Origin of the sequence: Pseudomonas cichorii (genome assembly GCF_003700275.1) — a bacterium.
Classification (GTDB): Bacteria; Pseudomonadota; Gammaproteobacteria; order Pseudomonadales; family Pseudomonadaceae; genus Aquipseudomonas; species Aquipseudomonas cichorii_B.
Window position 1 is genome coordinate 1 of the sequence record NZ_RBRE01000085.1, and the last position, 115,343, is coordinate 115,343.

The following is a 115,343-nucleotide window of genomic DNA, read 5'->3' on the forward strand; positions in this document are numbered from 1 at the left end:
ACTACCACCACCACCACCACCAGAGCCGCCTCCAGTCAGCAATTTCCCGCCGCCCAGGCTTGTGCCGACCGGTGTTCTCGCCAGCAGCGCCATGCCGCCGCTCATCTGGATTTCCGTAATCAGAGCGGCCCGTTCTTGCAGGTCAAGCTGCTTGCCGAATCGTACATCCAGCCAACTGGTGTCCTTGACCCACTGATCAATTCCGGCCAGTTCGCTCGGTGTCAGCCATCCTTCCTGGAAATTCTTCGCATAAGCCATTTGCTTGTCGGAAGTAAACAAGGCTCCCCAGCCATCGACACCTTGCGAAGGAACGGCAATCGAACCCGGATTACCGGTGAGCAGACCCGCCATATCGTACGAAACGTTGCGTCTCAGGAAATCCAGCAGATCCTTGGCAACAGGCTCATCGAGAGAGATGGCGCTTTTCTGAATATCATCGACACAGGCTCTGCTTTTACAGGCATTGATAGCCATCGAGCGCTTGGTCGACAGGCTTTCATAATCGGCGATGATGGTACGGATATTCTGCTCAGAACAGCCTTGTGTCGCCCGACATCCCTGAAGCTCCTTGAGCAAGCGCTCGGCAGACGGGTGATCGAGGTTGTTGTACTGGGTTGCGTTTGCCGTCACGGCAGACGCCGCCGATGCATCGCCCCCTGTAATCGCGGCCGTCAACACGCCAACCAGCTGCGAAGCGGCGAGCAGGCGGCTTACGCCTTCCTGGTAGGCCGCACTGTTCCTGTCGACGCCCACTGGCAACAGCTTGTCCGCCAGAAAGTCCACCACCGCTTCGTTGGCACCGGCTGCCAGGGCTCCCGTACGGAAATCGCCGCCCATGGCTTCAGCCATCAGACCGCCCAAGGCCGCATGCATGGCGATCTTCGACAGTTTGCCGTTATCGAACAGTGTGACATCACCGATCTTGTTGGCACCGATCGCCCCACCGATGCTGATGCCCGTGCCCAGCGCCGACTCGACCAGATTGTCTTTCAGACTGCCGCCCATGATCGCTGTCTTGGCGACAGAGTCGGCAGCGACCTTGATCGCAACATCTCCAACACTGGGAAGATCAAACTTCAGTTCTGTCGGGTTGAAACCAAACTGAGCGGCAATACCCGCGCTGACGCCTGCCAGCACATAGGCCTTGAGACTTTCCGAGGAAATGACTTCCTTGAACGCCGCACCCAGGTTGCCCTTGTTGTTGATGGTGCTGACCGCCGCCGTACTGGCGACCGAAGTCACCACGGCAGTGACAGCCATGTTGCCCAGGCCGGCTGCGGTCGTACCCACGGCAGCGGCCATGGTGCCGGTTGCCGAAGCCCCCATGGCGGTACTGGCGGAAGCCACGGCGGTACTGGCCGCACCCGCGGTGAGTACCGTCACGATGATGATCACCGCCAGCATGGCTCCTGCGCCCATGCCGGAATGGCTGTAATCGAATGACTCGTGGGTTTCCTTCACCAGACGCCAGTCAACATCACCACGCTGCTCTGCATCCTTGAGCCAGGCCAGCTGCGGATCGGCCTTGACCATTGCATCGATGGTCTGGCTGATGCTGCTCTGATCGATGTGCTTCAGGTCGATCTGCAAGCCATCGACGGCCTGAATGACCGTGTTGCCTTTGGCAATGAGCTGGCTCTGGCGCAGGGTTTCGTCAGTGGTGCCCTGCCCTTTGGCAGAGTTCCAGCTCATGCTGTTATCGCTTTTCTCGTGGCTTTCCTGTTCGAGGTCTTTCACGCCCTCAAAGGTGATGGCACCGCCACTGGTGAGGGTCAGGTCCTTGCCGCTCTCAAGCCTGGCAACCTGATAACGCTGATCGCCTGCGCTAAGCAGGGTGAGATTGCCCCCCGTCGTGATCTCACTTCCCACGTGGGTGACTTTGGTGATTTCGTCCCGCTGGGTGGAGCCGGTACCGAAATTGCCTTTGAGTTTCTCGTCATAGAGGAAGTAGCTGCTGTTCTGCCGGGCCAGGACATCGATCTTGCCTGCGGCGGCCAGATACGCCTCATCACCGGCGGTGATCCGGCTGGAAATCAGCGCCATGTCCTTACCGGCATTCATCACCACATCACCGCCGGCAGTCACGGAACTGCCCTGCTGTGTAACGCGGTCTTTCTGAACCGTCAGTTCCTTGGTCTTGCTGAAGTAGTGCTCTTCATTGGCAGCAGAGCCAACGGTGATATTGCCCTCTGCAACAATCCCGATATCACGCGCCGCCGTGATCCCGGCGGCCACACTCGCCACGTCACGCCCCGCACGTATGCTGACGTCACGTCCCGAGTCGATCTGCGCCTGATGCTGGACAACCGTTTCGTCGAGGTAACCCGGACCGTTTTCCTTGTCGCGCTCTTCAGCGGAAACATTGCTGACATCGCGTCCGGCAGTGATCTTCAAATCATTGCCGCTGTTGATCACGCCACCGATGTTGGCAACATCACGACCGGCACTGATGCTGATGGCATTCTCGGCCTCGATACGTGCAGCCTCATCGGCAAAGCTTTTGCTTTGGGTGTATCTGCCGGAGCGCATGTCATAGGTATGGACGCTGCGCTCATTGATCACGTCGCCTTCGACAGCGACCAGATTGATGTCCTTGGCCGCCAGCACTCCGCCGCCGTTGTTGAGGATATTGTTCCCCGCCAACAGATCCAGCCGGTTACCTGCCTGCACCAGGCCACTGTTGGCAATGTCGTTGCCGGCCGTAGCCGACAGGTTATTACTGGCCAGCAAGGTCCCGGCGTTCTTGAGGTCTTTACCGGCAATCAGGCTGATGTCATTGCCGGCAATCAGCGCCCCGTTGGGCGCCAGTCGGTTATTGGCCTGAGCCAGATACAGCACCGGCACCAGGACTTTCTCACCCGCGACTTCATGCTCTTCGAGCCAGACGATATCGTGGGTCAGGGCCGCAACCTGCTGCGCCGTCAACGTCACGCCCAGCGACAGGTTGAGCGTGTCCTTGCTGGCGATAGCGTTGTCCATCAGGTACTTGAACAACGCCTCGTCCGAGGTCTGGCCATTGATGAAGCGCTGGCCGGTACGTGCCACAACGGCCTGCTGGATCAGGCGTTGCTCGTACAGCCCATCCCCCAGACGCCTGGCACTTTCATCCGGGTCGTAGCCGAGATTAGAGAGCAGGTAATCCGAACTCATGAACTGCCGCAGGTCGGTCAGCACAGGATTGGTTTCGATCAGGTATTTGTGTGGACTGCGCGATCCAGAGGCCTGGGGTACCCCGCTCACACGTGACAGGGTCTGACCCAGCGCAGACTGCAATGTCTGCCCGGCACCCGTGGTGATCGCAGCGCCGGAGAATGCCTGATTACCCGCGCCGTCAGGAACAACGGCCGCGGAAACATCCAGCGTCCGCGCAGCGATGTCGTTATCGAAACCGTTGCGATTGACAGCATCGAAGTCTCGACTCGTCACGACAGGTGCGGCCTGGCCATTGAAAGGCAACGGAGCAGACACCGTTCCAGTCTGTTGACGCTGGCCAGGACTGATAGCGGCCTGGCCAATGACCCAGTCCGCCGACTGACTGCCAAGCGGATTCACCTGACTACCATTGGCACTTTCACTGCTCAGGCGGAACAGCCCGTTCTGCCCGTCAGGCAGGCTGAACCCTGGCAGACTCAATGGATTGACCTGCTGCTGAAGCAAATCCGGAGGAAGCTGCGAATTGATGAAAATGGTTCGGGCGTGCTTGTCTACCGCAACTTCACCCAACGGCTTGCCCGTGGGCGAAACCGGTGTCAGTTGCCTGACTACCGCGTTGTTGATGTCCTGGGTACCGGTGATGGTTACATTGCCGCCTGCCTGGACGACGGCGGAGCGCAAGGTTCCGCCGGTGATTTCATCGCTGTTCAGGATGTTGGCATTCAGGAAATCAGGCAGTGGTACGAAATTCTTGCCGTCATAACTTTTGCCGGAACGGACCGACAGGAACATCCAGCTCACGCCGTCAAAAACCGGCTCCTGAGTCTTGCTGTCGTAGATAACGCTGTCCCGAACCGCTGGGTCCGGATCGTAGGTCATATCACCCAGCCGGATCTCACCGTTTTGCGCCCGGTACCAGACATTGCTGGAGTAGTCATAAGGCAGGAGGTATGAGTTGTTCTTGGCGTTGTAAGGATCGATGTAGCGGTCGTTGAGGGATCCGGCCTCACCGGCAGACATGGATGTCAGGTAAGTCCTGACACGCACGACATCGCCACTGGCAGAGCCGACGTTGGTGAAGTTGGTAGACGTGATGCTGATATTGCCCGCAGCCGTCAGCGTGCTTTCCTGGTTGTTGAAGGTGGTGCCTTCATAGGTAAAATCGCCACCCGCACTGAGGCTGGCAGCAGGCGTAGAGGTTGCGGCGACACCCTTGTACTCATCCCTGACAATGTATTCCAGCCCCCAGAAACCACGACAAGGTGGCAAGCAGCGGGTTGCAATGTAGCTGGAGGTCAGAGTTCCGCCCGCCGAAAAGCTTTCCGACTTGTTGGCAAAGTTATCGGCCTTGATGTTGACGCTGCCCAGCGCAACGATCGAGCCTGAGCTGTTCTCCACGCGAGATGAACGTTTGCCCGCACCGCCGGAAATATCCAGCCCGCCCATGCTGTAAATGTCGGCGTAACTGTTGGTCAGGTTCGCTACCTGCAGGTCCATCTTCGCGCCGCTGAACAACAGGGCATTGCTGGTCAGGTTACTCAGATTGCCAGCAATGATGCTCAGGCCCTGCCCGCTTCCCAGCGTCCCCTGGTTGGTGATGCCAGCGGCATTGATCGATAACGCGCCGGCGGAACTCAGGCGTCCATTGTTGATGAGCTGGCCTTGCACGCCGAGCGTCGTGGTCGCACCACCGGCAATGCTTGTGCTGCTGTCGAGATTGATCGATGACGCCGTGACATTCATGTCACCCAGGCTGGTCAGCCGTCCGCTACCGCCATAGGCACCGTTCAGCAGCAGGCTCAGGCTGCCATCGCTGGCAATCAAACCGTTGTTGGTCCAGGTCCCGCCACTGCCTTCCAGACGCGACGACGCCAGCAACTGGCCGGTTGCCGTCTGGGTAAAGTTGTTGACGTTGACCTTCAGGCGCCCGGCCTGAATGACGCTGGTATTGGTCCAGGTATCCGCATTGAGTGTCAGGCCGCCACGGGTGACGATGGTGCCGCCCGCCCCTGTCACGTTCGGCAGGGAGATGTCGAAGGTGCCTTCGCCCAGATGCAACAACTGGCCGCCAGTGTTCTGGAAACTGCCCGTGTTCAGGCCAAGGTCGCTGTTGGCGGTCTCCAGGCTGCCACTGCGGTTATCGAACAGGCCGCCGATCTGGAAAGCCGTCGCCCCCGTCGTTCCCAGCGCCCGAAGCTTGCCACTCTGGTTATTGATACTGGCAGCGGTGACAGCCAGGATCGTGTCGCTTTCAACAATGCCGTCACGGTTGGTCAGGATGCCGTTAAGGTCCAACTCGATCCGGTTGCCGGCAATCTGTCCGGCGCTGCTGTCGAGATGATTGCCATTGACGCGCAGCAGCCCGCCGGCATAGAGACCGCCGCTTCGGTTATTCAAGTCCGCGGTATTGACGATCAGGTCACTGCCTTGCGCAGCGATGCGGCCACCGTTGTTGTTCAATCCCGCCAGCGCATGAAGGTCGAGCCCCAGCCCCTGAATCACGCCGCCTTTGTTGTTCGTGTCATACCCGTTGTTCAAGACGCCGCTTATACGCGCCTCAAGCTGGCCCTTGAGACTGGCGAGCAGACCACCGCGGTTGTCAAAACTGGCAGCCTTTACGCTGACATCACCGGCTTGCGCAATGATCTTGCCACCCTGGCTGGAAAGCTCGTCACCGATGTCCAGGCTCAAACCATTCTGGCTTTGCAGTGCGCCCCGATCGTTGGAAAGGCTCGCCGCCTGCACCGTGATACCGGCGTTCTGGCTGTAGATCAGGCCATTATCGTTATTGTTCAGCGAGTCACTGACAAGAATGTCGAGCGCATCCGTGGCCGCGACCGTACCGCCATCGCTGTTGTCCAGGGTTTCGCCACTGAGGGTCATCAGACTCTGACTGGCCAGGGTGCCGCGCTGGTTATTGATATGCACGACGTCCTGAATCGTCAGTGCACCGGCGCTGGCAATCCTGCCCGAACGATTATCCAGCGAGTCGACATTGACCTTTACTGCGCCATTGCTGACCAGGCTACCGCCGGTGTTCAGCAAGCTTGCAGCACTCAGGGTCAATGCCTGCCGGGCATTGATTGCACCGCCAGCATTGCTCAGGCTGGCCGCGTTGATATCCAGGCCGGCGCCACTGTCGATCAGACCGCCCTGACCGTTATCGATTGCACCGTTTACTGTCAGGATCTGCCCGGCACCGCTGCTGAGAATGCCCTTGTCGCTGTTATCGATCGAGTCGGCCGTTACATCGAGGCGTCCCTGGCTGACCAGCGCACCACCCGAGCGATTGATCAGGGCGCCATCAAGCTCAAGGCTGACATCACCCTGGCTGCTGGAAAGCGTACCGCTCTTGCTGTTATCCAGACTCGAACCACCGACACTCAAACCCTTCCAGCCCGAGACAAGGCCATTCTGATTGGTCAGTGCAGCGCCCTGAACCGTCAAGGTCTGACTGCTGATGAGCTTGCCAGCGCTGTTGTCGAGATTACGACCAATAACGCTGAAACTCTGACTGCTTGAGAGTTCTCCGCCGTTGTTGTTCAGGTCGCGCAACTCGTTGAGGGTCAGTAGCCCCTTGGCGTTGATCAGACCGCCCTGATTGTCCAGATCGTTGCCGGACAGATTCAGGGTCACGGCCTTTTCACCCAACAGACGTCCGCCTTGCTGGACCAGTGAAGACAGGCTCAGGCCAAGATCACCCCTGGCAGAAACTTCGCCTCCCAGGCTGGAGTCCAGCGAACGGGCATTCAGGATCAAATCACCCTGGCTGTTGATCAGGCCATTGCTGCGGTTATCCAGTGTCCCGTCCACTCGCAGCTCAAGATCGCCGCGACTGATCAGGGTACCGCCATCGTTATTCAGGCTATCGGCATGAACATCGAGAGCTGCGGCATCGATCAGACCCTTGACGTTATTCAGGGCCTGGGCAATGCGCAGGGTCAGGCCTTGATCACTGAGCAACTTGCCGTTGCTGCTATCGAGGTTTTGCGCAGTGACGGTGAAGGCCTGGGCGCTGGATATTTCACCGCCCTGGTTATTCACACCCGAAAGGTTCTTCAGCAATAACGTGCCGGGCGCAGAAATCAGGCCACCCTGATTATTCAACTGGCCGTCATTCATATCCAGGCTGAGGCTGGAGCGGCTGAATAACTTGCCGCCCTGCTGATCCAGCCCCGTGACCGAAGCGAGCAAGGCTTCCTGACTGCCAATCAGGCCGCCGTTCTGATTGGTGACCTGAGTGGCCTTGAGCTCCAGGGTGCTACCGCTGTTGAGAAGGCCTTTGCTGTTATCAAACGCACCGGTAGTGACCTTGACCAGCCCCTTGCCGCTGAGAGTGCCAGCCTGACGGTTATCCAGGCTGCCACTGTTGATGATCAGCGAACCATCGGTAAGCAACTCGCCACCTTGGTTATCGAGTTGCCCCTGAGTCGTGACAGTCAGGTCGGAGGCGCTGGAAAGGCTGCCCTTGAGGCTGGTCAGCCTGGCCGCCGTGACATCCAGCAGGCCTTCACTGCTGATCCGCCCCCCAGCGTTATCGAGATTTCCGCCAAGATTGATACGTTGCAGTTCCTGGCTTTTGAGCAGGCCACCACTGTTGTCCAGAGTCCGCCCCTCCAGCTCCAGACGTGTCCGGGCAACGATCTGGCCCTGGGTGCGGTTGAACAGCTGGTCAACGGCAAGCTTCAGTGCCTGGCCTGCGAATACCTGACCGCCGTCGCTGTTGTCGAAGGTCTGACTCAGCAGAGTGACGTCTTCATTACCCGTCAACTCGCCGCCACGGTTGTCGAACTCATCGGCATCAACGTCCAGAGCCCCGGTCGCACCAATCAGACCGCTCTTGCGGTTGTCGACGCTGCCAGCGACCAGGGTCATGGCCGCCGAGCTGATCAGCGTGCCTTGCCGGTTATCGAGTGTATTGAAGGTGGCATTGAGGTCGGTCTTGCCAACGAGTTTGCCCGCCCGGTTATCCAGGCTGTCGGCTGTCAACAGCAACCCGGCGTCGGTAATCAACGAGCCACGCTGGTTGTCGAAGGCATGTTCAATGTGAACATCCAGCGAGCCATTGCTGCTGATCTGGCCGTCGCTGTTATCCAGGTTTTTCGCCGCCAGAGTGAACGCTTCAGCGCTGGATATCTCGCCCTTCTGGTTGTTCACGCCATTGAGGTTTTTCAGCAGCAGCGCGCCCGGCGTGTTGATCCAGCCGCCCTGGTTGTCGAGCTGACCGTGATTCATGTCCAGGCTCAGGCTGGTGTTGCTGAACAGTTCACCGCCCTGCTGATCCAGACTGGAAACCGAAGCGTTCAGGGCCTTGTCGCTGGCGATACGACCGTTGATGTTCTTGACCTGAGTGGCCACCAGCTCAAGGGTACTGCTACTGATGAGCCGGCCGCCCTCACTGTTATCGAAGACTCCGGTGTTGACCTGACTGGCATTCAGACTTGAAACAAGGCCTTTGTGACCATTATCGAAACTGGCACTTTCCAGGATCAGGCTGTCATCGGTGCCGATGCTCCCGCCCAGATTGAGCAGGCTGCCAAGACTGTTGATCGACAAGGCACCTGCACTGCTCAGGCTGCCTGCACTGTTATCGAGATTACGGGCACCGATATGCAATAAACCTTCGGTGCTGATCAGGCCTTGATGGTTGAGCAGGTCTTCGTCGAGGTTAATGCTCAGATCGCCAAGGCTGGCCAGCGTACCGCCCGAATTGTCCATGCCAGTGCCTGACAACGTAGCGGCACCCTTGGCACTGACAAGCCCCCTGGACTGATTGATCAACTGCCCGACTTTCAGCTCCAGGCCAGTCCCGGCCAGGATCTTGCCGCCACTGTTATCCAGGCGCTGGCTCGTAACATCCATTGCCAGAGCGCTGGAAAGCTCACCGCCAAGATTATCGATCTGTTCGACTTCGAGCTTCAGCGCTTTTGTGCTGCCAACCAGACCATCCTTGAGATTATCGAGGCGAGTGCCCACCAGACTCAGGTCGCCCTGCGCCACCAAGGCACCGCCTTGCTGTTGCAAGACACCCACGGTGGCAGTCAGATCGTCTTGGCTGGAAATACGGCCTGCGTCGTTTTGCACCTCGGCAAAATTCAAGTGGAGCGGGCCGACAGCACTCAACAGACCGCTCTGATTCTGCAGAACCGAGCCTTCGACAGAGACATCTGCCTTGCCCGTGATAATGCCCTTGTCGCGATTATCCAGCTGGTCAACCGCCAGTTTCAGAGTGCCGTCAGCCTGGACGACACCATCCCGGTTATCCAGGCTCGAAGCCCGCAGATCCAGAACCGTGCCAGCCTCGATAAGCCCCCCACGGTTATCCAGACTGTCCGCCTGCACATCCAGCCCTTGAGCCGATACCAGCCCCTTGGCGTTATTCAGTGCCTGAGCAACATGCAATGACAGCAAGCCCTGGCTGATGATCTTCCCGGAACGGTTGTCCAGGCTCTGGGCAATCAGCTCGAAACTACGGGTATTGGAAATTTCCCCATTCTGGTTGATGACGCCATTGAGGTTTTTCAGCAACAACTGCCCCGATGCATTGATCAAGGCATTGCGGTTATTCAACTCACCCTGGCCAAGATCCAGAGACAGATCGGTATTGCTGTAGAACTGACCGCGATCATGCTGATCCAGTCCAGTGACACTGGCGGTCAGCGCCATGGCACTGGCAATCCTGCCGCCTTCACTGTTATCGACCTGACCTGCCACAAGGTTCAGGGTTTGCGCGCTGGTCAGCACGCCTTCTTGCTGGTTGTCGAGACTGCCGACAGTGATTTGCGCTGCACCTTTGGCTTCAATGCGACCCTGCAGGTGATTGCTCAGTTTGCCGCCGGACTGGATGCCAAGCGCTCCCTGGCTGTTGATGGAGCCTTGCCGGCTGTTGTCCAGCGTTGCCGCTTGAAGCGTCATGCCTTGTGCGGCGGCAAGACGCCCGCTCTGATTACTCAGTAGTCCGCTGGCAGTGATGTCGAGTAACTGACCGGCTGCAACAAGGCCCGCGACGTTATCCAGGGACACGACATGCAGAGAGACATTGCCCAGGCTATTGAGCTCACCGCTTCGGTTGCTCAGATGACCCAGAGTCGCATCGAGATTGCCGCTGCTGGTGATCAACCCCTGGTTATTCAACACCTGATCGGCCACGACATTGAGTGTGCCGCGGCTCAGCAGGCGGCCATTGCTCTGGTTGTCCAGAGTCGCCGTACCGATATCCAGATGGCCTTGCGCACTCAGCATACCGCCCTGATTGTTGAGCGCCTGAGTGGCCTTGACCGACAGGTTCCGGCTGGCGATCACGCTCTGGTTGCCGTTGTTCAGCGTATGGGCCGTGAGCGTGATATCGCCCGTGTCATTGCGGCTGTCATCGGCATTGACTCCGGCTTCGATGATCGCCTTGTTGGTGAGCTGCCCACCGCTGGACAGATTGACGATATCCCGTGCAGCAATGTTCTGCTGAATCGTGAGATCACCCGGCGTGATTATCGACAGCGAAGCCCCGGCATACAGAGGCCCGCTCATCTCGACACTGGCCGCCTTGACGTCGACGGTAGCACTGGCCGTGACCTGAACCATGCTCAGGTGGCCATTGACATCGATCTGGATATCACCGGCACTGGCCGCCACATTGCTCGCCAGCTTGACCCCGACCCCGGCTTCGGTGCCCACCAGCTTCACCGCACCGGCATACATCCCGCCCAAGGCCGAGCTGTCGATGGCCAGGGTCGGCTTGGCACTGCCGTCGTCGGCCAGCGCCGTGGCGTTCAGGGTCTGCGCATCGACGTCGTTGCGACCGGCAATGATATTGAGCTTTTTGGTATGCAGTTCGGCGTTGATCTTCGCGCTGCGGGTGATGATGTCGAACTGGTCGAGGTTATCGGCGTTAAGCCCGGCCCCCTCAATGGCCACGCTACCGCCCTGGACATTGAAACGCTGCAGGTTGCCGTTGCCGTCCAACACCGGCTTGCCGGTGGTCAGGGTCGCCTGCGGCGTGTTGATGAAACCGCAACCATCGCAGGTAATGCCGTACGGGTTGGCGACGATCACTTTGGCCGCCTGGCCGGCCACTTCGGTGTAGCCCTTGAGTTCGGTGCGGTTGTTGCTGACCACCTCGTTGAGAATGGTGGTTGCCGCCGGGCCTTGCAGGTTGCTGTTGCTGATGATGATGCCGCCCAGTTGGGTACTCTGGGTCTGGGTCGGCGCCGTGGCATTGTTGAGGATTACCCCCTGAGTGCCGACGTTGTACTGCTGGAACTGGTTATGCGACAGGCCGCTGCCGTTGGGCGCGGCAATGTTGATGATCGGCACCCCGTTGCCCGCCGCGCCGACGCTGGTCGAACCACTGCTGACCACGATCCCGTCCGCCTGCGCCCAGAGCGGCTGCCAGAACATGGCATTGGCCAGGATCAACGCAATCCCGCGCTTGGACATTCCCCAGAAACGCTCACGCTGCTGCAGGCCGGCCGACGGTTGACGGGCCAGAAAGGCGAAGTGCTTGACGTCCATGTGCGAGTGTTCCTGCGGGGTATCGGAAGAGAGTTGAATCAGAAAAGAAAACGGCTTGAGGCTTTACGCTTACTCAGCGGGGCGGGCCTTTCCAGCGAATGGACAATGCAAAGAGGCATGGCCCGATAAAGGCAGGCAGGGCTGTTCTGGAAGAAGAGAAATACACGTTACGCCCCGCAATATCACATTGACATCACCAGTAAGGGCCGCGATGTTAGAACGCCATTTCTTTGCCGTCAATTTTTTGTAGCGACTTGGTATCAAATTTGTTACCTGGCGGTATTTCCCCTGTTTTTATTGGGCCTTTGCGGACTATTGAAAGACAGACGGCCAACAAATACTGCGAACCCCCTTCCCCTCCCCCGGCTCTACCGCATGGCACGAAAAGCCGGAAGTCAGTACTCGTCGAAGACAGTGAATGCGGCTCATACGTGTGTATCGCCCCACTACACCCCAATGAACGAGGAACTACACATGGCTACCCCACAGGAAAATCTTATCGACTGGCTTCGCGATGCCCATGCAATGGAGCAACAGGCCGAAAGAATGCTCACCGCGCAGGCTGAGCGCCTGGAGCACTATCCGGAGCTCAAGCGCCGGATCGAGCAGCACATCGAGGAAACGCTCGGTCAGCAGGAGCTGGTTGGTGAATGCCTGGCCCGTTATGGAGAAAGCCCGTCAACCCTGAAGGACCTGACCGGAAAAGTCATGGCGTTTGGTCAAGCGGTGATGGGGCCGATGATGAGCGATGAAGTGGTGAAAGGCGCGATGTCCGGCTACGTGTTCGAGAACGTGGAAATCGCGACTTACACGGTATTGATTGCCGCTGCGCAAGCGGCCGGCGATGCGCAAACCCAACAGGCATGCGAGCGGATCCTGCCGCAGGAGCAAGCGATGGCAGACTGGTTGCTGAAGCATATGCCGCAGATTACCAAGGCCTTTCTGAGCCGCTCCGAAAACCCCGATCTAGAAGCCAAGAAGTGACCGTAAACGGCCTCAGCCGCTTCGGCGGCTGAACCATCTGCTGCCTGCGGATTAGTGTTTATAGGCAAGGTATCGCTCATGACGACAGCTCATCCGTAACCTTGAACTATTTACTCGCAGCCACCCGTCGTGGCGCGCAAATAAACAAAGAATCTTTAGGTTCCGGGTCTTATCGAAACTTATGTCTGCGCCATTGCCCGCAGTGGCAAACGCGCAAAAACCTGAGTTTGAGGAAACCCGCATGTTTTTACATAACAAAAGACTTCAATACACCGTCCGTGTAGCCCAGCCCAATCCGGGACTCGCCAATCTTCTGCTGGAACAGTTCGGCGGCGCTCAGGGCGAACTGGCCGCAGCGGCCCGTTACTTCACCCAGGCACTGGCCGAGGAAGATCCGGGGCGCAAGGATTTGCTGATGGACATTGCCACTGAAGAGCTGAGCCATCTCGAAGTGGTCGGCTCGATCATCGTCATGCTCAATAGAGGTGCCAAGGGCCAAATGGCCGAAGGTGTGCAGGAGGAAGGCGAGCTGTATCGCAGCATCAATGGTGCCGGTAACGATTCCCATATCACCAGCCTGCTGTATGGCGCCGGTGCTCCGCTGATCAACTCTGCCGGGGTTCCCTGGACCGCCGCCTATGTCGACTCGATCACCGAACCCACCGCCGATATGCGCTCCAACATCGCTGCCGAAGCCCGGGCCAAGATTGTCTACGAGCGCTTGATGAATGTGGTCGACGATCCCGGAATCAAGGACGCGCTGGGGTTTCTGATGACTCGCGAGATCGCGCATCAGAAGTCGTTTGAAAAAGCCCTGCACTCGATCCAGCCAAACTTCCCGCAGGGCAAGTTGCCCGGCATGCCGGAATTCGCCAACAAGTACTTCAGCATGTCCAGCGGCGAACCGAATCTTCGCGGCCCCTGGAACAGCGATGAGGAGTTCGAGTACGTCGAAAATCCACAGCCGGCGGTGGATGGCGGCGATGGCACTGCTTCCGTGATGCTCGACGAAGAGGACGTGCTGACCCTGACCATGATGAAAGAGCGTACCCAGTCTGACCCGCAAGCCGATCCGATCACCGCTGCGGAACTGGGCTCTGGACTTGTGCAAGGCAAGGACGCTTGAGCCATTGGTTGTAGCGCCACCTGAAACAGATTGGCATGGCACGATATTGGATTGTGTGCCGTGCCAGCACTGGCAGCATTCCCCCCGTTCCCGCACAATCTCGGCGTCTCGCCAGGCCTCCTCTCCGACAGGTCTGGCTACCCCCTGAGTTTGAGGAAACCCGGCATGAATGCACTGGAGTGGAACGAAGCCGCTTTGGCGAAATACCTCTCGACCCATCCGACCTTGCAGGATGAAATCAAGAACCTCAGCCCTGAAGAACAGAAGCAGCAAACGCAATGGGCGTTCGAGGATGAAGCAGAGCACCTGGGCATCGAGCCCTGGGAGCTGGCCTTGGAACTGGTTGCAGAATCCCCCGAACAGCTCAAGAGCATGCGTCTTGAAGCTCATGCACAGGTGGCCGAAGCCCTGGGCATGGACTGGGACGAGTATTGCGAGCTGAACGAAATCGAACAGTAATCCCGGGTTTGAACAAGGAATAGCCGTGTCATGAACCATTCTTCCGAAGCAGGCGCAGCCGTTTATTCTCCCCTGACCCTGAAGTTGTATGACTGGTGGGTATTGGGCGTTTCCAACCGTTTTGCCTGGCAGTGCTCGACCACGGAAGTGTTGCAGCCGTTCTTCAATCGCCATGTTGGCAATCGTCATCTGGATGTCGGCGTCGGCACGGGCTATTACCTGGCCAATGCCGATCTGCCGCTCAGCACAGAAGTCACCTTGCTGGACCTCAACAGCAGCAGTCTGGAAGCTGCCCGCCAGCGGTACGGCCGACCAGGTATACGGGTAATCCAGCACGACGTGTTCAAGCCGTTCAACGCAGATCACGCCACGGGCTATGACTCGATCTCGTTGTTCTATCTGTTGCACTGCCTGCCCGGCACGATGAGCGACAAGGCGCAGGTCTTCGCCAACCTCAAGACCCGCCTGAACGAGAACGGCGTGCTGTTTGGCGCAACCATTCTGGGCGACGAAGCCGGGCACAACGGCTTCGGTAACAAGCTGATGACCGTCTACAACAAGAAAGGCATCTTTGGTAATCGCAGCGATAGCGTCGCCGGCCTGCGCGAGGCGCTGGCCCTGCACTTCAAGGACATCACGGTCGAGGTAAAAGGAAAAGTGGCCCTGTTCACGGCCCGCTCGCCTCTTGCCTGAAGCCCGTGCACGACGTGGCCGGGCAACCCGTTAATGACCGGTCAGTCAGCGCTTTACCTGATGGTTACAGCTGAGTAACGTCTGCCCATCTCAACAATAAGGAATCGCGTCATGAGTGATCTGATCTCGTACCAACTGGAAGATGGTGTTGCCACGCTGACCCTCAACAACGGCAAGGTCAATGCCATCTCGCCCGATGTGATCGCCGCGTTCAATGCTGCGCTGGATCAGGCCGAGACAGATCGTGCGGTAGTGATCGTCACCGGGCAGCCGGGCATCCTCTCGGGCGGCTATGACCTCAAGGTCATGACGTCCAGCGCCGAGGCGGCCATCGGGCTGGTGGCTCAAGGCTCGACGCTGGCGCGGCGCATGCTGGCTCATCCCTTCCCGATCATTGTCGCCTGCCCGGGTCATGCCGTGGCCAAGGGCGCATTCCTGTTGTTGTCGGCCGATTACCGGATCGGGGTCGATGGCCCGTTCAATATCGGCCTCAATGAAGTCCAGATCGGCATGACCATGCACCATGTCGGTATCGAACTGGCCCGCGACCGCCTGCGCAAGTCGGCCTTTCATCGCTCGGTGATCAATGCCGAGATGTTCGACCCCAAGGGCGCGATGGACGCAGGTTTTCTCGACAAGGTGGTCAGCGTCGAGGAGTTGCAGGAAACCGCCCGCAACGCCGCCGTGCAGTTGAAGAAGATCAACATGAATGCCCACAGGAAGACCAAGCTCAAGGTGCGCAAAGCACTGCTCGATACACTTGATGCAGCAATAGAACTCGACAAACAGCATTCGCTCTAAGCTTTACGTGCGATACAGAGAAAGCCCGCCAACGCGGGCTTTCTCTTATGAGCCATGGCGCAAAGTCTTTTTGCATCACTGCCACTATTTGAAAAAGAAGCGATACCGATATGGGCCGAGTTGTTGCAGCAGCGGTTTACAGCAAAGGCAAGAAAGTCAGCAATATCACCCTGGAAGAAGGCGCGGCCTGGGCGGCCAAGCCGGGACACTTTGTCTGGATCGGGCTGGAACAACCCACACCACAGGAGCTGGAAAGCCTCAAGACCCAGTTCAACCTGCACGAACTGGCCATCGAAGATGCGCTGGAAGTCCATAGCCGTCCCAAACTGGAAACCTTCGGCGACGCGCTGTTTATCGTCACGTACGCGCCGGTACGGGAAAACGGCAGGCTGCAGTTCATCGAAACCCATATATTTGCCGGCAAGGGCTACATCATTACCTCGCGCAACGGCCACTCCAAATCCTACGGCGTGGTGCGCCAGCGCTGTGAGGCCAGGCCGTTGCTGCTGGAGCATGGCGAGGACTTCGTGCTCTATGCCCTGCTGGACTTCGTGACCGAGAACTATCAGCCGGTGACCGAAGCCATCCATGCCGAGCTGGAAGAGCTGGAGCAAAGCGTACTGGGCGGTGCGCTGAATGAATCCTATATCCATCGCATTCACTGCCTGCGCCGCGACCTGCTGCGCCTGCGCCGCTATGTGTCGCCCATGGTCGAGGTCGGCGAGGAGCTGCAGAAGCTGAGCTTCCCGTTTATCGACAAGAACATGCGTCCGTACTTTCGCGACGTGGAAATTCACGTCAAGCGGCAAATGGAAGACCTGGGCAACCTGCGCGATATCGCCAGCCAGACCATCGAGATCGGTTTGTTGCTGGAGGCCTCACGACAAAGCATCGTGCAGCGCAAGTTCGCGGCCTGGGCGGCCATTCTGGCCTTCCCCACCGCTATCGCCGGGATCTACGGGATGAACTTCGAGAACATGCCGGAACTGACCTGGCATTACGGCTACTTCGTGGTACTGGGGGTAATCGTGGGGGGCTGCACCGGACTGTTCACCAGCTTCAAGCGCTCCGGCTGGCTGTAACCGAAATGTTGTTCCCGACGCTGATGGCCATGCAGCAGCGTCGGGAAACATTCAGGCTCAGAGCGTGCCCGAATCCTGCTTGTGCGCGACAAATCGCGTCATCCACTCGGCAACCGTGGCGCCGTGATGATCGTGGTTCAGGCTGGCCAGACCCTTGCGATAAATCTGATCGCCCAGTGTCTGCTGGCGCAGATCCAGCAAGGTGCGGGAAAAATCGTGGATGAACTCGGGATGACCCTGGAAGCACAGGACCTGATGATTGATGTGATAAGCCGCGTACTGGCAGAACTCGCTGGAAGCGATCACCGTGGCATTTTCCGGCAGTGCCGTGACCTGATCCTGGTGGCTGATCAGTAACGTCAGCTTGTCCATGGCCGGAGTCATCCACGGCGCCGAAGAAGCCAGTTGATAATGATGAATGCCCACGCCCCAGCCCTGCGTGGCGCGCTCGGTCCGGCCGCCCAGCAACAGCGCCAGCAACTGGTGCCCGAAGCAGATCCCCAGCAGCTTGTCGCCGCGCTCGTACAACTTGAGCAGATAGACCTTGAGCGTCTGAATCCATGGATCGCTGCCAAACGAGTCGGCCTTGCTACCGGTCACCAGATAGGCATCGAATCGCGCGTCTTCGGGAGGATAGATGCCCTGCATCACGTTGTAGACCGTGAGTTCCACGGCCAGCGGCTGGCGCGCAAACAATAACTCGAACATCCGCCCATAACCCTGATATTGCTCAACCAACTCCGGGCGCAGGATGTCGGTTTCCAGAATGCAGATGCGTAACGGCATAAAAAAGGACCTGAAACAGTAAAAAGGCAATAGCGCACGGGCAAAGCCTGCCTTGAATTGCACGATCAAAGCAAGCAGCCAGTATCGCCACGGCCGTCACCCTGTATCGCTTGCAGGGCATGCCTTGGCCAGACGAACGGTAGAAGGCTAACGATATTCCTTCAAGGCCTCTAGCCAAGGCCTGACCATGTTATCAGCTGCTCAAAAATAACCTTTAATCAAAAATACCGGCCTAGCAAGATCAAATAGTTCTAAGCCATGTGCCATGCGGGCTCTAAGGTTAAATCTGTAACAGTAAGGCGCGATAAAAATACAACCAGCGTCAGGTCAGCGGCCACATGGTCGTGACCACCTGTTCATAAGCACCACCTTTGCCAGCTGCCCGATTTCGTACTTGATGAATTCGGTGAGCTTTTGTCGCTCAGGAATAACAACAAAAGGCAGTCAGCCATGTTCAAGCATTCAAAACTACGTCAGGCGGGACTTATCGTATTCGCCACCACCCTTCTATTGATCGTGCCGAATCTGAACCGGTTGTTCGGCTGACCCTCCATGCCCTACCGGAGCGCACATAACTGTGCCAATCTTCCTGTTCGGATGATGGGAGGTGGACTTATGCGTCAATGGATAGCGCTGGTTGTTCTGGGCTGTGCTTTCACTGTGCAGGCTGGCGAGGTCGAGCAGGCCGTAGCGGTGACCGCCCTGAAGGAAGGCAAGCTGGCGGTGGATGTGCGCAGCCAGACCGAGTACGACGCCGGCACCGTTCTCAATGCCGTGCGTGTCGAAGATGCACGCCTGGTCAATCAACTCAAACAAGTGCTCGCCGACCGCAACTCTACCTTTGTGATTTTCAGCAGCTCCAACGAAAAGGCGAGCCGGGCCCAGGACAAGCTGAGGCAAGCCGGTTACTTCAGTGTGATCAACGGCGGCAATTACGAAGAGCTGCACAATGCGCTGTATGACATCAGCGATGATCCGGCGGAGTAGGTATTCACCTGTTCTCTGCAGGATTTAATGCTCGTAGGAGCGAATTCATTCNNNNATGAATTCGCTCCTACGGGGGCATTACCTTACTGGTGCTGCACCTGGATCTGCGTGGCGCTGACCATCGGCGACACCGACACCTTGGCGTGCATGTGCTCGTAACCGCCACCACGGCGCATGCCGCGTACCGGGCAGGCATCCAGGTAATCCAGGCCGACCGCCAGTTTCAAATGCCGCGCCGGGATCGAGAGCTGATTGGTCACGTCGAAGCTGTACCAGGCCCCGTCGATCCAGGCCTCGGCCCAGGCATGGCCGGACAGATGATCGCTGTCGTCGCTGTACAGATACCCGGAAACATAGCGCGCCGGAACGCCCAGGCTACGGGCACATGCGAGGAAGGCATGAGTGTGGTCCTGGCAGACACCTGAACGACCGGCAAACGCCTGCGCCGCACTGGTATCGACTTCAGTCGCGCCGGGCGTGTAGACGATGTGCTGGTTCAGCGCCTGCATCAGGTCGATCAAGCCGGTGCGGTCAGTGCGTTTGTGGCACTCCCTGGCAGCAAATGCACGCATCGCATCGTCGGCTTCCGTCAGGCGGGTAAAACGCAGAAATGGCAATGCCGACTGGCTTTCGTGCTCGGCTTCACGGGTTTCGTCGATTTCGACCTGGCCGCGGGCTCCGATGATGATTGCTTCATGGGGCTCGTCCAGGGTCAGCACATGCAGGATGTTGCCGAACGGATCGATTTGCGCACGCACCGGACGCGGCAGGCTCAGCTGCCAGCTCAGGACCTGCTGGCGTTCGCTGTCATGGGGCGTCAGACGCAGATACTGGATGCTGGCGCGGACCTGATCGTCGTAGTGATAACTGGTCTCGTGGCTAATTGAGAGTCTCATGCAGCCTCCAGGTATGAAATGTGGATAGCGTCACCCAGTTGGGCTACCAGGGGGATAAATTCGTTCAACCACTCATGCAGGCCTTCATCGAGGATCTCGTCGATGCTGGTGTAGCGCAGGCGTGCATCCATTTCCGCAGCCAGGCGCTGTGCCGGCCGGCCATTGGCGCCCGGCAGGCTGGAAAGAATCAGGTCCAGTTCTTCCAGGCAGGCGCGCAGGGAACGCGGTATGTCGGCGCGCAATAGCAACAGCTCGGCAACCTGGCGCGCGCCCGGCGCATCCCGGTACAGCTCGGTGTAAGCCTCGAAGGACGACAAGGCTCGCAGCAAGGCGCTCCACTGGTAGTAACCGGCGGCGGAGTTGTCCGCTGCCGCGTTGGCCTGCGGACCACGCAACTCAAGCATTTCGTAACGGGCATCGAGCATGCGCATGGTGTTGTCGGCACGTTCGATAAAGGTCCCGAGCCGGATGAAGCGAAACGCATCGTTACGCATGATGGTGCCGTAGGTCGCACCGCGAAACAGATGGGAGCGCTCCTTGACCCATTCACAGAAATGGCTCATGCCATAGCGTGCCAGCCCTTGCTCGGCGATCCCGCGAATCTCCAGCCAGGTGGCATTGATGTTTTCCCACATGTCGGCGGTGATTCGGCCACGTACCGCATGGGCACTGGCGCGTGCAGCGCCCAGACAGCTATAGATGCTGGCCGGATTACTGGCATCCAGGGCAAAGAAATGCAGCATGCGTTCGGCATGCAAGGCGCCATGGCGCTCCACGTAAGTGTCCAGGGTGCCGGTGATCAGCAGCGGCATGGCAATTTCGTCCAGCCCGCCGCGCCCGTCCTGGGGCATCAATGACAGCGAATAACTCACGTCCATCATTCGGGCGAGATTCTCCGCTCGCTCCAGGTAACGCGACATCCAGAAAAGATCCGAGGCAGTTCTACTTAACATTGGCAGGCATCCTTAATCCTCGACCACCCAGGTGTCCTTGGTTCCACCACCCTGCGACGAGTTCACCACCAGCGAGCCTTCACGCAACGCTACTCGGGTAAGCCCGCCAGGCACGACGCGGGTTTCGCGGCCGGCAAGGACAAAGGGGCGCAGATCGATATGTCGCGGGGCGATGCCGTTCTCGACGAAAGTCGGACAGGTCGACAGGGACAAGGTCGGTTGGGCGATATAAGCGTGTGGCTTGGCTTTGAGACGGGCGCGGAACGCTTCGATTTCGGCAGCGCTGGCTGCCGGCCCGACCAGCATCCCGTAACCGCCGGAGCCCTGGGTTTCCTTGACCACCAGATCACCCAGGTTGGCCAGCACATGCGACAGCTCTTCAGGCTTGCGGCACTGCCAGGTCGGCACGTTCTTGAGGATCGGCTCTTCATCCAGATAGAAACGGATCATGTCCGTAACGTAGGGATAGATCGACTTGTCGTCGGCGACCCCGGTGCCGATGGCGTTGGCCAGCACCACATTGCCGGACCGATAGGCCGACAACAGGCCCGGCACACCGAGCATCGAATCGGGGTTGAAGGCCAGTGGATCGAGGAACGCATCGTCCAGGCGGCGGTAGATCACATCGACGGCTTTCGGGCCGTCGGTGGTGCGCATGAAGACCCGCTCATCGCGCACGAACAGATCGGCACCTTCCACCAGCTCGACGCCCATTTCCCGGGCAAGGAATGCGTGCTCGAAAAATGCGCTGTTGAAGCGCCCCGGTGTCAGCACCACCACGCTCGGATTGTCCAGATGACTGGAGCTCTTGAGGGTATCGAGCAACAGGTTCGGGTAATGATCGATCGGTGCGATGCGTTGCGCGGCGAACAGCTCCGGGAACAGACGCATCATCATCTTGCGATCTTCGAGCATGTAACTCACGCCGCTCGGAGTGCGCAGGTTGTCTTCAAGCACGTAATAAGTGCCATCGCCGTCGCGAACCAGATCGACACCGGAGATATGCGAATACAGATCACGATGCAGATTCAGGCCCTGCATTGCCAACTGGTATTGCTCGTTGGCCAGCACCTGCTCGGCCGGAATAATTCCCGCCTTGATGATCCGTTGATCGTGGTACAGGTCGGCGAGAAACATGTTCAACGCCTTGACGCGCTGAATGCAGCCGCGCTCGACGACCCGCCATTCACTGGCCGGAATGCTGCGCGGAATCGTATCGAAGGGGATCAGTCTTTCGGTCCCCTGCTCGTCACCATAGAGCGTGAACGTGATCCCGGCGCGATGAAACAATAAATCGGCTTCACGCCTGCGCTGAGCCAGCAGCTCAGGTGGCGTATCACCCAACCAGCGGGCGAACTCCCGATAATGCGGGCGAACCTGGCCGCCAGCGTCGTACATCTCGTCATAAAAGGTGCGGATCATGCCGTACTCCTTGTCACCATGGACCTACAGGCCTTCGCAAGGCCCGTGCCATCGGCATAAACGCTTTGATATCAATGAATTAAGCAAAACAGAGATATTCAACGCACCATTCCTGTGCAATAAATACCCTAGCCAATTCTCCTACGCTTCATTCAGAAGCGTCAGGCAAACACGAAATCTATCACCAGCATAGTCAGTGTTGATTTCCTGGCTAGATATTAGTTCGCCATAATCACCAGCAACCGAGCAAACAAAGGCTTAAACGCCAATTGTGAGGATTTTTTTCTGGAAGCAGGCCAGCACATTTTTTACAAACGAAATTCCCGTTCAGCCACTCCATTGAGTGGCTTTTTTTTGCTCACGGCATTTGTAAGCTGGGTTTGCATGAGCAGCAAAACACCAGGGGAAGGCAGGAATGCAGCCTGTAAAACACGACCGGCCAATCCGGAAATAATCCGCGATTGGCCGGTCGTGATTGACGAGATGGTTCATGCGTGCAGCCTTCTGACCTCCGCAGTGACTCCCCATCCTTCGACTTCACCATCCATCGGTGAAATCACACTCTGAAAGTCTTGCTCGAAGTCGCCGATGCCGTCATACGTGGCATACATCACCTTGCTCAGTTGCAAATGCCAAGCACCGTCGTCACGCACATTGATCTGGGTATTGATGGATTCGCCACGAAATTGTCCTGCAGCCTGCCGCGCCCGTTCCTCATCCGGGAAGACGGCGTAGAACTCGATGGGATAGCTACGTGCAAAATCAAAACCGCCTTCTTTCATGCGGCGCAGTACATGACTGCTGATGTCCTCTTGATAGGCTGTGCTCATGAAACGTCCTCCTATGCAACGATAGATAGAGTTTCAACTCTTCCAGAACGACCACCTGGCTGGAGGTCGCCACACGACAGTTAATCCGACGCGGGGAATCAAGCATGAAGCTGACCAGACCGGGTCTGCTGCAACCCGGGTTTCGACATAAGGAGGCCGACAGGTCGGCCTCGCTTGCAGAGTAGACCCATCTCGGGCCTGCTGCCAAGTGTCTGACACAACACGCCTTTGCAGACGTTGCTGATCAGATGACCTCTGTAATGGAAATGATCTGAACGCTGTTGTGGTCCTTGAGGGTTTTTACCGTAGGTTCTGCGGTACGTCCCTCCAGATCGTTGAGATTCAGCTCATCCGTGACCGGAAACAGAATTGGACGCAGAAGACGTGCCGCAACCTCCTCGCTTGGGCGCTCCTGTGAATCAACATCATGACGTTGCTGCACACCATCCTTATCGAGATACGAAATGGCCCACTGTTTCATCGATGCCTCCAGAACTAAGCCAGAACACTGGCATACATGATCTGGACCCCTGGCCTGCGGCATTCGTTCAAGAAAAGACACGGGCAAAAAAAAGGCCCTCGCAACCAGTGCAGAGGGCCTTCATCTACAGCAGGAAGGGATCAGTTGCGGTTCTTGCTCGCCTCTACCCCGGCGGTATTGTCCAGCAGGCTCTTGGTAGCAGTCTGCAGGAAACTTTCGAGCTTCTGCTTGAGCTCGGCGGTGTCCGGCGCATCGTGAACCACTTCGGCATGCGGGTTGGCACCCAGGGTGTAGGTCATGACCTTGGCAGGCATTTCCGTAGGTTCGATCAGGATACGGTTGCCATGGATAATGGCCACCACCTGCTCGCTGCCCGACGGCTTGATCACACCAAAGCCCTTGTCGCCTTCAGGCAGGTTCAGCAGGTCACGCCCCCAGCACTGGTTGCGCGTCTCGCCACCCAGACGACCCATGATGGTCGGCACCACATCGACCTGAGTACCGACGATGCTGCTGCGCTGGCCGAACTTCTCCTGCACGCCCGGTCCGATCAGCAGCAATGGCACGTTGAAACGACCCAGGTCCATTTCGGTCAGTTGCATCTTGTTGCCAAAGCCATGGTCACCCAGCACAACGAACAGAGTGTTCTTGAAGTAAGGCTCTTTCTTGGCCTTCTCGAAGAACTGGCCCAGCGCCCAGTCGGAATAGCGCATGGCGGTCAAATGCTCGTCCAGCGAACCATGGCCTGTGACACGCTCGACCGGCAGGTTTTCCGGCAAGGCATAAGGCGTGTGGTTGGACAGAGTTTGCAGCAAGGCATAGAACGGCTTGCCGTTCTGGCGGGCCTTAAGCTCTTCTGCGCCGCGGTCGAACATGTCCTGGTCGGAAACACCCCAGGTCGGGTCGGAGAACACCGGATTGACGAAATCCTCACGACCGACAAAGTTGGTCATGCCCTGGTTGCTGAAGAAACCCGACTGGTTGTCCCAGGCAAAGTTGCCGTTGTAGACATACACGTCATCGTAGTTGCGCCCGGCGCTCAGCAGTTGCGGCAGCCCCGACAGCTTGTGGCTGCCTTCAGGCGTCTGCATCAGGTACTCGAAGCCCGGCAGGTTCGGGAAGCACGCCATGGTGGCGAACATGCCCTGGTGGGTGTGGGTGCCGTTGGAGAAGAAGTGATCGAACAGCAGGCCTTCCTTGGACAGTTTGTCGAAGTACGGCGTGATGTTGGCTTTGTCGCCCAGCGCGCCGACCGAGTGGCCCGCGAAGCTTTCCATCAGAATCACCACCACGTTGCGGATCGGCAGCGTGTTTTCTGCCGGCGGCGTGAAGTCGCGACGCACGGCGGCAGTGTTCGGATCGATCAGCCGGTCATGGGGAGTCAGCAGCATGTTGCGCACGACCTGCTGGGCCTCGGGCTGCGGCAAGGTGGCTTTCCAGATATTGTCGCGTTCTTCGGACATGCGGCTTTTCGCTGCCGTGATCAGCGTCAGCGTACCGTTCAGGCCCAACTGGTTGGCGAAGTTGGAGTCGGTGGTGTAAGCATCGCCCCAGCGCAGCGGCGGGCCCTGACGCAGGGTGCCACGCGCGGAAATCACCGCGATCACCAGCACGATGAAGAACACGCCGACCCGCATGTACCAGGGTGCAACCGAGCGATTGCTGGCACTGCCCACACTGAGCCCGCGACCCGGACGGGTCACCCGGTCAATGCCTTTGAACACCAGGCTCAACAGCCAGGTGACCAGCGCCCACGCCAACAGGTAGCGCACGACCGGGAAGCCGTACCAGAGCATGCTCAGCACGGTCTTCGGATCTTCCTTGACGTACTGGAACACCAGACCGTTCAGGCGCTGGTGAAACTCACGGTAGAAATCCATCTCCATCAGGCCCAGGAACAGCGTGATGCTGCCGACCAGGGTCAGCCAGAACCGGAAGAAACCCCGTGCAGCCATGGCCCGGACACTGAACAGCGACAGCATCAACGGGATCAGCAGATAGATCGTCAATCGCAGGTCGAAACGCATGCCGTTGAACAGCGCTTCGATAAAGGTCGATGCCGGCGTATCGCCAATCATTTCACGGTTGTAGACCAGCAGCCCGATACGCAGCAGGGTGTACATGACCATAAGGGCCAGGCCACTGAGCAGGATGTAGGCCAGATGCGATTTTACGTTGGGGTTGTTCAGGCGGGACAAAGCTTGCCGGTGTGTCTGGGCGTCCGTGTTAGCCATGTTTGTCAGGATCCGGTGAATTCAGGAGTTGAGTGCGCACATGCTGCACCTGCCGACCTGGAACAGAAGGCAGCGCATAAGGGGGCAATATTCTGGGCAAGCAAGTGTGAAAAATTTGTCAGGCGCTGCAGGCAGCCACGGGGACAGGCCAGCAGCGTCCTGCTCAAGACTCAGTCATTGCTGGGCTTGTTCACTGCCTGCAGCACATATTGCGGCAGGGCAAAGGCACCCATATGGATTTCCGGGTTGTAGTAGCGGGTAACAATGCCGCTGCCGACAAAGCGCTGGCGCAGGGTTTCCAGTGGCAGCTTGCGGTAGGACGTATTGGTCGAACCCCAGGCGAAGGTCATGGCGCCGCCGATATAGGTCGGGATGGCTGCCTGATAGAAATGCCAGTCGGAAAACAGGCCGTTCATGCGGCCGGCAGTGGTCTGCACTCCGCTCAACTGCATGAAAGGCGTACCGTTCTGGGTGACCAGGATGCCGTTTTCGTTCAGGCAGCGATGGCAGGCCTGATAGAAGTTTTCCGAGAACAGTACTTCACCCGGACCGATCGGGTCGGTGGAGTCGGAGATGATCACGTCGAACTTTTCTTCGGTGGTCGCGACGAAGCGCATGCCGTCGTCGATCACCAGGTTCAGGCGCGAGTCCTCGAAGGCACCGCTGGAGTGGTTGGGCAGGAATTCCTTGCACATTTCGACCACGGTGGCATCGATCTCGACCATGGTGATGTGTTCGACAGTCAGGTGCTTGGCGACTTCGCGCAGCATGCCGCCGTCGCCACCACCGATGATCAGCACGCGCCTGGCCGCGCCATGCGCCAGGATCGGCACGTGGGTCAGCATCTCGTGGTAGATGAACTCATCGGCTTCGGTAGTCTGGATGACGCCATCCAGAGCCATTACCCGGCCCATGCGCGGGTTCTGGAAAATCACCAGGTGCTGGTGCTCGGTACGCACTTCATGCAGCATTTTTTCCATACGAAAGCGTTGGCCGTAGCCTTCGTACAATGTTTCCTGATAATCGCTCATGGGTAAGCTCCCGCTAAAGACTGATGACAGGACGGCCGACCGCCCACAAGAAAGGCGCGCATTCTACGTTGCGAACGATGACAGGTCGAACCTCTATCGCGGATAAAGCGGCCTGTGCTGAGAGAGTGCAACCTGTGTGGGAACGGATTCATCCACGAAAAATGCCTGATGATGCATGACCTGAATCACCGCCTTGCGGGTAAATCCGCTTCTGAACAGAGTGCAACCTTTGTCTCAGATGCGCACATTGCCGCGCGGACCGGCAATTGCCCAGATGATCAGACCCAGGACCGGCAACAGCAGAATCAGCAGGACCCAGAGGATTTTCATCCCGGTGCTCGCGCTGCTTTTCAGTACGTTGATGATGGCCCAGATGTCGAGAGCCAGAATGAGCAAGCCGATCAGGCTATTGAAAGTAGAGCCCATGATGTTGTCCCTGATTGAGTGAGTCGTTCATGGAGAATAGTCAGCTCCATTGAACCAACGGCATATTTTCATGCTCGGAAATTGAATCCACTATCCTTTGATTCATTGTTTCCAGACAGGCCACCCTTAATGCAAACACCCCTGCAACCCCGAACGCTCTGGGCATCCTGGTCGGCTCAGTTCCAGACCAGCCCGTTGGTCAGCCTGGGATTTCTTCTGGCGCTGCTCATCATTATCGGTCTGGGCGTAGCCAGCCTTTATAACGCCTTCTATGGCAGCAACCAGAACAATCTGGGCGCGGCCCTGATCGGCGGGACCGCAGGTTTTGCAGCCACCGCACTGGGCGCGGTGATGGCCGTCGCGTTCCGCAATATCAGCCAGCGTACCCAGGACATCATGCTCGGTTTTGCTGCCGGGATGATGCTGGCTGCCAGTTCCTTCTCCCTGATCCTGCCGGGCCTGGCCGCCGCCCGGGAAATCACCGGCAACGGCCCGCTCGCCGCCGCCACGGTGGTGACCGGGCTGGGCCTGGGTGTACTGCTGATGCTCGGGCTGGACCACTTCACGCCCCATGAACATGAAAGCGTCGGGCGACAAGGCCCCAATGCCGACCGCATCAACCGGGTCTGGCTGTTCGTGCTGGCAATTACCCTGCACAACCTGCCGGAAGGCATGGCGATTGGCGTCAGCTTTGCCGGAGGCGACATGAATGTCGGCCTGCCGCTGACCACCGCGATTGCCATTCAGGATATTCCCGAAGGGCTGGCAATTGCCCTGGCGTTGCGGGCAACCGGTCTATCGGCGTTCAAGGCCATGCTGGTGGCGATTGGCTCAGGCCTGATGGAGCCTCTGGGCTCGATGATCGGCCTGGGGATTTCCAGCGGCTTTGCGATTGCCTACCCGCTGAGCCTGGGTCTGGCAGCCGGTGCGATGATTTTCGTGGTGTCTCACGAAGTCATCCCCGAAACCCATCGCAACGGGCACCAGACATCTGCGACCCTGGGCCTGATGCTGGGATTCGGGGTGATGATGTTTCTCGATACCGCGCTGGGTTAAGCCCTGGCTTTCAACGCTGACAACGAAGAAGCGGCATGGATGCCCGCTGTTGCCGCCAGTTCCAGCACCCGCGCTTCATCACAGCCATAGACCAGCACAGCCTGCAGCTCGTCATCCAGCGGCTGACTGAAGTCCACCAGCACATAGCCGCCCATTTCCTTGTTCATGCTGCTCAGCTGAATCTGGATACGGTTGAGGGCTGTCAGCGCCTCCACCTTGGCCAGTTGCCTGGGCTTGATATTGAAAGCGACGTCCTTGCCGAACGACTGGACGATCTGCTCAAACAGGTCAATGTAGCTATCGGCCTGGAACAGCACGGTTTCCGGCAGGCTGCCGACTACCACCCACTCGCCCAGAGGAATGGGGAAGGTTTCGTCATAATTGATATCGGGATTGGCCGCCAGAAAGGCTTGCGGGTCGGCATAAGCCTGGGCGGCTTCGTCGGCGATGCGCGCAATTTCATCCTCACCCATGCAACCCGAACTGATTTTGCCGATTAATTCAATGAGGGAGTCTTTCATGGGTGAGATCCTGATAGCGGTAAAAAACAAGGCGCGCAGGATAACGGGAATCTCTGCGCACCTCTATCGATTCAGGATCGGACGCTCTCAAACGCCGTGTTTGCTCAATTGCGCGGCGGTTTCCGTCGCCCCCATCGCCTGCGCAGCGGCCAGCGCATTGACACCCTTGGCATCGCGGGCCTGCGGGTTGGCCCCCTTGCCGATCAGGTAATCGACGATTTCCGTGCGATTGAACATCGCCGCCATCATCAAGGCAGTACGGCCGTCAGCCGAGGAGCCCTCTACATCCGCACCCGACTCGACCAGCAGCTTGACCACCGCCAGGTCGCCCTTGAACGCCGCGCCGGCAATCGGGCTCTGTCCGTTATCGTTACGGATTTCCGGATCGGCCTTGTGTTCGAGCAGAACCCGGACCGCTTCCTGATGACCGTAATAACTGGCCAGCATCAGCAACGTATCGCCCTTGTGATTGCGCAGGTTGGCAGGCAGGCCCTTTTCCAGAAGCCGACTCAGCATCAGCGCATCGCCCTGACGGGCCACCTCGAATACCTGCTCGGCGAACTCGGCAGCTTCGTCGTCGCTCATGGTTTTCGGGGCATGGGTGTTTGGATCGGTCATGAATTACTCCCTGGCGCAAGGTTATCGGGGGGGTGAAGGGAACCCGAATCCACTTGCAACGCTCAATACATTGGGCGCCAGTCTTGCCAGCTATGGGTGACAGGTCAAGCTATGCGTCCAATAGGAATATATTCCCCACCCGCAAATCCTCATCGGTAACCAGCAAAATGCAGGATGCCCGATGGCCATTCATGCATTTTGCACGAAACATGAAAATTATCATATTTACAAGTTATTGATTTTAAAGGATTTTATTTAAGCCCAATGCTGGCATGGACACTGCAACAGTACTCACAAGCTTGTTATCCCGTGAGCAATGGAGCCGCTAGACATGTCCTTTATCCAAGAAAAATTCGCTTCCGTATTCTCCAGCCATACCGTTACCGCCCAGCCTCGTCCGGACGGTGGTGTGCTCTTGACCCTGCGCGATAACGAAGGCAAACAGATTCGACGTTCCATCTCCTATGCCCAACTGAATACACCAGTTCAGCTTGAATGGGTCATCAGTGCCATTCGCCGTGATCTTGCAGCCCAGGCCAGTGAGCTACCTGCAATCTCGATGCTGCAAAGCCAGCACCGCTTTGATTTGCCGACCTATCACACCCGCTGATCGAACGAGTCATTTGTGCCGCCGATGATCTTCGGCGGCGACTCAGGCTACGCCCGCTCTCCCTTGTTATCCGCGACGATATTTTATTCTCGCGGTTTTTTTTGCCTGTTCATTTGATCAAGCCGCGACACAAGGCCTCTCCCACCGCCTGTGCCCGGTTGGCCACGCCCAATTTGCTGTAGATCATCTTGAAGTGATACTTGATCGTCGATTCGGAGACATCCCGGATCAGTGCGATTTCCCAGGCAGTCTTGCCATCACGCGCCCACTGCAGGATTTCCAGCTCCTTGCCGGTCAAGCCATGGGAGCGAAACCGGGTTCCCCTGCCGACCATGTGCAGGACCGGCACCAGACTGCTGAGCAAATAACGGTCATCGGTGGTCGCACCACGCTGCATCGCACTCAACGTACAGACCGAAGTCACGCCACTGACGCCACGGCAATTGCTGGAATAGCCGTAGGACAGCGCTGGCATCAATTGACATGCCTCAACCGCAGCGTTGTAGCAGTCCGGTGCCTGATATTGTTTGAAAGCCTCTCGCCAATCCAGGAAGCCCTGCATATTGCGGTAACAGCGGATAACCGGATCTTCCGTCAACAGCCGCCGGTTTCGATAAAGATCACCCCAGATATCCTCGACATTGGAAGTGATGAAGGTCAGCAGCAGCGAGCCCTTGAACTGGTAGAACATCGCCCGCTCACAACGGCACTCGTGCCGGAGCCATTGAAGCGCGTTCTCGATAGCCACCTGACCATCGTCCTCGGAAATACTGCTCACCATCTGCTGTATCAATAAACCCATGGTTGTATTTACTGTCCTGGCACTGCACATCGCTGCCGCTCCTGTGTCGCCCCTCTGCTCTTGTGCACAGCTGGTTTAATGAGTGATCAGGGGCAATGGCAGCCAGAACTTACACGAATAATTACGTTTAAAAACACGTATCGAAACAAACAGGATTGATGCACAAACAGACAGGCACGGGCCTACTTGAAAGCCGGATAACACTGACAGAAACACAAAGGCAGGGGCGAACTCATTGGCAAAGAGCCCGGTGAAATGTACCGGGATCTTCGCGGATGAATCCGCTCCTGCGCTGGGTGTATAGGGGATGGATCAGAACTTTTCCGGGGCGATCACGGCAAAACTGGTAACACACTCATGGCCGCCCAGTGCGCCGCCGGCGCGTACCAGGCCACAGGTCGCCATGCCTGCCGCCTGAGCAGCATCGAGTTCTTCGACGATATCCGACAGGAACAGAATCTCTTCTGCCGGACGACCGATGGCGGCAGTAATGGTGCGATAGGACTGCGCTTCACGCTTGGGGCCGGAAGTGGTATCGAAATAGCCACGGAACAAGCCGGACAGATCGCCCGCTTCCGAACACCCGAAAATCAGTTGCTGCGCCTGGATCGAGCCGGAAGAGTAAACGTAGAGTTCATAGCCTTCCTGATGCCAGCGCTTGAGGGCTTCGACCGCATCGGGGTAGACATGGCCCTTGAGTTGCCCGGCGTTATAGCCCTGTTCCCAGACCATGCCTTGCAAGGCCTTGAGCGGAGTGGCCTTGCGGTCCTGGGCAATCCAGTCGAGCAGAATCCCGATCACCCGCTCGACATCGGCGTCAGGCTCGTTGCTTTCCAGGCGCACAGCTTGCAACTGCGCGGCTACCGCTGGCTTTTCGGCCTGCTGGCGAACGAAATCGGGCAAGTGCCGGGCCGCGAACGGGAACAACACATCGAACACAAAGCTCACTGCACTGGTAGTGCCTTCGATATCCGTGAGGATGGCTTTGATGGACATCAGGGATTGGCTCCTGGGTAAAAATGGCAGACTGGCTCCTACGCTGCAGGAGCGAATTCATTCGCGAAAGAATCAATCATCCAGCCGCGGAAAACGACCGGCAATATCCTCGCCGGTGAAATTCGCCACCCAGCCTTCCGGGTTGTTGAACAGGCGAATGGCGACGAAATGTGGATTCTCGCCCATATCGAACCAGTGCCGCGTTCCGGCCGGTACCGAGATCAGGTCGTTCTTTTCGCACAGCACGGCATACACGTAATCATCGATGTGCAGGGTGAACAAGCCACGCCCGGCGACAAAGAAGCGCACTTCGTCTTCGCCATGGCGATGCTCTTCAAGAAACTTGGCGCGCAGCTCGGCTTTCTGCGGATGATCGCTGTTGAGGCTGATCACATCGACCGTGACATAACCGTGCTCGGTCATCAGCTTGTCGATCTGCGTGCGGTAGGCACTGATCACTTCTTCCTGACTGGCGCCGGGCGTAATGGGCGTGGCTGCCTGCCAGCGATCAAAGGCAACGCCGTGTTCGGCCAGGGTCGAAGCGATATCCTCCAGATGGGTCAGCACCTTGTTGGGCACTTCTGGGCTGGAAACGTGATAAACGGACAGGCTGCTCATGGCAAATTCCTCGGCTGGAAACATACCTCCGGCTTTTACAGGCCGTTCAGGCGGGGTTCCCTGATTAACGGTTAAAGGTCAGCGATTCAAGACCGTGCGCATTTTCAACTCACACTCGAACAGAAACTCGAACGCTTCGATCTGACGCAGTGCATCACTCATCTTCGCGCCCCAGGTGTACAAGCCATGTCCGCGGATCAGGTAGCCGGCACACTCGGGATGCGCATCGAGCCAAGGCTGCACCTTTGCGGCCAGACGGGCAATATCCTGATCGTTATCGAAAATCGGCACCACCACCCGGGACTCATGGGTGACCACACCGCTGAAGGCCTTCTGCAGTTCGTAATCCTCGAACACCAGATGATCGGCATCGGTCAGGCGCGACAGCACGGTCGCATTCACCGAATGCGTATGCAGCACGGCGCCCACTTCGGGCCTGCAGCTGTAAAGCTGGGTATGCAACAGGGTTTCGGCGGACGGTTTCTTGCCGGGCTCAAGGCTGTTGCCGCCAAGGTCGGTAGCCAGCACATCGTCGCTGCCCAACTGGCCCTTGTGCTTGCCGGACACGGTCAACAGCGCTTCGCTGGCCGACAGGCGTACGGAATAGTTGCTGCTGGTCGCTGGCGACCAGCCGCGTCCATACAGGAACCGCCCGGCTTCGATGATTTGCAGGCTGAGTTGTTCGCGGGTCATACACCCTCCTCTTTCTTTGCTGTAGCAATCATGACGGCTGCGACGAATGCCGCAAGGCTGGCAATGGCGAAGGTCCAGAACGGCCCGAGCACATTCCAGCTATAGCCCGAGTACAACGCCCCCAGAGCGCCGCCGACACCGGACAGGGCGGAATACAACGCCTGCCCCTGCCCTTGCTGGCGCGAACCGAAGCTACGTTGCACGAAATGGATGGCAGCCGCGTGAAAACTGCCGAAAGTCGCCGCATGCATGAGCTGGATCGCCAGCAACGCCAGCAGATGTTCGGCAAAGCTGCCCAGCAGTAACCAGCGCAGCGAGGCCAGCAGAAAACTGGCCATCAGAACCTGACGCACGGAAAAACGCTGCAGGATCCGGCTCATGCCCATGAACATCAGAACCTCGGCCACGACCCCGAGAGCCCATAACACGCCAATCACGCCGCGACTGTAGCCCAGTTGCTCCAGATGCAGGGTCAGGAAGGTGTAATACGGTCCGTGGCTGAGTTGCATCAAGGCCACACAGGCATAGAACACCAGCACACTGGGGCGGGTCAGTTGCTTGAGAAAACCGCCCGCATCGGGTTGCTGGGCCGAGAACACTGGTTGCGCATTGGGCACCCACCAACTGCTGATCAGGATACCGGCCAGGATGATCAGCAGTACCTGCGGAAACCAGTCCAGGCTGAACCACTCGAACACCGCCCCCAACACCACCACGGCCAGGATAAAACCAATGGAGCCCCACAACCGGATCTGGCTGTAGCGCGCTGGCTGGTCGCGCAGATGCGCGAGGGTAATGACTTCAAATTGCGGCAGGATGGCGTGCCAGAAAAACGAATACAGCGCCATGACCAGCGCCAGCCAGACGTAGCTCTTGTCCAGCAGGATCAGGGAAAAGGTCAACAAGGCGCAGACGGCACCAAAACGCACGATCAACAGGCGCTGCCCGGTGTAATCGCCCAGCCAGCCCCACAGATTGGGCGCGATGCAGCGCATCAGCATCGGGATGGCGACCAGTTCGCCGATCCGCGCACTGGAGAAGCCCAGATGATGGAAATACAGGGCCAGAAAGGGCGCAATCGAGCCCAGCATGGCGAAGTAGAAGATGTAGAAGCTGGACAGCCGCCAATAAGGCAGCTGTCCGGCAGGCAGTGGCGCCACGTCAGTCATCCATAAACGGAGCGCCAGCGCGCATTACAACTGGCCCAATACAGGCGTGTTGACGCTCACGTCGGCGTTTTGTCCACGGTGGCGCAGCAGGTGGTCCAACACGACGATAGCCATCATTGCCTCGGCAATCGGCGTGGCGCGAATGCCAACACACGGGTCATGGCGGCCCTTGGTGATGACGTCCACCGGGTTGCCATCGACATCGATGGAGCGGCCCGGCGTGGTGATGCTGGAAGTCGGCTTGAGCGCCAGATGCGCCACGATCGGCTGGCCGGAGGAAATGCCACCCAGAATGCCGCCCGCCTGATTGGACAGGAAACCTTCCGGCGTCATCTCATCGCGATGCTCGGTGCCGCGCTGGGCGACACAATCGAAACCTGCACCGATTTCCACGCCCTTGACCGCATTGATGCTCATCAGCGCATGGGCCAGCTCGGCGTCCAGACGGTCGAAGATCGGCTCGCCCAGACCCGGCATCACGCCTTCGGCGACCACGGTGATTTTCGCGCCGACCGAATCCTGGTCGCGACGCAACTGGTCCATATAGGCTTCCAGCTCCGGCACCTTGTCCGGATCGGGGCAGAAGAATGCGTTTTCCTCGACCGAATCCCAGGTTTTGAACGGAATCTGGATCGGGCCCAGCTGGCTCATGTAGCCACGAATGACAATGCCCTGGGTCGCCAGGTACTTCTTGGCGATGGCACCTGCCGCAACCCGCATGGCCGTTTCACGCGCCGAACTGCGACCGCCGCCGCGATAGTCGCGGATGCCGTACTTGTGATGGTAGGTGTAGTCGGCGTGAGCCGGACGGAACAGATCCTTGATCGCCGAGTAATCCTTGGATTTCTGGTCGGTATTGCGAATCAGCAGGCCGATGGACGCGCCGGTAGTCTTGCCCTCGAACACCCCGGAAAGGATTTCGACTTCATCGGCTTCCTGGCGCTGGGTGGTATGGCGGCTGGTGCCGGGCTTGCGCCGGTCCAGATCGCGCTGCAGGTCTTGCAGGGACAGCTCGAACCCCGGCGGGCAGCCGTCGACGATAGCGACCAATGCCGGGCCGTGGCTTTCGCCGGCAGTGGTGACAGTGAATAGCTTGCCGAAAGTGTTGCCGGACATGCGGGCGCTCCGAGAAATCAGCGAAAAAACCAGATCAAACAAATCAAGCGCGCCAGTATACGCAGGCTCGCCGCGCAGTTCATCCTCGAACCTTATGCAACGGCGCGCGTCAAAGCGAAACCTCAACCAATGATGGCCTTGCGATGCTACCTGGCATTCCCCCGATTCGAGCCCTGAACGCCCTGCGAATGCTGGCCATGACCCTGTGCATGCTGGCCGGTGTGGCCAACGCGGCGGCACCCGCCATCGGCCAGCGTCCGATCAGCGTGGACACGGAGAACGGCAAGCTGTTCGGCACCCTGCTGCTCCCGCAGTCCAGCAAATCGGTGCCTGTGGTGCTGATCATTGCCGGCTCCGGCCCGACCGACCGAGACGGCAACAACCCGGAAGGCGGACGCAACGACAGCATGAAACGCCTGGCTATCATCCTGGCCAAGAACAACATTGCCAGCCTGCGCTACGACAAGCGCGGGGTAGCGGCCAGCAAGGCGGCAACCCCGGACGAGCGCAACCTGAGTGTCGAGGGCTATGTTGCCGATGTGCAAGCCTGGGCGCGGAAGCTCAAGGCCAACCCGCGTCTCGGCCCCTTGATCCTCCTGGGCCATAGCGAAGGGGCGCTGGTGGCGGCACTGGCCGCTGAAAAGGCTGGCGCACAGGCCGTGATATCGGTTGCGGGCACGGGTCGCCCGGTGGATCAGGTCCTGCGCGAACAGTTTCGTGAGCGCCTGCCGCCTGAACTGCTGCAGCGCAGTAACCAGTTGCTGGACGAACTCAAGGCTGGCAAGACCGACGACAATGTACCCGAGGCGCTGGAGGTCGTGTTCCGGCCCAGCGTGCAGCCTTATCTGATTTCCCTGTTTCGCCAGGACCCGGCTGCCGCATTCGGCAAGCTGCAAATGCCTGCGCTGATCATTCAGGGGCGCAACGATATACAGGTCAGCGTCAATGATGCACTGCTCCTGAAAAAGGCCAGGCCCGATGCAGAACTGGCTCTGATCGATGGCATGAACCATGTACTGCGCATCGTTCCGGACGACCTGGAGCAACAGATGCTGTCCTACAGAAACCCGACCTTGCCACTGGCGAGCGAGCTTTCGGCGCACATCCTGCGCTTTATCGGTGCACTGCCGGGTGCCTGAGCGCAAGATTTGACGCCAGTAAAACCGCCAGCCCTTCAGACTTGGCAAAGTTGGCCGATAGGGGTGTGCTGGCATTGTGTTTGCTGCACAAGGCCATGGACAGGATCACCGTGAATGACTGACGCAAATACCATGACCGAAAAAGCCGAAGCCCCCAAGGTCGAAGCCGAAGCGCCGCCGCCCCAGCCCTGGGAAGATGTGGTGCCCGAGAGCTTCCAGATGCTTCGCCTTTCGCCGCTGCCAACCGACCGCGCAACCGGTGGGCGGCCGCTGCGCTTCGTGCAGTTTGGCCGTGCCGAGCGCCATAGCAAGGAACTGAGCCTGCTGCGGATCAATATCCAGTTGCCCGGGCAGCGGGTACGCAAGGAACAGAACAATCTGGATGTCTGGGTCGATCACCAGAAACACATGGTGCGCTTCGGCCCCGAATCGGGATTGCAGATCGAACCCTGGAACCGTGGCCTGGGACGTTTCCTGATCGCCCATGCGGTGCACTGGGCACAGAAGAAATGGTCATCCTACAAGATCGAAGGCGTTGCGCTGGCGAGCAAGGACGGCCTGAACGAAGACACGCGCCTGCGCCGCGATCACTTCCTGCGTACCCTGGGTTTTGAAGTGGTGTATGCCGATGCCCAGCACATGAAAGGCAGCATCAAGGATGTTCACGTCGGCAATCTGCACAGCACCTGGAACAACGACAAGGTGCAGATCATCGAAATCCTCGAAGCGTCGCACATGCTGGAAAAGGCCGAGCAGAACCTGATCGAGCAGGAAGTGGTGATTCGCGCCCACGAAGACCGGGTCAACAAGTACAAGCGCGAAGACAGCGGTTTGCGCTTCACCATCGCCTGTCTGGTGACGTTTGCGGTGTTTCAGGCTGGCCTGCTGATCTGGATTGCCACCCACCGTTGATGCAAGGCGGGGTTTTGTACCCCGCCTGTTCTCTGATTTCAGATTCGCGAATCGAACAGTGCCTGATGCTCGCGGCACTGTTCGGCGGTCAGCATGAACACACCATGGCCACCGCGCTGGAAGTCCAGCCAGGCGAAATCCACTTCCGGATACAGCGCCTGGACATGCACCTGGCTGTTGCCCACTTCGACAATCAACAAACCTTTCTCGGTCAGGTGATCGGCCGCCTGGCTGAGCATGCGCCGCACCAGATTCAGACCGTCGCTGCCACAGGCCAGCGCCAGTTCCGGTTCGTGCTGGTATTCATCGGGCATGTCGGCAAAGTCTTCGGCATCGACATACGGCGGGTTGGAAACGATCAGGTCGAAGCGCTGCCCCGGCAGACCATCGAAGCCATCGCCCTGCACGGTGTAGACGCGCTCTTCCACGCCGTGACGCTCGATATTCTGATTGGCGACTTCAAGCGCCTCGAACGACAGGTCGGCCAGGACCACTTCGGCCTCGGGGAACTCGTCGGCACAGGCGATACCAATGCAACCGGAGCCGGTGCACAGGTCCAGAATCCGCGCCGGTTCAGACGCCAGCCAGGGCGCAAAGCGCTCTTCGATCAGTTCGGCAATCGGCGAGCGGGGAATCAATACGCGATCGTCGACAATGAACGACATGCCGCAGAACCAGGCCTCTCCCAACAGGTAAGGCGTGGGCACGCGCTCGTCGATGCGACGCTTGATCAGGCGCTGCAGGTCAGCGATTTCGTCGACTTCAAGGCGGCAGTCCAGATAGCTGTCGGCAATTTCCCAAGGCAGGTGCAAGGCGCCCAGCACCAGTTGCCGCGCTTCATCCCAGGCATTGTCGGTACCGTGCCCGAAAAACACATCTTCCTCGTGAAAGCGGCTGACAGCCCAGCGGATATGGTCACGCACGGAGCGCAAACGGGAAGTGATCATGGACAAGCTCCTTGGGGAAACGTTCTGGCAGGCCGGAAGTGTCCACCATTAGTCGCCCTTCATCAAGGCGAACCGCCACTAAACGCCACGCCAGACGGCCCTGCAGCCCAACAAAACCGGGGCTTGTGATTGTGGAGATTCACAGAATCGCTCAGCCAGAGGAGAATGTCGCAAAAGCCCCACCCGAAGGAGCCCGCTGGATGTCATCTTTAAAGACCATGTTTCAACTCAGCGGCCGTGTTCATGCACCGGCCAACCTGAGCAATGCCACGCTGATTATCATCGACGCCCAGAAAGAGTACCTCAGCGGTCCTCTGGCCCTGAGCGGCATCCATGAAGCCCTGGATAACATCGGCCAACTGGTGGCCAAGGCCCGTGCGGTAAAATGCCCCATCGTGCATGTGCGCCACCTCGGCACTGTGGGCGGTCTGTTCGACCCGCAGGGTGAACGCGGGCAACTGGTCCCGGAGCTGGTGCCACAGGGCGACGAGCATCTGGTGGAGAAGCGCCTGCCCAATGCCTTCAACGGCACCGGCCTGCATGAGCTGCTGCAAAGCCTGGGGCATCTGGACCTGATCGTCTGCGGCTTCATGAGCCATTCGAGTATCAGCACCACCGTACGCGCGACCAAGGATTACGGTTATCGCTGCACCCTGGTCGACGATGCCTGCGCCACCCGCGACCTGCCCGGTCCCAATGGCGATGTCAGCGCGCATGATGTGCATCGCACGGAAATGGCGATCATGGCGGACAACTTCGCCACTCTGGCACTGACCAAAGACCTGATCTGACGACATGCGGCCTGCGTGGTTGTGTGAACCCTCTCACATAACCGCCCATCCCTTTGACCCCTCCCCTTCAGCGAAACCGGGAACAACCTCCTTGGTTTCGGGTCAGAGCGCCGATAACCATTGAGGAAATCGGCATGAAAATATCCGACGGTTTCGATGCCCGCCGCTTGCGCCCCAAACAGCCGGGCCATTGGCGCGTGCGCTTCGGCACCGCGATTGCCACCTTGCTGGTCACCCTGGGCGTCTTGCTGACCATGGCCGGTGCTTCCGGCCTGATCGGCCACCCCCAGGCACTGGGCGATCTGGATGCGACTCCGGCAGGCGCTGGCGTGATTGCTGTCAGCGGACTTCTGGTGCTGTATCTGGGCATCTGGCTATGGCGCCGCTGCCGTCGGCATCGGCGTCGCGCAAGGGGCTTGAGCATGTCCGCGCACTTGATGAAAAAACACGACTGACCCTGCCGCCCTACACGGGTAAACTGGCCTCCTTAGCGGAGGCCCCATGCAAGACGACGATTTTTCCCTGTTCAGAAACGAGACGCGCGGCGTCAAGCCGATCAAGCACGAGCACGCCGATATCGGTAAACCCAGGACCGACCGCAAGCTGCTGGCCAAACTCCGCCAGTCAGCCACGGTACGCACCGATTCGGTCACCGTTGACGGGCTCTCCGACCAGTTCGTGATTGATGTCGGTCCGGAAGATGTATTGAACTGGGCCCGCGACGGTGTGCAGGAAGGCCAGATGCGCAAGCTCAAGCTCGGCCAGATCAGCTTCGAGGGCGGCCTGGACCTGCATGGCATGAGCGTGGAACTGGCCAGGGAAACCCTGTGGGAATTTCTCGCCGAGGCCACCAGGCTGGAAATCCGCTGCGTGCGCGTTACCCATGGCAAGGCTGTGCGCCTGGACGGCAAACGGCCGATGATCAAAAGCCACGTCAACACCTGGCTGCGCCAGCACCCGCAAGTGCTGGGCTTCTGCTCGTGCCTGGCCAAACATGGCGGTGCAGGCGCGGTCTACGTGATGCTCAAGCGCACCATGATGGAAGGTCGCGACGAATAATCAGGTCGGGCAGCCTTGAGGCTGCCCGAGCGGGACTGTCAGCGCGGGCCACCACCGGGACCGAAACCCGGACCGCCAGGGCCACCGGGGCCACCACCACCCTGATGATGGCCTCCACCGTGGCCGCCAGGACCGGGCCAGAACGGCCAGCAGCCGGAAACCGAAGTCAGTACCGCGATCACCAGCGCTATTTTTGCTACTCGACTCAACATCCCGATTCACTCTCTCATGCAGCAATGATTGATTACCGATGCCTATGACCGCAGACAACACGGGAAGTAGGTAGCGATCGGGTAGCCAGAGCGTAATAAAAGCGTTACAAAAGCACTTCGTGCGCCGATTTATGCAGTGGCCATACACCTGCATGCATGCGTAAGTTATTATGTGCGACCTTTGGCGAAGGCATGGCCTTCGCGTTATCGAAACCCACACGGAAACACACTCCTGTGACACTGGAACAGAATTACACCGCCATATTGAGTCAGTTGGGCGAAGATGTGTCGCGCGAAGGTCTGCTCGACACCCCCAAGCGTGCCGCCAAGGCCATGCAGTACCTGTGTCGCGGTTATGAGCAGACTCTCGAAGAAGTGACCAACGGTGCGCTGTTCAGCTCCGATGCCAGCGAGATGGTGATGGTGCGCAACATCGAACTGTATTCGCTGTGCGAGCATCACCTGCTGCCGTTCATTGGCAAGGCGCATGTGGCCTACATCCCCAACGGCAAGGTATTGGGCCTGTCGAAAGTGGCGCGCATCGTCGATATGTTCGCCCGTCGCCTGCAGATCCAGGAAAACCTGAGCCGCCAGATCGCCGAGGCCATCCAGACGGTGACCGGTGCCATGGGTGTTGCAGTGGTCATCGAAGCCCAGCACATGTGCATGATGATGCGCGGCGTGGAAAAGCAGAACTCCTCGATGATCACTTCGGTGATGCTGGGTGAGTTCCGTGAAAACGCAGCAACCCGCAGCGAGTTCCTCAGCCTTATCAAGTAAGGCCCGACAGCCCGCGCCATGGCTCGGCTCATGGCCACGCGGGCTGTACTTTCCATGACTGCCCCGCAACGAGGTTTGACCGTGTTCATGAAAGCCCTGAGGGTTGGCCTTGGCCAGCTCGTTATCATCGCCGACTTCATCACTCGTCCGAGCAGGAAGAAGCGTGAACCGCAAGCCCAGGCAGCCGTCGATCAAGCGGCACGGGACCTGACCCTGTATCAGTTCCACGCCTGCCCGTTCTGCGTGAAGACCCGCCGCACCCTGCGTCGTCTCAATGTCCCGGTCGCTCTGCGCGACGCGAAGAACAACGAAAACGACCGCCAGACGCTGCTCAACGAAGGCGGCCGGATCAAGGTGCCCTGCCTGCGTATCCAGGAAGGCGACAAGACCACCTGGATGTATGAATCCAAGGTGATCATCGACTATCTGGACAAGCGTTTCGGCGCTATCTGAGCATAAGGGCTGTCGGCATCAGCGCGGGCAGCCCTCTTCGCGACACGCCACATAGCTTTTCAATTGCTTGACCCGTACCCGCGTATGTTCGGCCAGACACTGCGACTGCAGCAAAGGCCAGATCGAACCTGAGTCCTCAGCCTTGCCCACCCGATACAGGCAGTCAGCGTCGCGAAAGGCAATCCATTGGCGCTGGGCATCCTTGAGCGCCTGTTTGCGTGCCGGATCCTTCAACCAGCTCATCTGTGCCTTGTATTGCCGGTTCAACTCGCTATCGAGCGCGGCCAGGTCCTTGCCGGCGCATTGATTCATGCTGGCCTGACTGGCATTGCAATCCTCAGCCTGCGCCGAACAACCAATGCCCAGAGCCATGACGGCGGCCAGGGCGGCTATCGAATATCTCACGGGACTTTCCTCTCTTTTCTGCCCGGATGGTCAATCCAGCATGCCGATATAACCGGGCTGCTCCCTGACCCGCTCCAGCCATTGTTGAATGCCGGGGTACGGCGTCAGGTCGAAACCGCCCTGATGCGCCACATGGGTATAAGCGTAGAGGGCAATATCAGCGATGGAAAAAGTGTCGCCCACCAGGAACGGCGTGCGCTTGAGCTGTTGCTCCATCACTGCCAGGGCACGGTAACCGGACTTCTGCAACGCCCGGTACTCGTACAGGCGCTCTTCAGGCATGCCCAGATAGAACTGGATAAAACGCGCCACCGCGATTGCCGGCTCATGGCTGTACTGCTCGAAGAACTGCCATTGCAATACTTGCGTGCGCAGGCGAGGCTCGGCGGGCAGGTAAACGCTGCCATCGGCGAGGAAATTGAGAATCGCGTTGGACTCCCACAGGCACGTGCCGTCACTGAGTTCCAGCACCGGAATCTTGCCGTTGGGGTTCTTTTCCAGAAACGCCGGGGTCTGGGTTTCGCCGTTGAGGATATCCACGGGCACCCATTGGTACTCGCAGCCCAACAGATTGAGCATCAGTTTGATCTTGTAGCAGTTGCCCGAATTGTAATCGCCATAAACCTTGTACATCGCCCTGCTCCCCCGCTGAAAACCCTGTGTGCCGAAACCGGTCAGGCGGCCTTGAGATTCTGTGCCTTGCGGATCACCGCTGCCAGTCGCTTGATCCCTTCATCAAGCCGCGCCGGATCAATGTGACTGAAATTCAGCCGTAAATATCCGTGATTGGCGTCGGGGTCGGCAAAAAACGGCTCACCGGGCATGAAGGTCACGTCCTGAGCCAGTGCCGCATCCAGCAACGTGCGGGTGTCCTGCCGCTGTTTGAGCGTCAGCCAGAAGAACAGGCCGCCTTGTGGGCTGTTCCACTCGGCCAGATCGGCAAAGTGCTCCTGCAAGGCCGCCTCGAATGCATCGCGCCGCTCCCGGTAGAACCCGCGCAACTCGGCAAGATGCTCACGATAGTGCTGGGTACCGATCCACTGCAAGGCCTGCCACTGCCCGATGCGATTGGTGTGCAGGTCGGCCGACTGCTTGAGGCGCAACAGGTGCGGGAACAGATCCGGACTGGCAATCAGATAGCCGACACGCAGCCCCGGCAGCAGGGTTTTGGACACCGTTCCGGTATAGATCCAGCTGGCTTTCTTGAGTCGGGAAACGATCGGCCTGGCATTGCCGCCATCGAAAGTCAGTTCGCGGTAGGGCTCGTCTTCGATCAGGGTCACGCCAAACTCGTCGAGCAAGGCTGCCACCGCATCGCGGCTGGCTTCGCTGTAACGCACCGCCGAGGGATTCTGGAAGGTCGGAATCAGGTAGGCGAAAGCCGGCTTGTGGCGCTCCAGACGCTGACGCAGGGCAATCAGGTCCGGACCTTCGGCCTGCAGGGGCACGGTCAGGCAATCGGCGCCGAACAGCTGGAAGATCTGCAGGGCGGCCAGGTAAGTCGGAGCTTCCAGAAGGATTTCAGTACCCTTGTCGATGTACAGCTTGGCGGCCAGATCCAGGGTCTGTTGCGACCCGCTGACCACCAATACCTGGCTGGCCTGACACTCGACACCCAACGCCCGCGCCTCGGCCGCCAGCGCTTCACGCAACTCTGGCTCACCTTCGCTCATGCCGTACTGGCCGAGCGTCAGCGGCATGTCGGCCCACTCCACTTTTGGCAGCATGGCCTCGGCCGGCAAGCCTCCGGCAAAGGACATGACTTCCGGCCGCTGTGCCGCAGCGAGGATTTCGCGGATCAATGAACTCTTAAGGCGGGTAACACGTTCGGAGAAAGCCATGGAAACTCCCTGTAGCGGAGTGGAAGGGAAATACGTCAAACTTGTTGACTCAAATTACGCCGCAAAGCCCGGATACGTCAACATGCTTGACCTTAAAAATCCTGCCAATCAGCAAATCGCCATGGAAGCGTTCTTTTTCGGCTACCAGGCATTTACCGCCAAGGTCGATGAAATGCTGGCCAAACGCGGGTTAAGCCGTGTCCATCAACGCATCGTGTTTTTCATTGCGCGTTATCCCGACCTGAGCGTGAAAGAGCTGCTTACGGTGCTGGGGGTCAGCAAACAGGCGCTCAATGTGCCGCTGCGCCAACTGATTGCCATGGAACTGGTGCACAGCAGTGCGCCCGATACCGACAAGCGCAAACGGCTGCTGGGCTTGAGCGAGGAAGGCAGCAGATTCGAGCAGGCACTGCGTCGGGAACAGGTGAAGCTCTTGCAACGTGTATTCTCCGATGCCGGCCAGGAAGCGGTGGACGGCTGGCTGACGGTCAATCAGGCACTGGGGCTGACATTGCAGTCCGGTGCAAGGCCTGACAGCGACACCGAAACAACCAATAAAAAAGACTGAGATTGCCAAGGAAAGCCCTGCATGAACGAGCCCCTCAAAGCGCCCTTACGCCCTTTGGCTGATTCCTCCGTTTCGGCCGTGGTCGCAGGCTTCATTGCCATGATGACCGGCTGCACCAGTTCGCTGGTGCTGATGCTCCAGGCCGGACAGGCAGCCGGCCTGACCAATGCCCAGGTATCGTCCTGGCTGCTTTCCATGTTCATCGGCATGGCGGTGTGCAGCATCGGCCTGTCGTTGCGTTATCGCGCGCCGATCAGCGTGGCCTGGTCGACGCCCGGCGCCGCCTTGCTGATTACGACCCTGGGCGACGTGAGCTATCCAGAGGCGATTGGCGCCTTTATCACCTGTTCGATCCTGGTCATCATCTGCGGCATGACCGGCAGTTTCGAGCGGTTGGTCAAACGTCTGCCAGCCTCTCTGGCGGCGGCCTTGCTGGCTGGCATCCTGTTCAAGATCGGCAGCGATATCTTTATCGCCGTCCAGCACCGCACCAGCCTGGTACTGGGCATGTTCTTTACCTATCTGCTGGTCAAGCGGGTTTCGCCACGCTACTCGGTATTGGCGGCGTTGCTGGTGGGGATTGGCGCCTCCAGCCTGCTGGGGCTGCTGAACTTCCAGGACCTGACGCTGGAAGTGGCCATGCCGGTCTGGACCACGCCGACATTTTCGCTGGCCTCGACCATCAGTATCAGCATCCCGTTGTTCGTGGTGGCCATGACTTCGCAGAACATGCCGGGCATCGCCGTGCTGCGCGCCGACGGCTACCACACGCCTTCCTCTCCCTTGATTTCAGCCACGGGCATCACCTCGCTACTGACCGCGCCTTTTGGCTGCCACGGGCTCAATCTGGCGGCGATCAGTGCTGCAATCTGCACCAGCCCGAATGCTCACGAAGACAAGAGCAAGCGCTACACCGCAGCGGTCTGGTGCGGGATTTTCTATGCCGCCGCCGGCGTGTTCGGCGCGACCCTGGCCGCGCTGTTCGCTGCATTCCCCAAGGAACTGGTGCTGTCGATTGCTGCGCTGGCGCTGTTCGGCTCACTCATCAACGGCTTGACCGTCGCCATGAGCGAACCCAGGGAACGTGAAGCGGCGCTTATCACCTTTATGGTCACGGCCTCAGGCCTGACCCTGTTTTCGATTGGCTCGGCACTCTGGGGAATCGTTGCAGGTGTGCTGACCCTGGTGATACTCAACCTGCGCAAGAGCAACTAAGGATCAAGAACGCGCAGCCGCAGCCACCAGCAAGGTTCCGGCATCGGCGTCGAGAATCGCCTGCGTGCCCAGGGGCACGGCCTGATTGACGTCGCCATGTCCGACCGGCAGCCCGCCGAGAACTGGAATCCCCAAATGGCCCAGCCGCTCCAGCAAGACATCGGCCGGGCTGATCGATCCACCGCTGTTGGCCGGCACGCTGAATTCGCCCACGGCCACACCGGCCAGGCGCTGCAGGATGCCGCAATTGCCCAGATGAGTCAGCATGCGGTCGACCCGATACGCTGCTTCGCCGACATCCTCAAGTAACAGAATGGCGCCGCTCAGGTCCGGCATGAAAGGCGTACCGACACAGGTGCCGAGCATGCTCAGATTGCCGCCGAGCAACAGTCCCTGCGCCGTGCCCTGGGTACGTACGCTGGCAGTCGGGGCTTTCGGATCGGCCTTGAGCAGCACCGGCTCGCTGCTCATCAGTACATGGCGCATGCCGCTGACGAACAGGCCGCCACGCTCCAGTTGGGTCGCCACCGGGCCATGAATGCTCGCCAGTCGGGCATGAGCCCATAACGCACCATGCAGCGCCGTGATATCGGAAAACCCGGTCACCAGTTTCGGGTCACGACGAACCGCCTCGATATCCAGTTGCGCAATGATGCGCTGCGTACCGTAACCGCCGCGGTTGCAGATGACCGCACGGATTTCCGGGTCGGCAAGGGCGCTGTTCAGATCGGCAAGACGATCTTCGTCAGTGCCGGCATAAAAGGAATGCCTGCCCAGCGCATGCGGGTAGACGCGCGGACGCAGACCCCAGCCCTTGAGCACCTCGACTGCGGCTTCGATCTTCGGCGCAGCCACCGGGCCGGCCGGGGAAACCAGCGCAACGGCATCGCCTGCACGCAGCACGCCGGGATAAAGGGTGGGTAAATTCGTGGGGAACATTCCGGCCATCCAGACTCTCAATGAATGGGCAATGTAGAGCACCCATGCAGGTGACTCAAGTCGCATACAGCTTTCGTAATAGCTGACCACTGGCATCATCCTGCTGGATAGAGCCGCATTCGCTGCATGACCGTTGCTTGCCTGAACAGACATCAACGGCTTCAATCAGCCTTTCTTCTTCATACTGAGGACCCGCCATGACCACCCTTGCCAATCGCCAGTTCCTGCTTGCCAAACGACCTGTTGGCCAACCCGGCAGAGAGAACTTCACGTTTCAGGAAGTCCCGGTTGCAGAAGTGGCAGACGGGCAGATTCTGGTGCGCAACCAGTTCCTGTCCCTCGACCCGGCCATGCGTGGCTGGATGAACGAAGGAAAATCCTATATTCCGCCGGTTGAGCTGGGCCATGTGATGCGTGCCCTGGGCGTGGGCGAAGTGCTCGAATCGAAAAACCCGCAGTTCGCAGCAGGCGACTACGTGCAAGGCTCGGTGGGCGTGCAGGATTACTTCGTCGGCGAGCCAAGAGGTTTTTACAAGGTCGACCCGAAACTCGCCCCGCTGCCCCGCTACCTTTCTGCGCTGGGCATGACCGGCATGACCGCCTACTTCGCCTTGCTGGATGTCGGCGCGCCGAAAAGCGGCGATACCGTGGTGATTTCCGGGGCTGCCGGTGCAGTGGGCAGCGTGGCCGGACAAATCGCCAAGCTCAAGGGCTGCCGGGTCATCGGTATTGCGGGCGGCAAGGAAAAGTGCAGTTCGCTGATCGATGAACTGGGTTTCGACGGCGTGATCGACTACAAGAGCGAAGACGTGCTGGCAGGCCTGAAACGCGAATGCCCGAAAGGCGTGGACGTGTTTTTCGATAACGTTGGCGGCGACATTCTGGATGCAGTGCTCAGCCGCCTGGCACCCAAGGCCCGTGTCGTAATCTGTGGCGCCATCAGCCAGTACAACAACACGTCACCGGTCAAAGGCCCGAGCAACTACCTGTCGCTGCTGGTCAATCGCGCTCGCATGGAAGGCTTCGTGGTCCTCGACTACGCCTCGCAGTTCGCCGAAGCCAGTCAGGAAATGGCCGGCTGGATGGCCGAAGGCAAGCTCAAGAGCCGCGAGCATATCGTCGAAGACCTGGAAACCTTCCCGGAAACCCTGCTCAAGCTGTTCAGCGGCGAGAATTTCGGCAAGCTGGTCTTGAAGGTTTAATTCCTTCGAGAATAAGTTCGCTCCCGCACCGCGGGAGCGAATTCATTCGCGAACAACAGGTTTACTGCAGCTCGGCAACCACCGCTGCCAGGGCCTGGGCCGGATCGGCGGCCTGGCTGATCGGGCGGCCAATCACCAGATAGTCGGAACCTGCATCCAGCGCCTGACGCGGTGTCAGGATACGACGCTGGTCGTCCTGGGCGCTGCCTGCCGGGCGAATGCCGGGAGTGACCAGTTGCAGCGACGGGTGAGCAGTCTTCAAGGCCCGGGCTTCCAGCGCCGAACACACCAGACCGTCCATGCCGGCCTTTTCCGCCAACGCAGCCAGGCGCAGCACCTGCACCTGCGGGTCGATGTCCAGGCCGATACCGGCCAGATCTTCGCGCTCCATGCTGGTCAGTACGGTCACCCCGATCAGCAACGGCTGGGGACCGCTGCGCTTTTCCAGCTCTTCACGGCACGCCGACATCATGCGCAGGCCACCGGAGCAATGCACGTTGACCATCCATACGCCCATTTCTGCCGCAGCCTTGACGGCCATGGCGGTGGTGTTGGGAATGTCGTGGAATTTGAGGTCCAGAAACACCTCGAAGCCCTTGTCGCGCAGGGTTTCGACGATATCCGAGGCACAACTGGTGAACAGCTCCTTGCCGACCTTGACCCGGCACAGTTTCGGATCGAGCTGGTCAGCCAGCCGTAAGGCGGCGTCACGGGTCGGAAAATCCAGGGCGACGATGACAGGAGTCTGGCAGGCGGACATGAGCGGGTTCTCAGGTAAGTCGAAATCGGCGCGCATTGTAGCCGAACCTGCAGATCGGCGGGACCCGGTGATCGCTATTTGCACGCGCCACTTTGTCGCTTTGCTGCTTTACCGATCACCACAAGAGGCTGAATCGGCAAAAACATTGCGCACTGACAGCGTTCCCCACGGTAACGCCACGCACCAAACCGGTACAAGAAGCAAAGCCAGCCGCCCGAGTCGTTCTGCAAACGACCTTTTTTGAAGCAATACGACGGTGATTCATGCACTGGCACGGAGCCTGCAACCTGTAAAAAGATATTTCAAGGACCCTCAGGGAGAAACACATGAGTCAGCAACTCAAGCCAACGCTGGGCACGCTTCATTTGTGGGGGATCGCTGTCGGACTGGTGATTTCCGGAGAATACTTCGGCTGGAGTTACGGCTGGGGCGTGGCGGGAACCCTCGGCTTTCTGGTCACGGCCTTGATGGTCGCCACGATGTACACCTGCTTCATCTTCAGTTTCACCGAACTGACCACCGCCATTCCCCACGCAGGCGGGCCATTCGCCTATAGCCGCCGCGCATTCGGAGAAAAAGGGGGCTTGATCGCCGGCATGGCCACGCTGATCGAGTTTGTCTTTGCGCCACCGGCGATTGCCCTGGCCATCGGCGCCTACCTGAACGTGCAGTATCCGACCCTGGACCCCAAGCTTGCGGCAGTCGGCGCCTACGTCGTGTTCATGACCCTCAATATTCTCGGCGTGAAACTGGCTGCGACCTTTGAGCTGGTAGTGTGCATCCTCGCCGTGGCCGAACTGCTGGTATTCATGGGCGTAGTGGCTCCCGCATTCAGCTTCAGCAACTTTGCCCTGCATGGCTGGGCGGGCTCCAGCACCTTTGGTCCGGGGGCGATTGCCGGCATGTTTGCCGCGATCCCGTTCGCGATCTGGTTCTTCCTGGCCATCGAAGGCGCAGCCATGGCGGCCGAAGAAGCCAAGGACCCCAAACGCACCATCCCCAAGGCCTACGTCAGCGGCATTCTGACCCTGGTGGTCCTGGCCATCGGCGTGATGCTGTTTGCAGGCGGCGTGGGCGACTGGCGCACACTGTCCAACATCAACGATCCGCTGCCGCAGGCCATGAAAACAGTGGTTGGTGAAAACTCCGGCTGGCTGCACATGCTGGTCTGGATCGGCCTGTTCGGTCTGGTCGCCAGTTTCCACGGGATCATCCTGGGCTACTCGCGGCAGTTCTTCGCCCTGGCACGTGCCGGTTACCTGCCCTCTTCACTGGCCAAGCTGTCACGCTTCCAGACGCCGCACCGGGCAACCATTGCCGGTGGCCTGATCGGCATTGCAGCGATCTACAGCGACGGCCTGATCAACCTGAACGGCATGAGCCTGACGGCGGCCATGATCACCATGGCGGTCTTCGGCGCCATCGTGATGTACATCATGAGCATGCTCAGCCTGTTCAAACTGCGCAAGACCGAACCGTTGCTGGAACGCAGCTTCCGTGCGCCCGGCTACCCGATCGTTCCAGGCATCGCCCTGGCGCTGGCCGTGGTGTGCCTGGTGGCAATGACCTGGTTCAACCTGCTGATCGGTTTTATCTTCCTCTGCTTCATGGCAGTAGGCTTCATCTACTTCAGCCTGACCGCCCAGTCCCGTGCCAACGCCCCTGCCGACGCAATGCTGACCGGCTCGTAAACATCAAAGGCCGCGTGCAACCATCATGGTTTCACGCGGCCCTTGCAGAGCGCATACACTTGAACCATTGGGCAGCCCCTTGCTCAAACCGGTTATGACTACAAGGAGAGTGCTATGCCCTGGTATGCCTGGTTGATTCTGATCGTTGCAATTGGCTCCATCGTCGGAGGCCTGATGCTACTGCGCGACACCGCGCAAAAACTGCCCCTGACCGAGGAGCAGCTAAAGCGGGTTCACGAACGTAATGCCGAGATGGATGCCAAGGAAGCCAAGGATCAGTGATGATCCCGTCCCTCTCTCACTTCGCGACCTTCTTGCTCGCTGCCTTGTCAGCCGAGTAAGGAGGCACGACCAATACCTTGATGTGCAGTGGCTCGAAGATTTTCGCGAACTGCCCGTCATCCCGCAATTGCTGCAGCAACCGGTCAAACTGTTTCGCGCTGATGCTACCGCCCGGATTCAGCAGTGCGTACTGACGGTAAAGCTGGTCAACCCGTTCGGAAACCAGAAACTGTTCGGCTTCGCTCTGGTTGTGGGCCATGAAGTCCACCAGATAAGAGCGGGTCACCGGCGCGATATCCACACGCCCGCGCAAGACCATCAATAGATTGCTGTCATGGGAATAGGTCGAGGTGACGTTGAAGTTCTCGCTCAGGTACTTCTGGTCGGCATTGAAGTTGGCGAAACCATAGTGATAACCGCTGAACAGGGCCAGACGCTTATCGGACAGATCATTGAAATAACTCTGCTGACGCCCCTCGATGCGCCGGGCGACAAAGACCTCGGCATCTTCCAGACCCATGTCCACCAGATCATAGGACACATTTTTCCAGCCCCAGTCGGGGTTTTCAAAAATGGCGATGTCGAAGCGACCCTGGGCAAAGTCACGAAAGCGGCGCTGCACGGAAGTCGGCACTACCACAAATTCGTAGTCGCGCTGACTGGCATTCAGGGCCTCGATAAGCTTGGGCAGGAGCCCGGTATCGTTGCCCTTTTCGGGGCGAATCATATAGGGCGGAAAATGCACAGCCGCAACCCGCACGACTTGAGCGGCTTCGACCTGCCAGCTCAATAACAGCGCGCCGATCAGCATCGCTCCCTTACGCAACAACACATCGGTTATCACTGCGTGCATCTTCATGAAAAGGCATCGGTCAAAAACGCCACACGCTATGCGTTTTCAGCGGTTTAAACAACAGCAATCGGCAGAATTGTATCCGCTCTGAAAAACGGACTGCAGATTGCCCCAAAAACCAAGGCACCCATGGAATATTCAGCGGTCGATTGGTGTACAGGTAAAAACCAGGCAAACCCAGGCTTTGTACGAAAAGTCGGTTATCGAAGGTCACGCAAGGCAAAAACAGGCGAGGAACGGTCGGAGTCGCGCTCGACTTTACGTGTTGTAAATGAGCATTCCGAGCCTGTTTTTAACGCAGCATCACCGAGCACAGCCACTTTCGTAGAAAGTCTAATAGAGCGTAGCCGAGTGAATATGGCTACTCTGCACTCACTAAAACTGTTGGATGGGAGCTTCATAATGCCGCATTGGCTGGTGATCGACCTGGAGGCTACTACCGAGGAAGGCGGATGGCCGGTCGCAGAAATGGAAATCATCGAAATCGGCGCAACGCTGGTGAATCAGGACGGACGTGAGCTGGATCATTTCGAGCGCTTCGTACGCCCGGCACGCCGCCCCTTGCTGACGCACTTCTGCCGGGAACTGACCCATATCAGCCAGAGCAATATCGACAGCGCCGCTCCCCTGACCAGTGTCTGGCCACAATTTGAACGCTGGCTGAGCCATCATCAGGCACGTCTGGTCGGCTGGGCCAGTTGGGGTGATTACGATCGCAAGCAACTGGAAGAACAATGGCGCCAACACAGCCTGGAAAGCGCCCTGAGCAACATGCCTTATGTAAACCTCAAGCAGCGCTTCGCCGATGCCCGGCAATTACAGCGTCCACCGGGGCTCAACAGCGCATTGCAACTGGCCGGCATGCAGTTCAGTGGACAGCAGCACCGGGCGCTGGTCGATGCGCGTAACACCGCCCGATTGTTGCCGCTGATTCTTCCCAATTGAATATCAGGATTGCCAAGTGACGATGCTTGATACCTTGGGCATACTATTCGCCTCTTTTCAGCCCTTTCATCAAGGAATCTCGCATGTTCAAGGTCAATGAGTACTTCGACGGCACTGTCAAATCCATCGCTTTCAGCCAGACCGAAGGCCAGGCCACGATTGGCGTGATGGCAGCGGGCGAATATGAGTTCGGCACTGCGCAGCGTGAAATCATGCACGTGATTTCCGGCGAACTGGTCGTCAAGCTACCGGACAGCACGGATTGGGAAACCTTCAGCAGCGGCAGCCAGTTCAATGTACCGGCCAACAGCAAGTTTCAGTTGAAGGTGAGTGTCGATACCGCTTACCTGTGCGAATACCGTTAAGCCAGCCGGGGCTGCGTGCCAGACACGCAGCCTGCCAATGCCTCAGCCCACCTCTTCCATCTGCACATTGAACTGCAACGCCGCCAGACGCGCATACAGCGGGTTGCTGGCGATCAGTTGCTGATGGGTTCCCACTGCTACCAGACGGCCCTGATCGATCACGGCAATGCGGTCGGCATTCTGCACGGTAGCCAGTCGATGGGCGATCACCAGCGTCGTGCGGCCTTTCATCAGGCTGGGTAGCGCCTGCTGGATAAGGTGTTCGCTTTGCGCATCCAGCGCACTGGTGGCTTCGTCCAGCAACAGGATCGGGGCATCGACCAGCAATGCCCGGGCAATCGCCAGACGCTGCCTCTGACCGCCGGACAACCCCAGGCCACCCTCCCCCAGATGCGTCTGGTAACCATCGGCCATCTGCATGATGAATTCGTGGGCATGGGCAATCCGCGCAGCGGCTTCCACCTGCTCGGTGCTGGCCTGCGAGTTGCCATAGCGAATGTTGTCTTCGACACTGCCAAAGAACAGCGCAGGCGTCTGTGAGACAAGGGCAAAGTTGCGCCGCAGATCCTGCGGATCAAGCTGCAGAATCGGCGTACCCTCGATCAGGATGCGCCCCTGCTGAGGGTCGTAGAAGCGCAGCAGCAGATCGAACAGCGTTGACTTGCCCGCGCCGGACGGACCGACCAGCGCGATGGTTTCCCCGGCGGTGATATCCAGAGTCAAATCATCGACGGCATTGTGTTCAAGCCGTGACGGGTAGGCAAAACTCACATTCTCCAATGCCAGTCGGCCACTGACTCTGGGCGGCAGACTCAGGAGGCCATTGGCAGGTGGCGTGATTTCGCTGCGAATCTGCAGCAGTTCGCCAATACGCTCGGCAGCCCCCACACCACGCTGCAACTCGCCAATCACCTCGCTCAGCGAGCCAAAGGCCGTGCCCACCAGCAGCGCATAGAACAGGAAGGCCGCCAGCTCGCCGCTGCTGATGGTGCCGTTGATCACGTCCATCCCGCCAACCCACAGAATCACGCTCACCGCACCCAGCACCAGCGCAATCACCACCGTCACCAGCCAGGCCCGTTGCAGGATATAGGCCCGGGCCGTGCCGAAAGCCTTCTCGACCGTTCGTGAAAAATGCGCCTTGTCATGTTCCTGATGGTTATACGCCTGAACCGTCTTGATCTGCCGCAGTGCCTCGGCAACGTAGCTGCCCACATCCGCCACCCTGTCCTGCGTCTCGCGGGACAGGCGCCGCACTCGACGACCGAATACCAGAATCGGCACGATCACCAGCGGCAGAGTAAGCACCACGATACTGGTCAGCTTCGGATTGGTGATGAACAACAGAATGATGCCGCCTATCACCATCAGCGAACTGCGCAGAAATACCGACAGAGAAGAACCCACTACCGACTGCAGCAAGGTGGTATCTGCCGTCAGCCGCGACTGGATTTCCGAGCTGCGGTTATTCTCGTAGAAGGCAGGATGCAGGTTGATAAGGTGCTCGAATACACGATTGCGCAGATCCGCCACCACACGTTCGCCAATCCACGACACCAGATAGAAACGAGTAAAGGTACCAATCGCCAATCCCACCGTTACCAGCAGGAAAAAACCGATCGAACGTTCGAGCAGTTCGACAGAACCGGTCGCGACGCCCTGATCCACGATCATCTTGATGCCCTGGCCCATGAACAGCATGAGGCTGGCGGTAATAACCAAAGCCACCAATGCGCCCAGGACCTGCCAGCGATAGGGGGAAATGAAGCTGCGCGCCAGGCGAATGGCGGGCCGCTGAAAGATGGAAAACACTGACGACATGATAAGTAAACCTGTATCGGGATCAGGAAAGCCTGGCTTTATGCCGCCTTGCGTCGTTTTTGGAAGGGATTGATCTAAGCAAAAACTGGCAGTTTTATATCATTTCTGGTGCACTGGGATTCCGTTTGAACCTGAGCTGTCATTGCACGGTCATTAAATGCGGATAGTTTAGATGTCACACCTGATCAAGGAGAAAGGCTATGAGCGCGCAAGAAAGCAGCAATCAAGTCCAGGTCGTTCGAGCCACCCCCGACCTTCCAGTAGGCGGCGCTGTGCTTGACCCGGACGGACATGAAGTCCTGATTACCGAAGAAATGGTCCAGGCTGCGTGCCAGGAACTTGAAAAATCCTGGGTCACACCAGGCCAGCAAGCCTAAGTACTGCCCCTTTTTCAGAACCCGACCTTGTGTCGGGTTTTTTCTGTCTTGCAATCCGTATCGGCTCAGACCAGTACAGCATCCAGCGCCAGGACCATCTGCCTCAACACCTCGGACTCACCCTCCAGACAGACCTTCAGCCCCTGGATTTCCCGACGTGGCGGGTAATGTTTGCGCAAGGCGTCAAAGGCCAGCCGCTGACTGGCGGTATCGCCCACCAGACTGCGACGAAAATCGGCATCGTCGCGACGCGGATCATAAACACCCCGACACAGCATGTTCAGCGCCCAGGCCGGATCGGTCTGCCCGTCCAGATGGACCTGCGCCAGCCATGGCCGTGGCAGCAGATCCTCCAGGCGAATGCTGGCCGGCTGAGCGAGAAAGGCACAGAGCGCCTGATAGATCTGTGCCGTGCCACGCTGCCTGCCATCGAGGCTGTAGCCGGCAATATGCGGCGTACCGATCACGCACAGGTCCGCCAGCGCGACATTGACCTGCGGCTCGCCTTCCCAGACATCCAGCACCGCCTGCAGGTCTTCACGCTCCAGCAGCACATCATGCAGTGCCACATTGTCGACCACCGCACCGCGGCTGGCATTGATCAGCCAGGTGCCTTGCCTGAGCTGGCGCAAGCGCGACTCGTCAAACAAGTGCCAGGTGGGTTGCTCGCCTTTTCGGGTCAATGGCGTATGCAGGCTGATGACATCGCAGCGTTCCACAATCTCGTCCAGAGTGACGAACTCACTGCCCTCGCCAGCGCGTGGCGGGTCACACACCAGCACGTTCCAGCCCAGCGCCTTCAGCACCTTGATCAGGCGCCCACCGACCTCGCCTGCGCCAACGACACCGTAAGTACGCTGCCGGAGGTCCGCACCTTCGATTTCGGCCAGGGTCAGCAGGCTGCCCAGCACATAGTCCACAACTCCGCGGGCATTGCAGCCCGGCGCGCTGGACCACTGAATGGCCGCCTGCCCGAAGTACTCCAGATCCAGATGGTCGGTACCAATGGTGCAGGTGCCGACGAAACGCACCGAACTGCCTTCGAGCATGGCGCGGTCGACATTGGTCACCGAGCGCACCAGCAGGATATCGGCATCGGCAACCGCCGCCCGGTCGATGGTACGCCCCGGCAGGCGGCGTATCTCGCCAAAACCGGCAAAAAAAGCATCGAGCAGCGGGATGTTTTCGTCAGCGACAATGCGCATGAAAGACTCTCTGGTAACTGAGGGGAAGCGATCCGGGATCAGGACTGGCAGACGGCCTCAATCCTGTTTCTTGCGGATCCAGTAGAGAAACGTTCCGCCATCGGCCTGTTGCGCGACCAGTTCATGGCCGAGAAACACACAGAATTTGGGAATGTCGCGACGGGTCGAAGGATCCGTGGCGATCACCTTGAGCAGACCGCCAGCCTGCAGGTCGCGAACCTTCTGGTGCAACATCATCACAGGTTCAGGACAATTGAGGCCGCTGGCATCCAGGGTTGCATCAACGGGCTGGCTTTCGATGGATTCAGACATGGAACACTCCAGAAACTGGCGGCAATTGTCGCTCAATTGATTCAATCAGGCCAATCAGCCCTTGCGCGGCCGGGTTACCTTGGCAACGTCCAGCCGGCGCAGGTGACAGGTCACTTCCTCACGGTCGTGATAAAGCTGCTTGCAGCCAATCGAAACCCTGACGCCGCGCGCCTGGAAACCTTCCTCGATACGCTCAAGCAGACGCCGCACCTCAGCGTAGCGCTGTTTCATCGGCAACTTGAGATTGACCACCGCCTCGCGACACAGGCCCTCGCCCAGCCAGGTTTCCAGCAAGGCGGCATTGCGCGCAGGTTTTTCGACAATGTCGCAGACCATCCAGTCCACGGTCTGACGAGGCTTGTAGGTAAAACCGTCGGCCATCAGATGCTGCACCAGCCCGGTGTCCATCAGGCTCTCGGCCATGGGTCCGTTATCGATGGCCGTCACCAGCATGCCGCGACGCACCAGTTGATAGGTCCAGCCACCCGGCGCAGCGCCGAGGTCGACACCGGTCATGTCACTGGACAGACGCTCATCCCACTCCTGGCGCGGGATGAAATGGTGCCAGGCTTCTTCAAGCTTCAGGGTCGAGCGGCTTGGCGCTTCGCGCGGAAACTTCAGGCGCGGAATACCCATGGGCCACATCGCCGAGTTATCCGCATCAGCCATGCCGAGAAACACTTCCCGACCGCTCTTGAAGGTCAGCAGCAGACGCGGCTTGCGCGCATCGTCCACCAGCTTGCCCGCCTGGATCAGCGCCTTGCGCAGCGGCACTTCGAATTTTTTACAGAAGTTCGACAGCTCCTTGCCATCGTTGGTGTCCACCACTTCCAGCCACACACTGCCGAACACCGGAAAAGTCGACATGTGCGCCAGGATCACGCTGATACGGTCGGTTTCAGGCAGGTCGAGAAAGACGCCACGCGCCCACTGGCGAGGGAAGATCAAGCGCTCGAAACGCTGCCCGTTCATCAGCCGCTCGGCACCGTCCGCTTCTGTGCAGATAAATTCGGCGCAGGCGGTATCGGGCTTGGCCTTCGCATAGCCGGCCACGTTCAGGCGGGCGGCATGATCGGCGATCTCCGAGCAGACTTCGCCTTCAAAACCGGGTCGGCAGTGCATAAACAGCGTATTCATTCGGTTACTCCCGGCCCCACAGACTTGAAAGCCGCGCATGATAGCTGAATCAGGAACCACTGGCGCGGCTCGACAGTCCACAACATGTCGAGCCTCACACTGCGCTCCCGACCTGTTGCTTATGGAGTCTGCACCCTGAGGCTTGCAATAAACTCTTCAAGGAGTCGTTCATGCCCTCCCTAGATAGCCTGAAAAGCCTGAAAACACTGGAAATCGATAACAAGACCTATCACTACTTCAGCCTGCCGGAAGCCGCCAGGTCACTCGGCGAGCTGGACCGGCTGCCCATGTCGCTCAAGGTCCTGCTGGAAAACCTGCTGCGCTGGGAAGACGACAAGACCGTCAGCGCCACCGACCTCAAGGCGCTCGTCGCCTGGCTGGGCGAACGCCGCTCGGACCGCGAAATTCAATATCGTCCTGCCCGGGTATTGATGCAGGACTTTACCGGCGTGCCTGCCGTGGTCGATCTGGCGGCCATGCGCGCCGCCGTGGCCAAGGCCGGTGGCGATCCGCAGCGTATCAATCCGTTGTCGCCCGTCGATCTGGTCATCGATCACTCGGTCATGGTCGACCGGTTCGGCGATACCGAAGCCTTCAGCGACAACGTCGAGATTGAAATGCAGCGCAACGGCGAGCGTTATGCCTTCCTGCGCTGGGGCCAGAGCGCCTTCGACAATTTCAGCGTCGTACCGCCGGGAACCGGGATCTGCCACCAGGTGAATCTGGAATACCTGGGCCGCACGGTCTGGACCAAGGAAGAGGATGGCCGCACTTACGCCTTCCCCGACACTCTGGTCGGTACCGACTCGCACACCACCATGATCAACGGCCTGGGTGTGCTGGGCTGGGGCGTTGGCGGAATCGAAGCCGAAGCGGCCATGCTCGGCCAGCCGGTTTCGATGCTGATTCCGGAAGTGATCGGCTTCAAACTGACCGGCAAGCTCAACGAAGGCATTACGGCCACCGACCTGGTGCTGACCGTCACCCAGATGCTGCGCAAGAAAGGCGTGGTCGGCAAGTTCGTCGAGTTCTATGGCGACGGGCTGGCCGAACTGCCACTGGCTGACCGCGCGACCATTGCCAACATGGCTCCCGAATATGGCGCAACCTGCGGCTTCTTCCCGGTGGACGAGGTGACACTGGATTACCTGCGGCTGTCCGGACGCCCGGATGAAACCGTGAAGCTGGTCGAAGCCTACTGTAAGGCACAAGGCCTGTGGCGACTGCCGGGCAAGGAGCCGGTTTTCACCGACAGCCTGGAACTGGACATGGGCACCGTGCAGGCCAGCCTGGCAGGGCCTAAACGTCCACAGGACCGGGTCGATCTGCCGGCGGTCGCCGAGGCATTCAATGATTTCCTCGGGCTGCAGGTCAAACCGGCGCGTACTGAAGAAGGCCGCCTGGAAAGCGAAGGCGGTGGCGGCGTGGCGGTGGGCAATGCCGTGCAAGTCAGTGGAGAAGCCGAGTACGAGCACAACGGCCAGACTTACCGGTTGAAAAACGGCGCGGTGGTCATCGCTGCCATCACTTCCTGCACCAATACCTCCAACCCCAGCGTGATGATGGCCGCCGGGCTGGTGGCGAAAAAAGCCGTGGAGAAAGGCCTCACGCGCAAGCCATGGGTGAAAAGCTCGCTGGCGCCCGGTTCCAAGGTGGTCACCGATTACTATCAGGCAGCCGGCCTGACTCAATACCTCGATGCGTTGGGTTTCGATCTGGTGGGTTATGGCTGCACCACTTGCATCGGCAACTCCGGGCCATTGCTCGCGCCCATAGAAAACGCCATCCAGAACTCGGACCTGACCGTGGCCTCGGTGTTGTCCGGCAATCGCAACTTCGAGGGCCGCGTGCATCCACTGGTCAAGACCAACTGGCTGGCCTCGCCACCGCTGGTGGTGGCTTATGCGCTGGCCGGTACGGTGCGCATCGACATCAGCAGCGACCCCCTGGGTGAAGGCTCAGATGGCAAGCCGGTCTACCTGCGCGATATCTGGCCCAGCCAGAAAGAAATCGCCGAGGCCGTGGAAAACGTCAACACTGGTATGTTCCACAAGGAATATGCCGAGGTGTTCGCCGGTGACGAACAATGGCAAGCCATCGAAGTCCCGCAGGCCGCCACCTATGTCTGGCAGGAGGATTCCACCTACATTCAACACCCGCCGTTCTTTGAAGAGATTTCCGGTCCCTTGCCAGTGATCGAGGATATCCAGGGTGCTCGGGTTCTGGCGTTACTGGGGGATTCGGTCACCACCGACCATATTTCCCCGGCGGGCAATATCAAGTCCGAAAGCCCGGCCGGACGTTACCTGCGCGATCAGGGCGTCGAACCCAAGGACTTCAACTCCTACGGATCACGCCGCGGCAACCATGAAGTGATGATGCGCGGCACCTTTGCCAATATTCGTATCCGCAACGAAATGCTCGGCGGCGAGGAAGGCGGTAATACCCTGCATGTACCCAGCGGCGAGAAACTGGCCATCTACGATGCTGCCATGCGTTATCAGGCAGAAGGCACACCGCTGGTGATCATCGCGGGCCAGGAATACGGCACCGGCTCCAGCCGCGACTGGGCAGCCAAGGGCACCAACCTTCTGGGCGTAAAGGCCGTCATTGCCGAAAGCTTTGAACGGATCCATCGCTCCAATCTGGTCGGCATGGGCGTGTTGCCCCTGCAATTCAAGAATGCCCAGAACCGCAAATCCCTGAAGCTCACCGGCAAGGAGACGCTGGCAATCAGCGGCCTGACCGGTGCCGATGTGCGTCCTGGCATGAACCTGACTCTGCAGATCACCCGTGAAGACGGCAGCCAGGAAAGCCTGGAAGTGTTGTGCCGGATCGATACCCTCAATGAAGTGGAATACTTCAAGTCGGGAGGGATTCTGCATTATGTGTTGAGGCAGTTGATTGCGTCCTGAGGCCATTCCCCGCCGCGGGCAAGAACGCTCCTGCCGGGCCTTGAAGGCTCGGCAGGTAGCGAATTCATTCGCGAAAAACCCGACACCGGGGGGCTGCCAGGGCCGGGCCCACAGGCTGCACAAGCCAGAGTTTGCACAAGCTGCAAAATCATGGGCAAAACTCCCATAGAATCTCCCGCTCTATTTCAGGAGATTCCCCATGGCGCCAAGGCACCGGGTCTTTTTCAGCCTGCTCTGCGTCGGGTATGGCATTGCACTGTTCTACGGCCAATTGCAGTGGTCGGCGGCCCTGGCCGTCGGCCTTCTGCTGGTTGCCGGGCTTTGTGTCAGGCTGTCGGAACACAAAAGCATCCGCCTGCTCGGACATGCAATCTTCATCGTCACGGGCATAGCACTGGCCAGCCATTGGCTGCCCGGTTTCAACAGCGCACAGGTGTACGACGCGGCCCGCTTCAGTCCTGATGCTGCGCCCTTCTCCATGAACCTGAATCTGGACAAACCGCTGATCGGTTTCTGGCTGCTTCTGTTCTGCCCATGGATGCTGCCGACCGTGGGCCTTGCCCGCTCGCTGAAAATTGCCTCGCTGGCCCTGATCATGACCAGCGTGCTGTGCATGAGCCTGGCAGCCGTGCTGGGCGTCACCGGCTGGGCTGTGAAATGGCCGGAGCACGGCATACTCTGGTTACTGAACAATTTATTACTGGTTTCATTGACCGAAGAGCTTTTTTTCCGCGTTTATCTGCAAGGCGCTCTGCAACAAATCTTTAACAGGCTATGGTTTGGGGGCGCGCTTGCCATTGGTATCGCTGCCATGCTGTTCGGGCTTGCCCATGTGGGCTCAGGCTGGGAGTGGGTATTGCTGGCAAGCCTGGCCGGCACAGGCTATGGCATCGCTTATCGGTTTGGTGGCCTGCAAGCCGCGCTCATCACCCACTTCGGCCTGAATCTGGTGCATTTCGGCCTGTTCACCTATCCGATGCTTGATCGATAAGCATTGATTCATGGCAAGGACTGACCATAAATTTAGCTCGACCCGCTCAATTTATGGGCCTGCCTGCCGATAACTCTCCGAAGCCTATTGGATCGAAGGACCGAAAGCCATGCGTAACAACCAGCCTGTCACTCAACGTGAGCGGACATTTCCTGCTGAACAACGGTTGATTTCCACCACCGATACCAAGGGCGTGATCACCTACTGCAACGAGATCTTTCAGGAAGTCTCCGGCTTCAGCCACGAAGAGCTGATAAAGGCTCCGCACAACCTGGTTCGCCATCCTGACGTCCCTGCGGCAGTGTTCCAGCACATGTGGACCACCCTCAAGAGTGGCCAGCCGTGGATGGGCATCGTCAAGAACCGTTGCAAGAATGGCGATCACTATTGGGTCAATGCCTATGTGACGCCGATGTTCGAGAACAAGCAGGTCGTGGGCTTCGAGTCGGTGCGTATCAAGCCGACCGCCGAACAGATCAAGCGCGCCGAAGCGCTGTATGCCCGCATCAACAAAGGCAAATCGGCTATCCCGAACCGCGACAAGTGGCTGCCAATATTGCAGGACTGGCTGCCGTTCATCATGGTCAGCCAGTTGAGCTTCATGATCGGCGCCTGGCTCAACTCACACTGGGGCTTCATTCTGGCTGCGGCACTGTCGGTTCCGCTGGGCCTGCTCGGCCTGACCTGGCAACAGCGCGGCATCAAGCGCCTGCTGCGCCTGGCTGAACAGACAACGTCGGATCCACTGATCGCCCAGATGTACACCGACAGCCGTGGCCCGCAGGCGCGCCTGGAAATGTCGATCCTCAGCCAGGAAGCGCGGATGAAAACCTGCCTGACCCGCCTGCAGGACACCGCCGAACACCTCAACACCCAGGCACGCAAATCCAACTCCCTGGCCAATTCCAGCTCTTCCGGGCTGGAGCGTCAGCGGGTCGAGACTGAACAGGTGGCTACGGCCATCAATCAGATGGCGGCAACCACCCAACAGGTCGCCAGCCATGTCCAGCGCGCTGCCGATGCCAGTCAGCAGGCCAACCAGTTGACACTTCGCGGCCGGGATATTGCCGGTGAAACCCGTGATGCGATTCAACGCCTGTCTACTTCCGTGGGCGAAACCGGCCTGACCGTCACGCAACTGGCCAAGGACAGTGATGAAATCGGCGGCGTGGTCGATGTGATCAAAGGCATCGCCGACCAGACCAACCTGCTGGCACTCAACGCCGCCATCGAAGCAGCCCGCGCCGGGGAAATGGGCCGCGGCTTCGCCGTGGTCGCCGACGAGGTGCGCCAACTGGCACAACGCACCACCGAGTCCACCGGACAGATCCATGGCCTGATCGCCAAACTGCAACAGACCGCCAACAACGCCGTACAAACCATGAACTCGGGCCACCGTCAGGCCGAGGAAGGGGTGGCGCGCGTGCTTGAAGCCGACGAAGCACTGGTGGGCATCAGCGAAGCGGTCGCCAACATCACCGAGATGGCCACCCAGATCGCCACAGCCACCGAACAGCAGAACTCGGTCGCTGGAGAGATCAGCCGCAACATCTCCACGATTGCCGAGCTGGCCGACCAGACTTCCGACGAAGCACATCGCTCGGCGGTGCTCAGCGCTGAACTGACCGACACCGCCAACTCGCAGTACTCTCTGGTTGAACGCTTCAACCGGTAAGTCTGCAAGGCAATATAAAAGCCCCGGTCAATCCTGATTGACCGGGGCTTTTTTACAGGTGCAGAGTGTCTTTACAGTCGCGGTTATTTCACCTTGCGGCTCAGGTTATCAAGCTCACGCTTTACATTATCCAGATCACGTTGCTGATTGCTGACATCACGCTTGAGACTGGACAGTTCACTTGAACTGGAACTATTACTGCTGCCGGCACTACGCTTCAAGTCACTGACTTGCCCTTCAAGCTGCTTGATACCACGGGTCTGTTCCTCAGACTGACGCTTGAGGCTGGAAATCTCGCTGTTGCTGGAGCTGCTACTTGAAGCAGAGGATTGCCCATTACGCTTGAGTTCTTCAATGAGTTTGGCTTGATCATTAACGACTTTCTTCAAGCTTGCCAACTCACTGGCATTAGACTCCAGCGCTTTTTTCATATTCTGTATATCACCAACGCTAAAGCCGGTATTACGCAAGGAATACCCGCCCTCTTTATTGACAGCTACAATACTGTCGTACTCGCGAGCATTGAACGAGCTGATCTCAACTGCCGCATGAGCGGGCAAGCCAGCCATACCGGCCATCAGTAAGGCAGCGATTTTAAGACGAGAAAAAGCGCGAGTTTTCTTGAAGAAACCAGCCATGATCCAAGTTCCATACAGGGTGCCGAAGTGGCACATTGATATGATCGCATTTTCGCTAAAGAGTTCGCCATCCTGGCGGCTATTTTTTTGCGCCCTGTTGATGCAGCCCCTGACCTTGAGCGCCTGTCAGCGCCTCATGGTCAGTGCGCAGGCAGCATCCACCCTAAAACCAACACCCATTTAAATATTGAAATTATTGACAAGAATCCATTTGAACCGACGCGACTAAAGTTTTTAAGCCAGACGTTTCCGATAGCCCTGTATGCATTTTCCACGACCAGGAAAATACTTATTCATGACGAAAACTTTTCGGTGCAACTCCCTAATACGCTGCAAAATATTTCACACAGCTCAAACAATCAAACGCCTGCAATCACAAGTCCTCTCTTGATTCTCATCGCCGCCTACCGCCTTTTTTGTAACAACACTTCACATATCGCTTACTTCCGCCCTGCCTGTTGCACCCCGCTTGACCAAATCTTTATACCTCCCTGTAATAGCTTTCATATCACCCCGAATGTTTGCACCGCGGACTCAGGAATCATCATGGATAAGCCACCTAAAAACAAAATACTGTCCGATATATCTGCCAGCCTCAAGACGCCACTCTTGCCGAATGTAAAACACAATATAATTACCCATGAGCAGATTCATGCGGGTGTTTCCATACATATACCTCACTCGCCCCTGTTGCAGCGCGATGACCTGATTGTTTTGCATTGGGGACTGCACCAGTTATCAACCCCCCTGCTTCATCCGCTTGGTAAAGGCGGCATTGTGCGGATACTGTGCATTACCTATAACTTCATTCCTCACGCCCAGTACGGCCCGGTGGATCTGTATTATGAAATACATCGTTCGGGTGATTTGATCGGTACTTCGCCCACGGTGCGCGTGACGGTCAATAAACATCTTTCAGTCACGGACAAGCAACGCCGCCGTAAACGCAACATGAAGCGTCGTCGTCCGGATCTATGAAAAAAAGCCCCCGGTGATTGCTCACCGGGGGCCTGATTGGCAGGGAATCGTCAGAACGAGAGTCGTAACCCTACATTGGCCCCCCAGGGCTGCTCGACATGCCGGCCTTTCATGTAATCGAAGTCGGCATGCAATTGCAGGCGCTCCGACAATGAAACAGAGACTCCGGCTCCCAGCTCGGCACGCGAGCCAAACAGGTTGTTATCGAATCGCGAGTTATTGACCTTGACGTCATTGCCACGGGAAAACTCCTGGGCCACAGCAACCCGCAAGTAAGGCTGCAACACCCCGCCGTCCTTGAGCCCGATATTACGCCCCACAGAACTGCCGACCTTGGCCTGAAGCGATTGGGTATCGCTGTTTTTTGCCAACAGGCCATTGTCCATGCGGGCGTCGTCACCCTGGATGACGACGCCCGCCAGCTGCGCAAAAGGCTCCAGGAAATAATCGTCAGCCAGCTTGATGTGCCGCCCGAACTCTGCCGACATCCCCAATCCAGTGTTGGTGTAATCGCCTTTGGCCCTGGTGGCGTCACTCATGGAAACGTCGGACTTGTTGCGGAAGCTGTTGAGCTTGATGACCCCATCCAGGTAATAGCCATCGTCCGACAGCCAGGTGCCATACGCCCCCATGTAGTAACTGTCGACCTTACCGGTAGTGCCATGGCTCAAATCCAGATCGGACTTGCTGTAGCCGCCCATGACGCCCAGCAACAGTTGGCCATTGGGGACCGGAAGCGGCGCATCCGCGCCCAGCGATACCCCTTGCTGCTGGTGGCGATAGCTGACGTCATCGCTGGTAGCAGCATTGAAACGATTACCATAGGCTCGCATCCAGCCGCCGCCCTGGCCGCTGGCACGCACCTCGCCCATGCGGCTGCGCAAGGTCGACAGTTCGCTCATCCAGATCACCGGTGCGGCATTGAACAGCGCCAGGGCCGCACTGGTTGAAGGACTGATGACTTTTTCACTGCCGACAATGAACCAGTCATTGCCCTGTTGCTCCAGCAGATAGGAGTACGCCCCGAGATCAACCCGACCGCCGATCAGGCTGAACTGAGCATCTCCTCCTTCGGTATGCACAACCCTCAAGGGTTGCATGTCCGGCGAAACCACCTCGACGCCGGTATTACGGACTCGCAATCCAAACTCGCCATTGGCCTGACCGTTCACATCGATCAGATCGCCCACTCCGTTGTCCAGGTCGACGCGCATGCCGAAAGAGCCATAACCGGACAGCTCGTTCAGGGACAAGGTATGAAACCCGTCCTCGCTGAAATTCACCACACCACGGTCCATGCTCAGCGACTGGATCGAGCTGTCGCCAATCATCTGCCACTGGGCACCAGACTCGACGGCCAGCGTGTCGCCATTGATGATGTCACCGGTGAACAGAGCCTGTTTCTTCAAGGTGACATTCAGGGTACTGCTGTCATCGGCAAACAGATTGCCGGTGAGGGTGCTGTTGGAAACGGTGAAGTTCGCCGTGCCGCGGTCCTTTACCTCCAGCAGATTACCGTTACCGGAGATCAGGGTTGAGTTGTTCTGGACGGTAATATCTGCGACAGCACCAAAGAGAGCTGATTTATCGACACTGATTGCAGCACCGTTGATGCCTTCGACAATCGAGTTATCGATCACTGCACTGCTGGTGACACCGGCATTGTCGTTGTCCGGTATGAATTGGCCCTCTATGACCTGCAAACCATTTAACTCACCGCGAACATGGCTGCCGCCGGCAATGAGCGCGTCGCCTCCCGCCAACATTACACCGCTGCCTTGCCCGGATGCAGAAGTGGCGGCATAAACGTCGGTATTGTTGATTTCAACGCGGCTTAACTGACTCACGCCAATCCCCATACCCACTCCAGAGATATTACTGTCATTGATAAACGCCTTGCTTCCAGGCTTGTTGACCACCTCGGTGACCCCGAGCCCCACTCCAGAGCCGTTGGCATTGGTTATCGTCGCATTGTCCATCTTGACCCAACTGTCAAATATCTCTACCCCTGCCGTGACGGTGCCGTGATCGATAACCAGCTTTGCGTCAGCCCCTCTGACATTCTCTGCTACTCCACCTTCGACAATATTCAATATCCCGTTTTTTTTCAGGTAATAGGAATGAACAGGCGTAGAAGAATCCACCGTCATCTCACGGTCTACATCAATACTATCTTGCAGCGGTAACTTACCGTCATTGACTGGACTTACAAGGTTGGTTTCCGCACTCAACGGCATGATTGTATCTGCGCCAGCCTGAAGCGTAAAAATCACACTCACGGACAGGAAAGCCGAAGAAATTTTTTTGCCTTTTGCAGCATTAGCTCTATAAATCACCTTTCACACTCCCTAATAACGAAGTGCAAATGATGCTTTAGGGTTTCGCGTGATTGAGCACAGAACCAAAAATAAAAAAGTAGGAAACTTCCCAAATAATCGAGTTGATTATCCTACGGAATTTCCTACAGCATGCCTATCAAATGCCTGAGCTATTTTTTCACAACCATAAAAATATTTACCACCTGCTATTGACGACTTGCAGAAAAACCGATTACGTCAGTCTCGCTGCTAAAGAATCAATTGGCCAATATCATCTTCTACAGCCAGTAAAGCCAAACAGCCACATGGGCATCCCCATGGGCCACATTATTGGATTAATATTCAAGGAACAAGACAGTGACTCATCAACCACAAACTCCGACCATTATCCCCGATCAAAATTTCCGCGAACAAGATATCACTCTGGATGCGCCGGATATTGCCGAAGCTTTCCATGACGAAGACACACCGGGGCTTTTGCCTATCTCTCTATTGAATAATCCGGTAGTTGTTGATCTTAAAGTATGGCAGGGTGCCATTCCAAGGTATTCCTACGTGCTCTATTGGAATGATAAAGAAGTACCTCCGAAAAAGACCATTCTTGATACTCATCGTCCGGGAGATCCCCTCACCCTGGAAATCCCCGTTGATCTTCTTACCGAAGGAACGCACAAACTCCAATACCAGACACAGAACCCAGAAAGCCTGCTCAAAAACGAATCCAATCCCTTCACCGTGGTGATCGACAGAACCGCTCCGGGCGAACCGGAACTCAGCGCCATTCTGTTTCCACCTGAAGTTCAGAATGGATTGACTGCAGCGGAACTTGCGCAACTGGGCGGAAAACTGGACGTGCAGGTTGCTGGCTATACCGGCATGGCCAAACATGACGTGGTCAAGACTTACTGGGGTACAACACCGGGCCCGGAAGCAATCGTCACTGAAGATGACATGGGCCTGGACAGAGTGGCTATCACCTTTACCCGCAATTTTCTGGAAAGCCTGGGCGATACCGAGCAACTGGTCAAATACACGGTATTCGACCGGGCGGGCAACCCGTCCATCGATTCCAACCCCGTGCCGATCACCCTCAAGTTGCAGGATATTCCGGCAAACTTTCCGGCGCCGATCATTGATCCTGCTGTTGGCGGCCTGATCGATCATGCCGAAGCCCAGGCCGGTGTACAGGTCGATATCCCCCAATATCCAGGGGCCAGTCCGCTGGATATGATCAGGCTGTTCTGGGGCCAGAACAACCCTCTGGTTCCGGTTGCCCTCCCACCGGGCAACGAGAATGAAGACATTGTGCTGTCGCTGCGTATTCCCTTCGAGACGCTGAACAAGAATCCTGTGGGCACTGTGCAGGTTTTCTATGAAGTTACCCGTCAGGTGGACCTTGCCGGTACTTCGCTCAACAGTACTGTCGATGTATTTCTGACCCTGCCGATTACAACGCCACTGGACACCTTTATCGTTCAGGGCACCAGCGTGGAAAGCCCTGACACCACCGACAACTTCATCGATGAAGAAGACTATGAACTGAATGCGCTGGGTGTCGTGAAATGGAATACCGGTTTTGCCATCAGCGACAACCTCAACCTGTTCTGGGGCGATCAACAAAAGCCACAGTGGTATCAGATCAGGGCCACTGATATTGCTGCCGCCCGGGATCTGCTGATTCCCATCGACAATGCAATCATGAAAAACCAGGGCACCGGTGCGGAAATTCCTGTTCATTACACCGTGACTCGCGCAGGAAATCCCAATCCGGTCAAATGTCCGGTTCAACTGGTAACAGTCCGCTCCAAGGAAGAACTTCCGGGTGGCGCCGACGGACTGGATGGCCCGCCTTTCAAACTCAACGAAGTGGGTTTCATTGCACCGATCCTCAACCCCAATGGCGCCGACATGTACATTGCGCCTTATATCAATATCGCTGAAGGCCAGAAGATTACCCTGACTTTCAAGGGGTTTGACAAGAGCAACAACCCGATCGAAGCATCCAACTATACCGCCAACCGGACACTGGATAACAACGACATCGTCAATGGTTATACCTTTACGGTTCCCGATCGCAACCTGCGTACTATTTGCACCGGTTTTGCAGAAGCAAGTTTCCGCGTCGATCCGCCAACAGGCAGCAATCAGAGTTCTGTAACTTCAAAAGTTACGCGAGCCCCTCTCAACATGCTTGATTCGGTTCAACCGACCTGCATCGTTCGCTGATTAACAATGCGGGTCGTACGCGACCCGCATTGCAAAACAATATGGAGTCCATCACCATGAGCCCTTTAACTCCGCTCAATCAACTTGACGATCTAGAAAAACCGACAATCCCTGCCGCACTGGAAAACGGAGTATTGCCCATTGAGTATCTGGACAAGCCCGTCATTATCACTTTTACCGTATGGGAAGGTGCACGCCCGGGTTATATGTATCAGCTGATATGGAATGATATGAATGCCGGCCCACAAAAAACCATCCTGAATGAAGTGCCCGGCGATAAACTCACGCTTGAGATCCCGGTTGCCTTGTTGACTGAAGGCGTACATAGCGTTGCCTATGAGACCAACAATCCGGAAAGTCTGATAAAAAACAGATCCGCGAAAACCCGCCTCGAAATCGACCGTACCGCTCCCGGCAATCCACAACTGGGCCCGATCCTCTTTCCACCTTTCGTCGATGACGGCCTGACATCGCCTGAACTGGAACTGGTGCATAACGTGTTGCGGGGAAGCATTGCCAGTTACAGCGGCATGAAGGAAGGCGATGTCATTCGCACTTACTGGAACCGGATTCCCGGGCCCATCACCATGGTCAACAAGGACGACATGGGGCTGCAGCGGGTGAATGTGGATTTTGTCAGGTCATTTCTGGAGACCATTGGCGATATCGAAGCTCCCGTCTATTACACCGTGACCGATCAGGCGGGCAATGTCTCCATGGACTCGGAGGCCAGACAGGTCAAGCTGCAACTCTCCGTACTGCCGCCGCTGCCGCTGCCGATTGTCAAGGAAGCCAATGGCGATACCCTCGATCCGGCCAATACGATCAATGGCGCCACTGTACAGATCGGCACGGCCGCCAGCCTGGCCGTGAATGATCGGATCACGGTGCAGTGGCAAGGGCCCAAAGGCAGCGATACCGAGGAAAAGATCATTACCTCCGCCGATGTGGGCCGGATTCAGGAACTGCTGTTCTCGGCGGCACTGGTCAATGCCAATGCAGGCCAGACCATCCATGTGTTTTATACCGTCAACCGCACCAACGGCGTGGTTCAACAGTCCGAACCCCTGGCCCTGAAGGTTGTTGATACACGCATCGAGTTGCCTGCGCCCACCATGGACAGCGTGGGAGCCGATGGCGTAGTGATCCCATCGAAAATCCCGGAGTCAGGAGCAATCGTGCGGGTGGCCTACAAGGGCATGAGCACCGGCGATAGCGTGGTGGTCAACTGGCGAGGCTCAACGACTTACGATACGCCTTCACAGGTCGTGGGCAGCAACACCGAGCTGCAATTCAACATCGCCAAAGCCTTGATCGTGGCCAGCAACGCAGCGACCGTCACCTACACCGTCACTCGTGCAGGCACGGCGGCCCTGTCCTCGACACTGTGGCTGAAGATCCGCAAGGAACTGGAGTTCGATACGTCTCCCGTCACCCTCAAGGGCAAGGTCTACCTGTTGCCGGGCTATCCCGATCTTCTGCCGGCCATGCCATCCGGCACCACGATCCAGCGCACAGCCAGCGGGGGGCAGGCACCTTACTTCTATCGCTCAAGCGATCCACTGGTAGCCAAGGTGGACAATCATGGCCTGACCTCTGCCCGAGGCAAAGGCACGGCAACCATTTCGGTCACGGACAGCCTGGGCACAACGAAAAGCTATCAGGTCAGCGTAACCGGCGTGGTTCATTGCCTGGGGATAGGCGCGGGTTCCTTTTCCAGAATGACCTCTGCTGCAGAAGCACAGGGCGCACGCATCCCGTCTATCTATGAACTCAATGAAATCCACAGCGCCTATGGCAGAAGCTGGCCGATGGGCCATGGCAACTACTGGTCCAACACCGTCGCCATGACCAATCTGGTGGGCTGGAAATGGTACTACGTGAAAAATCTGGTCACAGGCGCAGACTTCAAATTGCTGCATCACAATGCCAGTCTTGGCGTCGCCATCCGCTGATGAATCACCTGCGGCATGGCTGAAACGTTTTGGGGCGTTACCTGAAAGGTGGCGCCCTCTTTCTATCTCTGCGCGTCACGTTCCAAGAGCCAGATCATGCGCCACCCCGTCATTCCCCCCAAGCGCTTCGTGCGCCCTCCCTCCTGCGAAGGCCAGTTCAAGGTAAGCGTCAACCGGCAACCGCTGGAGGTTTCGTCTCTGCTGGGCAGGCTGACGTTACGCCCGGAGCTTTCCCAGGCGCCCAGTCACTGGATCTGGAAAATCATCGCCGATGGCAAGGTCGGCCATAAACGCACCAGCATCGGCCTGTTTTTCGACAAGGACCTGGAGCCCGGCACTTACAACCTGCTCGGTAATGAGCGCATCAAGGTGGTCTATAACGAGAGCCCGCACTGGCAGAGTGTGATTTATCACTCGGCGCATTTTCAGGCCGGCGCCTTCACCCTGCTCGAAGCCGACCTGCAAAGCCAGCGGCTGCGAGGAACGTTCAGCTTCAGCATCACAGCGGTGGACTTCCAGGTCACGGACGGCACGTTCGATGTGCACTGCAAGTGATCAGCCCCGCAGAAACCCGGCGATCCGTTGTGCTGACTCGGCCAGGCATTGTGCATGGCTCAGACCCGACACCTTCAGGGGCTTGAGATCATGATTGGCGGTCGGCAACCAGTGCAGACTGATCGCAGCCGATAACTCATAGCCCTGCACCGTCTCACGATCACCCAGCGCATCGCGTTCGCCCTGAACGATCAGGGTCGGAGCCTGCAGACCGGCCAGGTGTGCCACGCGCGGCTTTTCCGGTTTGCCCACGGCATGGAACGGGTAGCCCAGGCAGACCAGCGCGTCGACCTTCAGCTCATCGGCCAGCAGACTGGCCATTCTTCCCCCCATCGACTTGCCGCCGATGGCCAGACGCCCAGCGACATGGGGTCGCACACGGGCATACACCTCACGCCAGCAATCGAGTAACTGCCCCTGAGGATTAGGCGGACGCTTGCCGCCCGTAACGCGCCGCTGAGACATATACGGAAACTCGAAGCGCATGACGTTGATCCCTTGCGCAGCAAGGCGTGCAGCCATGTCGTTCATGAAATCACTGTCCATTGGCGCACCTGCACCATGGGCCAGAATCAGCGTTGCTCCGCCACCTTCCATACCCGGCTGCGCCGCCGTCCAGATCCAGCCGCTGTCCTGCGCCAGTTGTACGCATTGATCCCTGTCAATGCAGGCACCTTGCCCATTGCCCATGCTTGCCTCGCTTCTGATGAGTCTGCCAATAACCCGGAGCTATAACCGTGCGTAATGGCCCCGACCAAGCTGGATGGGATACACACCTAAATGAACACAACTAACAGTACCGCCTATAACTATCAGGTGGTTCGCCAGTTCGCCATTATGACGGTGATCTGGGGAATTGTCGGGATGGGCCTCGGCGTTTTTCTGGCCGCCCAACTGGTTTGGCCTGAGCTCAACTTCAACCTGCCGTGGACAAGCTTTGGTCGCTTGCGTCCACTCCATACCAACGCGGTCATCTTCGCCTTTGGTGGCTGCGCGCTGTTCGCCAGCTCCTACTACTCGGTACAACGCACCTGCCAGACCCAGTTATTCCTGCCGAAACTGGCAGCGTTCACCTTCTGGGGCTGGCAACTGGTGATTGTCCTTGCAGCTATCACCCTGCCACTGGGCTACACCTCATCCAAGGAATACGCCGAACTGGAATGGCCGATCGACATCCTGATCGCCATCGTCTGGGTCGCCTACGCCGTCGTGTTCTTCGGCACCGTGGCCAAACGCACCACCAAGCATATCTATGTCGGCAACTGGTTCTTCGGCGGCTTCATCCTGACCGTAGCGTTGCTGCACATCGTCAACAACCTGGAACTGCCGGTCAGCCTGACCAAGTCCTACTCGCTATACGCCGGTGCAACCGATGCGATGGTCCAGTGGTGGTACGGACACAACGCGGTAGGCTTTTTCCTGACCGCAGGCTTTCTGGGGATGATGTATTACTTCGTGCCCAAGCAGGCCGAACGTCCGGTCTATTCCTATCGCCTGTCCATCGTGCACTTCTGGGCATTGATCACCCTGTACATCTGGGCCGGTCCGCACCACCTGCACTACACCGCCCTGCCGGACTGGGCGCAGTCGCTGGGCATGGTGATGTCGCTGATTCTCCTGGCTCCAAGCTGGGGCGGCATGATCAACGGCATGATGACCCTGTCCGGCGCCTGGCATAAATTGCGCAGCGACCCGATTCTGCGCTTTCTGGTGGTGTCCCTGGCGTTCTACGGCATGTCGACCTTTGAAGGCCCGATGATGGCGATCAAGACCGTCAATGCCCTGTCGCACTACACCGACTGGACCATCGGCCACGTACACGCCGGCGCTCTGGGCTGGGTGGCGATGATTTCCATCGGCGCGCTGTATCACATGATTCCCAAGGTCTTTGGTCGCCCACAGATGCACAGCCTGGGTCTGATCAATGCGCACTTCTGGCTCGCCACCATCGGCACCGTGCTGTACATCGCCTCGATGTGGGTCAACGGCATCACTCAAGGCCTGATGTGGCGGGCAATCAATGACGATGGCACCCTCACCTATTCCTTCGTCGAAGCCCTGCAAGCCAGTCACCCGGGCTTCATCGTGCGGCTGGCCGGCGGCGCCATCTTCTTCGTCGGCATGTTGCTGATGGCCTACAACACCTGGCGCACCGTGCGGGCCTCCAGCCCTGTCGAAGCCGCCGCTGCCGCGCAGATGGCCTGAGGAGCTGACCATGAAACATGAAGTGATCGAAAAGAACGTCACCCTGCTGATGATCCTGATGGTCCTGGCCGTCAGCATCGGCGGCCTGACCCAGATCGTGCCGCTGTTCTTCCAGGACGTGACCAACAAGCCGGTCGAAGGCATGAAGCCCTACACCGCACTGCAACTCGAAGGCCGCGACATCTACATCCGCGAAGGCTGCGTAGGCTGCCACTCGCAGATGATTCGTCCGTTCCGTGCCGAGACCGAGCGTTATGGCCATTACTCGGTAGCCGGTGAAAGCGTCTGGGACCATCCGTTCCTCTGGGGCTCGAAGCGTACCGGGCCGGACCTGGCACGCGTCGGCGCACGCTACTCGGACGACTGGCATCGTGCCCACCTGTACAACCCGCGCAACGTCGTGCCGGAATCGAAAATGCCGGCCTATCCATGGCTGGTCACCCAGCAGGTGGACAGTCGCGATACCGAAGCCAAGATCCGCGCCATGCGCACTCTGGGCGTGCCTTACACCGATGCCGACATCTCCGGCGCAGTTGCCAGCCTCAAGGGCAAGACCGAGATGGACGCACTGGTGGCCTACCTGCAAGTGCTCGGCACTTCCATCAAGAGCAAGAGGTGAGCCATGGATATCCAAGACTTGCGCGGCCTCGGCACGTTGGTAGTAGCGATCGCCTTTATCGGGATGTCCCTGTGGGTATCCAGCAGCAAACGCAACCAGGAATTCGCCGAAGCGCGCATGGCGCCCTTCGCCGATGAGCCACAACCCTTGAGCACGGACGCGAAACCCGAAGCGGAACAACCTGTCGTGCGGAGTAATCAGCCATGACCACCTTTTGGAGCACCTATATCTGCGTGCTGACCCTCGGCAGCCTGATCGGGCTGACCTGGCTGTTGATCGGCACCCGCAAAGGCGAAACCAAGGGCAGTACCGACCAGACCATGGGCCACAGCTTCGACGGCATTGAGGAGTACGACAACCCGTTGCCGCAATGGTGGTTCATGCTGTTCGCCGGCACTCTGGTATTCGCTGTCGGTTACCTGATTCTCTATCCGGGCCTGGGTAACTGGAAAGGCATCCTGCCTGGCTATGAAAACGGCTGGACCGGCGCCCATGAATGGGAAAAGGAAATGGACAGGGCCGATGCCAGATTCGGCCCCGTCTTTGCCAAATTCGCCGCCATGCCGGTAGAAGAAGTCGCCCAGGATCCGCAGGCATTGAAAATGGGCGGGCGCCTGTTCGCGTCCAACTGCTCGGTGTGCCACGGCTCGGACGCCAAGGGTGCCTACGGCTTCCCGAACCTGACCGACAGCAACTGGCGCTGGGGCGGCAGTGCCGACACCATCAAGACCAGCATCATGCTGGGCCGGGTCGCAGCGATGCCGGCCTGGGGACAAGTGATCGGTGAGGAAGGCGTCAAGAACGTTGCCGCCTATGTTCGCCACTCTCTGGCCGGCCTGCCACTGCCTGCCGGCGACACCGCCAATCTGGACGCCGGACAGCAAGTATTCAGCTCGACCTGCGTAGCTTGTCATGGTGCTACAGGTAAAGGTGTCGAAGCGATGGGCGCCCCAAACCTCACACAACCGGGCGGTTTCATCTACGGCACCAGCCTTGCGCAACTGCAACAGACCATTCGTCTTGGTCGCCAGGGTCATATGCCGGCTCAGGCCGATTTGCTGGGCAATGACAAGGTGCAATTGCTGGCGGCGTATGTGTACAGCCTTTCTCAGAGTCCTGATCAACTCGAGCGCAGGGAAAAGCAGTCACAGTAACGATTCAGCCCGGTGCAACACTGAATCCCGCACCCCGCAATGGGGTGCGGGATTCTTCTACACACGGTTCCCGCCCTCTCGCTCGACTTCCAATCCCCCTCTTTCACGACTAAGCTTGCCCGCAGTGGACTGGCTATAGCTGGTCACAGGTCATGGGTAGTGAAAACTTGGGCTCACGGCCACAAGCGATCACCGGCAGTACGTGTCATCGACCTGTCCCCCCGCCTTTTTCGGTCCGCTTCGGCAGGGTTCCGGCGACTCTGGAACATGCCTCACAGGGCCATCACTGCAATGCAAACACTTGCCCGGCATCAGCGGCACGTGCGTGCGTGGCCCGCTGAACATCTATGAATACTGATCCGTGGAACCCTGGAAAAAATGAGCACAGCAATCAGCCCGACTGCTTATAACTACAAGGTGGTCCGTCAGTTCGCCATCATGACGGTGGTCTGGGGAATTGTCGGCATGGGGCTCGGGGTTTTCATCGCCGCGCAGCTTGTCTGGCCGGGCTTGAACCTCGACCTGGAATGGACAACGTTCGGCCGTCTGCGCCCACTGCACACCAACCTTGTGATCTTCGCCTTTGGTGGCTGCGCACTGTTTTCCACTTCTTATTACGTGGTGCAACGGACCTGCCAGACACGCCTGGTTTCCGACACCCTGGCCGCCTTCACCTTCTGGGGCTGGCAGGCAGTGATCGTCAGCGCAATCATCACCCTGCCCATGGGCTACACAACCACCAAGGAATACGCCGAGCTGGAATGGCCGATCGCGATTCTACTGGCGATTGTCTGGATCACCTATGCACTGGTGTTCTTCGGCACCATCGCGCGACGCAAAACGAAGCACATCTATGTCGGCAACTGGTTCTACGGCGCATTCATTCTCGTGACCGCCATGCTGCACATCGTCAACCACATCTCGTTGCCAGTCAGCCTGTTCAAATCCTACTCGGCCTATGCCGGTGCTACTGACGCGATGATCCAGTGGTGGTACGGGCACAACGCCGTGGGCTTCTTCCTGACCACCGGCTTTCTGGGAATGATGTATTACTTCGTGCCCAAGCAGGCCGAGCGCCCGATCTATTCGTATCGCCTGTCCATCGTGCACTTCTGGGCGCTGATCACTCTGTACATCTGGGCCGGCCCGCACCACTTGCACTACACCGCCCTGCCCGACTGGGCGCAATCGCTGGGCATGGTGATGTCGATCATCCTGCTGGCCCCGAGCTGGGGCGGCATGATCAACGGCATGATGACCCTGTCCGGCGCCTGGCATAAATTGCGCACCGACCCGATCCTGCGTTTCCTGGTGGTGTCGCTGGCGTTCTACGGCATGTCGACCTTTGAAGGGCCGATGATGGCCATCAAGACCGTGAACTCGCTGTCGCACTACACCGACTGGACCATCGGCCATGTCCACGCCGGGGCACTGGGCTGGGTGGCGATGATTTCCATCGGCGCGCTGTATCACATGATTCCCAGGATCTTTGGTCGGCCACAGATGCACAGCACCAGCCTGATCAATGCGCACTTCTGGCTCGCCACTGTCGGCACCGTGCTGTACATCGCCTCGATGTGGGTCAACGGCATGACCCAGGGCCTGATGTGGCGGGCAGTCAACGACGATGGCACCCTCACCTATGCCTTCGTCGAGAGCCTGCCGGCCAGCCATCCGGGCTATGTCGTGCGCATGATCGGCGGGGCAATCTTTGCCAGCGGCATGCTGCTGATGGCCTGGAACGTCTGGCGCACGGTCCGCGCCTCGGACCCGAAGGAAGCTGAAGCGGCTGCCCGGATCGCTGTCGCGGGAGCTCACTGATGAAACATGAAATACTCGAAAAGAACATTGGCCTGCTGGCATTTTTCATGGTCATTGCCGTCAGCATCGGCGGCCTGACGCAGATCGTGCCGCTGTTCTTTCAGGACGTGACCAACCAGCCGGTCGAAGGCATGAAGCCGCGCACCGCCCTGGAAGTCGAAGGCCGTGACGTGTACATCGCCAACGGTTGTGTGAGTTGCCATTCGCAGATGATCCGCCCGTTCCGTGCCGAAACCGAACGCTACGGGCATTACTCGGTGGCGGGCGAAAGCGTCTGGGATCACCCGTTCCTGTGGGGCTCCAAACGCACCGGCCCGGATCTGGCCCGGGTCGGCGGACGCTACTCGGACGACTGGCATCGCGCTCACTTGTACAACCCGCGCAATGTGGTGCCGGAATCGAAAATGCCGGCCTACCCGTTCCTGGTCGAGAAAAAGCTCGATGGCAAGGAGACGGCGAAAAAGATGGAAGTCCTGCGCACCCTCGGCACGCCCTATACCGATGAAGACATCGCTGACGCCGAAGCCGCGGTCAAGGGCAAGACCGAAATGGACGCACTGGTGGCCTACCTGCAAGGCCTTGGCACAATCATCAAAAGCAAGCGGTGAAGGCAATGGATATCGGAATGATTCGAGGTCTGGGCACACTGGTGGTGATGGTGGCTTTTATCGGACTGGCGCTGTGGGTGTTCAGCCCGCGGCGCAAGGCTGAGTTCGATGACGCAACCATGCTGCCGTTCGCCGACGACCCGCAAGCCATCGAGCATATCGAGCAACAAGCCAGGGCTTCCGGGAGCGACAAGGCATGACAACGTTCTGGAGCCTGTATGTCACGGTTCTGACCCTGGGCACCCTCTTCGCCCTGACCTGGTTGCTGCTGGCCACCCGCAAGGGCCAGCGCGATGAGTCGACCGAAGAAACCGTCGGCCATTCCTTCGACGGAATCGAGGAATACGACAACCCGCTGCCGCGCTGGTGGTTCATGCTGTTCGTGGGCACCATCGTGTTTGCCCTGGGCTATCTGGTGCTGTATCCGGGCCTGGGCAACTGGAAAGGCTGGCTACCCGGTTACGACTATGCCGACAGCCAGAAACAGCTGCAATTCTCGGACGGCCAGCAAGGCTGGACCGCCGTGCATGAATGGGAAAAGGAAATCGCCCGGGCAGAAGCCCGCTTCGGGCCGCTGTTCGCCAAATATGCCTCGATGCCCATCGAGGAAGTCGCCAAGGACCCGCAGGCGCTGAAAATGGGCGGTCGGCTGTTTGCCTCCAACTGCTCGGTCTGCCATGGCTCGGATGCCAAGGGCGCATATGGTTTCCCCAACCTGACCGATGCCGACTGGCGCTGGGGCGGTGACCCGCAGACCATCAAGACCAGCATCATGAACGGCCGCCATGCGGTGATGCCGGCCTGGGGCGAAGTGGTGGGCGAGCAAGGCGTGCGTGACGTCTCGGCCTATATCCTGACCCGTCTCGATGGCCGCAAACTGCCTGAAGACGCCAAGGCCGACCCGGCAGCCGGACAGAAGATCTTCGCCGCCAATTGCGTGGCCTGCCATGGGCCGGAAGGCAAAGGCACGCCGATCATGGGCGCGCCGGACCTTACCCATCCGGGGGCCTTCATCTACGGATCGAGCTTTGCGCAACTGCAACAGACCATCCGCTACGGTCGCCAGGGCCAGATGCCTGCCCAGGAAGCGACCCAGGGCAATGACAAGGTTCATCTGCTGGCCGCGTACGTCTATAGCCTGTCGCGCCAGGAAAAACCCGCCGAACCAGAATGACCACGCCTGTCGGAAACAGCCCCGCCCGTCACTCGGCGGGGCTGTTGCATTTGGACAACACATTTATAGTGTAGGTACGTTTCTACAAGACTAGAATTTCTTCAGCAAATCCCATAGAAACAGCGCTGCACATTTTCCAGGAGGTCTTATTCATGACGACAACCCTCTCAAGCCGCGAATTCAACCAGGACACCAGCGGCGCCAAGAAGGCAGCCAACGAAGGTCCGGTGTTCATCACCGACAGGGGCCGTCCGGCGCATGTCCTGCTCTCCATCGAGGACTATCGCAAGCTGACCGGCAGTGCAGTCAGCATTGTCGACATGCTGATCATGCCGGGTGACGACCTCGATATCGAGTTCGAGCCACAACGCGCGATCATCACGCCTCGCCATGTAGACCTGTCCTGATGTTCCTGCTCGATACCCATGTGGTATCCGAACTCCGCAAACGCGATGCAGACGCCAATGTCGTGCGCTGGGCAAAAGACCACGCCCCCGCCAGCCTGTTCATCTCGGCGATCACCGTCATGGAACTGGAAACCGGCGTGCTGCGCATCGAACGCCGCGACTCCCTCCAGGGCGCGACCTTGCGCGGCTGGCTGGAACACCGTGTGCTGAAAGCTTTCGCCGGACGCATCCTGGCCGTGGACAGCGCAGTAGCCAGGCGCTGTGCGCAATTGCACATTCCCGATCCGCGCAGCGAATGCGATGCCTTGATCGCTGCCACCGCGCTGGTGCATGGCATGAAAGTGGTGACCCGCAATACCGCCGACTTTCAACGCTGCGGGGTCACGGTGCTCAATCCATGGGTCAGCCAGTTGCACGAAGAACCTGCGGTCTATCGGGCGGCGCCGCGCTGAGCAACGACCATAATTACCCTGTCAATTGATCCAGATCACTTACACGAACCGTTAAAGGAACCCAACGCGACCAAAGGTCGCAGCCTTGAGGTATAAGGGCAGGCGTATCATTGACCCCATAAGAAACCGCCTTTTGGCCGCAGTCGGCAAACACTGGCTGCGGCACTTTTCCACTGCCGTGGGACGCCCCAATGAACGATCGGATTCCGGTACACAACATCACCCCGCCACCCAGGCATGACGGCAATAGCGTCGACCTCTACGCCGCGCGCGAAAATATCTATACCCGCGCCTTCACGGGCCGGTTCCGCAACTTGCGCATGCTCGGCGGGCTCGGCCTGTTTCTGGTGTATTTCGGCACGGTCTGGCTGAACTGGGGCGGGCATCAGGCGGTGTGGTGGAACCTGCCGGAGCGCAAGTTCTACATCTTCGGTGCAACCTTCTGGCCGCAGGACTTCATCCTGCTGTCGGGCATCCTGATCGTCAGCGCCTTCGGCCTGTTCTTCATCACCGTCTATGCCGGGCGCATCTGGTGCGGCTATACCTGCCCGCAAAGCTTCTGGACCTGGATTTTCATGTGGTGTGAAAAGGTCACCGAAGGCGACCGCAACCAGCGCATCAAGCTCGACAAGGCGCCCATGAGCGCCAACAAGTTCGGGCGCAAACTCGGCAAGCACACGCTCTGGCTGCTGATCGGCTTCATGACAGGGCTGACCTTCGTCGGTTACTTCTCACCGATCCGTGACCTGTGCATCGAACTGTTCACCGGCCAGGCCGATGGCTGGGCCTATTTCTGGATCGGCTTCTTCACCCTGGCCACCTACGGCAACGCCGGCTGGCTGCGCGAGCAGGTATGCGTGCACATGTGCCCATATGCCCGCTTCCAGAGCGTCATGTTCGACAAGGACACGATGATCGTTTCCTACGACCCGCGTCGCGGTGAAAGCCGTGGGCCACGCAAGAAAGACGTGGACTACAAGGCGCAGGGCCTGGGCGACTGCATCGACTGCACCATGTGCGTCCAGGTCTGCCCGACCGGCATCGACATCCGCGACGGCCTGCAGATCGAATGCATCGGCTGCGCCGCCTGCATCGATGCCTGCGACACCATCATGGACAAGATGAGCTACCCGCGTGGCCTCATCAGCTACACCACCGAGCACAATCTGTCAGGCCAGGTCACCCACCTGCTGCGCCCGCGCCTGATCGGTTATGCACTGGTGCTGTTGTTGATGATCGGCTTTCTGGTCAGTGCGTTCTTCATGCGCTCGCTGGTCGGCTTCGATGTCAGCAAGGACCGCGTGCTGTATCGCGAAAACGCCGAAGGCCGCATCGAAAACGTCTACAGCCTCAAGGTGATGAACAAGGATCAGGTCGACCATACCTACGTCCTTGAAGCCACCGGCCTGCCCGACCTGAAACTGCAGGGCAGGCGTGAATTCAAGGTCGCTGCGGGCGATATCTTCACCATGCCGGTGGAGCTGTCCAGCGCTCCCGAGCAGATGCCGTCGAGCACCAATGAGGTCACCTTCATCCTCAAGGACATCGATAACGACGATACCCGTGTCGAAGCCCAGAGCCGGTTCATCGGCCCACAAATTCGCTAAAGGACCCAGCAATGTCAGTCGCACTCGCTTCAAGCCCCTGGTACAAGCACCGTTGGCCATGGATCATCATCGGCATCCTGGCCTGCTCGGTGACCCTGAGCCTGTCGATGGTGACCATCGCCATCAACAACCCGGACAATCTGGTCAACGACAACTATTACGAGGCAGGCAAAGGCATAAACCGCTCGCTCAATCGCGAGTTGCTGGCTCAGAATCTCAAGCTGCGCGCCAGCATTCACCTCGACGAACTGACCGGCGAAGCCGAGCTGCGCCTGAGCGGCAACAGCCAGCCTGAACGCCTGGAACTGAACCTGATTTCACCGACCCAGCCGGACAAGGACCGCCGGATTTTCCTGACCCGCAGCCCGTCCGAAGCCGGACGTTACATTGGCCAGTTGCAGGACCGGATCGAAGGCCGCCGCTTTGTCGAGCTGCTGGGCAGCGAAAACGGCCAGACCTGGCGCCTGTTCGAGGAAGAACAGGTCAGCCATGACAGCACCCTGATGCTGGGCGATGAACCGCTGCAAGGTGCAGAAGACAGAAAGAATTGAATACAGAACCTGTGGGAGCGGATTTATCCGCGAAAAGACCGCCCTCCTTCGCGAATGAATTCGCTCCTACACACAGTTGCTATCACTGCGCACTGCCAGTACCAGCGGGCAGCCGCTTCACCGCCGTCGTGCTCGGGGAAACCCGCGAGCTGTGCTGCCCGGGCTGTCAGGCCGTGGCCCAGGCGATTGTCGCCGGCGGGCTGGAAAGCTATTACAGCCACCGCAGCGAAACGTCGATCAACCCCGAAAGCCTGCCCGCACAACTGGTCGATGAGCTGGAGCTGTATGACCGCCCCGACGTGCAGGCCCCCTTCGTTCGGCATGAGGGCGAACTGTGCGAAACCACGCTCTTGATGGAAGGCATCAGTTGCGCAGCCTGTGGCTGGCTGATAGAGCGCCACTTGCGCAACCTGCCTGCCGTGGCCGAAGCGCAACTCAACCTGTCCAGCCATCGTCTGCATGTGCGCTGGTCTGACAGCCAGATGCCACTGAGCCAGTTGCTGAGCGAATTGCGCAGCATCGGCTACGCCGCGCATCCTTATCAGGCCGACCGCGCCACCGAACAACTGGCTAGTGAAAATCGCCTGGCCCTGCGCCAATTGGGCGTGGCCGGCCTGCTGTGGTTCCAGGCGATGATGGCGACCATGGCCACCTGGCCGGAATTCAATATCGACCTCAGCCCCGAGATGCACGCCATCCTGCGCTGGGTCGCGCTGTTCCTGACCACGCCGATCATTTTCTACAGTTGCGCGCCCTTCTTTCGTGGCGCCCTGCGCGACCTGCGCACCCGCCATCTGACCATGGACGTTTCGGTATCACTGGCCATCGGCGGTGCCTATCTGGCCGGGATCTGGACCGCCATCACCGGCACCGGCGAACTGTATTTCGATGCAGCAGGCATGTTTGCCCTGTTTCTACTGGCCGGGCGCTATCTGGAGCGACGCGCACGGGAACGCACCGCCGCTGCCACCGCACAACTGGTCAATCTGCTGCCCGCTTCCTGCCTGCGCCTGAACGACGATGGCCAGCCCCAGCGCATCCTGCTCAGCGAACTGCGCCTTGATGACCGTATTCTGGTGCACCCCGGCGCCGTCATAGCCGCAGACGGCAAGGTGCTCGAAGGCCAGTCCAGCGTCGACGAATCGCTGCTGACCGGCGAATACCTGCCGCAACCGCGCGGCGCAGGCGACAGCGTGACTGCCGGCACACTCAATGTCGAAGGCGCATTGACCATTCATGTTCAGGCGCTGGGCCATGAAACCCGCCTCAGCGCCATCGTGCGCCTGCTGGAACGCGCCCAGGCAGATAAACCCCGGCTGGCGGAAATCGCCGACCGTGCGGCGCAATGGTTTCTGCTCGGCTCGCTGATCGCCGCCGTGGTCATCGGCCTGTGCTGGTGGCAGATCGATTCGGCCCGCGCCTTCTGGATCGTCCTGGCGATGCTGGTCGCCACCTGCCCGTGCGCCCTGTCGCTGGCAACACCCACTGCCCTGACCGCCGCCACCGGCACCCTGCACAAGCTTGGCCTGCTGCTGACCCGCGGGCATGTGCTCGAAGGCCTGAACCAGATCGACACGGTAATCTTCGACAAGACCGGCACTCTCACCGAAGGCCGCCTTACCCTGCGCAGCATCAAACCGCTCGGGGCGCTGGATGCCGATACCTGCCTGGGCCTGGCCGCGGCCCTGGAAAACCGCTCGGAACACCCCATCGCCCGGGCATTCGGTCGCGCACCGCTCGCCGCAGAAGAAGTCCACAGCACACCGGGGCTCGGCCTGGAAGGCCGCGTCGCAAGCCAGCGCCTGCGAATCGGCCAGCCGGGGTTCGTCTGCGCCTTGAGCGCCAGCGAGATTCCGCCGATGCCCGATGAGCTCGGCCAATGGCTGCTGCTCGGCGATACTCAGGCGCCACTGGCCTGGCTGGTTCTCGATGACCGGCTGCGCGAAGATGCCGGCCAACTCCTGCAGGCCTGCAAGGCGCGCGGCTGGAAAACCCTGCTGCTGTCCGGCGACAGCTCGCCGATGGTCGCCAGCGTCGCCGCCGGACTGGGGATCGACGAAGCCCACGGCGGCCTGCGCCCGGATGACAAGCTGGCCATGCTGCAACGCCTGCATCAACAGGGCCGCAAAGTGCTGATGCTCGGCGATGGCGTCAACGACGTGCCGGTGCTGGCGGCCGCCGATATCAGCATCGCCATGGGCTCGGCCACCGATCTGGCAAAAACCAGCGCCGATGCCGTGCTGCTGTCCAATCGCTTGCAGGCATTGGTCCAGGCCTTCAGCCTGGCGCGGCGCACCCGTCGGGTAATTATCGAAAACCTGCTGTGGGCCGGGCTGTACAATGGCCTCATGCTGCCGTTCGCCGCGCTGGGCTGGATCACTCCCGTGTGGGCTGCGGTCGGCATGTCCATCAGCTCATTGACCGTGGTGCTCAACGCCTTGCGCCTGACTCGTCTGCCCAGCGTGCAGACGCCAGCGCCCGTGGCTCGACAGTCGGTTTCGGAGGCTTTATGCCCGCCCTCTACATCATGATCCCGGCAGCCCTGCTGCTGGTCGCCATCGCGATCTATGTGTTTTTCTGGGCCGTGGACAGCGGGCAATACGACGACATGGAAGGCCCTGCCCACAGCATCCTGTTCGACGACGAAGACCCACGGCACCAGGCGGCCCAGAATGAAGCGTCACGCAGCAACCCGCCATTGCAACAGGACGAGAGCAAGCCCGATGCCTGAGCCCCGTGCAGTTATCGCGTTGAACTCCCATGCTTGAACTCGCGCCCCTGCTGCTTTCCGCCCTGATCCTCGGCCTGCTCGGCGGCGGCCACTGCCTGGGCATGTGCGGCGGCCTGATGGGCGCCTTGACCCTGGCCATTCCCAGGGAACAACGCAGTCGCCGCTTTCGCCTGCTGCTGGCCTACAACCTTGGGCGCATCCTCAGTTATGCCAGCGCCGGCCTGCTGCTCGGGCTTGCTGGCTGGGCAGTGGCCAACAGCCCGATAGCGACGGCAATGCGCGTGGTCGCCGCCCTGCTGTTGATTGCCATGGGCCTGTACCTCGCCGGCTGTTGGAGTGGCCTGACGCGCCTCGAAAGTCTCGGTCGCGGCCTGTGGCGTCACATCCAGCCGATTGCCGCCCGCCTGCTGCCGGTATCGAGCCTGCCCCGCGCCTTGCTGCTCGGCGCATTATGGGGCTGGCTGCCATGCGGGCTGGTCTACAGCACCCTGCTGTGGGCGGCCAGCCAGGGCAATGCCTTCAATAGCGCCTTGCTCATGCTCGCGTTCGGCCTCGGCACCTGGCCGGTGCTGCTGGCCACCGGGCTTGCCGCCGAACGCACCACAGCCGTGCTGCGTCAGCGCGGGGTTCGCATGGCCGCAGGCCTGCTGGTGATCCTGTTCGGCCTGTGGACCCTGCCCGGTCCACATCAGCACTGGCTCATGGGTCACTGAAGCGCAGCGCAACAGATGCCTTGCACAGGCCAGACAGTTTCATCGGCAGCCTCCGCGCGTATTTGACGCACATCAACACCCTTGCACAGGCAGCTCCGTAGACTCACACGCATTGCCAGCCTATCCGGGGGAATGCCCGCATGCTCGACGCCATTCGTTGGGACTCAGATCTGATCCGCCGCTACGACCTGGCGGGACCTCGCTACACGTCCTACCCAACCGCAGTGCAATTGCATACGCAAGTCGGTGCCTTTGACCTGCTGCACGCCTTGCGTGACAGTCGCAAGGCCGTGCGGCCCTTGTCGCTGTATGTGCATATCCCGTTCTGCGCGAACATTTGCTACTACTGCGCCTGCAACAAGGTCGTCACCAAGGATCGCGGCCGCGCCCATGCCTACCTGCAACGGCTGGAACAGGAAATCCAGATGCTGGCCAGCCATCTGGCGCCCGGCCAGGTGGTCGAGCAACTGCACTTTGGCGGCGGTACACCGACCTTTCTCAGCCATGACGAACTGCGTCAGTTGATGGCGAAACTGCGCAAGCATTTCAATCTGCTGGATGACGACTCCGGCGACTACGGCATTGAAATCGACCCCCGCGAAGCCGACTGGTCAACCATGGGCCTGTTGCGCGAGCTGGGTTTCAATCGTGTCAGCCTCGGCGTGCAGGACCTTGATCCGGCCGTACAACGCGCCGTCAATCGGCTGCAAAGCCTGGAAGAAACTCGCGCCATCGTCGAAGCCGCACGCACCCTGCAATTTCGCTCGGTGAACATCGACCTGATCTACGGCCTGCCCAAACAGACCATCGAAGCCTTCACCCACACCGTCAACGAAATCATCAGCCTGCAACCTGACCGCCTTTCGGTGTTCAACTACGCCCATTTGCCCGAGCGCTTCATGCCGCAACGGCGCATCGACAACGCCGACCTGCCCTGCCCTGAAAACAAGCTGCTGATGCTTGAGCGCACCATCGAGCAACTTACCCAGGCGGGTTACCGCTACATCGGCATGGACCACTTCGCCCTGCCCGACGATGAACTGGCCATCGCCCAGGAAGAACTGACCCTGCAACGCAACTTTCAGGGCTACACCACTCACGGTCATTGCGACCTGATCGGCCTGGGCGTCTCGGCGATCAGCCAGATCGGCGACCTGTATTGCCAGAACAGTAGCGACCTGAACGACTATCAAGGGCTGCTGGCCAGCGATCAACTGGCAACCAAGCGCGGGCTGGTGTGCACCGAGGACGACCGGATCAGGCGCGCGGTGATCCAGCAGTTGATCTGCCATTTCGACCTCGATTTCAGCGAGATCGAAAAGACCTACAACATCGATTTCAGGGCTTACTTCGATGAACTGTGGCCGCAACTGACCGACATGGCCAGGGACGGCCTGATAGAACTGAGCGCAACCGGCATCAATGTCTTGCCTGCCGGACGGCTGTTGGTGCGTTCGGTGTGCATGGTGTTCGATGGCTACTTGAACCAGCAGAACCGCCAGCGGTTTTCGCGGGTGATCTGAACAGCTACATCTTGGCCATGACCAGAATGCCAGCCTTGACCTTGTCGGCATCGCTGGCCTGCATCTGATTCATGAGGTTGGCCATGTCAGCGGTGGAGTTGCTCACTTGCCGCTGCAGCATGCCCAGCACCGTTTGCAGGGCGGTGGCCCGGGTCTGGCGCTCTTCGTGGCTGAGGCTTCTGTCCTTGAGCACGTCCTGGATCTTTTCCAGGGTTTCCTGGATTTTTCGCTGCAGCTCACGAACGGCCTTGAGGATTTTCTGTACCGACTCGGGAAGGCCGCTTTGCTCGATATCCGAATTGCGGGACGACGAAGAGGCCGCAGCCTTGCCTGCACTCGACAGCTCCACCTCGATGCCTTTTACCTGGCGTGCCGGTTCGGCCGTTTCAGTGCCTTGGGTCGGGGCAGATACCGGCTGGATCGCAGCAGAACGAATACTCAAGGGACCGAGAATCGAGCCTGACAAGGACATACAAAACCTCCTGCAAATGTTTAATCCGTGTAAGTTTATCGACACACAGACAAGAACCTTGATGCCGCAGGGCCTTTTCCAGACTGGTCTAAGCCACCGTGCCTGAGTTACCCTTACGACCTATGTGTGATTTCCCACAAGGAATTAAGTGATGTCCGAGCCAGTCAAAGTGCGTGCTCATACCCAGGCCCATTGCAAGGACTGTAGCCTCGCGCCGCTCTGTCTGCCCCTGTCGTTGAACCTGGAAGACATGGATGCCCTCGACGAAATCGTCAAGCGTGGTCGCCCGCTGAAAAAAGGCGAATTCCTGTTCCGCCAGGGCGATACCTTCGCTTCCGTTTATGCCGTGCGCTCCGGCGCGTTGAAAACTTTCAACATCAGTGATGGCGGTGAAGAACAGCTCACCGGCTTCCACCTGCCCAGCGAACTGGTCGGCATGTCCGGGATGGACTCCGAGGCTTACCCGGTTTCGGCTCAGGCCCTGGAAACCACATCGGTCTGCGAGATTCCTTTCGAGCGTCTGGACGAGCTGTCCGTACAGCTTCCACAACTGCGTCGGCAACTGATGCGCGTCATGAGCCGTGAAATCCGCGATGACCAGCAGATGATGCTACTGCTGTCGAAAAAGACCGCAGACGAGCGCATCGCGACCTTCCTGATCAACCTCTCGGCACGTTTCCGGGCACGTGGCTTCTCGGCCAACCAGTTCCGCCTGAGCATGTCGCGCAATGAAATCGGCAACCACCTGGGTCTGGCCGTGGAAACCGTCTCCCGGGTTTTCACCCGCTTCCAGCAGAACCAGTTGATCGCAGCCGAAGGCAAGGAAATACATATTCTGGACCCGATCCAGCTCTGTGCCCTGGCTGGCGGGGCAATGGAAAGCTGAAACGTGCGCTCCGGGGCTGGTCGGCTTAAACTGTCGGCCAACCTTGCTCCGGATTGTATGTAATGATTTTCGATGAATTGAGCTTCAGATCCCTGATTCGCCCGGTCGTGGACTTTCCCAAACCCGGCGTAGTGTTTCGCGACATCACCCCGCTCTTCCAATCGCCTAAAGCGACCCGTCTGGTGATCGACAGCTTCGTGCAACGTTACATCGAGGCCGACTTCAGCCACGTCGGCGTGATGGACGCCCGCGGCTTCCTGATTGGTTCGGTGGTGGCTTACGAACTGAACAAGCCACTGATCCTGTTCCGCAAACAAGGCAAGCTACCGGCAGACGTGCTGTCCGAGGGTTACCAGACCGAATACGGCGAGGCCTATCTGGAAGTGCACGCCGACAGCCTGTGCGATGGCGATTCGGTGGTGATGTTCGATGACCTGATCGCAACCGGCGGCACCCTGGTTGCCGCTGCCAACCTGATCCGCCGCATGGGCGCGCACATTCACGAAGCCGCAGCGATCATCGACCTGCCGGAACTGGGCGGCTCACAGCGCCTGGAAGACATGAACATCCCGACCTTCTGCCTGACCAACTTTGCGTTGAACGAGCAGTAATTGTCTGTTCGCGAATGAATTGGCGCCTACGCACGTAGTAGCCAATTCATTCATGAAACACTCCATCACAGCGCAATCGGTTTGCGCCCCGCAAACGAATGCGCCAGCGTCCCGCCATCGACCAGATCCAGCTCACCACCCAACGGCACGCCATGGGCGATGCGTGAGGCAATCAGGCCTTTTTGATTGAGCAACTGGGCGATGTAATGCGCAGTGGCTTCACCTTCCACCGTCGGGTTGGTGGCCAGAATCACCTCAGTGAAAGTGCCCTGCTCGTTGATGCGCTCCAGCAACTGCGGGATGCCAATCGCCTCAGGCCCCAGCCCGTCGAGTGGCGACAAGTGGCCCTTGAGCACGAAGTAACGCCCGCGATAGCCGGTCTGCTCGACTGCATAGACATCCGTCGGCCCTTCGACCACGCACAACAGCGTGTCGTCGCGACGCGGGTCTGCGCATTGCGGGCACAGATCCTCTTCGGTCAGCGTTCGGCAGGAGCGGCAATGACCGACACCTTCCATGGCCTGGCTGAGCGCCAGCGCCAGACGCGAGCCACCGCTGCGGTCACGCTCCAGCAACTGCAAGGCCATGCGTTGCGCGGTTTTCTGACCGACACCCGGCAGTACGCGAAAGGCATCGATCAATTGACGAATCAGGGGGCTGAAGCTCATGGAGAGTGGTCCGACAAAAACACAAGACGCGGTTTATACCCGTGCCTTGCGGTGAGCGTCAATTCGGGGTCTGCCGAATACAGGCCCAGGGGATGCTATTCGCGAATGAATTCACCCCTACAGCCTCGTAGGAGCCAATTCATCCGCGAACAAAAATGCCAGGCACTGGGCCTGGCATTGTTCAACACCTGGAAACGGCCTTAGAAAGGCAGCTTCATGCCCGGCGGCAGTTGCATGCCTGCGGTCATGCTGGACGTCTTTTCCTGGCTGGCCTGCTCGATCTTGCGCACGGCGTCGTTGACGGCGGCGGCAACCAGGTCTTCCAGTACTTCTTTGTCTTCCTGCATCAGGCTGTCATCCAGAGTGATGCGCTTGACGTCATGACGACCGGTCATCACCACGCTCACCAGGCCTGCGCCCGACTGGCCGGTAACTTCCGCGTTAGCCAGTTCTTCCTGCATCTTGGCCATTTTTTCCTGCATTTGCTGGGCCTGTTTCATCAGGCCAGCCATGCCACCTTTCATCATGGGATATCTCCTCGAAAATGGATGGTTCGTTTGCACAACGCCACTGGCGTCGAGCCGTCAGTTAATGAGTCTGCGCTACGGGAGCGTCCACGGGTTTGATCGTATCCTCCCGAATCACTGCGCCAAACTGTTGCATCATTTGCTGAATGTACGGATCGGCCTGAATCGAAGCCTCGGCCTGACGCTGACGCTCGGCACGCAAGCGGGACGCCGCCTGGGCAGGCGTTTCCTGCTCGGGCTTGATCAGCTCGATACTCAAGTTGATCGTACGACCATGGAACTGGTTCAACGCATCATTCAGACGACGCTGCTGAGTCGAGTTGAACAACGCACTGTGCGCCGGATCCAGGTGCAGCAACCAGCTATCGCCTTCGGCCGAAATCAGCGTGCAGTTAGCGGCGATACTGCCCGTCATGCCGGAGATAGGCAATTGAGGGAACATTTCCAGCCATTGCAGCGCCAACCCGGTGGCGGGCATCGCAGCGGGCTCGGGTTCAGGCTCCGGCGCTTCTGCATCGGCGACGCTTTCGTGGGCCAATTCATCGAGATAGTTGTAGGAAGCAGGATCGATATCGACATCCGGCTCGACATAATCGTCATCCAGCGGCGGCTCGTCGTCGCGATCCATGGACGCCGACAGATAGGCCGAGTCCGGAATCGACTCCAGCATACCCGGCGTAACCGGTGGTTCGGCAACCGGCTCAGGCTGGACCTGCGGCGCGTCCGGCACCGGGCTGGCAGGCTCGGGCGCTGGCATCGGGGTCAGTTCCGGTTGCTCCGCGACGGTTTCCAGCACCGGTTCAGGTTCGGGCTGCGCGACCGGCTCGGCTACAGGCTCGACAACCGTGGCCTTGGGCTCGTTCCAGGGCAGATCGATTTCTTCGACCGGTTCTGGAGCTGGAGCTGGAGCCGGCGCAGGCTCAGCAACCGTCTGCACAGGGGCTGGCGCAGGTTTTTCAACTACGGGCTCGGCAAGTACCGGCTCGACCACCGGCACCGGCGCTATGGCCGCAACAGGCGTTACAGGAGCTGCCGGTGCACTGGCTGTCGCACCGGCCACCGGGGTTCGGGAATCAACTGCGGCCTGGTTGATCCCCACTGGCTTTAGCGGCTGTCTCGGCGCATCGGCGCTCTCGGCGGGACGAAACGCCAGCATTCGCAGCAGGACCATTTCAAAGCCACCACGCGGATCCGGCGCCAGCGGCAGATCGCGACGTCCGATCAAACCCATCTGGTAGTAAAACTGTACGTCTTCGGCAGGCAACGCCTGAGCCAGGGCCAACACGCGATCACGGTCGCCATGGCCGTTATCGACACCTTCCGGCAGCGCCTGGGCAATTGCCACGCGATGCAGAACGTTGAGAATCTCCGACAGCACGCCATTCCAGTCCGGCCCCTGCTCGGCCAGATGACGCACGGCTTCCAGCAGCCCGCGCGCATCGCCTTCCAGCAATGCGGTCAGCACATCGAACACCTGGCCATGATCCAGCGTGCCCAGCATGGCGCGCACATCGGCCGCCATGACCTTGCCTTCACCAAAGGCAATCGCCTGATCGGTGAGGCTCATGGCGTCACGCATCGAACCATCGGCGGCACGGCCCAGCAGCCACAGCGCGTCGTCCTCGAACGGCACGTTCTCGACACCCAGCACATGGGTCAGGTGCTCGACCACGCGCTCGGGAGTCATGTTTTTCAGCGAGAACTGCAGGCAGCGCGACAGGATCGTGGCCGGCAGCTTCTGCGGGTCGGTGGTCGCGAGGATGAACTTGACGTAGGGCGGCGGCTCTTCAAGCGTCTTGAGCAACGCATTGAACGAGTGGCTGGAAAGCATGTGCACTTCGTCGATCAGGTAGACCTTGAAGCGTCCGCGGCTGGGTGCGTACTGCACGTTATCCAGCAACTCGCGGGTGTCCTCGACCTTGGTGCGGCTCGCGGCGTCGATCTCGATCAGGTCGACGAAACGCCCCTCATCGATCTCCTGACAGACCGAACAGGTGCCGCAAGGCGTGGAAGTGATGCCGGTTTCGCAGTTCAGGCACTTGGCGATGATCCGCGCAATGGTCGTCTTGCCGACGCCACGGGTGCCGGTGAACAGATAGGCATGGTGCAGCCGCTGGCTGTCCAGCGCATTGATCAGGGCCTTCAACACATGAGTCTGGCCGACCATTTCGCGGAACGAGCGCGGACGCCATTTACGTGCAAGAACCTGATAACTCATTGAAAACCGTCGCAACTGGGAAGCGGAAGACCGCTAATGCTAGCGGAGCAAGAGCAAAATTGCATCTGGTGTCCTTGGTTATCTGACTCGCATTACGTTGCGGGATTGTATTTCATTAAACGGCTGGCGTAAGCTGAAACGGCTAAATCGTGAGCCCTCAAGAAGAGATCACCCACGAAGAGGCTTCAATACCAGATCAGGACGCTGCATTTTTACAAGGGTTGGCAGACAACAGGTTGTTTACGTTGCCTGCCTGTAAGTGGAAAACCGCACATACGGATAAAACGTATGGGCAATTATCTGGCTATTGATATCTTCCATGTCGATTTCCATTGTGAACCCGTCTGCATACCCGGAGCGTGCCCCCAAGGGTCTTGCCCGGCTGGATTGTCATGTTGCGAACAGTCGTCGTCGCAGCATTCTCTTTGCCTTTACCTTCTCTCCCCCCCTGACCCGACACTGATTTGTTATCTGGCCTGATTGCTTCCCGATACTGCTCAGGGGCTTTGTCCTGCCTGTCCGCAATGGCCTGAGCGTTTCAAGCAACACGCCCTTCAGGGGGCGGTTTATTTGCATCAAACAGGGAGTTCATTGCATGTGGTGGAAAAGTCTTGCTCGGCAAATTCAGGAAAGGACTGCCGATAACAACGAAATCGTTGCGTTCGGTGCGGGCTTTGGTCCCTCAGGGCTGCCTCATATCGGGACATTGTGCGAGGTACTGCGCGTCAGTATCGTCAGAGCGGCTTTTGAAAAGATCTCAAGCAAGGAAACCCAGCTTTTTATTGTTTCCGACGATCTGGATGCCTTGAGGAAAGTACCCGCTACGTTTCCGCAACCGGATGTTCTGCTGGGACATCTGGGGCGACCATTGTGCGATATTCCCGACCCGTTCCAGAAGGCAAGAAATCTGTCGGCAGGTATCAACGCCCGACTTGACGATGCTTTGTCACCTTACGGCCTGGACTACCAGTTACTTGAAAACAGCGCATTGTATCGGGCTGGCTACTACAACTCGACGATCAGACAGTTTCTCTCTCGAATGGAAAAGATCAATCAGGTGGTTGCCTCACGCCTGGGGATTACCCGTCAAAAGAGCTACAGCATGTTCATGCCCGTGTCGCGTGTTTCCGGGCGAATCATCGAGCATCTGGTGGTGCGCAATGTTGATATCGAGCGAGGGGAAATCACCTATCGAATTCCCCCGGACCTGCTGATCAATCGGCCCGGTGAGGAATACAGCATTACCTCTCAGGAATACTACGCCGACGAACCCATTGGCGAAGACATCACCACCTCCGTATTGGACGGACACTGTAAATTGCAATGGAAAGCCGATTGGGCAATGCGCCTGATTCATCGCGACATTTCCTTTGAGATGCATGGCGAAGACCTGACTGATTCAGCAAATACCGTGCGTGACATCTGCGCGGTGATGGATGTGCAAGCTCCGATTCTGATGAAGTACGGGCTATTTACCGATATTGCCGGCAAGAAAATATCCAAAAGCAAAGGTAATGGCTTTTCGCTGGAGCAAGTCAGTAAGTACATGCCTGAGGAAGCGCTGCAGCATTTCATGTTCAGCAATCCTTATCGCACAACTCGCTTCCACCCTCAGGTCTCGATCAAAGCGTATGACAATTATCGGGCCGACCATGCACGCATGGTTACCGGAGACGATGACAACCCTATCGGTTATTTCCATCGGTCCCCGACTCATGGCAAGCGCGTTTCCACTTACCAACGAATACTGAACATCCTCACGGCCTGCCATCCCGATGATATTGATGCGGCTTACTATTACCTGCTCAAGCACGACAAAATCCGGCAGGACATTCTTGCGGATGAAACCTTCACCCACGTTGTACAGAAAGCATTTACCTATTATCAGGAACGGGTTGCCCCGCATTTCCACGCGCGATTACTCAATGAATTCGCAGAATCGATGCTGTATCAAATCTCGGAACAGTTCAAACAACTGACGCAGAACCACAGACCGATAGTGAAGACCCAGATTACCCACATCTTTGATCAAATCGGCGCTCCCGGTCACAACAGTGCCTATCGGATGCTTTACGCCTGCCTGTTCGGCGAGGAAAGCGGGCCAAGACTCGAGGAGTACATCAATCGTCTGGGCGTACAGGCATTTTGTACGGTGCTCGAATCACGGATCAAACAGGCTGTTCATTACAGGGAGAGTGAAATCATGGACACGCAACTCAATCAAGCTATTACCGAGTATTCCGACATTCCACGCCCGATGCCTATCGTGCCTGCGCGAGACAGTGGACGAGTACTGGAGACCATCGACTTCCAGGATGTCAAAGCACGTGCCGCGGCGTTTGCACAGCATCTGCGACACAATGCGGAAACGATTGCCGGGAGCCTTTCAGGATTCGAGTGCTACAACGTGGCAGTCGATGAAATCGAGCGCTGCGTCGAGCTGCTGGAGAACCTGGAGCTCAACAGCCCGTTCTTTGAACGCAAGGTCCGTTGCGTCACCAGTTATCTGCCACTCAATCAGCCAATCTATGCCACAACGTGCTTTGGCATCATCCCTTCGTTAATGGCCGACTCAGCCTGGCTTCGACCACCGACCGCCATGCATTCGCACTACAAGAAACTACTGCAATCGTTGCAGTTGGAGCATTTCTTCCCGAACCTGAATATCTCTTTTGCCGATAAAGAAAAATTTGTCAGCCAGACGGCCGCCATATCCGATGCGGTGATTTTTACCGGCACACCGGAAAACGCAACCAAGGTGCGCAAGTCTTACCTAAAGCGCACCCTGTTCATTCTCAACGGAGCAGGCCATAACCCATTGGTGGTTTCTGCTGACGCTTCGATCGACACCGCCATCGAAAGTGCTCTGCGGGTGGTGCTGTACAACCAGGGACAGGATTGCGCCGGTCCCAACAGTATCCTGGTGCATCGGGATATCCATGCCGAATTCATTCATCGTTTGCGTGAAGAGTTGCTGAAGTGTGAAGGCCATGTAGGCGATTACGCCTGTAAAGAAAATATCGTCGGGCCCAACAGCGATCCTGATCACACCCTGAAAGTGGTCAGGATGTTCAAGGAGTACCGGGAACACTGCACGTATGGCGGCGAGATCAATCCGATCAGTGGATTGATACGCCCTACCGTATTCGAGCGGCCATTGTCTCTGGGCGGCAACTACAAGGAATTTTTTGCACCAGTGTTCTTTGTCCAGCCCTATGAAGAAGACGCCGAACTGGCAAGCTACTTTGAACACCCCCTTTATGCGCCCAACTCCATGTACGTGTCGCTGTTTGGGAGCAGTCACTACATCGACAGCCTGGTGGCCTGCGGAAAACATGATGCGGATACGGTGCTCAATAACACTGACCTGCATGTCGTGGAAAAAGGCTACAACCCTTACGGCGGGCATGGCGTCGCGGCGTCCTGCCTCTATGTCAACGGTATACGGATTGCAAAACCGACGTTACCGCAGCGGGATATTCACGAACATCTTGTTGCGACGGGGGCCTGAGGTGTGACGAATGAATAAATTATTGCTGGCGGCTCTGATACTCGGCGTTTCTATCGTCGGGTTGACTATCGGCTCAACCGTGCCAGTGGTTGCGTTACGCCTTTACCAGGCCGAGGCTTCAAGCGTTCATATCGGTGTGATGTCTGCACTACCTGCGGCCGGCATCATCCTGTCGGCCTTTATGGTGGATTGGCTCTGCCAGCGGTTGAGCCGAAGACACATATATATGGCGTGTTTCACGTTATCGATCCTGAGCGTAGCCGCCATCGAGGTTTTCGCTTCGACAGTTTACAGCCTGGCTTTCGCCAGGCTGGTGATGGGAGTGACCGCAGGAATCATCATTATTCTGGGAGAGTCCTGGGTGAATGAAATCGCCGAAGACTCCCACAGAGGAAGAGTCGTGGCGATCTACACCACATGCTTCACGATCTTCCAGGTGATGGGGCCAGGAATGGTGGCCCTGTTCGGCACCGCAGGCCCACATGTAATAAGCGTGGTAATTGCAGGGCATCTTTTGGCATTGGCGATGATTGGTTTTACCTTGCCCAGACAGGTGATCCATCACGAACACGCCGAAAGCAAAACGTTCTCGGTGCTGGGCTTCATCCAAGTGGCACCGGCACTGTGCATGGGCATCATCTTCTTCTCGTTTTTCGATAGCGTGATCCTGTCGATGTTTCCGGTTTATGCCGCCGAACACGGCTATACCATCAAACTGGCAGCGCTGATGGTGACCGTGATATTGCTTGGCGATGCAGCTCTGCAGTTTCCGCTGGGCTGGCTATCGGACAAAGTCTCCAGACCTACGATCTATGTGGGATGTGGGGTGCTTTCTCTGACCATCGGGGCCTGCCTGCCGTGGCTGATGAACTATCCCTTGTTGTTATGGCCAAGCCTGGTGATCCTGGGAGCCGTCGCGGGCGGGGTCTACACCCTGGCGATCATTCTGATCGGCGAGGGCTTCAAAGGAGCGGATCTGGTCACCGCAAATGCCAGCGCCGGATTCTTGTGGGGGGTTGGCAGCCTCCTTGGGCCGCTGGTCAGCGGCGCAGCAATGACCACCAGCGCCCATGGTCTTCCGTTGGCAATGTCTGCGGCGGCCGGGCTTTTTGTACTGGTTGCATTGCCAATGCTCAAGAGAACGATCCGGGCCAAAGCACTTGGTTGAACCCCCATCATCTAACCAGGCTCTGTATGAGATCCAGCAAAGGGCAAGCGAAAAACAGAGGGAGACGCAATCGACTTTATTCATGTAAACAAGCATTGCTATCAACTTCAGCCAGACCTGCTTCCAGCCAGATCACCAAAGCACAGCTACATTTCATACAGAGCCCGTCCAGATAGTCATGTATCTAATACGCTGATACATCACACATCGGGCTGAACAAATGAAAGCAAGGGCACTCTGTAATCAGGTCTTTTAAGAGCCGTTCATCTGCGGCTCGTGGTTGAGGGCCCCATGCGTCGAAACCCGATCCTGTTGTGCGTTCTACTCCTGTTCAGCCCATTGAGCGGTGCCGCCGAGCCCCCGCTGCGATTCTCGGTGGCCGAAAGCTGGTCGATGCCGTTGATCCGCATCGAAAACAACCAGCCGACCACCGGCATTCTGTTCGACATCATGCAAAGCCTGGCCAGTCAGGTGGGGCGTACTGCCGAGTTTCACGTTCTTCCGCGCCTGCGGGTCCAGCCGGCGATGGATCGCGGGGAAGTGGATATTCGCTGCTATACCGCCCAGGCCTGGGTGCCGGACCTGTCGGGGGATTATCTGTGGAGCCTGCCGATCCTGTATCAGCGTGACCTGCTGATCGCCTCGGCCCAGACCGCGGCCGGGCCATACCCTGAGCAATTCGACCATGAAACCATCGGCACCGTGCTCGGCTACAACTACCCGACGCTGGAGCACCTGTTCGCCAATCACAAACTGGAACGCGAAGACGCGCGCAGCCAGGAACATGCCGTGCGCAAGCTCATCGCCGGCCGCTACAACTACGCCATTGCCAGCCAGATGATTCTCGACTGGGTCAACCGCGACTTGCCCCCCAGCAAACGCCTGAAGGTCATTTCCCTGATCAGCGAACAGGCCGCTGGCTGCATCGTGCGCAACGACCCGGACATTCCCGTGCAGCAAATCCTCCGCACCCTGGTGCGCATGAAAGTCTCGGGCGAGATTCAGCAGATCATCGACCGCTACACCGCGCCGCCTGCGCCCTGATCTTGACTGCTTTCATTCAGGGCTGGGCGGCTGTAGCAGAATCGTCATACAGCGCGGATACGCTCCTCGGAAATCTTTAGTAACACTTAAAGCGAGCAGGTAATCCGCATGAGCGACAAACCAGACGATGACTCACAAGCCAACCCCAGCCGTCGTCGCTTTCTGGGCGGGATGGCGGCCCTGGGCGCAGGCGTCACCCTTGGCGGCTACGCCAATGCCAACGAAAAGGCTCCCGCTGTCGCTGCCGAAAAACACCTGAGCGGCGCAGCGCTGGACAAGGCGCTGCAAAAACACATCAAGACAGTCGTGGTCATCTACGCCGAGAACCGCAGCTTCAATAACCTGTTCGCCGACTTCCCGGGAGTTGAAAAGCCGCTCTCGGCGCTCAAGCCTGCCGACTACCAGCAACGCGACCGCGACGGCACGCTGCTCAAGACCCTGCCACCGGCCTGGGGCGGCGTCTTGCAGATCGGCCCGCAGAGTGTCGATGGCGTCAGCTACCCGGCTGGCGTGCAATATCAGGAAAACCTGCCCAACGCGCCCTTCCCGCTCAAAGGCCCGAATGGCGAAGACCTGCCGCTGAGCCTGGTGACCCGCGACCTGTGGCACGTGTTCTACCAGAACCAGATGCAGATCAACGACGGCAAGAACGACCGCTTCGTGGCCTGGGCCGATGCTGGCGGATTGAGCATGGGGATGTACCCGCAGAGCCGTTACTCGCTGCGTCTGTGGGACGTGGCCAAAGAATTCGTGCTGTGCGACAACTTCTTCCAGGGCGCTTTCGGCGGTTCGTTTCTTAACCACCAATACCTGATTTCCGCGACCGCGCCGATCTACCCCGACGCCGCCAACTCGGCCGCCAAATCGCAGATCGCCACCCTGCAAAGCGACGACCCGCAAGACCCGCGCCTCAAGCCCCTGGAAAAATCCCCGGCCAGCGCCATGGAAGGTCCGCCGCAGTTCGGCCCCAGCGCCATCACCCCGGACGGCTATGCGGTGAATACTCTCGCCCCGCCGTACTGGCCGACCTGGCTGCGCGACCCGCAGAACCCGGACTACTCCAAGCCCGATCTGGCCAACGTGCTGGTGCCGCAGAGTCACGAGCACATCGGCGACAAGCTGTCGAAAAAAGGCATCGAATGGGCGTGGTATGCGGGTGCCTGGCAAGTCACCCTCGATGAGTACAAGGACTCCACCGGCATCCCGAAAATCCCCAACTTCCAGTACCACCATCAGCCATTCAACTACTTCAAGCAGCAAGGCCCGCAGAACCCGGTCGAGCGCAAGAAGCGCCTGCGCGATGGTGGCCTGGGCGATGAGTCGAGCAGCAACAGATTTCTGGCCGACGCCGAAGCCGGCAAGCTGCCCGCCGTCAGCTTCTATAAACCGCAAGGCAACCTGAACATGCACGCCGGTTACGCCGACGTCGCTTCAGGCGACCGGCATATCGACCGGGTCATCAAGGTGCTGCGCAACAGCCCGCAGTGGGAAAACATGGTGATCGTCATCACCGTCGATGAAAACGGCGGCTGGTGGGACCACGTCGCGCCGCCCAAGGGTGACCGTTTCGGCCCCGGCACGCGCATTCCGGCGCTGGTCGTCTCGCCTTTCGCCCGCAAGGGCAGCGTGGACCATACCGTTTACGACACCGCCTCGATCCTGCGCCTGATCACCCGCCTGCACGGCCTGGAAACACTAAACGGCCTCAAGATGCGTGACGACGCCATGCGTGCCCGCGGCCAGACTCCCATGGGCGACCTGACCAATGCCCTGCACTTTCCCACCTGAACAACTGAAAAGCCTGTCAGCCGCTATGCACAGCGGCTGACTTGAGGCTCAGGCCGCTCTTGTATTCCTTACAAGGTTCAAACCACCTTGCAAGGAATGCACTACATGAGCCAGACATCCCCTCCTACCCTCAAGGACCGAGACAGCACCGACCTGATCGTCGTCCACTGCTCCGCCACCCGCGCCAATGCCGATATCGGCGTGCGTGAAATCACCCAATGGCACATCCAGCGCGGCTTCGATACCGTGGGTTATCACTACGTCATCCGCCGTAATGGCGAGCTGGAAAGCGGACGCCCGGAAACCACCATCGGCGCCCATGTGCGGGGCCATAACGGCAACTCCATCGGCGTTTGCCTGGCGGGCGGCGTAGACGCCAACAACAAACCGGAAAACAACTTCACTGCCGCGCAGTTTGCGACCCTTGAAACACTGCTGGGGCAACTCAAGAGCCGTTATCCGGCTGCGCAGATTCTGGGGCATCGCGACCTGTCACCGGATCGCAATGGCGATGGCAGGATCACACCCAATGAATTCATCAAGGCATGCCCATCGTTCGATGTAAGAGAATGGCTGGCGGGACGAAACAGCGCGCTGTGAGCCAGAACAGCGGCCAACACACGCCGGTTGTCATCGCCTGAAGCAATGACACCCGGCGTTTTACAACCCTTACTTCATTGCCAACTGAGCAGCTTGCTGTCCTTGCTCGGAAGTCAGGGTTCCGTTCTTGGAAATCTTGTCCAGCGAGTTGCTGGCGCTCATCAGGCTGGCAGTGAGCGTCGCAATGGTCGACTGCAATACGCCAACACGGGATTGCTTGGTCTGCGGGTCCATACTCTGGTCAGCCATCAGCGCCTGCAACTCTTGCTGCTTCTCGGCGATCTTTTCCTTCAGCTCACGAATCATCTTCAGAATACGCTGCGCGTTTTCCGGCAAACCGCTGGACTCGATATCCTGGTTAGGATTGGCTTTTTCCTCGGCAGCCTTCTTAAGGCCCAGACCCGAGAGCGACACCTGTACACCTTCAGCAGGCTTGGCAGGCGCAACAGTTTGCGACGGGGTTGTTGCCGCTTCTACCGCGTCATCGACTGCTTTTTTCGCCGCCACATCAAGCATGGACAGCTGGTTATTATTGAGTGGCTGCGAACCGATGGCGATCATGACAAATCCTTACAAGGAAATTAGTTTGTACTGTATCTGCATTGTATCGACCGACGTACAAAGAGCTTGAGGAGATTTTACAAAATGTTTCCACGGTGAATGGGGCAAGGCAAAACAGCCGAGGAAAGCCCTGAATCTCGTAGGAATTGTTGAAATACCAGGCAGGAATTCGCCACCCAGACAGCCGCCCAGTTATTGCCCATCGCCCGACGCGCCTTTAATATCGCAACCCTTGGCAGCGCCTGCGGCTACACACGGCTCGCCAATCACCTTTACCCTCAGAATTTTTGAAACGGACCTTCAAATGAGTGGCAAACCTGCTGCCCGCGTCACAGACCCCACCAGTTGCCCACTCCCGGGGCACGGCACCAACTCCATTGTCAGCGGCTCCCCCAATGTGAACTTCGACGGCCTGCCTGCCGCCCGAATGGGCGACACATCCGCCTGCGGCAGCCCGATCACCGGAGGCGTCAGCGCAACCGTATTCATCAACGGTCGGAACGCCGCAACACTGGGCAGCACCGGCGCCCACGGCAACTTTATTACCGGCGGCTCCGGCACCGTGATCATCGGCGACACCTTCGTCCCGGCCCCTTTCAGCGGCCTGCTGCCGATGCCCGTGCACTTCAGCGACAAGCTCAAACTCATCAACGAAAGCACCGGCGAACCCATGGCCAACCACGGCTACGCCATACAGCGCGCCGACGGCAGCATCGAAGAAGGCATCAGCGACGCCCAGGGTTTCACCCATGTGGTGAGCTCGCACCTGGCGGAAAGCATCAAACTGTTTCTGGAAGATTGAGAATGGCAGCAGAACAACAAGCAGAAAAGATTGTGCTTTCAAACGGCAAGACAGCGTGTGTGGCGAAGACGCATACGTTGACGCCTATTAATGATGCCGTGGTTACAACGGTGCCGGTGGCTGAGAAGAAGGCGGTGGTGTTTTTTATTGGGGGGGCGGCGGATCAGGAGTCGTATTATTTTCAGAGGGCGAATCGTAATGTTGATGATGCAAGAATCCTCCTTCAGAAAAAAATCGACAGTTCAGAAACCCTTAAACCAAAATATGAAGGGATATCAAAAAGCTACAATACCGCTAAAGGTTCTGGCGATATCCAGACTCACTTCATTGACAAGATACCCAGCAAATCATGTCCCGTTTACATCGTCGGGCATAGCTTGGGCGGCTGGAATGGAGCACATCTATCAAAAATTCTGTCGGAAGCTGGCTATACCATTAAATTTCTGGTGACACTGGATCCCGTAGGTCAAGGGTTTCTAGTATGGCTGGGCTCAGATATTTATCTCTCTGAACCCTCTCCCGTTGCCGAAATCTGGATCAATATCCTTGCCAATTCAAGCGAACCGGACTCATCTGATAGCGTCGCAGATTTTGGAGAGCGCTGGATCATAAACTCAGGGCCGACGATAAATAAGACCGCCGATATTCAACACTATGCAGCAGGCCGGATGTTCAAAGAGCCGGTGCTATGTGAAAAGTCCGCGTGCGACCTGATTTTTGACTCCATCAATGAGATCCTGGGCTAATGAATATATACCGTGCTTTCATTTGTCTAGCAGCACTCTTGTGTGCTGCCTGTTCAAAAACGGCTAATATCCCACCAGCCGAACTTACACTGTCATCTTTTGAAAGAGGGCCAAACAGCCTCTTTGTTATCAATTTTCATTCAAGTGTCGACCTAGAGCATGCATTCAAGGACTACGAAAACAAAAACCAACTAACGCCAGTACTGACTTGCTCACTAGATCGCGACACAAACTTCTCAACGGACCACGCTATCAACATAAGGCTTGAAGGATTAGTCGAGGCAAAAAACCAAACCAAACCAAACTACAGCTTCTTGTCCGAGGTTGTTATTTACTACTTTAACCCTGATGGAAGTCAGAACAACAAAAACAAGGACAAGGATATCATTCCGCTGATTGCAGCCCAAGCTTCAATCCCCTGTCAGGTGCGCATCGCCTCATGGGGATATAATGTCTACTATAGCAATACCTTTTTCATTCCATCGAAGCTGATGCTGGAAAAGATGAGGAAAATATAGGTACTCAACGAGTACAACTGCAATCAGATGTTCCCTGATTCATACACATGCGATTAAATTACTTATTTTGGCGCCACCACGAATACGGCACTTAAAACCCGAAAAAAGTCGAGTTAGGGCCACCAAGGCATTTTACCAATGAGACAATATCGTAACTTTATTTTATTAGCAGTTTTCCTATGTACAGCCTGCGCAAAAACGCCAAACATCCCACGCGCAGAGCTTAGGCTGTCGTCTTTTGAGCGAGGCCCCCATAGCCGTTATACAGTTAGCTTTACCTCAAGCATTGACCTGATGCGCGCCTTCAACAATTACGAAAACAGCAACCAACAAAATCCGGTACTGACGTGCTCTCTGGATCGCGACATGAATTTTTCAACAGATCATGTTATTAAAATAAAAGCCAGAGGCTCAGTAAAAGCCAAAGATCAAAGCAGACTAAACCGCGACTTCATTTCAGAAGTATCTTTCTCCTACTCCAATCCAGACGGAAGCGAAAGCAGCCTAAGTGAGTACGACGAAATAAGAACATTGATTGAGGAGCAAGCATCGATCCCTTGCAACGTTCGTATCTCTCCTTCATGGGGATACAAAATTTACTATACCAATACGTTTTTTATCCCATCAGCGTTAATACTGGAAAAAGTGAGAGAAAATAACTCAACCACTGAAAGCTTCTTACAAACCGCGCACCCGTTTATTGCAGATCGCTGGCCTCCTGCTTTAATATTCCCGGCAATTGGAATCCCTCTGCCTGCGCCTATCGTCATCATCGACGACACCTTTTTTCTCGGCCCCCTTCAGCCACAAGTTCAAACTCATCAACGAAACCACCGGCGAACCCATGCCCAACCACCGTTACGCCATCCAGCGCGCCGACGGCAGCATTGAACAAGGCGTCAGCGACGCCCAGGGCTTCACACATAGGGTGAGATCGCAGGTGGCTGAAAGCGTCAAAGTGTTTGTGGAAGATTAAGAAAATGCCAGGATAAGCAGCAGAACAAATGTAAGTGCTCCATAAACCCTATACTCAAAGCCGCCGCGTGATGCAGGATGCCGTACTCCGATTTCTTTCTGGAGGCTCTCTTAGTCGAAAGGTAAATCCTAGAAACGTGAACTGCGTCGTCGGGTAGAGTGCTTTGCGGTTACTATCCTTGCAGTCGACGATCTTCGATTTATCTGGATGAATGCTGAGCAGGCTTTCCTCCAAGCGTACCTGGATAGCACCCATGACCTCATTCGCCTGCTGCTCGCTGCGGTAGTAGACCACAGCACGTCATACACACTTGCATCTTCCGCTTCTCACAACAGCGCCTGCTCCCCCGGACACATGATTGCGCGGCTAATTGGTTTCCCCTGCCAACACGTCACCATAAGCCTCACGATAAATAGCACATGACTCGGAGTCGAGGTGTTTCACCACAATTTCTTTCGTAGAAACTTTCATCCTTATCAACTACCAGCTTGGCTGGCGTACCATGCGCTTCATACCAGAATTTGCGAAGCAGTTACAGACTCTTCATGCTAGAAAAAACATAACTACACATTGGCATAAAGCGCATTCACCACTATTCACCCCACTTAAGATCATGACAAAACAACAAAAGAATCAAGCAACCAATGTCAGGTAATATCCATAAAATCACTAGCTTCTTCATGCTTTTCGAGAAGATCCTGCATACGAACTAGCTCCGTTACTAACTCGACGTACAGTCTTTCCACATAGATAATAACGTCACTCGCGAACTCTACCCCCCTATCTTCCGATATCTCAAGATAGCTTCTTTGATCACATGAAGGGTTTTTCATGAATCCAGCATTCCAATGAGGAAGACTCGGTGATGAACTAAACATCTTTGCAAACACTTGAGTATCAAATTGATGCAGGCTATAGAAAGTCTCGTCTTCACCTCTGACCTTTTCAACCCAGAACTTATAGGAAGTTTGATTCGCCTTTCTTCTTACAACAGTCAAGCCACTTAAATATTTTTTTACCGCACTCTTTTTTAAAGTATCCTCACCACCCGACAAGTACTTCCTTGCCTTTTCAATATCTGGCATAAAAAAATACTTCATTGCACGATGAGAGTCTATCTGCTTCAGAAAAACCAACTCCTCGTTCCACTGCTGCCACTTTTTCTCTAAAACCTGGCTATAGAATCGTCTCGCAACCATATCAGTTCGAGTCTTAATATATCTAGCCGCAAAAAATTCTTGCACACTAGCATGCACAAAAGAAAGTTTGTTTCCCTCTTCAATCAGAAGACAAGTAATCTTCTTAATATCATCTAAAAAAGATTGAGGCTCAGCGTCAATCCCTACTTCCTTAATACTATTAACAGCCATATCATAGGCTGCCTCATAGTCTATAGAGTTAAGCTGCCTCTTCCTGGTAGAGAAACAAAAAGCCTCAAATATTTGCTGAATCTGCCGATCGTCAACTTTTGATTTTCTATGCCGCCTCCATCCCAATTTTGAAGCATCATGGCGAATCAAGAGGATCTGAAAAAGATCATTGTAAAATTCTGCAAATCCAAGTGGAATTTTTTGAGCACTTCTATAGGAGATAGCTAACAAAGTTGCTAGCAAAGGAGTAGTAATTAACTCTCTAATTTTTGTAGGAGAAGACTTGATTGCAGAATAAATCCGACCAGAAAATGCTTTATCTTTGGTGATTTTCTTGTAAAACCCCCCCAAATCATTAAGTTCAAGCGGCTGAATTCGATAAGAATGAAAATTGGTAAGATGCTTACAGTTAGAATCGGGGCGAGATGTCAAAACCATTTTACAATCTGGAAAATCAAATGACATTTCTTCAATTTCTTGCATCAACTGGCTGACATTTCCTGGTTCGACCTCGTCGAATCCATCGAGCAATAGCGAAAGCTTTCCCGCAGTAGCAAACAAACAGAATAACTCGGCATCAACAGCAATACCCATTAAGTTAGAAAATTTTTCAGCAAGAAACGTCCGAAGAGTTTTACCATCTACATGCCGGAGCTCAACAAAGATAGGAATTCGAGTACCGGTTTTTATTTCTCCCCCCAGCAAGTAGCGCATCAGAATTGATTTCCCCTGCCCTACAGTGCCAAAAATTATATTATGGTTATCCTTAAATGGATCGAGATTCTTTAGCCTAATGGCCGACGGTGGAACAGGATCGTTTCGAACAATTTGGACAGGGTAGAAAAAGGAGGATAAGCTAAGCGGCCTATCAGTATGCCATATCGTTTTCACTCGCTGAGTTTCATACAGCTTTTTATGCAACATCTTTGCCTTTGCAGCGGTCCTAATAGTGGACAGCTTCGCCTTTACGTCACCGTCTGATGCCAAAAACAGCTCATCAATCGGTTTTTTCAAGAGTGAAATCGCTAGCGAAAAATCAGGCATCTTTTACCTTAGCTCATCGTGACCAAGAGGATAAAATAGCGGCTTGAGCATAGAGAATGCAAACTGCCATTACGTGCCACATAAACACAGGTTTTAAAAAAAAACAAGCATCGCAACTACACACCAAACAAGCTTTAGTTGCTATGGAGGAACCAAATTCGCTGAAGCAGTTAAAAAGATGTGTTGTTACCCTTCTAAATTATGGCAAAATGCCTTCAATAGGTAGATGAAATCGAAAATTTTTACCATGGAGGAAAAATGAATAGGCGAATATTCGTAGTTTCACTGGGCATGGCAGGCACACTAGTCATAGCGCTACTAGGATTTTATTGGGCGACCTTTGGGTTTAATCGCTCAACAGATCAAGCTGTATGGGGATCATTTGGAGATTACTTCGCAGGCATTCTTAATCCTATTTTTTCATTATTCGCATTCATGACAGTTCTGTGGTCACTCCACTTGCAAATGAATCAGCTAAGAGAAATTTCAGCAGAAAAACTAGCAGAGGAAATTCTTCAAGTAATCAAAGATATTGATGGAAGAATAATATCACTCATTAGCCTTGGTTCGAAAGAGTTCCCCCTCCAACAGATGATATTTGAAGCGGAGCGCAACCCAGAGAAATCCAACAGAACGGAAGAATACTCTAGGCTCCTGAGGCGAGCTAAAGAACAGGGAAGTGAAATCGAAACAACTACCAGTAATTTGTGCGAACTTCTAATAAGCATGCACAGATTTGCTCAAAGACACCCTAAAACTCAAGGCGGAGCAATTGCCCCATTGGTAGAGTACTATCTAAACAAAACCTCAAGCCTAATACATATACTCGAAGCAACCACAAGCATACCGGCTGACGTAGTCGAGTTTTTCAAAACAAGACGCATTTAACCTTCATACGATGCAGAGCAGAACTTATTAGACAACCACGTGACAAAAATATCAGCTACGCGATCCACAACACGACTAATCCAATCTAAAGATAGCTCATTATCGACACGGATAGATAGAGTGAACTGAGCACTGAACCTTTGTCATTATCAAACCATCAACAGGCGGCAGATCTACGAAGCTCGCTATCAGCACAATACCACTAGCTGAGTCAGGCAAAATTCACCCTACTTGAAGAAACACACTAATCAGACGCAGTAAACGCAGGTCTAGTATGTCTTTTGGAGAAAAAAGCCCTTGAGCTAAGGACTTAAAGAAAGGTGGCAACCCCACCAGCCACACCCCGGCACACAATGTTCCCGCTGTGGCTGCTCCCTTCCGGGCCTGACCAGGTTAACGGGTAATCGTTGCGGGGGGACCGATGGGGTCGCCATAACGACGCTCGCCAGTCGGCGAGCCGCGCCATTGTACCGGTCTGGCGCGAAGTTACAACCCGTAATCCAGGATAAAAATTCGAGATTGCTCAAGCACTTGCCTGACAAGGCCCCGACGGGTTGCAGGGAGTGGGTTCGGGGCTTATAGTCGCGCGGTCGCTGCATATCAGCGATGGGGTGTGGAAGCCCCGCTGTGTCAGGAGTGCGCAGACGCACGTATCAGTAATCGGAGGCCGCAAGGTGTCCGATGGCTTTGTTATGGCGGCTGTGTGCTGGGGCACCTTCGGGTGCGCCGGGTTGCTCCTACCGGTCTTCCACACCCGCGCACAGCTGCCACCCACTCATGTGGAAGTGAGTTTTTGGTAGCTCCATTTAAATCAGGAGTTAAACCATGTTCAAAATCACACCCAATCCCCCTGCCCCCGCGCTTTGCGGAGGTGCAGCATGACGCGCTTTATCCCGCTCAAAAGCAACAACACCGATACCCCGGTGCTGCACATCGACAGTCAGGCACCGCTGGATTTTCTGTTTGCCAGTGCCGACCGACGCATCCGCATGGCTCGACGCCTGCTGGAATGCCTGGACGGTGCCGATGACAGCGATGTGCGTTATATGGCCAATGCCGCGCTGATGCTGTTGAGCGATGGCTGCGATGCGCTGGATGCCGTGGAGAAACAGGTGTTTCGCTTTGTGGCGGATGGGGCTGCGGTCAGGCATTAGCCTTAAAGCTGTGTATTTTGCTGCCTGTAATGACGCTGTCGCGAGCAAGCTCCCTCCCACGGGATGAGTGCAATCCTTGTGGGAAGGGGCAAGACGGTTTCTACGGGTTGGCGGCCTGGAGTACTTCGTCTGCCTTGCCACCGGTGCCCTGGATGACGAGGTGGATGAAGTGCAGCTTGGCGATGGCGGCGGCTGGCAGGACGAAGGGGTAGAAGTCTGGCTGGCCCATGCTGCGTGAGAGTTCGTTGAGCATGCTGGCCAGTTCTATCCAGGCGTTGACGAACGACAGGAACGCCGGGCCGTCCGGGTGTTGCGGCTCGTACAGGGTTTCCAGCGGGAATGGCTGGTAGTCCATTTCCATTTCCCGGGCGCTCATGCCCAGGCCCAGCGCGGTATCCACCGCATCCATCATGTGCAGGTAATGCGCCCAGGTTTCCGCCCAGTCTTCCCACGGGTGCATGGTCGCGTAGGCGCTGACGAACTGCTGCTGCCAGCCATCCGGCGCGCCGTTCTGGTAATGCTCCTCCAGCGCATCGGCGTAACTGGCGCGTTCGTCGCCGAACAGGTTGCGAAAGCCGTTGAGCCAGTAGGTGTTGGCGATCAGCCGGTCCCAGTAATAGTGGCCGACTTCATGGCGAAAATGCCCCAGCAGCGTGCGATACGGTTCGTGCATCTGCACGCGCACCGCTTCGCGATGGGCATCGTCGGCTTCTTCGATATTCAGGGTGATCAGGCCATTGGCGTGGCCGGTGGTCGGCAGCTTGCCTTCGAGGTCGACCCCGACAAAATCGAAGGCCAGCCCGGCTTCTTCATCGGCGCTCTTGGGGATGACTTGCAGACCCAGCGAGATGAGTTGGGCTACCAAGCGCCGCTTGGCGGTTTCGACCTTGCGCCAGCGCTCGGGGTTTTCCGGGACGGACAGGTCGGGAATGGTGCGGTTCAGGCTGCAGGCGATGCAGAACTCGCCAGCGTCATGGGCGGGGAACAGCCAGTTGCAGGCAGCAGGCGTATGCAGGTTGGCGCAGCGCCGATAGAGGCCTGCGCCGGGTTCGTCGCTGAGGCGCCAGGTATCGGGCTCGCCAGCCGGTTCGAGGGCGGCGATGCGCTCCTGTTCAGGCAGATAGCCCAGCGCCGCCGAGCAGGCCAGGCACTGGGAGTTGGGAAAGAACACCGACTGGCCGCAGCGGCATTGCCAGACCTTGCTGTTGCGCTTTGTTTCGCTGACGAAAGGTGCAGCGATCCGTGAACTCAATTGTTCAAAAAAGCGGTACATGGTGGTTTCCCCGAGGTCCGTGAACAGACTAGATCATGGGGCGTTGCAGGGGTTCCGTGAGATTTTGGGGGCCTGGGACATTCAATGAAATGGCTGTCGCGGGCAAGCCCCCTCCCACAGGAATCTTTATTCCACTTCAATGCCATGCTTGGTCAGGAATGCCACAAAGGCGTCTTCATCCAGCACTTCCAGGCCCAGTTCATTGGCTTTGGTGAGCTTGGAGCCCGCGCCCGGTCCGGCGACGACGGTGTGGGTCTTGGCCGATACCGAGCCGGACACCTTGGCGCCGAGGCTTTCGAGTTTTTCCTTGGCGATGTCGCGGCTCATGCGTTCCAGCGAGCCGGTCAGCACCCAGGTCTGGCCGGCCAGCGGCAGGCCTTCGACGGTTTTCTTCTCGCTGCGCCAGTGCATGCCGAAGTCCTTGAGCTGCGCTTCGATGGCCCGCGCCCGCTCGGCGTTGGCCTTGTCATCGAAGAACTCGCGCACGTTCTTGGCCTGCTTCTCGGGCAGCGCCTGACGCATGTCCAGCCAGTCGGCGCTGATGACGTTTTCCAGGGTGCCGAACTTGTCGGCCAGTTTCTGCGCCCCGCCCTTCGCGACAAAGGCAATATTCAGTTTGTCGATCAGGCTGCCCAGCGTGGTGCTGGCCGCGAACTCGGCGCCCAGTTCGCCTTCGTCCTGTAATTGCAGGCCGCACTCGCCCAGCAAGGCATCGATGACTTCACGGTTGTGGCTGTCCTCGAAGAAGCTGTGAATCTCGTGAGCGACTTCCAGGCCGATGTCCGGCAAATAGGTGAGCACTTCCGGCAAGGCCTGACGCACGCGCGCCAGGGACGCCAGCGAGCGGGCCAGCACCTTGGCGGTTTCCTCGCCCACGTCAGGAATGCCCAGCGCGTAGATGAAGCGCGCCAGGGTCGGCTTGCGGCTGTCGGCAATGGCCTTGAGCAGCTTGTTGCTGGAGATTTCGGCAAAGCCTTCCAGATCGATGATCTGTTCGTATTGCAGCTTGTACAGATCAGCAGGCGAGCCGATGAGTTTTTCGTCGACCAGTTGCTCGATGGTCTTGTCGCCCAGGCCTTCGATGTCCATGGCCCGTCGCGAGACGTAATGGATGATCGCCTGTTTGAGTTGCGCGCCACAGGCCAACCGGCCAACGCAGCGGTACACCGCGCCTTCGCTGACGGTTTCCTTGCCCTTGCTGCGCTTGATCAGTTGCGTGCGTTCCACATGGGAGCCACACACCGGGCAGGTTTGCGGAACGTCCACCGGACGGGCGTCTTGCGGGCGACGCTCAACGACGACCTGCACCACTTGCGGGATCACGTCGCCAGCGCGGCGGATGATCACGGTGTCGCCGATCATTACGCCCAGCCGTGCCACTTCATCCATGTTGTGCAGGGTGGCGTTGGCCACGGTCACACCAGCGACCTTGACCGGCTTGGACAGCGCCGGTGCGGCCGACCTGGAATTCGACGTCCAGCAGTTCGGTCAGCTCTTCCATGGCCGGGAATTTGTGGGCGATAGCCCAGCGCGGCTCACGGGCGCGAAAGCCCAGTTCGCGCTGGGAAACCAGGTCATTGACCTTGAACACCACGCCGTCGATTTCATAGCTCAATGCCAGGCGGCGCTCGCCGATGTCGCGGTAGTACTCCAGACAGCCTTCGATGCCGTCAGCCAGTTTCAGCTCGCGGCTGACGGGCATGCCCCAGTCCTTGAGCTTGTTGAGCAGGCCTACATGGGTATCGGAAATTTCGGCAGATATCTGGCCCACGCCGTAGCAGCAGAACTCCAGCGGGCGGTTGGCGGTGATTTTCGAGTCCAGTTGCCGCAGGCTGCCCGCCGCCGCGTTGCGCGGGTTGGCGAAGGTCTTGCCGCCGATTTCCTGCTGGCTGGCATTCAGGCGCTCGAAACCGGCCTTGGACATGAACACTTCGCCCCGCACTTCAAGTACGTCAGGCCAGCCGCTGCCTTGCAGCTTGAGCGGGATATTGCGCACGGTGCGCACGTTAATGCTGATGTCTTCGCCGGTGGTGCCATCGCCACGGGTCGCGCCACGCACCAGCGCGCCGTCGCGGTACAACAGGCTGACCGCCAGGCCGTCGAGCTTGGGTTCGCAGCTGTATTGCACCTTGCCGCCGCCGCCAAACAGGTCGCCCGCCGGCAGGTCGAGGCCGGCAGCCACGCGCCGGTCGAACTCGCGCATGTCGTTTTCTTCAAAGGCGTTGCCCAGGCTCAGCATCGGCACTTCGTGGCGCACTTGAGTGAAGGCCGAGAGCGCGGCGCTGCCGACCCGTTGCGTCGGCGAGTCCGGGGTGACCAGATGCGGGTTATCCGCCTCAAGGGCCTTGAGTTCGTGAAACAGGCGGTCGTACTCGGCATCCGGAATACTGGGCTCGTCCAGCACGTGGTAGCGGTAGTTATGCTGGTCCAGTTCTGTGCGCAGTTCCTGGATTCGGATTTCGACGGCCTTCATACAATGTTCTCTCGAAAAGCAAAAAAGCAGCCTCGGCTGCTTATATCAAACACATATTCCTGTAGGGGCGAATTCATTCGCGAGGCGGACCTTTCGCGAATGAATTCGCCCCTGCGATCAGCGGCGCTGGGTCAGCGCACGGCGCTCGAATTCGACAATGCGCTGGCGATAATGCTCAATCGTTTGCGCGGTCATGACGCTGCGCTGGTCGTCTTTCAGCTCGCCGTTCAGTTCATGGGCCAGCTTGCGGGCTGCGGCAACCATGACGTCGAAGGCCTGCTTCGGATGACGCGGGCCCGGCAGGCCAAGGAAGAAGCTGACGGCACGGGTGCTGAAATGGTCGATGTCGTCCAGATCGAAGATGCCCGGCTTGACGGCGTTGGCCATCGAGAACAGCACTTCACCATTGCCGGCCATGCTTTCGTGGCGGTGGAAAATGTCCATTTCACCGAAGCGCAGACCGCTTTCCAGAATGTTCTGCAACAGAGCCGGGCCCTTGAAGCCGCTTTCGTCACGGCAGATCACGCTGATGACCAGCACTTCCTCGACCGGCGGCAAGTCCTTGTCTTCGGTGATGCGCTGGGCCGGCTTGTCGTCCGGGAAGTCGTCGTTGCGGTCGGTGAACAGGCTCGGGCCGTCCAGATCCAGGTTCAGGTCGCCCTGCTGCGGCTCGTCCTTGCGTTTCTTTTCGCGCTTGCTTTCACGCGCTTCACGCGGCGTCGCACTCATCGACGGCAGGTCCTGCTCGTCCAGTTGAGGTTCTTTCTGGTTGTCCAGCACACGGGATGGACCGAGCAACTCGGCGGACGAGTTTTCTTCGTCGTCCGGCAGGTTGGAGAAGCTTCGGTCGAGCCTGAATTTCAGTTTTCCCTTGCCGCCGCGCATACGGCGCCAGCCGTCGAAGAGAATACCGGCAATGACAATAATGCCGATGACGATCAGCCACTCGCGCAGACCGATTTCCATGTAATCCAGTGCCTCTAATGAAGAATTTTCAAAATAAGGGCCTAAACCCCTTTAATACGTGGTGCCAAGTCTATGTTCTAACTGGCATTTTGCCCACGCCGAAATAAAAAAGTGGTCACTAAACTAGCACGACCAAAGGTAACTTTACACCGTCTGTTGCACCTGTTTGGCGCCAGGGGTGGTATCTATCGCTATCGCTTCACATATTTGGGCCATTAAAACGCCATTTACTGGCGAAAAAACCGCAGAAATCACGCATCCACAAGGGCCATCGCTTCCTCAACGTCCACCGCTACAAGGCGCGAACAGCCTGGTTCGTGCATGGTAACGCCCATCAACTGGTCGGCCATTTCCATGGCGATCTTGTTGTGGGTGATATAGATGAATTGCACGGTTTGTGACATTTCTTTCACCAAGCGCGCATAACGTCCTACGTTGGCGTCATCCAGTGGCGCATCGACTTCGTCGAGCATGCAGAACGGCGCCGGATTGAGTTTGAAAATGGCAAAAACCAGTGCCAGTGCAGTCAGGGCCTTTTCCCCACCGGACAGCAAATGAATCGTGCTGTTCTTCTTGCCGGGAGGACGCGCCATGATTGTCACCCCTGTATCGAGTAAATCTTCGCCCGTCAGTTCCAAATAAGCCGAGCCACCACCGAAAACTTTCGGAAATAGCGCCTGAATTCCGCTGTTTATCTGATCGAAGGTCTCCTTGAAGCGATTGCGGGTTTCCTTGTCGATCTTGCGAATCACGTTTTCCAGGGTTTCCAGCGCTTCCACCAGATCGGCGTTCTGCGCATCGAGGTAGCGTTTGCGCTCGGACTGCTGCTGGTATTCGTCGATGGCCGCCAGGTTGATCGCGCCCAGGCGCTGAATCCGCCCGGCAATGCTTTCGAGCTGGTGTTCGGCGCCCGCCTCACTGGCTTCAGGGCTCAAGGTTGCCAGCACGCCGTGCAGGTCATAACCGTCTTCCAGCAACTGGTCCTGTAAGGCTTTACGCCGCACCGTGAGGGATTGCCACTCCAGACGCTGCTGCTCCAGTTGCCCGCGCAGCAGTTGCGATTGCTGCTCGGCCTGGGTGCGGCGCTTCTCGGCATCGCGCAGGTCACGGTCGGCGTCTTCCAGGGCGATCTTGGCAACACGCATTTCGTCATCGACGACCATGCGTTTTTCCAGCAATTCTTCGAGCTTGAGGCGCAACTCTTCCAGTGGTGCCTGCCCTTCTTCCAGGTTCAGGCCCAGTTGCTCGCTTTTTTCGGACAAGCGCTCGGACTGCATCTTCAGGCGCTCCAGCGCCTGGCGCGTGGAATCGTGCTGAGCCTTGATCGAGCCCAGCCGCACTGCCAGTTGATGGCTGCGATCCTTGTGCTGGCGGGCTTCCTGGCGCACCCGGTCCAGACGCTCACGCAAGCTGTCGCGCTGCGCCTGCAACAGCTCGCGCTGTTCAGTGTCCTGGGCCATGGCGTCCAGCGCATCCTGCAATTGCAGGCGCGACTCGCCGAGGTGTTCATGTTCGATGGCGCGCTGCTCGCCGACTTCGGTGAGTTCTTCATCCAGTCGGGTACGGCGCAGGGTCAACTGTTCGACCTTGGCTTTGGCCGCCGACAGTTGCGCCTTCAATTCGCCCTGCTGACGGGTTTCGTCCTGCAGGCGCCGGCGCAGTTGTTCGCGGGCGTCTTCCTGTTGCGACTGTTGTTCGCGCAGGCTCAGCAATTGCTCTTCGCGGGCCGCCAGCGCTGCTTCCAGCTCATCGCGCTCCAGGCCCAGGCGTTGCAATTCCTGTCCACGGGCCAGCACGCCGCTTTGCGCTTCACTGGCACGCCGTACGCGCAGGAAGTGCCGCCCGACCCAATAGCCGTCGCGGCTGATAAAACTTTGTCCGGCACTCAACTGCCCGCGTCTTGCCAGGGCTTCGTCGAGGGTTTGCACCGGAATCACCTGACCCAGCCAGGCCGACAGGTCGACCGGGCTGTCGACCTTGTCCAGCAGGCTGCCGGGCAAG

Annotated in this window: 101 protein-coding genes, 1 other RNA gene and 2 pseudogenes (1 of these 104 running past the window's edge); 60 read left to right on the forward strand and 44 right to left on the reverse strand. The window is 57.9% G+C overall.

The genetic code is table 11. The features are described from left to right. Positions 1–11,490: pseudogene (locus tag ALQ04_RS22250) on the reverse strand (filamentous hemagglutinin N-terminal domain-containing protein); the annotation flags it as partial. A gap of 645 nt (positions 11,491–12,135) precedes the next feature. Between ALQ04_RS22250 and ALQ04_RS22255 the strand changes: the two are divergent. The 6 genes from ALQ04_RS22255 to ALQ04_RS22280 all read left to right on the forward strand — a co-directional run bounded on the left by ALQ04_RS22255 (position 12,136) and on the right by ALQ04_RS22280 (position 16,806). Then, complete coding sequence (locus ALQ04_RS22255) at positions 12,136–12,645, forward strand: ferritin-like domain-containing protein (protein ID WP_122317891.1); 510 nt, start codon at positions 12,136–12,138, stop codon at positions 12,643–12,645. Positions 12,646–12,886: 241 nt separating this feature from the next. Continuing rightward, positions 12,887–13,771 carry a manganese catalase family protein gene (locus ALQ04_RS22260; RefSeq protein WP_122317892.1) on the forward strand — a complete coding sequence of 295 codons (885 nt, stop codon included), beginning with the start codon at positions 12,887–12,889 and terminating at the stop codon, positions 13,769–13,771. A gap of 165 nt (positions 13,772–13,936) precedes the next feature. Next, a complete protein-coding gene (locus ALQ04_RS22265) occupies positions 13,937–14,230 on the forward strand; it encodes a DUF6388 family protein (RefSeq protein ID WP_122317893.1) in 294 nt (97 codons plus the stop codon). A 30-nt stretch (positions 14,231–14,260) separates the two neighbouring features. Then, entirely contained in the window at positions 14,261–14,923 is a 663-nt protein-coding gene (locus ALQ04_RS22270; RefSeq protein ID WP_122317894.1) for a bifunctional 2-polyprenyl-6-hydroxyphenol methylase/3-demethylubiquinol 3-O-methyltransferase UbiG, read from the forward strand. 111 nt (positions 14,924–15,034) lie between these two features. Next, a complete protein-coding gene (locus ALQ04_RS22275) occupies positions 15,035–15,724 on the forward strand; it encodes a crotonase/enoyl-CoA hydratase family protein (protein WP_122317895.1) in 690 nt (229 codons plus the stop codon). A gap of 110 nt (positions 15,725–15,834) precedes the next feature. Next, the gene (locus tag ALQ04_RS22280) at positions 15,835–16,806 is read left to right on the forward strand and encodes a magnesium and cobalt transport protein CorA (protein ID WP_122317896.1); all 972 of its coding nucleotides are present in this window, start codon (positions 15,835–15,837) and stop codon (positions 16,804–16,806) included. A gap of 57 nt (positions 16,807–16,863) precedes the next feature. Here the strand turns inward: ALQ04_RS22280 and ALQ04_RS22285 are convergent, their stop codons facing one another. Next, the gene (locus tag ALQ04_RS22285; protein WP_122318018.1) at positions 16,864–17,592 is read right to left on the reverse strand and encodes an amidotransferase; all 729 of its coding nucleotides are present in this window, start codon (positions 17,590–17,592) and stop codon (positions 16,864–16,866) included. Positions 17,593–18,207: 615 nt separating this feature from the next. Here ALQ04_RS22285 and ALQ04_RS22290 point away from each other — a divergent pair. After that, a complete protein-coding gene (locus ALQ04_RS22290; protein ID WP_122317897.1) occupies positions 18,208–18,579 on the forward strand; it encodes a rhodanese-like domain-containing protein in 372 nt (123 codons plus the stop codon). Positions 18,580–18,662: 83 nt separating this feature from the next. On the opposite strand, the gene ALQ04_RS22295 is transcribed toward ALQ04_RS22290, so the two are convergent. The 8 genes from ALQ04_RS22295 to ALQ04_RS22330 all read right to left on the reverse strand — a co-directional run bounded on the left by ALQ04_RS22295 (position 18,663) and on the right by ALQ04_RS22330 (position 26,852). Then, positions 18,663–19,475: a transglutaminase family protein gene (locus ALQ04_RS22295; RefSeq protein ID WP_122317898.1), complete on the reverse strand. Its 813-nt coding sequence runs from the start codon at positions 19,473–19,475 to the stop codon at positions 18,663–18,665. Next, positions 19,472–20,428, reverse strand: coding sequence for an alpha-E domain-containing protein (locus ALQ04_RS22300; RefSeq protein ID WP_122317899.1), 957 nt, complete (start codon positions 20,426–20,428; stop codon positions 19,472–19,474). The genes ALQ04_RS22295 and ALQ04_RS22300 overlap by 4 nt, the downstream gene beginning before the upstream one ends. A 12-nt stretch (positions 20,429–20,440) precedes the next feature. After that, positions 20,441–21,850 (reverse strand): circularly permuted type 2 ATP-grasp protein, encoded by a 1,410-nt coding sequence (locus ALQ04_RS22305; protein ID WP_122317900.1) that lies wholly within the window; start codon positions 21,848–21,850, stop codon positions 20,441–20,443. 488 nt (positions 21,851–22,338) lie between these two features. After that, positions 22,339–22,680 carry a ribonuclease E inhibitor RraB gene (locus ALQ04_RS22310; protein WP_122317901.1) on the reverse strand — a complete coding sequence of 114 codons (342 nt, stop codon included), beginning with the start codon at positions 22,678–22,680 and terminating at the stop codon, positions 22,339–22,341. Between the two features lie 244 nt (positions 22,681–22,924). Continuing rightward, the gene (locus ALQ04_RS22315) at positions 22,925–23,161 is read right to left on the reverse strand and encodes a hypothetical protein (RefSeq protein WP_122317902.1); all 237 of its coding nucleotides are present in this window, start codon (positions 23,159–23,161) and stop codon (positions 22,925–22,927) included. A 140-nt stretch (positions 23,162–23,301) separates the two neighbouring features. After that, positions 23,302–25,395 carry an LTA synthase family protein gene (locus ALQ04_RS22320; protein ID WP_122317903.1) on the reverse strand — a complete coding sequence of 698 codons (2,094 nt, stop codon included), beginning with the start codon at positions 25,393–25,395 and terminating at the stop codon, positions 23,302–23,304. A gap of 170 nt (positions 25,396–25,565) precedes the next feature. Further along, positions 25,566–26,426 carry a polyamine aminopropyltransferase gene (gene speE / locus ALQ04_RS22325; RefSeq protein WP_122317904.1) on the reverse strand — a complete coding sequence of 287 codons (861 nt, stop codon included), beginning with the start codon at positions 26,424–26,426 and terminating at the stop codon, positions 25,566–25,568. A gap of 234 nt (positions 26,427–26,660) precedes the next feature. Further along, positions 26,661–26,852 carry a PLDc N-terminal domain-containing protein gene (locus tag ALQ04_RS22330; RefSeq protein ID WP_122317905.1) on the reverse strand — a complete coding sequence of 64 codons (192 nt, stop codon included), beginning with the start codon at positions 26,850–26,852 and terminating at the stop codon, positions 26,661–26,663. A gap of 129 nt (positions 26,853–26,981) precedes the next feature. Between ALQ04_RS22330 and ALQ04_RS22335 the strand changes: the two genes are divergently transcribed. Further along, positions 26,982–27,908, forward strand: a complete 927-nt coding sequence (locus tag ALQ04_RS22335) for a ZIP family metal transporter (RefSeq protein WP_122317906.1) — start codon at positions 26,982–26,984, stop codon at positions 27,906–27,908. Here ALQ04_RS22335 and ALQ04_RS22340 read toward each other — a convergent pair. Both ALQ04_RS22340 and ALQ04_RS22345 read right to left on the reverse strand, forming a co-directional pair. Next, complete coding sequence (locus ALQ04_RS22340; RefSeq protein WP_122317907.1) at positions 27,905–28,429, reverse strand: hypothetical protein; 525 nt, start codon at positions 28,427–28,429, stop codon at positions 27,905–27,907. The genes ALQ04_RS22335 and ALQ04_RS22340 overlap by 4 nt on opposite strands. An 87-nt stretch (positions 28,430–28,516) precedes the next feature. Further along, a complete protein-coding gene (locus tag ALQ04_RS22345; RefSeq protein WP_122317908.1) occupies positions 28,517–29,047 on the reverse strand; it encodes an ankyrin repeat domain-containing protein in 531 nt (176 codons plus the stop codon). 331 nt (positions 29,048–29,378) lie between these two features. Here ALQ04_RS22345 and ALQ04_RS22350 point away from each other — a divergent pair, with 331 nt between their 5' ends. Next, on the forward strand, positions 29,379–29,657 hold the full coding sequence (locus ALQ04_RS22350) for a DUF3509 domain-containing protein (protein WP_122317909.1): 279 nt from the start codon (positions 29,379–29,381) through the stop codon (positions 29,655–29,657). A gap of 109 nt (positions 29,658–29,766) precedes the next feature. Here ALQ04_RS22350 and ALQ04_RS22355 read toward each other — a convergent pair whose 3' ends face one another. The 6 genes from ALQ04_RS22355 to aroC all read right to left on the reverse strand — a co-directional run bounded on the left by ALQ04_RS22355 (position 29,767) and on the right by aroC (position 35,051). Continuing rightward, entirely contained in the window at positions 29,767–30,489 is a 723-nt protein-coding gene (locus ALQ04_RS22355; protein ID WP_122317910.1) for a LuxR family transcriptional regulator, read from the reverse strand. A gap of 282 nt (positions 30,490–30,771) precedes the next feature. Further along, positions 30,772–31,455, reverse strand: coding sequence for an acireductone synthase (gene mtnC / locus ALQ04_RS22360; protein WP_122317911.1), 684 nt, complete (start codon positions 31,453–31,455; stop codon positions 30,772–30,774). Between the two features lie 72 nt (positions 31,456–31,527). Then, positions 31,528–32,073 (reverse strand): acireductone dioxygenase, encoded by a 546-nt coding sequence (locus ALQ04_RS22365; protein WP_122318019.1) that lies wholly within the window; start codon positions 32,071–32,073, stop codon positions 31,528–31,530. Between the two features lie 78 nt (positions 32,074–32,151). Further along, positions 32,152–32,766 (reverse strand): methylthioribulose 1-phosphate dehydratase, encoded by a 615-nt coding sequence (locus ALQ04_RS22370; protein WP_122317912.1) that lies wholly within the window; start codon positions 32,764–32,766, stop codon positions 32,152–32,154. Further along, complete coding sequence (locus tag ALQ04_RS22375; RefSeq protein ID WP_122318020.1) at positions 32,763–33,926, reverse strand: MFS transporter; 1,164 nt, start codon at positions 33,924–33,926, stop codon at positions 32,763–32,765. The genes ALQ04_RS22370 and ALQ04_RS22375 overlap by 4 nt, the downstream gene beginning before the upstream one ends. A 33-nt stretch (positions 33,927–33,959) precedes the next feature. Further along, complete coding sequence (gene aroC / locus ALQ04_RS22380) at positions 33,960–35,051, reverse strand: chorismate synthase (protein WP_122318021.1); 1,092 nt, start codon at positions 35,049–35,051, stop codon at positions 33,960–33,962. A 143-nt stretch (positions 35,052–35,194) separates the two neighbouring features. Between aroC and ALQ04_RS22385 the strand changes: the two genes are divergently transcribed. Together ALQ04_RS22385 and ALQ04_RS22390 are read left to right on the forward strand one after the other, a co-directional pair. Continuing rightward, positions 35,195–36,190: an alpha/beta hydrolase gene (locus ALQ04_RS22385; RefSeq protein WP_122317913.1), complete on the forward strand. Its 996-nt coding sequence runs from the start codon at positions 35,195–35,197 to the stop codon at positions 36,188–36,190. A gap of 114 nt (positions 36,191–36,304) precedes the next feature. Beyond that, positions 36,305–37,102, forward strand: coding sequence for a hypothetical protein (locus tag ALQ04_RS22390; protein ID WP_122317914.1), 798 nt, complete (start codon positions 36,305–36,307; stop codon positions 37,100–37,102). A gap of 38 nt (positions 37,103–37,140) precedes the next feature. On the opposite strand, the gene prmB is transcribed toward ALQ04_RS22390, so the two are convergent. After that, on the reverse strand, positions 37,141–38,049 hold the full coding sequence (prmB, locus tag ALQ04_RS22395) for a 50S ribosomal protein L3 N(5)-glutamine methyltransferase (protein WP_122317915.1): 909 nt from the start codon (positions 38,047–38,049) through the stop codon (positions 37,141–37,143). A 200-nt stretch (positions 38,050–38,249) separates the two neighbouring features. Between prmB and ALQ04_RS22400 the strand changes: the two genes are divergently transcribed. From ALQ04_RS22400 to ALQ04_RS22410, 3 genes are all read left to right on the forward strand, one after another. Further along, the gene (locus ALQ04_RS22400; protein WP_122317916.1) at positions 38,250–38,840 is read left to right on the forward strand and encodes a cysteine hydrolase family protein; all 591 of its coding nucleotides are present in this window, start codon (positions 38,250–38,252) and stop codon (positions 38,838–38,840) included. A 134-nt stretch (positions 38,841–38,974) separates the two neighbouring features. Next, the gene (locus tag ALQ04_RS22405; protein ID WP_122317917.1) at positions 38,975–39,295 is read left to right on the forward strand and encodes a hypothetical protein; all 321 of its coding nucleotides are present in this window, start codon (positions 38,975–38,977) and stop codon (positions 39,293–39,295) included. Between the two features lie 46 nt (positions 39,296–39,341). Continuing rightward, a complete protein-coding gene (locus ALQ04_RS22410; RefSeq protein WP_122317918.1) occupies positions 39,342–39,899 on the forward strand; it encodes a Smr/MutS family protein in 558 nt (185 codons plus the stop codon). A gap of 38 nt (positions 39,900–39,937) precedes the next feature. Here ALQ04_RS22410 and ALQ04_RS22415 read toward each other — a convergent pair whose 3' ends face one another. Next, positions 39,938–40,111: a hypothetical protein gene (locus ALQ04_RS22415; protein ID WP_122317919.1), complete on the reverse strand. Its 174-nt coding sequence runs from the start codon at positions 40,109–40,111 to the stop codon at positions 39,938–39,940. A gap of 234 nt (positions 40,112–40,345) precedes the next feature. On the opposite strand from ALQ04_RS22415, the gene folE reads away from it, so the two are divergent. Next, positions 40,346–40,891 (forward strand): GTP cyclohydrolase I FolE, encoded by a 546-nt coding sequence (folE, locus tag ALQ04_RS22420; protein WP_221033416.1) that lies wholly within the window; start codon positions 40,346–40,348, stop codon positions 40,889–40,891. Positions 40,892–40,972: 81 nt separating this feature from the next. Then, the gene (locus tag ALQ04_RS22425) at positions 40,973–41,344 is read left to right on the forward strand and encodes a glutaredoxin (RefSeq protein WP_183142257.1); all 372 of its coding nucleotides are present in this window, start codon (positions 40,973–40,975) and stop codon (positions 41,342–41,344) included. Positions 41,345–41,362: 18 nt separating this feature from the next. On the opposite strand, the gene ALQ04_RS22430 is transcribed toward ALQ04_RS22425, so the two are convergent. From ALQ04_RS22430 to ALQ04_RS22440, 3 genes are read right to left on the reverse strand one after another with little or no spacing between them, the layout of a single operon-like run. Then, positions 41,363–41,749: a lysozyme inhibitor LprI family protein gene (locus ALQ04_RS22430; protein ID WP_183142251.1), complete on the reverse strand. Its 387-nt coding sequence runs from the start codon at positions 41,747–41,749 to the stop codon at positions 41,363–41,365. Between the two features lie 30 nt (positions 41,750–41,779). Next, positions 41,780–42,382 carry a glutathione S-transferase family protein gene (locus ALQ04_RS22435; RefSeq protein ID WP_122317921.1) on the reverse strand — a complete coding sequence of 201 codons (603 nt, stop codon included), beginning with the start codon at positions 42,380–42,382 and terminating at the stop codon, positions 41,780–41,782. 41 nt (positions 42,383–42,423) lie between these two features. After that, a complete protein-coding gene (locus tag ALQ04_RS22440; protein WP_122317922.1) occupies positions 42,424–43,590 on the reverse strand; it encodes a PLP-dependent aminotransferase family protein in 1,167 nt (388 codons plus the stop codon). A gap of 82 nt (positions 43,591–43,672) precedes the next feature. On the opposite strand from ALQ04_RS22440, the gene ALQ04_RS22445 reads away from it, so the two are divergent. Together ALQ04_RS22445 and ALQ04_RS22450 are read left to right on the forward strand one after the other, a co-directional pair. Further along, on the forward strand, positions 43,673–44,158 hold the full coding sequence (locus ALQ04_RS22445; protein WP_122317923.1) for a MarR family winged helix-turn-helix transcriptional regulator: 486 nt from the start codon (positions 43,673–43,675) through the stop codon (positions 44,156–44,158). Positions 44,159–44,179: 21 nt separating this feature from the next. Beyond that, complete coding sequence (locus ALQ04_RS22450) at positions 44,180–45,373, forward strand: benzoate/H(+) symporter BenE family transporter (protein ID WP_122317924.1); 1,194 nt, start codon at positions 44,180–44,182, stop codon at positions 45,371–45,373. A 3-nt stretch (positions 45,374–45,376) separates the two neighbouring features. On the opposite strand, the gene ALQ04_RS22455 is transcribed toward ALQ04_RS22450, so the two are convergent. Next, the gene (locus ALQ04_RS22455; RefSeq protein WP_409077285.1) at positions 45,377–46,321 is read right to left on the reverse strand and encodes an LD-carboxypeptidase; all 945 of its coding nucleotides are present in this window, start codon (positions 46,319–46,321) and stop codon (positions 45,377–45,379) included. Between the two features lie 188 nt (positions 46,322–46,509). On the opposite strand from ALQ04_RS22455, the gene ALQ04_RS22460 reads away from it, so the two are divergent. Then, positions 46,510–47,514 carry an NADP-dependent oxidoreductase gene (locus ALQ04_RS22460; RefSeq protein WP_122317925.1) on the forward strand — a complete coding sequence of 335 codons (1,005 nt, stop codon included), beginning with the start codon at positions 46,510–46,512 and terminating at the stop codon, positions 47,512–47,514. Between the two features lie 61 nt (positions 47,515–47,575). Here the strand turns inward: ALQ04_RS22460 and pyrF are convergent, their stop codons facing one another. Further along, the gene (gene pyrF, locus ALQ04_RS22465; protein ID WP_183142252.1) at positions 47,576–48,274 is read right to left on the reverse strand and encodes an orotidine-5'-phosphate decarboxylase; all 699 of its coding nucleotides are present in this window, start codon (positions 48,272–48,274) and stop codon (positions 47,576–47,578) included. A gap of 326 nt (positions 48,275–48,600) precedes the next feature. Between pyrF and eat the strand changes: the two genes are divergently transcribed. After that, entirely contained in the window at positions 48,601–49,965 is a 1,365-nt protein-coding gene (eat, locus tag ALQ04_RS22470) for an ethanolamine permease (protein ID WP_122317927.1), read from the forward strand. A gap of 114 nt (positions 49,966–50,079) precedes the next feature. After that, entirely contained in the window at positions 50,080–50,247 is a 168-nt protein-coding gene (locus tag ALQ04_RS22475; protein ID WP_122317928.1) for a DUF2897 family protein, read from the forward strand. 16 nt (positions 50,248–50,263) lie between these two features. Here ALQ04_RS22475 and ALQ04_RS22480 read toward each other — a convergent pair whose 3' ends face one another. Next, positions 50,264–51,106 carry an ABC transporter substrate-binding protein gene (locus ALQ04_RS22480; RefSeq protein WP_122317929.1) on the reverse strand — a complete coding sequence of 281 codons (843 nt, stop codon included), beginning with the start codon at positions 51,104–51,106 and terminating at the stop codon, positions 50,264–50,266. Positions 51,107–51,502: 396 nt separating this feature from the next. Here ALQ04_RS22480 and ALQ04_RS22485 point away from each other — a divergent pair, with 396 nt between their 5' ends. Together ALQ04_RS22485 and ALQ04_RS22490 are read left to right on the forward strand one after the other, a co-directional pair. Next, entirely contained in the window at positions 51,503–52,045 is a 543-nt protein-coding gene (locus tag ALQ04_RS22485; protein ID WP_122317930.1) for an exonuclease domain-containing protein, read from the forward strand. Between the two features lie 83 nt (positions 52,046–52,128). Then, complete coding sequence (locus ALQ04_RS22490) at positions 52,129–52,410, forward strand: pyrimidine/purine nucleoside phosphorylase (protein WP_122317931.1); 282 nt, start codon at positions 52,129–52,131, stop codon at positions 52,408–52,410. A gap of 42 nt (positions 52,411–52,452) precedes the next feature. Here the strand turns inward: ALQ04_RS22490 and ALQ04_RS22495 are convergent, their stop codons facing one another. Then, complete coding sequence (locus ALQ04_RS22495) at positions 52,453–54,231, reverse strand: ABC transporter transmembrane domain-containing protein (RefSeq protein ID WP_122317932.1); 1,779 nt, start codon at positions 54,229–54,231, stop codon at positions 52,453–52,455. 200 nt (positions 54,232–54,431) lie between these two features. On the opposite strand from ALQ04_RS22495, the gene ALQ04_RS26975 reads away from it, so the two are divergent. After that, on the forward strand, positions 54,432–54,608 hold the full coding sequence (locus tag ALQ04_RS26975; protein ID WP_183142253.1) for a PA1571 family protein: 177 nt from the start codon (positions 54,432–54,434) through the stop codon (positions 54,606–54,608). 65 nt (positions 54,609–54,673) lie between these two features. Here ALQ04_RS26975 and pdxB read toward each other — a convergent pair whose 3' ends face one another. From pdxB to rlmM, 3 genes are read right to left on the reverse strand one after another with little or no spacing between them, the layout of a single operon-like run. Continuing rightward, on the reverse strand, positions 54,674–55,813 hold the full coding sequence (pdxB, locus tag ALQ04_RS22500; protein ID WP_122317933.1) for a 4-phosphoerythronate dehydrogenase PdxB: 1,140 nt from the start codon (positions 55,811–55,813) through the stop codon (positions 54,674–54,676). Between the two features lie 57 nt (positions 55,814–55,870). Then, positions 55,871–56,125, reverse strand: a complete 255-nt coding sequence (gene tusA, locus ALQ04_RS22505; protein ID WP_122317934.1) for a sulfurtransferase TusA — start codon at positions 56,123–56,125, stop codon at positions 55,871–55,873. Positions 56,126–56,179: 54 nt separating this feature from the next. Further along, on the reverse strand, positions 56,180–57,262 hold the full coding sequence (gene rlmM, locus ALQ04_RS22510) for a 23S rRNA (cytidine(2498)-2'-O)-methyltransferase RlmM (RefSeq protein ID WP_122317935.1): 1,083 nt from the start codon (positions 57,260–57,262) through the stop codon (positions 56,180–56,182). A gap of 170 nt (positions 57,263–57,432) precedes the next feature. On the opposite strand from rlmM, the gene acnA reads away from it, so the two are divergent. From acnA to ALQ04_RS22525, 3 genes are all read left to right on the forward strand, one after another. Beyond that, positions 57,433–60,177, forward strand: a complete 2,745-nt coding sequence (acnA, locus tag ALQ04_RS22515) for an aconitate hydratase AcnA (protein ID WP_122317936.1) — start codon at positions 57,433–57,435, stop codon at positions 60,175–60,177. Between the two features lie 199 nt (positions 60,178–60,376). After that, entirely contained in the window at positions 60,377–61,168 is a 792-nt protein-coding gene (locus tag ALQ04_RS22520) for a CPBP family intramembrane glutamic endopeptidase (RefSeq protein WP_122317937.1), read from the forward strand. Between the two features lie 109 nt (positions 61,169–61,277). Next, complete coding sequence (locus ALQ04_RS22525) at positions 61,278–62,843, forward strand: PAS domain-containing methyl-accepting chemotaxis protein (RefSeq protein ID WP_122317938.1); 1,566 nt, start codon at positions 61,278–61,280, stop codon at positions 62,841–62,843. Between the two features lie 83 nt (positions 62,844–62,926). Here ALQ04_RS22525 and ALQ04_RS22530 read toward each other — a convergent pair whose 3' ends face one another. Next, the gene (locus ALQ04_RS22530) at positions 62,927–63,481 is read right to left on the reverse strand and encodes a hypothetical protein (RefSeq protein ID WP_122317939.1); all 555 of its coding nucleotides are present in this window, start codon (positions 63,479–63,481) and stop codon (positions 62,927–62,929) included. 87 nt (positions 63,482–63,568) lie between these two features. Between ALQ04_RS22530 and ALQ04_RS27350 the strand changes: the two genes are divergently transcribed. Continuing rightward, a complete protein-coding gene (locus ALQ04_RS27350) occupies positions 63,569–64,459 on the forward strand; it encodes a hypothetical protein (RefSeq protein WP_259645067.1) in 891 nt (296 codons plus the stop codon). Between the two features lie 50 nt (positions 64,460–64,509). On the opposite strand, the gene ALQ04_RS22545 is transcribed toward ALQ04_RS27350, so the two are convergent. Then, positions 64,510–66,318, reverse strand: a complete 1,809-nt coding sequence (locus ALQ04_RS22545) for an autotransporter outer membrane beta-barrel domain-containing protein (protein ID WP_259645073.1) — start codon at positions 66,316–66,318, stop codon at positions 64,510–64,512. 816 nt (positions 66,319–67,134) lie between these two features. Between ALQ04_RS22545 and ALQ04_RS22550 the strand changes: the two genes are divergently transcribed. From ALQ04_RS22550 to ALQ04_RS22560, 3 genes are all read left to right on the forward strand, one after another. Next, a complete protein-coding gene (locus tag ALQ04_RS22550; RefSeq protein WP_221033417.1) occupies positions 67,135–69,003 on the forward strand; it encodes a hypothetical protein in 1,869 nt (622 codons plus the stop codon). Positions 69,004–69,059: 56 nt separating this feature from the next. Further along, positions 69,060–70,958 (forward strand): hypothetical protein, encoded by a 1,899-nt coding sequence (locus ALQ04_RS22555; protein ID WP_259645068.1) that lies wholly within the window; start codon positions 69,060–69,062, stop codon positions 70,956–70,958. A 96-nt stretch (positions 70,959–71,054) separates the two neighbouring features. Beyond that, the gene (locus tag ALQ04_RS22560) at positions 71,055–71,513 is read left to right on the forward strand and encodes a hypothetical protein (RefSeq protein ID WP_122317943.1); all 459 of its coding nucleotides are present in this window, start codon (positions 71,055–71,057) and stop codon (positions 71,511–71,513) included. Here the strand turns inward: ALQ04_RS22560 and ALQ04_RS22565 are convergent, their stop codons facing one another. Further along, positions 71,514–72,203: an alpha/beta family hydrolase gene (locus ALQ04_RS22565; RefSeq protein WP_122317944.1), complete on the reverse strand. Its 690-nt coding sequence runs from the start codon at positions 72,201–72,203 to the stop codon at positions 71,514–71,516. A 90-nt stretch (positions 72,204–72,293) separates the two neighbouring features. On the opposite strand from ALQ04_RS22565, the gene ccoN (ALQ04_RS22570) reads away from it, so the two are divergent. The 16 genes from ccoN (ALQ04_RS22570) to hemN all read left to right on the forward strand — a co-directional run bounded on the left by ccoN (ALQ04_RS22570) (position 72,294) and on the right by hemN (position 87,078). Next, positions 72,294–73,718 carry a cytochrome-c oxidase, cbb3-type subunit I gene (gene ccoN, locus ALQ04_RS22570; RefSeq protein ID WP_122317945.1) on the forward strand — a complete coding sequence of 475 codons (1,425 nt, stop codon included), beginning with the start codon at positions 72,294–72,296 and terminating at the stop codon, positions 73,716–73,718. Between the two features lie 10 nt (positions 73,719–73,728). Beyond that, positions 73,729–74,337 carry a cytochrome-c oxidase, cbb3-type subunit II gene (gene ccoO, locus ALQ04_RS22575; protein WP_122317946.1) on the forward strand — a complete coding sequence of 203 codons (609 nt, stop codon included), beginning with the start codon at positions 73,729–73,731 and terminating at the stop codon, positions 74,335–74,337. 3 nt (positions 74,338–74,340) lie between these two features. Further along, complete coding sequence (locus ALQ04_RS22580) at positions 74,341–74,544, forward strand: CcoQ/FixQ family Cbb3-type cytochrome c oxidase assembly chaperone (RefSeq protein ID WP_122317947.1); 204 nt, start codon at positions 74,341–74,343, stop codon at positions 74,542–74,544. After that, a complete protein-coding gene (ccoP, locus tag ALQ04_RS22585) occupies positions 74,541–75,491 on the forward strand; it encodes a cytochrome-c oxidase, cbb3-type subunit III (protein WP_122317948.1) in 951 nt (316 codons plus the stop codon). Before ALQ04_RS22580 ends, ccoP (ALQ04_RS22585) begins: the two co-directional genes overlap by 4 nt. Positions 75,492–75,869: 378 nt before the next feature. Beyond that, on the forward strand, positions 75,870–77,312 hold the full coding sequence (ccoN, locus tag ALQ04_RS22590) for a cytochrome-c oxidase, cbb3-type subunit I (protein WP_122317949.1): 1,443 nt from the start codon (positions 75,870–75,872) through the stop codon (positions 77,310–77,312). Further along, a complete protein-coding gene (ccoO, locus tag ALQ04_RS22595) occupies positions 77,312–77,920 on the forward strand; it encodes a cytochrome-c oxidase, cbb3-type subunit II (RefSeq protein ID WP_122317950.1) in 609 nt (202 codons plus the stop codon). The genes ccoN (ALQ04_RS22590) and ccoO (ALQ04_RS22595) overlap by 1 nt, the downstream gene beginning before the upstream one ends. 5 nt (positions 77,921–77,925) lie before the next feature. Beyond that, entirely contained in the window at positions 77,926–78,120 is a 195-nt protein-coding gene (locus tag ALQ04_RS22600; RefSeq protein WP_122317951.1) for a cbb3-type cytochrome c oxidase subunit 3, read from the forward strand. Then, a complete protein-coding gene (gene ccoP / locus ALQ04_RS22605) occupies positions 78,117–79,094 on the forward strand; it encodes a cytochrome-c oxidase, cbb3-type subunit III (protein WP_122317952.1) in 978 nt (325 codons plus the stop codon). The genes ALQ04_RS22600 and ccoP (ALQ04_RS22605) overlap by 4 nt, the downstream gene beginning before the upstream one ends. 152 nt (positions 79,095–79,246) lie before the next feature. After that, positions 79,247–79,501, forward strand: coding sequence for a type II toxin-antitoxin system Phd/YefM family antitoxin (locus ALQ04_RS22610; RefSeq protein ID WP_122317953.1), 255 nt, complete (start codon positions 79,247–79,249; stop codon positions 79,499–79,501). Next, the gene (locus ALQ04_RS22615) at positions 79,501–79,953 is read left to right on the forward strand and encodes a type II toxin-antitoxin system VapC family toxin (RefSeq protein ID WP_122317954.1); all 453 of its coding nucleotides are present in this window, start codon (positions 79,501–79,503) and stop codon (positions 79,951–79,953) included. Before ALQ04_RS22610 ends, ALQ04_RS22615 begins: the two co-directional genes overlap by 1 nt. A gap of 191 nt (positions 79,954–80,144) precedes the next feature. Then, positions 80,145–81,560, forward strand: coding sequence for a cytochrome c oxidase accessory protein CcoG (ccoG, locus tag ALQ04_RS22620; protein ID WP_122317955.1), 1,416 nt, complete (start codon positions 80,145–80,147; stop codon positions 81,558–81,560). Positions 81,561–81,571: 11 nt separating this feature from the next. Beyond that, a complete protein-coding gene (locus ALQ04_RS22625) occupies positions 81,572–82,111 on the forward strand; it encodes a FixH family protein (protein ID WP_122317956.1) in 540 nt (179 codons plus the stop codon). A gap of 11 nt (positions 82,112–82,122) precedes the next feature. Beyond that, positions 82,123–84,642, forward strand: a complete 2,520-nt coding sequence (locus ALQ04_RS22630; RefSeq protein WP_122317957.1) for a heavy metal translocating P-type ATPase — start codon at positions 82,123–82,125, stop codon at positions 84,640–84,642. Next, positions 84,621–84,842 (forward strand): cbb3-type cytochrome oxidase assembly protein CcoS, encoded by a 222-nt coding sequence (ccoS, locus tag ALQ04_RS22635; protein WP_122317958.1) that lies wholly within the window; start codon positions 84,621–84,623, stop codon positions 84,840–84,842. Before ALQ04_RS22630 ends, ccoS begins: the two co-directional genes overlap by 22 nt. Before the next feature lie 29 nt (positions 84,843–84,871). Next, positions 84,872–85,555, forward strand: coding sequence for a sulfite exporter TauE/SafE family protein (locus ALQ04_RS22640; protein ID WP_122317959.1), 684 nt, complete (start codon positions 84,872–84,874; stop codon positions 85,553–85,555). Between the two features lie 140 nt (positions 85,556–85,695). Then, positions 85,696–87,078, forward strand: a complete 1,383-nt coding sequence (hemN, locus tag ALQ04_RS22645; RefSeq protein ID WP_122317960.1) for an oxygen-independent coproporphyrinogen III oxidase — start codon at positions 85,696–85,698, stop codon at positions 87,076–87,078. A gap of 4 nt (positions 87,079–87,082) precedes the next feature. On the opposite strand, the gene ALQ04_RS22650 is transcribed toward hemN, so the two are convergent. Further along, entirely contained in the window at positions 87,083–87,550 is a 468-nt protein-coding gene (locus ALQ04_RS22650) for a chemotaxis protein (RefSeq protein ID WP_122317961.1), read from the reverse strand. A 151-nt stretch (positions 87,551–87,701) separates the two neighbouring features. On the opposite strand from ALQ04_RS22650, the gene fnr reads away from it, so the two are divergent. Together fnr and ALQ04_RS22660 are read left to right on the forward strand one after the other, a co-directional pair. Next, a complete protein-coding gene (gene fnr / locus ALQ04_RS22655) occupies positions 87,702–88,436 on the forward strand; it encodes a fumarate/nitrate reduction transcriptional regulator Fnr (RefSeq protein WP_122317962.1) in 735 nt (244 codons plus the stop codon). A gap of 62 nt (positions 88,437–88,498) precedes the next feature. Beyond that, complete coding sequence (locus tag ALQ04_RS22660; protein WP_122317963.1) at positions 88,499–89,047, forward strand: adenine phosphoribosyltransferase; 549 nt, start codon at positions 88,499–88,501, stop codon at positions 89,045–89,047. A 65-nt stretch (positions 89,048–89,112) separates the two neighbouring features. Here ALQ04_RS22660 and recR read toward each other — a convergent pair whose 3' ends face one another. The 3 genes from recR to dnaX form a co-directional block, all read right to left on the reverse strand. Further along, on the reverse strand, positions 89,113–89,715 hold the full coding sequence (recR, locus tag ALQ04_RS22665) for a recombination mediator RecR (RefSeq protein WP_122317964.1): 603 nt from the start codon (positions 89,713–89,715) through the stop codon (positions 89,113–89,115). Between the two features lie 200 nt (positions 89,716–89,915). Beyond that, complete coding sequence (locus ALQ04_RS22670; protein ID WP_122317965.1) at positions 89,916–90,242, reverse strand: YbaB/EbfC family nucleoid-associated protein; 327 nt, start codon at positions 90,240–90,242, stop codon at positions 89,916–89,918. Between the two features lie 61 nt (positions 90,243–90,303). Further along, positions 90,304–92,460: a DNA polymerase III subunit gamma/tau gene (gene dnaX / locus ALQ04_RS22675; protein WP_122317966.1), complete on the reverse strand. Its 2,157-nt coding sequence runs from the start codon at positions 92,458–92,460 to the stop codon at positions 90,304–90,306. 595 nt (positions 92,461–93,055) lie between these two features. On the opposite strand from dnaX, the gene ALQ04_RS22680 reads away from it, so the two are divergent. The 5 genes from ALQ04_RS22680 (at position 93,056) to ALQ04_RS22700 (ending at position 100,571) form a co-directional block, all read left to right on the forward strand. After that, on the forward strand, positions 93,056–95,971 hold the full coding sequence (locus tag ALQ04_RS22680) for an aldehyde dehydrogenase family protein (protein WP_122317967.1): 2,916 nt from the start codon (positions 93,056–93,058) through the stop codon (positions 95,969–95,971). A gap of 10 nt (positions 95,972–95,981) precedes the next feature. Beyond that, complete coding sequence (locus tag ALQ04_RS22685) at positions 95,982–97,139, forward strand: MFS transporter (protein WP_122317968.1); 1,158 nt, start codon at positions 95,982–95,984, stop codon at positions 97,137–97,139. A 291-nt stretch (positions 97,140–97,430) separates the two neighbouring features. Beyond that, positions 97,431–98,183 (forward strand): ABC transporter substrate-binding protein, encoded by a 753-nt coding sequence (locus ALQ04_RS22690; RefSeq protein WP_122317969.1) that lies wholly within the window; start codon positions 97,431–97,433, stop codon positions 98,181–98,183. Between the two features lie 108 nt (positions 98,184–98,291). Continuing rightward, positions 98,292–99,971, forward strand: a complete 1,680-nt coding sequence (gene acpA / locus ALQ04_RS22695) for an acid phosphatase (RefSeq protein WP_122317970.1) — start codon at positions 98,292–98,294, stop codon at positions 99,969–99,971. A gap of 105 nt (positions 99,972–100,076) precedes the next feature. Beyond that, positions 100,077–100,571, forward strand: a complete 495-nt coding sequence (locus ALQ04_RS22700) for an N-acetylmuramoyl-L-alanine amidase (protein WP_221033418.1) — start codon at positions 100,077–100,079, stop codon at positions 100,569–100,571. 69 nt (positions 100,572–100,640) lie between these two features. Here ALQ04_RS22700 and ALQ04_RS22705 read toward each other — a convergent pair whose 3' ends face one another. Further along, on the reverse strand, positions 100,641–101,132 hold the full coding sequence (locus tag ALQ04_RS22705) for a hypothetical protein (protein WP_259645069.1): 492 nt from the start codon (positions 101,130–101,132) through the stop codon (positions 100,641–100,643). A gap of 232 nt (positions 101,133–101,364) precedes the next feature. Between ALQ04_RS22705 and ALQ04_RS22710 the strand changes: the two genes are divergently transcribed. From ALQ04_RS22710 to ALQ04_RS22725, 4 genes are all read left to right on the forward strand, one after another. Beyond that, positions 101,365–101,934: a PAAR domain-containing protein gene (locus ALQ04_RS22710; protein ID WP_122317972.1), complete on the forward strand. Its 570-nt coding sequence runs from the start codon at positions 101,365–101,367 to the stop codon at positions 101,932–101,934. Between the two features lie 2 nt (positions 101,935–101,936). Further along, positions 101,937–102,680, forward strand: a complete 744-nt coding sequence (locus ALQ04_RS22715; protein ID WP_122317973.1) for an alpha/beta hydrolase — start codon at positions 101,937–101,939, stop codon at positions 102,678–102,680. Continuing rightward, positions 102,680–103,198 carry a hypothetical protein gene (locus tag ALQ04_RS22720; protein ID WP_122317974.1) on the forward strand — a complete coding sequence of 173 codons (519 nt, stop codon included), beginning with the start codon at positions 102,680–102,682 and terminating at the stop codon, positions 103,196–103,198. The genes ALQ04_RS22715 and ALQ04_RS22720 overlap by 1 nt, the downstream gene beginning before the upstream one ends. Before the next feature lie 138 nt (positions 103,199–103,336). Next, complete coding sequence (locus tag ALQ04_RS22725; protein ID WP_183142256.1) at positions 103,337–104,089, forward strand: hypothetical protein; 753 nt, start codon at positions 103,337–103,339, stop codon at positions 104,087–104,089. A gap of 732 nt (positions 104,090–104,821) precedes the next feature. On the opposite strand, the gene ALQ04_RS22740 is transcribed toward ALQ04_RS22725, so the two are convergent. Further along, positions 104,822–106,588 (reverse strand): NACHT domain-containing NTPase, encoded by a 1,767-nt coding sequence (locus ALQ04_RS22740; protein WP_122317976.1) that lies wholly within the window; start codon positions 106,586–106,588, stop codon positions 104,822–104,824. 258 nt (positions 106,589–106,846) lie between these two features. On the opposite strand from ALQ04_RS22740, the gene ALQ04_RS22745 reads away from it, so the two are divergent. Further along, complete coding sequence (locus ALQ04_RS22745) at positions 106,847–107,476, forward strand: hypothetical protein (protein ID WP_122317977.1); 630 nt, start codon at positions 106,847–106,849, stop codon at positions 107,474–107,476. A 327-nt stretch (positions 107,477–107,803) separates the two neighbouring features. On the opposite strand, the gene ffs is transcribed toward ALQ04_RS22745, so the two are convergent. After that, an RNA gene (gene ffs, locus ALQ04_RS22750) (signal recognition particle sRNA small type) lies at positions 107,804–107,900 on the reverse strand. 454 nt (positions 107,901–108,354) lie between these two features. On the opposite strand from ffs, the gene ALQ04_RS22755 reads away from it, so the two are divergent. Further along, entirely contained in the window at positions 108,355–108,630 is a 276-nt protein-coding gene (locus ALQ04_RS22755; protein WP_122317978.1) for a hypothetical protein, read from the forward strand. Between the two features lie 100 nt (positions 108,631–108,730). On the opposite strand, the gene ALQ04_RS22760 is transcribed toward ALQ04_RS22755, so the two are convergent. From ALQ04_RS22760 to smc, 4 genes and pseudogenes are all read right to left on the reverse strand, one after another. Further along, entirely contained in the window at positions 108,731–109,903 is a 1,173-nt protein-coding gene (locus tag ALQ04_RS22760) for a putative zinc-binding metallopeptidase (RefSeq protein WP_122317979.1), read from the reverse strand. 126 nt (positions 109,904–110,029) lie between these two features. Beyond that, positions 110,030–112,376, reverse strand: a pseudogene (ligA, locus tag ALQ04_RS22765) (NAD-dependent DNA ligase LigA). Positions 112,377–112,493: 117 nt separating this feature from the next. Further along, on the reverse strand, positions 112,494–113,342 hold the full coding sequence (gene zipA, locus ALQ04_RS22770) for a cell division protein ZipA (RefSeq protein WP_122317980.1): 849 nt from the start codon (positions 113,340–113,342) through the stop codon (positions 112,494–112,496). Between the two features lie 251 nt (positions 113,343–113,593). After that, positions 113,594–115,343 carry the 3' portion of a chromosome segregation protein SMC gene (gene smc / locus ALQ04_RS22775; RefSeq protein WP_122317981.1) on the reverse strand. Its footprint extends 1,739 nt past the window's final position, so 1,750 of the gene's 3,489 nt are visible here — the last part of the coding sequence; its start codon lies beyond the right edge, outside the window; it ends in the stop codon at positions 113,594–113,596.

Coding starts and splice junctions, on each gene's coding strand:
- ALQ04_RS22255 (WP_122317891.1), top strand. CDS start 12,136: ATGGCTACCCCACAGGAAAATCTTATCGACTGGCTTCGCGATGCCCAT.
- ALQ04_RS22260 (WP_122317892.1), top strand. CDS start 12,887: ATGTTTTTACATAACAAAAGACTTCAATACACCGTCCGTGTAGCCCAG.
- ALQ04_RS22265 (WP_122317893.1), top strand. CDS start 13,937: ATGAATGCACTGGAGTGGAACGAAGCCGCTTTGGCGAAATACCTCTCG.
- ALQ04_RS22270 (WP_122317894.1), top strand. CDS start 14,261: ATGAACCATTCTTCCGAAGCAGGCGCAGCCGTTTATTCTCCCCTGACC.
- ALQ04_RS22275 (WP_122317895.1), top strand. CDS start 15,035: ATGAGTGATCTGATCTCGTACCAACTGGAAGATGGTGTTGCCACGCTG.
- ALQ04_RS22280 (WP_122317896.1), top strand. CDS start 15,835: ATGGGCCGAGTTGTTGCAGCAGCGGTTTACAGCAAAGGCAAGAAAGTC.
- ALQ04_RS22285 (WP_122318018.1), bottom strand. CDS start 17,592: ATGCCGTTACGCATCTGCATTCTGGAAACCGACATCCTGCGCCCGGAG.
- ALQ04_RS22290 (WP_122317897.1), top strand. CDS start 18,208: ATGCGTCAATGGATAGCGCTGGTTGTTCTGGGCTGTGCTTTCACTGTG.
- ALQ04_RS22295 (WP_122317898.1), bottom strand. CDS start 19,475: ATGAGACTCTCAATTAGCCACGAGACCAGTTATCACTACGACGATCAG.
- ALQ04_RS22300 (WP_122317899.1), bottom strand. CDS start 20,428: ATGTTAAGTAGAACTGCCTCGGATCTTTTCTGGATGTCGCGTTACCTG.
- ALQ04_RS22305 (WP_122317900.1), bottom strand. CDS start 21,850: ATGATCCGCACCTTTTATGACGAGATGTACGACGCTGGCGGCCAGGTT.
- ALQ04_RS22310 (WP_122317901.1), bottom strand. CDS start 22,680: ATGAGCACAGCCTATCAAGAGGACATCAGCAGTCATGTACTGCGCCGC.
- ALQ04_RS22315 (WP_122317902.1), bottom strand. CDS start 23,161: ATGAAACAGTGGGCCATTTCGTATCTCGATAAGGATGGTGTGCAGCAA.
- ALQ04_RS22320 (WP_122317903.1), bottom strand. CDS start 25,395: ATGGCTAACACGGACGCCCAGACACACCGGCAAGCTTTGTCCCGCCTG.
- speE (WP_122317904.1), bottom strand. CDS start 26,426: ATGAGCGATTATCAGGAAACATTGTACGAAGGCTACGGCCAACGCTTT.
- ALQ04_RS22330 (WP_122317905.1), bottom strand. CDS start 26,852: ATGGGCTCTACTTTCAATAGCCTGATCGGCTTGCTCATTCTGGCTCTC.
- ALQ04_RS22335 (WP_122317906.1), top strand. CDS start 26,982: ATGCAAACACCCCTGCAACCCCGAACGCTCTGGGCATCCTGGTCGGCT.
- ALQ04_RS22340 (WP_122317907.1), bottom strand. CDS start 28,429: ATGAAAGACTCCCTCATTGAATTAATCGGCAAAATCAGTTCGGGTTGC.
- ALQ04_RS22345 (WP_122317908.1), bottom strand. CDS start 29,047: ATGACCGATCCAAACACCCATGCCCCGAAAACCATGAGCGACGACGAA.
- ALQ04_RS22350 (WP_122317909.1), top strand. CDS start 29,379: ATGTCCTTTATCCAAGAAAAATTCGCTTCCGTATTCTCCAGCCATACC.
- ALQ04_RS22355 (WP_122317910.1), bottom strand. CDS start 30,489: ATGTGCAGTGCCAGGACAGTAAATACAACCATGGGTTTATTGATACAG.
- mtnC (WP_122317911.1), bottom strand. CDS start 31,455: ATGTCCATCAAAGCCATCCTCACGGATATCGAAGGCACTACCAGTGCA.
- ALQ04_RS22365 (WP_122318019.1), bottom strand. CDS start 32,073: ATGAGCAGCCTGTCCGTTTATCACGTTTCCAGCCCAGAAGTGCCCAAC.
- ALQ04_RS22370 (WP_122317912.1), bottom strand. CDS start 32,766: ATGACCCGCGAACAACTCAGCCTGCAAATCATCGAAGCCGGGCGGTTC.
- aroC (WP_122318021.1), bottom strand. CDS start 35,051: ATGTCCGGCAACACTTTCGGCAAGCTATTCACTGTCACCACTGCCGGC.
- ALQ04_RS22385 (WP_122317913.1), top strand. CDS start 35,195: ATGCTACCTGGCATTCCCCCGATTCGAGCCCTGAACGCCCTGCGAATG.
- ALQ04_RS22390 (WP_122317914.1), top strand. CDS start 36,305: ATGACTGACGCAAATACCATGACCGAAAAAGCCGAAGCCCCCAAGGTC.
- prmB (WP_122317915.1), bottom strand. CDS start 38,049: ATGATCACTTCCCGTTTGCGCTCCGTGCGTGACCATATCCGCTGGGCT.
- ALQ04_RS22400 (WP_122317916.1), top strand. CDS start 38,250: ATGTCATCTTTAAAGACCATGTTTCAACTCAGCGGCCGTGTTCATGCA.
- ALQ04_RS22405 (WP_122317917.1), top strand. CDS start 38,975: ATGAAAATATCCGACGGTTTCGATGCCCGCCGCTTGCGCCCCAAACAG.
- ALQ04_RS22410 (WP_122317918.1), top strand. CDS start 39,342: ATGCAAGACGACGATTTTTCCCTGTTCAGAAACGAGACGCGCGGCGTC.
- ALQ04_RS22415 (WP_122317919.1), bottom strand. CDS start 40,111: ATGTTGAGTCGAGTAGCAAAAATAGCGCTGGTGATCGCGGTACTGACT.
- ALQ04_RS22435 (WP_122317921.1), bottom strand. CDS start 42,382: ATGTACAAGGTTTATGGCGATTACAATTCGGGCAACTGCTACAAGATC.
- ALQ04_RS22440 (WP_122317922.1), bottom strand. CDS start 43,590: ATGGCTTTCTCCGAACGTGTTACCCGCCTTAAGAGTTCATTGATCCGC.
- ALQ04_RS22445 (WP_122317923.1), top strand. CDS start 43,673: ATGCTTGACCTTAAAAATCCTGCCAATCAGCAAATCGCCATGGAAGCG.
- ALQ04_RS22450 (WP_122317924.1), top strand. CDS start 44,180: ATGAACGAGCCCCTCAAAGCGCCCTTACGCCCTTTGGCTGATTCCTCC.
- ALQ04_RS22455 (WP_409077285.1), bottom strand. CDS start 46,321: ATGGCCGGAATGTTCCCCACGAATTTACCCACCCTTTATCCCGGCGTG.
- ALQ04_RS22460 (WP_122317925.1), top strand. CDS start 46,510: ATGACCACCCTTGCCAATCGCCAGTTCCTGCTTGCCAAACGACCTGTT.
- pyrF (WP_183142252.1), bottom strand. CDS start 48,274: ATGTCCGCCTGCCAGACTCCTGTCATCGTCGCCCTGGATTTTCCGACC.
- eat (WP_122317927.1), top strand. CDS start 48,601: ATGAGTCAGCAACTCAAGCCAACGCTGGGCACGCTTCATTTGTGGGGG.
- ALQ04_RS22475 (WP_122317928.1), top strand. CDS start 50,080: ATGCCCTGGTATGCCTGGTTGATTCTGATCGTTGCAATTGGCTCCATC.
- ALQ04_RS22480 (WP_122317929.1), bottom strand. CDS start 51,106: ATGAAGATGCACGCAGTGATAACCGATGTGTTGTTGCGTAAGGGAGCG.
- ALQ04_RS22485 (WP_122317930.1), top strand. CDS start 51,503: ATGCCGCATTGGCTGGTGATCGACCTGGAGGCTACTACCGAGGAAGGC.
- ALQ04_RS22490 (WP_122317931.1), top strand. CDS start 52,129: ATGTTCAAGGTCAATGAGTACTTCGACGGCACTGTCAAATCCATCGCT.
- ALQ04_RS22495 (WP_122317932.1), bottom strand. CDS start 54,231: ATGTCGTCAGTGTTTTCCATCTTTCAGCGGCCCGCCATTCGCCTGGCG.
- ALQ04_RS26975 (WP_183142253.1), top strand. CDS start 54,432: ATGAGCGCGCAAGAAAGCAGCAATCAAGTCCAGGTCGTTCGAGCCACC.
- pdxB (WP_122317933.1), bottom strand. CDS start 55,813: ATGCGCATTGTCGCTGACGAAAACATCCCGCTGCTCGATGCTTTTTTT.
- tusA (WP_122317934.1), bottom strand. CDS start 56,125: ATGTCTGAATCCATCGAAAGCCAGCCCGTTGATGCAACCCTGGATGCC.
- rlmM (WP_122317935.1), bottom strand. CDS start 57,262: ATGAATACGCTGTTTATGCACTGCCGACCCGGTTTTGAAGGCGAAGTC.
- acnA (WP_122317936.1), top strand. CDS start 57,433: ATGCCCTCCCTAGATAGCCTGAAAAGCCTGAAAACACTGGAAATCGAT.
- ALQ04_RS22520 (WP_122317937.1), top strand. CDS start 60,377: ATGGCGCCAAGGCACCGGGTCTTTTTCAGCCTGCTCTGCGTCGGGTAT.
- ALQ04_RS22525 (WP_122317938.1), top strand. CDS start 61,278: ATGCGTAACAACCAGCCTGTCACTCAACGTGAGCGGACATTTCCTGCT.
- ALQ04_RS22530 (WP_122317939.1), bottom strand. CDS start 63,481: ATGGCTGGTTTCTTCAAGAAAACTCGCGCTTTTTCTCGTCTTAAAATC.
- ALQ04_RS22545 (WP_259645073.1), bottom strand. CDS start 66,318: ATGGGGATTGGCGTGAGTCAGTTAAGCCGCGTTGAAATCAACAATACC.
- ALQ04_RS22555 (WP_259645068.1), top strand. CDS start 69,060: ATGAGCCCTTTAACTCCGCTCAATCAACTTGACGATCTAGAAAAACCG.
- ALQ04_RS22560 (WP_122317943.1), top strand. CDS start 71,055: ATGCGCCACCCCGTCATTCCCCCCAAGCGCTTCGTGCGCCCTCCCTCC.
- ALQ04_RS22565 (WP_122317944.1), bottom strand. CDS start 72,203: ATGGGCAATGGGCAAGGTGCCTGCATTGACAGGGATCAATGCGTACAA.
- ccoN (WP_122317945.1), top strand. CDS start 72,294: ATGAACACAACTAACAGTACCGCCTATAACTATCAGGTGGTTCGCCAG.
- ccoO (WP_122317946.1), top strand. CDS start 73,729: ATGAAACATGAAGTGATCGAAAAGAACGTCACCCTGCTGATGATCCTG.
- ALQ04_RS22580 (WP_122317947.1), top strand. CDS start 74,341: ATGGATATCCAAGACTTGCGCGGCCTCGGCACGTTGGTAGTAGCGATC.
- ccoP (WP_122317948.1), top strand. CDS start 74,541: ATGACCACCTTTTGGAGCACCTATATCTGCGTGCTGACCCTCGGCAGC.
- ccoN (WP_122317949.1), top strand. CDS start 75,870: ATGAGCACAGCAATCAGCCCGACTGCTTATAACTACAAGGTGGTCCGT.
- ccoO (WP_122317950.1), top strand. CDS start 77,312: ATGAAACATGAAATACTCGAAAAGAACATTGGCCTGCTGGCATTTTTC.
- ALQ04_RS22600 (WP_122317951.1), top strand. CDS start 77,926: ATGGATATCGGAATGATTCGAGGTCTGGGCACACTGGTGGTGATGGTG.
- ccoP (WP_122317952.1), top strand. CDS start 78,117: ATGACAACGTTCTGGAGCCTGTATGTCACGGTTCTGACCCTGGGCACC.
- ALQ04_RS22610 (WP_122317953.1), top strand. CDS start 79,247: ATGACGACAACCCTCTCAAGCCGCGAATTCAACCAGGACACCAGCGGC.
- ALQ04_RS22615 (WP_122317954.1), top strand. CDS start 79,501: ATGTTCCTGCTCGATACCCATGTGGTATCCGAACTCCGCAAACGCGAT.
- ccoG (WP_122317955.1), top strand. CDS start 80,145: ATGAACGATCGGATTCCGGTACACAACATCACCCCGCCACCCAGGCAT.
- ALQ04_RS22625 (WP_122317956.1), top strand. CDS start 81,572: ATGTCAGTCGCACTCGCTTCAAGCCCCTGGTACAAGCACCGTTGGCCA.
- ccoS (WP_122317958.1), top strand. CDS start 84,621: ATGCCCGCCCTCTACATCATGATCCCGGCAGCCCTGCTGCTGGTCGCC.
- ALQ04_RS22640 (WP_122317959.1), top strand. CDS start 84,872: ATGCTTGAACTCGCGCCCCTGCTGCTTTCCGCCCTGATCCTCGGCCTG.
- hemN (WP_122317960.1), top strand. CDS start 85,696: ATGCTCGACGCCATTCGTTGGGACTCAGATCTGATCCGCCGCTACGAC.
- ALQ04_RS22650 (WP_122317961.1), bottom strand. CDS start 87,550: ATGTCCTTGTCAGGCTCGATTCTCGGTCCCTTGAGTATTCGTTCTGCT.
- fnr (WP_122317962.1), top strand. CDS start 87,702: ATGTCCGAGCCAGTCAAAGTGCGTGCTCATACCCAGGCCCATTGCAAG.
- ALQ04_RS22660 (WP_122317963.1), top strand. CDS start 88,499: ATGATTTTCGATGAATTGAGCTTCAGATCCCTGATTCGCCCGGTCGTG.
- recR (WP_122317964.1), bottom strand. CDS start 89,715: ATGAGCTTCAGCCCCCTGATTCGTCAATTGATCGATGCCTTTCGCGTA.
- ALQ04_RS22670 (WP_122317965.1), bottom strand. CDS start 90,242: ATGATGAAAGGTGGCATGGCTGGCCTGATGAAACAGGCCCAGCAAATG.
- dnaX (WP_122317966.1), bottom strand. CDS start 92,460: ATGAGTTATCAGGTTCTTGCACGTAAATGGCGTCCGCGCTCGTTCCGC.
- ALQ04_RS22680 (WP_122317967.1), top strand. CDS start 93,056: ATGTGGTGGAAAAGTCTTGCTCGGCAAATTCAGGAAAGGACTGCCGAT.
- ALQ04_RS22685 (WP_122317968.1), top strand. CDS start 95,982: ATGAATAAATTATTGCTGGCGGCTCTGATACTCGGCGTTTCTATCGTC.
- ALQ04_RS22690 (WP_122317969.1), top strand. CDS start 97,431: ATGCGTCGAAACCCGATCCTGTTGTGCGTTCTACTCCTGTTCAGCCCA.
- acpA (WP_122317970.1), top strand. CDS start 98,292: ATGAGCGACAAACCAGACGATGACTCACAAGCCAACCCCAGCCGTCGT.
- ALQ04_RS22700 (WP_221033418.1), top strand. CDS start 100,077: ATGAGCCAGACATCCCCTCCTACCCTCAAGGACCGAGACAGCACCGAC.
- ALQ04_RS22705 (WP_259645069.1), bottom strand. CDS start 101,132: ATGATCGCCATCGGTTCGCAGCCACTCAATAATAACCAGCTGTCCATG.
- ALQ04_RS22715 (WP_122317973.1), top strand. CDS start 101,937: ATGGCAGCAGAACAACAAGCAGAAAAGATTGTGCTTTCAAACGGCAAG.
- ALQ04_RS22720 (WP_122317974.1), top strand. CDS start 102,680: ATGAATATATACCGTGCTTTCATTTGTCTAGCAGCACTCTTGTGTGCT.
- ALQ04_RS22725 (WP_183142256.1), top strand. CDS start 103,337: ATGAGACAATATCGTAACTTTATTTTATTAGCAGTTTTCCTATGTACA.
- ALQ04_RS22740 (WP_122317976.1), bottom strand. CDS start 106,588: ATGCCTGATTTTTCGCTAGCGATTTCACTCTTGAAAAAACCGATTGAT.
- ALQ04_RS22745 (WP_122317977.1), top strand. CDS start 106,847: ATGAATAGGCGAATATTCGTAGTTTCACTGGGCATGGCAGGCACACTA.
- ALQ04_RS22755 (WP_122317978.1), top strand. CDS start 108,355: ATGACGCGCTTTATCCCGCTCAAAAGCAACAACACCGATACCCCGGTG.
- ALQ04_RS22760 (WP_122317979.1), bottom strand. CDS start 109,903: ATGTACCGCTTTTTTGAACAATTGAGTTCACGGATCGCTGCACCTTTC.
- zipA (WP_122317980.1), bottom strand. CDS start 113,342: ATGGAAATCGGTCTGCGCGAGTGGCTGATCGTCATCGGCATTATTGTC.